The organism is Ruminococcoides intestinihominis, assembly GCF_040096285.1.
In the GTDB taxonomy this organism is placed as follows: Bacteria; Bacillota; Clostridia; order Oscillospirales; family Acutalibacteraceae; genus Ruminococcoides; species Ruminococcoides intestinihominis.
In genome coordinates this window covers 1-115,343 of sequence record NZ_JBBMEY010000001.1, presented here as the reverse complement: position 1 = coordinate 115,343, position 115,343 = coordinate 1, and the positions used below count along the sequence as shown (strand labels likewise).

Sequence of the window (115,343 nt, the reverse complement as noted above, 5' to 3'; positions counted from 1 at the left end):
TCAATAAAGATAATATGCGTTACAGAGACGGTCAGCAGATTAAACTATTTGTGATTATTGATAAGGTAAAGAACAAAATTACAAAGTCAAACCAAATGATGTCTTTCCTTAATGTAGAAGATAAATACGGTATGATGGAGGCAATTATCTTCCCAAAAACTTTAGCTGACTATGGTAACTATATTTTTGAAAGTAATATTGTTGAAATGATTGGTACTGTCAATAAAAGGGAAAATGAAGACCCTAAGGTGATTGTCAATCAAATCAGACCTGCACCACCAAAAGATAACATTCCAACAGAATTACCAAGTAGAAGAGAAAAAAAGTTATCTCCAATAACAAGAATCGACAACAAAAGAATAGTAAAACCTGATAAACTGTACTTAAGGATTACTAGTAGAAATAGTAAAAAATTTAAGAAAGTAAAAAATATTCTTGAAATTTTCTCTGGAAGTACAATGGTTATCTTTTATGTTACCGATGAAAACAAACAGTACAAAGCCCCTCGTGCCTTGTGGGCTGATGTAAATGATGTGCTAATTGATGAATTATACTACATATTAGGTAAAGAAAATGTTGTAATTAAGTAAAAACAGAAAATTATACTTGATTATTACCGTACTTATGTATTATAATGATAAAGTAAATAATATCCAGGGGGAATTAACAATGGCAAAAGATGCAATCGCAGTGCTAACTAGTGGTGGCGACGCACCAGGTATGAATGCTGCCGTAAGAGCAGTTGTTCGTTCAGGTATCAACAAAGGCTTTAATGTTCTTGGTATCAAGAGAGGTTACCGTGGACTTCTAAAGAAAGATTTTGTAGAAATGGATCTTCGTTCTGTTACAAATATTATTAGCTTAGGTGGTACAATTCTTTATACTGCTAGAAGTAAAGAGTTCCAGACTCCTGAAGGTATCCAACATGCTGCTCAAAACTGTATGGATATGGGCGTTAAAGGTGTTGTTGTTATCGGTGGTGATGGTTCATTTATGGGTGCTAGAGCTCTTTCAGATGCTGGTGTTCCTTGTATTGGTATCCCAGGTACTATAGATAATGATATTGCTTGTTCTGACTATACAGTAGGTTTCGATACTGCTATGAACACAGCAATGGAAATGGTTGATAAAATCCGTGATACTTCACAGTCACATGATAGATGTTCTGTTGTTGAAGTTATGGGTAGAAGATGTGGTGATATTGCACTTCAGACAGGTATTAGTTGTGGTGCTACTGCTATTCTAGTTCCTGAAGTTCCATACAACATTGAACAGGATGTTATCTCAAGAATTCTTGAAACAAGAAAGAACGGCAAACAACACTTTATCGTTGTTGTTGCTGAAGGTGTTGGTGGTTCTGTTGACCTAGCTAAGTATATCGAAAGAAGAACAGGCATTGAATCTCGTGCTACAATTCTTGGTCATGTTCAGCGTGGTGGTTCTCCAACACTTCGTGACAGAGTTGTTGCTTCAGAAATGGGTTACAAAGCAGTTGAACTTCTTGCAGAAGGTAAGTCAAAGAGAGTTGTTGCACTTAAGGACGGCAAGATTGTTGACTACGATATTACAGAAGCACTTAATATGGAAAGAGTATTTGATACTCACCTATATGAAATTGCAAAGACAATTTCAATGTAATCCGATTATTACTAAATGAAGGCACAGTTATTAACTGTGCCTTTACTTTAAGGAGCAAAGTTTATGTCCACATTTTATGAAGAAAATTTGATAATTTACGGAATGTCTTTTAATTCTTTCATTCCTTATAGTGTTAAGGATGATATTCTATCAAAGATTAGAAAGAACTTTTTTGAGCATAACAAGAGACAATCCGACAAAATTGTTCAGAATTTCAATGATTTTACAATTAAATATACATACAATCTTGAAAAGAATAAACCTATGAAGTGGGTTGTTCAGAAGAACAAAAAGACCATTGAAGAATCTGTTATTGTTTCTATCAATTCTTATGAAATAAGAACTTATAACGATGAAGGTAAGCAGGTTAGTTCTATTGAATTTTCTAATGACCATATTATCAAGACAGTTACTTTTGCTCTAGATAATGAAACAGTTGTTGTTTCTTGTGGTACAAATGGTGATGAACCTGTGCTTTATTATAGAGGTCAGTCCCTTAATGCAGACTTACATCTTCTTGAAATTAATGAAGATGATGAAGTACTTGAAATTTTAGCAGAACGCAATCCTTATATTACGGTTACAGCCCTAACAAATAGAGGTGTTGTGTATTTTGGTACTGATGAAGAAATCAGAAGTGTTAAAAGAGAAGTAGAAAGAGCAAAAACTATTATAGCTGATAGAAATGCTCCAAAGGTTTACAACACTCCTGAAGACAGAGAAACAGGATTTAATTTTAAAGACAATGACTTTAATCTAAAGAAAAATATGAACCAAACCTTTGATATTTCTAAGTCTGAGTATTTTGATTTTAATGAAGAAGACAACCCATCTGTATTTGATGATGTTGAAGATTCTTCATCATTAGATTTAGAAAATATTGCTTTAGATAATGAAGATACAGTTGAAGTAGAATCTATTTCAACTGAATATGATGATACTTCAGAAAACACAGTTGAACCGGAAGAAACTACAACTATCGAGGAAAATATTGAAGGCAACATTGAAATTAATGAGACAGTAGTTGATGAAGAAAAAGAAGAAGTTGAAACTTCCGAAAATACTGATGAATCAAGTGATATTGAAGAAAATTCTACCGATACTAATGATGAAAAGACAGAAGATATTACCGATGAAACTGATGTAGCAGAAGAAACCGAAAATACTGCTGTTGAAGAAAATCAAGTAGAAGAAAAGCCAACAGAACAACAAGAAACAGTGGAAGATAATTCTATTGATGATGATACTAAGGTTGCACCAAACTTTACTAATGAAGAAATCTTGCGTGAAGTTCTAAATGCAATGATGAATAGCAGTAAAGAAAATGAACCACCAAAGGTAGTTACAAGTGTTAACGAAACACCACAAGCAGAAAGATTTGACAAAAATGCCGATCTAATTATTAATAGTGGTAATGAAAAGTATTGTTACTACGGTGATATTAATGATGACTGTATGCGTGATGGTTATGGTAGAACTGAAATGTCAAATGGCAAAACTGCTTATGAAGGTAACTACAAAAACAATAAGCGAAATGGTTTTGGTTCATTCTATTATAAGAATGGTGGTCTTTGTTATACAGGTGAATGGAAAGACAATAAGCGTAATGGCTTTGGTGTAGGTGTTCGTTCATCTGATGGTTCATTCCATGCCGGTACTTGGAGTAACAATAAGCCTGAGGGTGTAGGTGCAAGATTTGATAAATATGGTAAATTATCATATATTGCAAACTTCAAAAACGGCAAAGAATCAGGACTTTGTGTTGAATACAGAGAAGATGGTGGTATCACTATCTTTAAATGGGTAAATGATGCTAAGAAAATTATTGAAACTATTTATCCATAAAACTAATAATTTAATTATTTTGTTGCACACTATTACCGTACCTTGTGGTACGGTAATTTTTTATGAGGTGATAAAATGAAAAAAATTATTATACCTGTGTTTATGGCAATTATTCTGGCATTTTCTCTTGTAGGTTGTGGTAACAAGGATAAGGGCAAAGTTGACTCAACTACTACATCCACAACTGAATCTACAACGGAAACTTCCACTTCCACAACAGAAATGACTTCAAGTACAGAAAACTCAACAAATAATAAAAACGGTAACAATGATAATGACGGTGTAATTGGTGAGGCAGGTAATGTTGTTCAAGATGCCGGAGATGCAGTAAAAGATGCAGCAGATGATGTTGAAGACGGTATCGAAGATGTTTCTTCACAGATGGACAGATAAATAATAGAAAACACGGTATGTATTTCTAATCAGTCAAACTAAGGGAAATACCAATACCGTGTTTCTTTTTTATACTACTTTTTTTAAATCGTTTCTAAGTCTTTTAATTATTTTTTTCTCAAGTCTGGAAATGTAAGATTGTGATATTCCCAACTCATCAGCAACCTGCTTTTGAGTAAATTCTTTCTTACTGTTTAATCCAAACCTCATTTCCATAATCAATTTTTCTCTGGAATTTAGTTTGTCAACTGCCTGTAGCAGTAACTTTTTCTCAAGTTCCTGTTCAATATCTTTGTTTACAATGTCAGCTTCACTACCAAGAATATCACATAGTAAAAGTTCATTACCGTCCCAATCGGTGTTGAGAGGTTCTTCAATAGAGACTTCATTTTTCATATTAGAAGTTTTTCTAAGATACATAAGTATTTCATTTTCAATACATCTACTTGCATATGTAGCTAATTTGATACTTCTTTCAGGAGAAAATGTGTTTACTGCCTTAATAAGTCCGATTGTACCGATAGAAATTAAGTCATCAATGGGTACACCGGAATTTTCAAACTTTTTTGCTATATAAACCACTAGCCTTAGGTTATGAACAATAAGTTTGTTTTTACTGCTTTCTTTTCCTTGAGAAATTTCATTATACAGATTTTGTTCTTCTTCTTTGGTTAAAGGTGGTGGCAAGGACTCATTACTGTTAATGTAAAAAACATCATTCTTGCAAAGTATTAACTTTACTTTATTTACTAATTGTCTAATCATAAAATCACTCACATATATTTTTATAGTTAAATATAGACTTCACTTCATTTTTAAATATGTTGTTTGTAATGCCAATATAAACTTGTTTTTCGATTTTAATATTGTCTATGTAAAGTTCATCAGGCAAAAATCCTTCTATCAATCCTTCACCTCCAAGTGAATTAAAAGGAATAATTCTAATTTTACCTTCAGGAACAATTATTGTATTTATCAATTCTTTTTCAACTAATATTGCTTCATTCCCACTAAATGGTTCTTTTATGTTGCAACAAGTATCATATTTTGAGAGAAAACTATATTTATTATCATTGAAAATAAAAGTTATTTTGTGTATTAAATCTTTTCTGTCAATCCTAATTTTCTCAATTATACTAAGTATAAAGTATGATATAGTAGTAAAAATAATTAACAATATAGGGGAGATATTGAAGTAAACTATATTGTTTTTCATCATAATAAAATCACTTTTAATAATTGATAACATAAAAAGTATTAGCCCACTAAATAAGCTTGTAATTAAGAAAAGTACAAAAGTTCTTTTACCAAATGTAATTTTATTTATGTAACCAAATGAAATAAGAATTGTTATTGAAATTATTGTTAGCTTTACGACAAAATTGAATAAGAAATTACCCCAAGGTAATAATATAGTTAAAGAAGAAATTCCACCGAATAGTGAACCAAGAATTATTCTGTATAATTTGTAATTAATTTTCAAAATTTTTGTAGTAATACTTAGTAAGAGGTAATCAATAATAATGTTAGAAAAAATTAATGTGTCAATATAAATAGTCATTATCTCACCCTAAAGTATTATCTCATAATCCTTAATATAAAATTGTCAAAGGGTAGGTGAACAATAATATGCTTTTAGGTTTTATTATAGGATTATTTGTAGGAGCATTAATAGGAATATTTTTAATGTGCCTGTTGCAATCTTCAAATCATAACAAAAGATAAAAAATCCGTACTCATTTGAGTACGGATTTCTTTCTGTAAAAATTAATTTAAAATTATGATAAGTTTCTTTCACCTTGGAATGTAAGGGCAAACATACCTTGACCAACATGAGAACCGATGATTGGTCCGACTTTAACAATTTTAACTTCCTTAACCAGTGGAGCAACCATTTCTTTTAGCTTTTCAGCTTTTTCAGGACATTCGGCATGTGCAATAAAAACTGTTTGTTCCTTTAGGTTTACACCATCTCTGTTAGCTCTGTCAATTAGAGTTGAATATGTTTTCATATTACCTCTGATTTTAGCAACTGCAATTAGCTTACCGTCATTGTCAACAGAGATAAGAGGCTTAATCTGTAATGCCTTACCGAAAGCTGCTGATAAAGCACCAATTCTGCCACCTTTTTTAAGCTGGTCTAAATCGTCAACAACAAACCAGTGACAAATTTTCATCTTTGTATTTTCAATATAGTCACATAGTTCTTTAAATGATGCACCCTCATTCATCTTAACACCGGCAAGATAAGCAAGATAGCCTTCACCAACAGAAGCTGAAAGTGAGTCAATTACACAAATCTTTCTTTCAGGATACTTTTCCTTCAATTCTTCAACTGCAATTTTGCAAGTGTTATATGTGCCACTCATACCGGAAGTAAAGCAAATATAAATAATATCCTTACCTTCCTTTAAGAACGGTTCAAAGCTATTTGCAAATGTATCGTATTGAACTTGAGCAGTTGTTACATTAGCACCATTTTTAAGTGCAGCATAAAAGTTGCTTAATGTCATTTCTCTTTCATCAAGATAATGAGAGTAGTTTTTGTTATCAACAGAAAATTGCATAGGGATAATTTCAATATTTTGTTTCTTAGCAATTTCATCAGTTAAATCACAAGTTGAATCACAAAATAATTTATAATCCATATTAACCTCCGGGTTATATTAATAAATTTATATACATATTAATAATAACAAAGGCAAATTAAAAAGTCAACGGAGGTTACTATGAATTGTAGTTTTTATGAACTTCGTCATAAGGAGGTGATTAATCGTTCAAATGGTTGTAGAATCGGTTATGTTGATGACCTAGAGATTGATACTTGTAATGCTACACTTTGTTCACTTATAATTTATGGAGGATTTAGGTGCTTTGGTTTGTTAGGCAGAAAGCAAGATTTTATCATTCCTTGGTCAAAAATCGGTCTAATAGGAGAGGATACTATCCTTGTAGATTGGAACATCCCTACACCACCACCTAAGAAAATGTTTGGGGGTTTTAAACGCAGAAGACAAAAATAGCCATTCATTTGGTAATGTTGCACACTAATTAACACAATATCTTGTGCAAAAATCCGTTGAAATACATATTCTAAAGTAATATAATAATTAGTGAAGGTTTTTTCTTCAAATTAAAAACTAAAGAGGAATTTTAATGAGTAAATCAATGAAAGTAAGATTATTGATTGTTTTTCTTGTTGTTGCTATAACTTTAACTCCACTGGCTATACTTTATCCAAGGGTTACTGCACTAACCGAAATTGCTTATGAGGACGAAAAAGGTTCTTTAAATAGTGATGAAAGTGACGAGTATGTTGGTATGGGTTATGGTAATGCCTTTGATATGTTTGGTGAAGCTGAAATTTCTTCAACTACTCATCAGGTAACTAAGCCAACTACTCAGTCATCAACAAAGCAATACCAAGTAGCTGTTAAGAAAAACCACAGAACTCCAATAGAAAAAGGTTCTGAAGAACAGATTAAAACAACAACTACTACAAGAGAGTACGAAACCGAAACTCTTGATTATTACCATGTAAAGAAGAATCAAGATGTTAAGGGTACTAAGTTGCGTACACTTTCCGAACCAAGTGAAAGCTCTAAGAAAAGACAACTTTCTGCCGGTTACTTAATTGCTATTAAAAATCCTGACCCTAATTATCAGTATGATGGTGTAAAAATCAAGATGACTGATAAAGACCTTGACATTGCAGGCAGACTTGTAATGGGTGAAGCCGGTTCAATGGGATTTTACGGTTGTTGCCTTGTAGCTCAGGCTATTAGAGATACATATGTAATGGGCAACTTTAAATCTATTGATTCTGTAAGAAGAGGTTACGGTTATGATGGCAGTATTAAGTACAAGCCAAATGATGCAGCAAGAAAAGCAGTTAAGTACATTCTAGAAGAAGGTCATTCAGCAGTTCAGCATAGAATTTTATATTTCTATAATCCTAGACTATGTGAAAGCAAATGGCATGAATCACAAGATTATTTGCTTACATATAAAGATGTAAGGTTCTTTGACAGATAATCAATACTTAAAATTACATAAAACTATAAAAAATCAAGTGTTTTTCTTACAAAAGCACTTGATTTTTTATTTTATTTATGATAAAATATCAATCGCATTACGCACGTGGGTGCTAATTGTCATGGTGGTAACTTAACTTCGGCAATTAAAATCAATAACACTCACGGAGGATTTAACCTAAGGAGGAAATTAAAAATGGCAGTAGTTTCAATGAAACAGCTATTAGAAGCTGGTGTACACTTTGGTCACCAGACAAGAAGATGGAACCCTAAAATGGCAGAATACATCTTCACAGAAAGAAACGGTATCTATATTATTGATTTACAGAAAACCGTTAAGAAACTTGACGAAGCTTATAACTTCGTAAAGGAAATCTCAACAGAAGGTAAGAGCGTTCTTTTCGTTGGTACAAAGAAACAGGCTCAGGAATCTGTTAAGGAAGAAGCTCTTCGTGCCGGTGCTTTCTATGTAAATGCTAGATGGCTTGGTGGTATGATGACTAACTTCACAACAATCAGAAGAAGAGTTGCTCGTCTAAAGCAGCTTCGTGCCATGGAAGAAGACGGTACATTTGATCTTCTACCAAAGAAGGAAGTTATCAAGCTAAACCTTGAAATTGAAAAGCTTGAAAAATTCCTAGGTGGTATTAAGGACATGGATGAACTTCCAGGTGCTCTATTTATCATCGACCCAAGAAAAGAAAGAATCGCAGTTGCAGAAGCAAAGAAGCTAAATATTCCTATCGTTGCTATTGTTGATACAAACTGTGACCCAGACGAAATCGACTATGTTATCCCTGGTAACGATGACGCTATCCGTGCAGTTAAGCTAATCGCCGGTGCAATGGCTGACGCTGTTATCGAAGGCAGAGAAGGTCAGATGGGTGCTGCTGAAGTTGTTGAAGAAGAAGCAGCTGAAGAAGAATAATTAATATTCTATATAATTACCACGAAAGGATGATATAAATGGCATCATTTACAGCAAAAGATGTTAAGGCTTTAAGAGAACAGACTGGCTGCGGTATGATGGACTGTAAAAAGGCATTAGTTGAAGCAGACGGCGATATGGAAAAAGCTGTTGACTTTTTAAGAGAACAGGGTCTTGCAAAGCAGGCTAAGAAGGCAAGCAGAGTTGCTGCTGAAGGTATGGCTTTTGCTATGACTACAGAAGATCACAAGAAGGGTGTTGTAATCGAAGTTAATGCTGAAACTGACTTCGTTGCAAAGAATGCTGATTTCCAGGCATTTGTAAATACTTGTGCTCAGACAGTTATTGATAATAATCCTGCTGATGTTGAAGCTTTACTAGCTTGCAACGCATCAGGTACAGACAAGACAGTTGCTGAACTACTTCAGGAAAAGGTTCTTGTTATCGGCGAAAACATTCAGATTCGTCGTTTCAAGCTAATGGAAGGTGCTTGTGTAGCTTATGTTCATGCCGGTGGCGTTATCGGTGTTCTTGTAAACTTCAAGACTGACCTAGCTGACAAGCCTGAATTCGTAACATATGGTAAGGATGTTGCAATGCAGATTGCTGCTCTTAACACACCATATCTAAAGGAATCAGATGTTCCTGCAGAAGTTCTAGAACATGAAAAAGAAATTATGAAGGCTGAAGTTGTTAACTCAGGTAAGCCTGAAGCAATTGCTGATAAGATTGTTATGGGTAAGATTGGCAAGTTCTATAAGGAAAACTGCCTACTAGACCAGGCTTTCGTTAAGGAAAACAAGATTTCTGTTCAGCAGTACACAAACAACACAGCTAAAGAACTTGGTGGTTCTATCGAAATTACTGAATTCGTTCGTTTTGAAAAGGGCGAAGGCATTGAAAAGCGTGAAGACGACTTTGCAGCTGAAGTTGCAGCAATGACTAAGTAATTTAATTTTTGCTTATATTTAAGGCTATCTCATACGAGGTAGCCTTTTTTGTTTATAATTTTTGTTAAAAATCATTAATAATTAACTTTACAATTTCCTTGGTTTAGTGTACAATTATAGTGTCTAAAAATATATATTATGGATAGGAGTGTAATTTCCATGGAAAAGAAATATAATCGAGTTCTTCTTAAATTATCCGGTGAATCTCTAGCCGGTGATGAAAAGAAAGGTATTAACTTTGACATAGTTGAAACTTTTTGTAAGTCAATCAAGAAGTGTGTAGATGCCGGTGTACAGGTAGCTATTGTTGTTGGTGGTGGTAACTTCTGGCGTGGCAGAAGTTCAGGCAAGATGGATAGAACAAGAGCAGACCATATGGGTATGTTAGCTACAACTATCAATGCTTTAGGTGTTGGGGACACACTTGAACAAGAAGGTGTTGATGTTAGAGTTATGACTGCAATTTCAATGCCACAGGTTGCTGAACCATACATTCGTAACCGTGCAGTTCGTCACCTTGAAAAGGGTAGAGTTGTAATCTTTGGTTGTGGTACAGGTAACCCATTCTTTAGTACAGATACTGCTGCTGCTCTTCGTGCAGTAGAAATTGATGCTGACATTATTATGAAAGCTACTATGGTTGATGGTGTTTATGATAGCGACCCTAAGAAAAATCCTAATGCTAAGAAGTATGATAAGGTTACATATGATGAAGTTCTTGCTAATAACCTAGCTGTTATGGATAGCACAGCTGCTTCACTATGTAAGGATAACGATATGCCTATATTAGTATTTAGTGTCAACGAACCTGACAATATTTTCAGAGCAGTATGTGGTGAAAATATTGGTACAATTTGTGAAAAGTAATTTGGAGGATATATAAATGCAAACAGTTATTAATGGTACAAAGGATAAAATGCAGAGAAGAGTTAACCACCTGGAAGAAGAATACAGTGGTATTCGTGCAGGTAGAGCAAACCCTGCAGTTCTTGATAAGGTAACAGTTGATTACTATGGCACACCAACACCTGTAAATCAGGTTGCTGCAGTTTCAATTGCAGAAGCTAGAACACTTGTTGTTCAGCCTTGGGATACTTCTTTGCTAAAGGATCTAGAAAGAGCAATTCAGATGTCTGATGTTGGTATTAACCCTCAGAATGACGGTAAGGTTCTAAGACTTAACTTCCCACCTCTAACAGAGGACAGAAGAAAAGAAATTGTTAAGGAAATCAGGGAAATGGCTGAAGAATCTAAGGTACAGGTTCGTAATGCAAGAAGAGAAGCTATTGATAAGATTAAGGCTCTTAAGAAGTCCGGTGACATTACAGAAGATGACCAGAAAAATGGTGAAAAGAAAGTTCAGGATATTACTGATAAATTCACTAAAGAAATAGATGCTATTTCTGAGAAAAAGCAAAAGGAAATTATGGCAATCTAATATGGCTTTATTTAGAAAAAAACAAGAATATTCAATAGACAACATTATTCTACCTGAACATGTTGGAATTATTATGGATGGAAACGGCAGATGGGCAAAGAAAAGAGGCTTACCTCGTAGTGCCGGACATTCTGCCGGTGCAAAGAACTTTAGAAAGATAATTCGTTATTGTAGTGATATTGGCATTAAGTACCTTACTATGTATGCCTTTTCAACAGAGAATTGGAAAAGACCTCAAGATGAAGTTGATGCTTTGATGAAACTGTTTAAACAGTACCTTGAAGAAGCATTGAGAGATTTCCAAGATGATGTTATTAAGCTAAAGTTCATTGGTGATATTAATGGCTTTTCTGAGGATTTACAAAAGCTAATGATTGATGCTGAAGAAGGTAGTAAAGACAGAGATGGTATGGTTCTTAACCTAGCTATGAACTACGGTGGTCGTGATGAACTGGTTATGGCTGCAAAGTCTATAGCAGAAAAGGTTAAGAATGGTGAACTTTCTGTTGATGACATAACAGAAGATACTATTTCAAATAATATCTATACTGCCGGTCAGCCTGATCCTGATTTAATCATTAGACCATCCGGAGAATATAGAACTTCCAACTTCCTATTGTGGCAATCTGCATATTCCGAATATGTAATTATGGATAAGTTGTGGCCTGATTTTAACTTTGATGATATGAATTACGCCTTAATTGAATATGCCAAGAGAAACCGTCGATTTGGTGGGGTTTAGGAGGATAATATGAAAACAAGGCTTATTACTGCTGGTGTTGGTATTTCAATAGTAATAGTTGTATTGCTATTAAGTCAGTTTGTTTCACCACTATTTACTACAATTATTCTTTCACTTCTTACTGCACTTATGGTGTCAGAAGTGTTAACAGCCAAGAAACTATTAAAAGAATACAGAATCAGTTTGTTAAGTATTGCCTTTGGTTTTGCAATGCCAATGGTATCATTTACAAGATTTAATTTCTTGCCATTCTTTATTTACCTAATTGCAATGCTTTGTATGATGGTGTTCTTCCATCATGAAGTCAGACTAGGGAATATTGCCTATGCATTCTTTACTACTGTACTTATCACAACAGGTATGGGTGCAACGACTTACTTAACAACATTGTTTGATATTTATACTGCTTTCTATGCAGTACTTATTATGGGTGTACCTTGGATTGCTGATGCCGGTGCTTATTTTGTCGGTGTTAAATATGGTAAGCATAAACTTTGTCCTGAAATTAGTCCTAAAAAGACTATTGAAGGTGCAGCCGGTGGTGTTCTGACAGGTATTCTTAGTGCCGTTATTATCGGTCTAATTTTTAACTTTATTTTCGGTTATGATTACATTAATTATTGGGCATTAATTATTATCGGACTTGTAAATACACCACTATCTATGCTAGGTGACCTTTCATTCTCTATTATTAAGAGAACTCTTGGCATTAAGGACTATGGTAGCATTATGCCGGGACATGGTGGTATGCTGGATAGATTTGATAGTGTTATTGTTACTGCACCATTTGTTTATGTAGTAACACTATTTACTGTGATTATTATGTAAGAGGTTAAAATGGTTAAGAATATATCAATTTTGGGTTCAACAGGTTCAATCGGAACTCAGGCTCTTGATGTATCTCGCAAACTAAACTTAAATATATCAGCTATAACTGCATATAGTAATATTGATATTTTAGAACAACAGGTGAGAGAGTTTAAACCCTCTCTTGCTGTTGTTTTTTGCGAAGATAAGGCAAAAGAATTTAAAACAAAAATTGCCGATACTGATACAAAAGTCCTTTCGGGTATTGATGGACTTATTGAAGCAGCTACAATTTCTTCAGCAGATATGATTCTAAATTCTGTTGTTGGTATGGTTGGTTTAACACCGACTTTAGCTGCAATTAATGCACATAAGGATATTGCTTTAGCAAATAAAGAAACTTTAGTTGCAGGTGGTAGCCTTGTAATGGATGCATTAAAGAAGAATAATGTAAATATGTACCCTGTAGATAGTGAACATTCAGCTATCTTCCAATGTTTACAAAGTATGAACCAAAAGAAAGAACTTAAAAAGTTAATTCTTACTGCATCAGGTGGTCCGTTCTTTGGAAAGAAAATTGATGACCTAAAGGATGTTACAGTTAAGGATGCACTTAATCATCCTAACTGGTCTATGGGTGCAAAGATTACAATTGACTCAGCATCAATGATGAACAAAGGTCTTGAAATTATTGAGGCAAGTTGGCTATTTGATATGCCACAAGATAAGATTGATGTTGTAGTTCATAGAGAGTCAATTATTCATAGTATGATTGAATTTGTGGATAATTCTGTTATAGCACAGTTGGGATTACCTGATATGAGAATTCCTATTCAGTATGCTATTACATATCCAAACAGATATGAAAGTCCTGTTAAAGAACTTGATTTAACTGAGATTTCCAATTTGTCTTTCTACAAGCCGGATTATGATACATTTAAGTGTTTAAGAGCTTGTAAAAAGGCTATTGAAATTGGAAAAACTGCACCGGCTATTGCTAATGGTGCAAATGAGGTTGCCAACAAGATGTTTAGAGATGGCAAAATTAAATTCTTAGAAATTGGTGACCTTGTGTATGATGCATTAAATAATGTGGAAGTACAGGAGATAAAGAGAGTAGAAGATGTATTAAATGCGGATAAATCTGCACGACAGTATGTATTAGATTCTGTCAAGTAATTGGAGGAGATTAAAATTACTTCTGTTTTAACAACTATTGCATTAATTCTTATTGGTGTATTACTATTTGAATTAATTATTTTTATTCATGAATTCGGCCACTTTATTACTGCTAAGAAAAGTGGAATTAAGGTTAACGAATTTTCACTTGGTATGGGTCCAAAGATTTTTTCTTTTGGAAAAGGTGAAACTAAATATTCACTGAGAATTTTTCCTATTGGTGGTTTTTGTGCTATGGAAGGCGAAGATGAAGAGTCACCTGAACCTAGAGCATTCAATAATGCAAAGGTCTGGAAAAGAATGATAGTTGTAATTGCCGGTGCAGTTATGAATATTATTCTTGGTTTTGTGTTGATGTTTGTTGTAGTGGTACAACAGGATGCGTATTCTTCAACTGAAGTACAGTCATTTCCTGCAACATCATTTTCTTCTTGCACAGGTTTGCGGTCAGGAGATGTGATTAAGGAAATTAACGGATACGGAATATCCACTAGTATGGATTTTAACTACCCAATTTCTACTGCTGAACTTAAAACTGTTGACGGTTCAACATTAGAGATTTACAAAGAGGACTGTGGCAACAATCTTTATAATATGGCAGTTAGTTTGGTTCAAGATAAAAACAATAAACTTAGTGATGAACAAGTAAGTAAAGTTAATGAGCTACTTTCTAAGTCAACTAACGAAATAGTAAAGGCAAAAAGTAAAGAAGATGCCTATTCTATTTACGAAAATTATTACAAGAAAATAAATGATGCTTGTGGTATCAAGGATTATAAGGTTGAAAAAATTGTAGAGAAAGAAACCCGTAAGCGTTACACTGCTGATATTTTAGTTGAGAGAAACGGTGAAGAAAAGCTACTAAAGAATGTACAGTTCTTTACTTATACAACTAAAGATAACAGTGACCCACAGGTTTCAATTGACTTTTATGTAAAGCCTATTGAAAAGACTTTTGGTTCAGTCATTTCTCAAACATTTAAACAAACTATCTCAACTTGTAAGATGATATATGCAAGTTTAGGTGGATTGTTAACCGGTAAGTTTGGACTAAAGGATATGTCAGGTCCTATCGGTATTGCCTCAGCAGTTACTACTGTTGCATCAGAAAGCCTATCATCAGGATTTATGAGTGCTGTAAATAGTATAATCTATGTTATGATGATTATTACAGTAAACTTAGGTTTATTTAATATGTTGCCATTCCCAGCCCTTGATGGTGGTAGATTTGTTTTCTTGATAATTGAAGCAATTAGAGGTAAATCTGTACCAAGAAAAGTTGAAGCAATTGTTAACGGAATTGGTATGGGACTACTAATATTATTAATGATTTTAATTACTGCTAATGATATTTTTAAATTAATTTGGTGATTTTATGGCAAGTAAAAGAAAAGTAAAAGCCGGTAATGTTGTTATTGGCGGTGGAGAGAAGATTGCAATTCAATCTATGCTAAATATACCGGCACATAATGTTGAAGATAGTGTAAAACAAGCAAAAGCTCTTGAAAAAGTAGGTTGTGATATTGTTAGAGCTGCCGTACCTGATATGGAAGCAGTTAAACTTATTTCAGCACTAAAGGAGAATATTTCAATCCCTGTTGTTGCTGATATTCATTTTAATTACAAACTTGCTCTTGAGTCAGTTGCAGCAGGTGTTGACAAAATCCGTATTAATCCGGGTAATATCGGTGATGATAGCAATGTTAAGGCAGTTGCTGATGCTTGTGCAAATAACGGTATCCCTATTAGAATCGGTGTAAATTCAGGTTCACTTGAAAAGTCAATTCTTGCAAAGTACGGAAGTCCTACACCACAAGCACTTTGTGACTCAGCACTATATCATGCCTCACTTTTAGAAAAATTCGACTTTAATGATATTGTCCTTTCAATGAAAAGTTCTTCAGTTAAGAATATGGTTGAAGCATATGAACTTGCATCTCAGCAATGTGATTATCCACTTCACCTAGGTGTAACAGAGGCCGGTACTGAAAGAATGGGTATTATTAAGTCTGCTGCCGGTATTGGTGCTTTATTAGTACAAGGCATAGGTGACACAATTCGTGTTAGTCTTACTGCTGACCCTGTAAAGGAAATTTATGCAGCTAAAGATATTCTAAAGTCACTTGATATGTATGATGGTGGCATCCAGTTTGTATCTTGTCCTACTTGTGGCAGAACAAAGATTGACTTAATAGCTTTGGCAAATGAAGCACAAGAAAGACTTAAGGATTGTAAGAAGAATATTAAAGTTGCAATTATGGGTTGTATTGTTAACGGTCCGGGAGAAGCAAGAGAAGCTGATATTGGTATTGCCGGTGGTGATAAGGTTGGACTTATCTTCAAAAAAGGTGAAATTATTTGCAAAGTACCGGAAGACCAACTACTTGATAGATTAGTAGAAGAAATTGATAAATTGTAAGAAATAGAGAAGTATAAATGAGTTCAGTTAAAGAAATTTTTTCAGACTACATATGTGAGAATGTACTAGACCAAAGCCTAGTACATTCTCAAGTGGAAAATTTAAGAATAAATAAAGGTACAAGAACTTTGTCTTTCATAATTCATTGTGATAGGCTTTTTAGTGATACAGAACTTTCTAGCCTAAACAGTGAATTGATGAATTCTAAACTTGCACTAAGCAAGGTAATTATTACACCAAAGTTTAATTCATCACTATTTTCTGCTGATTGTTTTGATGAGTTACTTAATGAGTTGAGAAACAGAATTCCAACTCTTAACGGTACATTCAAAGATTGTGAAGTAACTTTTGAAAACAATTTGCTTAACATTACTATCAAGCATGGTGGTGGTGCATTACTAAAGGCAAAGAATTTTAACCATGAGTTGCAGAACCTTGTACAAGAGAGATTTGGTTTGCTAATAAAAGTAAATGTTGATGGTGTCCTTGAAATGGATGCTGAAAATGAATCTTATATTGAAGAACAGAAAACTGTAGAGCAAACAACAGTAAGACAAGAAGTTCAACAAGTAGTTCAAACTTATGCTATTGAAGAAAAACGCCTTGAAGAAAATGCAGAGGAAAGACTACAGAACAAAGAAGGCTTTGTAGAAGTTAGAGAGGGTAAGTTCCTTTATCCTCAAGTTAACTTACAAAAGTGCAGACCACTTTACGGTAGAACTATCAAGAAAGCACCTTCACCAATGAGTGATATTGCCTATGATACAGGTAAAATCACAGTATGGGGTGATGTATTTAGTGTTGAAAAGAAGGTTACTCGTTCCGGAGATAAAAATATTTTCAATATTCTATGTACTGACTATTCAGGTTCTGTAAATGTAAAAGTTTTCGGTGATATAGCCTCTACAAAAGTCCTTGACCAAATTAAGAAAGGCCAAACAATTATTGCCGATGGTGATATTGAAAATGATAGATATGCCGGTGAACTTGTACTAAATGCTCGTTCTATTGGTTTTACTGAAAAAATTGATGTAAAAGACAACGCTGACGAAAAGCGTGTAGAACTACATATGCATACCAATATGTCCGATATGGATGGTATTTCTTCTGCAAGTGATATTGTTAATCGTGCATATAAATGGGGACACAAAGCAGTTGCTATTACTGACCATGGTGTAGCACAGGCATTCCCTGAAGCTATGAATACAGCTGAAAGAATTAATAAAGACGAAAACAAAATCAAAGTTATTTATGGCTGCGAAGCCTATTTTGTTGATGACTTTGTTTCAGCAGTTAAAGGTGCTCAGGATGAAAGTCTTGATGGTACATTTGTTTGTTTCGATATAGAAACTACAGGACTTTCTGCACAAAAAGAGAAGATTACAGAAATCGGTGCAGTAAAAATTAAAAATGGTGTTGTAGTAGATACATTTGAAACTTTTGTTAATCCTGAAAAGCCAATTCCTGAAAAGATTGTTGAACTTACAGGTATCAATGATGGTATGGTTAAGGATGCACCACTTGATGTAGAAGCAGTAAAAGACTTCCTAGAATTTGTAGATGGTGCTGTTGTAGTTGCCCATAATGCACCATTTGATACATCATTTATTAGAGTAGTTTGCGATAGAATGGGTGTAGAATACAACCTAACTTCTATTGATACAGTTGCAATTTGTCGTTCAATTTTACCGGATATTAAGAATTGCAAACTGGATACAGTTGCTAAATATTTAAGACTAGGTAACTTTAATCACCATAGAGCAACTGATGATGCTGAAATTCTATCAAGAATTTTCATTAGTCTATGCGATAGACTAATGGACGACTATGCAGTTAAGTCAACTATAGATATTAATACCCACCTTAACGGTGCAGACCAAAAGAAACTACCTGCTTATCATCAGATTATTCTTGTTAAAAACCAGGTTGGTTTAAAGAACTTGTATAAACTTATTTCTTATGCTCATTTAAAGTATTTTTATAGGAAGCCTAGAATTCCTAAGTCTGAACTTATTAAGCATAGAGAAGGCTTAATTATCGGTTCTGCTTGTGAAGCCGGTCAGCTTTTCAGAGCAATTACTTCCGGTAAACCTTGGGCAGAACTTAAGGATATTGCATCATTCTATGATTATCTAGAAATTCAGCCTTTAGGCAACAATGAATTTATGATTAGAAACGGTAGTGCTACCAGAGAAGATTTAATCAAGTATAACAGAACTGTTGTAAGACTTGGTGAAGAACTTAATCTTCCTGTTGTTGCTACTTGTGATGTTCACTTCCTAGACCCTCATGATAAGGATTATCGTAAGATTTTACAAGCATCAAAAGGCTTTGCAGATGCAGACCAACAAGCACCACTATACTTTAGAACAACTAAAGAAATGCTAAAGGAATTTGATTATCTTGGTGAAGAAAAAGCATATGAAATTGTAGTTAAAAATACAAATGCTATTGCTGATATGTGTGATTATGTACGACCAATCCCACCGGGAAACTTCCCACCATTTATTGAAGGTGCTGAGGAACAACTTAACTCAATTACTTGGAAAAGAGCAAAGGAAAAGTACGGTGATCCATTGCCAGAAATAGTAAAAGCAAGACTTGATAAGGAACTTAATTCTATCAACACATACGGTTTCTCTGTTCTATATATGACTGCACAAAAGCTTGTTGCAGATAGTGAAGCTCATGGTTATTTGGTAGGCTCAAGAGGTTCTGTTGGTAGTTCCTTTGTTGCTACAATGTCAGGTATTTCAGAAGTTAATCCACTTGCTCCTCACTATGTATGTAGTAAATGTAAGCACAGTGAATTTATTACTGACGGTAGTTATGGTTCAGGCTTTGACTTGCCACCAAAGGATTGTCCTGAGTGTGGTACACCGATGGATAGAGACGGTCACGAAATTCCATTTGAAACTTTCCTAGGATTTAAGGGCGACAAAGTTCCTGATATTGACCTTAACTTTAGTGGTGAGTATCAGAGTAAATCCCATAGATATACGGAAGAACTTTTCGGTCACGATAATGTGTTTAAAGCCGGTACAATAGCAACAGTTGCCGATAAAACTGCTATTGGTTATGTAAAGAAATATGAAGAAGAAAAGGGTAGAGTCTATAGCAAAACCGAAGAACTAAGACTTGCTAGTGGTTGTACAGGTATTAGAAGAACCACAGGTCAGCATCCCGGTGGTATGGTTGTTGTTCCTAAGGGTAAAGAAATTTATGATTTCTGTCCGGTACAACATCCTGCAAATGATATGAAGTCTGATAATGTTACTACTCACTTCGACTTCCATTCTATCCATGATACAATTTGTAAACTTGATGAACTTGGTCATGATTCTCCTACAGTTTATCATTACTTAGAAGAATTTACAGGTATTCCCGTTATGGAAGTATCAATGTCAGATCCTGATGTTTATTCATTGTTTACTTCACCAAAAGCACTAGGTGTTACACCTGAAGATATTGATTGTCAAACAGGTACTCTTAGCTTACCTGAATGTGGTACTAACTTTACAAGACAGATGATGATTGATGCAAAACCAACTTGCTTTGCCGATCTTATGCAGATTGCAGGTCTATCCCATGGTACTGATGTATGGCTAGGTAATGCTCAAGAACTTATCAAAAACGGTACTTGTACAATTTCAGAAGTTATCGGTACTCGTGACAGTATTATGACCTACTTAATGCACAAAGGTCTTGAACCTGGTATGGCATTTAAGATTATGGAAATTGTCCGTAAAGGTAATGCCACAAAGTTACTTACAGAAGAACATTTTGAGGCTATGCGTAGTCACAATGTTCCGGAATGGTACATTGATTCTTGTATGAAAATCAAGTATATGTTTCCTAAGGCTCATGCTGCTGCTTATATGATTTCTACTTTGCGTTATGGTTGGTATAAAGTGCATAAGCCACTTGCATATTATGCTGCTTACTTTACAGTTCGTGGTGAAGATTTTGATGGGGCAACTGTAATGAAAGGCAGAGATGCAGTTAAAGAGAAGATGAAGATTATCAAGCAAAAGGGTAATGAAGCATCTGCTAAAGAACAAACAGAATTTTCTACTTTGGAAATTATAAACGAAATGTTAGCAAGAGGCATTGAGTGCCTACCTGTTGATATTTACAAATCCGAAGCTAAGAAATTTATTATAGAAGATGGCAAGATTAGACTACCGTTTATGTCACTTTCAGGTATAGGTGAAGCTGCTGCAATTTCTCTTGCTGAATGTGGCAAGAAAAATAAGTATCTTTCAATAGAAGAAATGATTATTAAAACTAAAGTTTCCAGAGCAGTTATTGAAACACTTAAAAATGTAGGTTGTCTAAACAATTTACCTGAAAGTTCACAAATGTCTTTGTTCTAAGGAGGAATATATGAAAGATAAACGACTAAAAAGAGGTATAATTCTAATAGCAGTTGCAGCTTTATTCTGCTTTTTGATTATGAATTTTAACAAAGTAGTAAGTATTATTTCTACAATTTTTACTGTATTAACACCATTTATGTATGGCTTTATTATTGCTTATATATTAAAGTTCCCATATAACTTCTTTTACGAAAAAGCCTATAAAGGCATAGGCAAGAAACATGAAAAATGTAAAGTAATGCGAAAACCACTTGCTATTATAACTACCTATGTAATAGCCATTTCTGTAATAGCTTTCTTAATGGTTATTATTATACCTAGCTTGGTAGATAGCTTTGCAGAGTTATCTAAAAATATTATTAACTATGGTAAACAGTTTGAACAGTTGGCTGCACAATTTATAGATTGGGCAAACGCAACATTCGGTTTATCACTACAAATGGATAACGGTCTTGTTGACTTTATTAACAAGTTTACAAAGATGTTCTCAGGTGGTAATATTCTTGATACTGTTAAGTCACTGTTAAGCAGTATTTTCCCTGAAATCCTTTCTACTGCAAAAGTTGTTTCTTATGGTGTATATAACTGGATTATCGGTATTGTTGCATCAATTTATTTCCTATCATCAAAGGAACTTATGTGTGGTCAAGTAAAGAAACTTACTATGGCTTATGCTCCTAAGAAATGGCAAAACAAGATTTTCAAAGTAACTCATATGTCAAATGAAGTATGTGGTAACTTTATTATCGGTCGTGTAATTGACTCTTTAATTATCGGTGTACTTTGCTATATTATTTTACTTGTATTCAACTTTGATTACGCTTTACTGATTGCAGTTGTAGTTGGTATTACAAATGTTATTCCATTCTTTGGACCATTCCTTGGTGCAATTCCTAGTGGCTTTATTCTACTAATGATTAACCCAACAGAATGTTTCTGGTTTGTAATTATTATTGTTCTTTTACAGCAGCTTGACGGTAATGTTATTGGTCCTAAGGTTATCGGTGACAAAATCGGTATTTCAGGTTTCTGGATTTTATTCAGTGTTATTGTAGGTAGTGGTTTATTCGGTGTAGCCGGTATGCTAATGGGTATTCCTGCTTTCGTTGTAATTTATAACCTACTTGGCAAAGATGTAAACAAGAAACTTCTTAGAAATAAAGAATATATTTCCAAAGAACCTTTAGATAAAGTCGAAAAAGCTGAGAAGGTTAAAGAAAATTAAAGGTTGACAAAATTTCTTTACTGTGTTAACATATTAGCACACTAAAGTGCGAGGTAATTTATGAGAAAGAATTTAATGATTACACCGGAGGGTACAAAGGACTATTTGTTTGAAGAATGTATCACCTCTTGCGATGTACAGGAAAAGATTAAGAATTGTTTTGTAAATAGGGGCTATTCAAAGGTAGATACTCCTTGTATTGAATTTTATGATTTGTTTTCTTTGGAGGACTCAGGTTATCCACAAGAAGCAATGTTTAAGACAACTGATAATAAAGGCAGACTAATGGTTATGCGTCCCGATTCAACATTACCTATTGCAAGAATGGCAGCAACTCGTCTAAAGAATTACGATTTACCTCTAAGACTTTATTACGGTCAGTCCGTTTATCGTAACAATCCTACTTTGCGTGGTAGAAGTAACGAAATTATGCAGATGGGTGTTGAACTTATCGGTGCAACAGGTAAGAGGGCAGACCTTGAAATTTTAACAACTGCTATTGACTGTCTGTCAGCTAATGTTGATGATTTCCGTATTGAAATCGGTCACGCTGATGTATTTAACGCATTAGTAGAAAGACTAAACGTATCTGCTGAAACTGCTGAAGCTATTCGAGTAAGTATTGAAAGCAAGAATTATTCAGCCCTAAATACTATCCTTGATAAACTTCCTAAAAGTTCGGATGTTGAAGCTATCAGAAAGTTACCAAGACTATTTGGTGGTGTTGAAGTAATTGATGAAGCCTTAAATCTATGTAATGATGAAAAGGCAGTTAAAGCATTAAACTACCTAAAAGAAATATTTGAAGATTTATCAAAACTTAACCTTGGTGACAAGATTATTATAGACCTTGGTATTGTTCAACAGACTAACTACTACAGTGGTATTGTTTTTACAGCTTTTGTAAACGGTATCGGTGATGAAGTTATTTCAGGTGGTAGATACGACAAACTAATGGAAAACTTTGATTTCCCTACAGGTGCTGCCGGTTTTGCAGTTAATGTAGATGACCTTGTTGAAATTAAGTTAAAAGATAGCAACAAAGACGAAGCTCCTATTCCGGAAATTCTTGTTTGTGCAAAAGATGGCTTTGAAATCACAGCTATTGAAAAAACAAAAGAACTTGTTAATCAGGGCAAAAATGCAGTGTTTAGCGTATTTGAAACAATTGAAGAAGCTAAACAGTATGCAGACAAAACCAGAGTAAAGGAACTACTAGTTGTAGGTGAATGATATGCAGCCATTAAGAATAGCCTTAACAAAAGGCAGACTTGAAAAAGATACAATTAAATTATTTCAAAAGATAGGTTACAACTGTGATGCAGTTATCAACAAGGGCAGAAAGCTCATCCTTCCAATTGGTAACGGCGAAATCGAAGTTGTCCTAGCTAAAGCAGCCGATGTTATTACATATGTTGAAAATGGAGTTTGTGACCTTGGTGTTGTTGGCAAAGATACAATTCTTGAAAACGGTCATTGTTTCTATGAACTACTTGACCTAGGTTTTGGTAGATGTAAGTTTGCAGTAGCAACACAAAAGGGTAAAGACCTTTATGGTGGATACAAAGCATTAACAATTGCTACTAAGTATCCTAATGTTACAAGATCATTCTTTGAAGAAAAAAATATGGATGTTCGTGTAATCAAAATTGAAGGTTCTGTTGAACTTGGTCCACTTATCGGTTTAAGTGATGCAATTGTGGATATTGTTGAAACAGGTTCAACTTTAAAAGAAAACGGACTTGAAGTTGTTGAAGATGTTTGTCCAATCTCAGCAAGATTAATTGCTAATGTTGCAAGTCTAAAACTACACAAAAAACAAATTGAAGAACTTGTTGATTTAATAAGAAAGGAGATTGATGCTTAATGTATATTATTCCTGCTATTGATATTAAAGACGGTAACTGTGTTCGCCTACAAAAGGGTGACTACAATACAGTTAAAAAAGTTGCTGAAAACCCATATATTACTGCTAAGTCATTTAAAGATGCCGGTGCAAGATACCTACATATGGTTGATCTTGATGGTGCAAAAGACGGTAAAATGCAAAACGCCGAATTAATTTGTGATATTGCAAAGTCCTGTGGTATGCTTGTTGATGTTGGTGGTGGTATTCGTGATATTAAGTCTATTGAATATTACCTAAATAACGGTGTCAACCAAGTTGTACTTGGTTCAGTTGCAGTTAAGAACCCTCAGATTGTTATTGATGCAGTTAGGAATTTTGGCGACAAAATTATTGTTGGTATTGATGCAATGGACGGTATGGTAAAGTCAGAGGGTTGGATTGACGGTAGCGATATTTACTACACAGAACTTGCCAAGAGAATGGAAGATGTTGGTGTAGAAAAGTTTATCTTTACCGATATTAACCGTGACGGTATGCTAACAGGTCCTAACCTTGTTCAGCTTGAAGTGCTAAGTAATTCTGTAAGTGCTGACATTGTAGCAAGTGGTGGTATATCAGATTTAACAGATATTAAGGACTTGATGAGTCTTAATATTTTTGGTGCAATTTGTGGTAAGTCAATTTATGAAGGTACACTTAATTTACCAAAGGCTATTAAACTAACAAGAGGTTAATTATGGAAAATAACTTAGATAAATATTTTGTTAAGTCAGATTTAATTCCGGCAATAATTCAAGAGAAATCTACAGGTGAAGTCCTTATGGTTGCTTGGATGAACAAGGAATCTATGGCTAAAACACTTGAAACAGGCTATACTTGGTTTTGGAGTAGAAGTCGTCAGGAACTATGGAATAAAGGTGCAACATCAGGCCATCTTCAAAAGGTTGTTGAAATTTATTCCGATTGTGATGATGATACTTTATTAGTAACAGTAGAACAAACAGGTGCTGCTTGTCATACAGGTAACCACAGTTGTTTCTTTAAGAAAATTTATTGATTTAATTACAAAACTGCTTTCTATTAATTTAGAGAGCAGTTTTTTTCTCATAAAAAATGGGTACTGAAAATCAGTACCCATAATTTTTTAACTTGCATTCTTTAGTTGTAGTCTTAATTTATCACTAATCATAGCAATAAATTCACTGTTAGTTGGCTTACCTCTTGAGTTGTGGATAGTATATCCAAAGTAGGAGTTAAGCACATCCACATCACCTCTGTCCCAAGCAACTTCAATTGCATGTCTAATAGCCCTTTCAACTCTACTGGAAGTCGTTTCATACTTTAGTGCAACTGATGGATACAGTTCCTTAGTAACGGCATTGATGATTTCAGGCTTTTCAATAGACATAAGTATTGAATCTCTTAGGTAGTGATAACCCTTAATATGTGCAGGTACGCCGATTTGGTGAAGAATCTCAGTAACCTTTACTTCAATGTTAAGATTGCTTTGATAACCTTGGTTGTTCATAATGTTCTTTGTGTTCATTAACATAGTAATGTTTTCAGTAAGGTCGTTAATGTTGTAAGGCTTTAGCACAAAGTAAGATGCACCATTGTTCATAGCCTCTTGTTCAAGCAAAGCACTTCTATAGTTAGAAAATGCAATGAAAAGTGGGGAACAGTTGCTTTCATTTCTAATGTGACGCATAACGCTTATTCCATCTAGTCTTGTTAGGAACAAGTCGAACAGTACCACATCAGGGTGTATCTCGTTAATTTTGTTTAGTAGTTCTTCACCATCTTTAGCAGAGTAGTGAACTGAAAAGTTCTTACTGTTGAGAAAACGGAGTGTTTCCTCATCAAATTCATTTGGTTCTTCTGTGAGAAGTAGTTTGATTTTATTCTCCATGAAAATTCTCCCTTGTTAATTTGTTGAGATAATCATACCATATTATGGCAAATATATCAAGGGTTTACACTTAAATTTTTTCCAAAAAATTAATTTAAATCTCAACATATTGTGTCACCACTACCCACTATATTACAAAATACCCCAATAATATGCCGTTTCTACAATTTTTTATTTTGACTCATCTATCATTGTTTCAGCAAGAATTCCGTAACCTTTTTCAGGATTATTGACAAATACATGGGTAACTGCACCAATAAGTTTACCATCTTGTATTATAGGTGAACCACTCATACCCTGTACAATGCCACCTGTTTTTTTCAGTAACTCTTTGTCTGTAACTTCAATTGTAATTTCTTTCATTTTGTCAAAGAAGAAGTGACATTCCGGTTTAATATATACTTTGTAGAATTTAGGGTTAGAACCCTCAACAGTTGTGTAAATATAAGCAGTTCCTTTTTTAACTTCTTCCTTAGTAGCAACTTTATATTCTTTGTAGGAAGTTTCTATTTCTTTATTACAGAACAGCCCATATTCTGAATTATAATAAGCCTTACCGATTTCATCATCTAAGAAATATCCGTTAAGTCCACCGGCATAACCACTCTTAGCTTTGTCAACACTTTGAATAATTGCAGGACAAATATCACCCTCAGCCATAGGTAGTAGGTTAGTTGATTCTTTGTCACAAATTCCGTGACCTAAACAAGCAAAAGTATTATTGTTTGTATCATAATAAGTTATAGTTCCTATACCGGCACAACTGTCTTTTATCCAAATACCTACTGTATAATTACCATTGTGATTTTCAGGTTTAATGTTTAAGTCAATAATTTCATAATCTCTGTTAATAGTAAACTTAATAGTTTGATTTTTATATTCTTCAATTTTATTCCTTACAACTTCATTATCCTTAACTTTTTCATTATTAATACCTATTATAATATCATTAACCCTCATACCGGCCTTATCAGCAGGAGAATTTTCTCTTACTTTGGTTACTAAAGCACCCTCTGAATAAAATTTAATTCCAAAAGGTTGTCCACCGATTTGTACTGTTTTATTTTTTAAGTCACTACTTGTCACAATAGCATTTGATGGATTTATAGTATTATATACTCCTAATATAGCCACAATAGCTATTATAAATGAAATAACTTTTTTCATAACCTCACCTTTATTTATATGTCATACTATTATTTTTTCTTGTTTTATAGTATAATAGTTTGGAAATAGTATTGATAAAATATTATTTTGGTAGTATTATTTTTTTAGTGCTGATTTTCAGTACAGAAGTTCCAAATTTTTTATTTAATGGGTGCTATATGAGTGAAGAAAAAATTTTTACAGGTTTAACTACCCAAGAAGTTGACAAGAGAGTTTCAGAGGGTAAGGTTAATGTTGATACCTCAAAACCGGAAAAAACCTTAGGAAATATTTTATTTAAAAATATTTGTACATTATTTAACTTGTTGAATGTTGTTCTTGCTTTAGCAGTTTTTCTTGTTGGTTCATACAAGAATATGCTTTTTATCGGTGTTGTATTTTTCAATACAATAATCGGTATTGTGCAAGAAATTCGTAGCAAAAAAGCAGTTGATAAACTGTCTATTATTTCCGGTAACAATTCAAAGGTTATCAGAAATGGTGATACAATAGATATTAATAATGAAGATATTGTTCTTGATGATTTGCTTTCATTGAGCAGAGGTAATCAAATTCCAACTGACTGTGTTGTTGTTGACGGTGAGTGCTTTGTAAATGAAAGTATGCTTACCGGTGAAAGTGAATTAATCAGAAAAAAAGTTGGGGACAAGCTAATGTCCGGTAGCTTTATCAACTCAGGACAATGTATCTCAAAGGTTGTTGCAGTAGGTGACGATAATTATGCTGCAAAGCTAAATAATTCTGCTAAGTATTATAAAGAAAATAATTCTGAAATTTTCAGAACTATTAAAAAAATTATTAAAGTAGTAACTTGTATTTTAGTTCCATTGGGTACAATACTGTTTTTACATCAGTTATTATTCTTAAATGTTTCATTGGAAGATGCAGTTGTTAAAACGGTAGCAGCACTTATAGGTATGATTCCTGAGGGACTTGTACTTTTGACAAGTACAGTTCTTGCTGTTTCTGTTATAAGACTTTCTAAGAAAAATGTTCTTGTTCAAGACCTTTATTGTATTGAAACACTTGCAAGAGTAGATACTCTTTGTCTTGACAAAACAGGTACACTGACTTGTGATGAAATGATTGTTGAGGATATTATTCCCCTAAGTGACTATACTTATGATGATGTGCTAAATATTCTTTCTGATTTTGCAAATAATAGCATTGACTACAACAGTACAATGAATGCAGTTAGGGATAAAATTGATGGTTACCATTACGAAAAAGCAGTTTCAGTAGAAGCCTTTTCTTCTGAAAAGAAATGTTCTTCTGTTACTTTTAGTGATAGGAAGATTCTCTGTGGTGCAGGTGAATTTATCCTTAATGATGATGAAAATGATATTTTAACCGATATTAAGAAATATGAAAATAACTACAGAGTTCTAACATTTGTAATGATTAAGGGTGATACAAGAACACCTATTTGTAATGTTTTATTGAGAGATAAACTTCGTGAAAATGCAAAAGAAACCTTAAAGTATTTCAAAAAACAAGGAGTTAATATTAAGATTATTTCAGGTGACTCAGTAAATACTATTGTGAATATTGCCAAAACTTTTAATATTGATAACTACGATAAAGCTATTGACTGTAGCACTTTAAAAACTGATGAAGATATTAAAAAAGCATCAGAAGAATATACAATTTTTGGTAGAGTAACTCCTCAACAAAAAGAAAAGCTGATTTCATCAATACACGATAATGGTCATTCAGTAGCTATGACAGGTGATGGAGTAAATGATGTATTAGCTTTAAAAAAAGCTGATTGTTCGGTAGCGATGGCATCAGGTAGTGAGGCTGCTAAGTGTGTATCACAAATTGTACTTGCTGATAATGACTTTTCATCAATGCCATATATTGTTACTGAGGGTAGAAGAACAATTCAGAATATCCAAAGAAGTTCATCACTGTTTTTAGTTAAAAATATTTTTTCAATTTTACTTTCTGTTTTAGTTATTATTTTTGGTATGTCCTATCCATTCCAATCAATTCAACTTTCATTTGTCGGAGGACTTACCATCGGTATTCCATCATTTATATTAGCTATGGAATATAACAATAACAGAATTACAGGAAACTTCTTCATTAACATTATCTGTGGTGCAATACCGGCAGGTTTAACGGTTACTCTAAATTCTATATTGGTTATGACTTTAGGTTATCAACTTGGATTTAATACTCAAACTCTGGAAACTGTCTGTATTATGGTAACTGCTTTTGCATTGTTTGCACTAGTAGTGAAGATTTCTTTACCGTTTAATAAACTAAGACTTTCTTTATCAATATTTATTTTTGTTTGCTTAGTTTTAGGTTTCTTGTTTGGTGGCAAAATTTTAGGTACAGTACCACTAAATCATAATTCTTCTATGTTTTTATTATGTTCATTTGCTTTTACAATAATAGTATTTATTATTCTTACTCTCATTACAACTGCTATTAAGAAAAAGATAGTTGACAAAAATTAAAATATAACTAGATAGCACAACATGAAGTTGTGCTATTTTTGACTTAAATTTAACTTTTTTATACATAATTAATGTGGTATAATAAATATAAAAATAATTGAGATGATATATATGAATTTTACTTTACCTAAAAATGTTTTAAATATAATTTCAAAAATGGAGTCAAATGGTTTTCAATGTTATACAGTAGGTGGTTGTGTAAGGGATATGATACTTGGTTTAACACCTAAGGATTATGACTTAACCACAAATGCAAAACCGGATGAAATTATTTCAATATTCAAAGATTACAAAATTATTGATGCCGGAATAAAGCATGGCACAGTTGCAGTAATTATTGATTATGAAGTTTATGAAATCACAACCTATAGAATTGATGGAGATTATGAAGATAACCGTCATCCTAAGAATGTAGAGTTCACCACTTCACTAAAAGAAGACTTAGCAAGAAGAGATTTTACAGTAAATGCTATGGCATATAACCCAAGTGAAGGTGTAATTGACTATTTCAACGGTCAAGAAGATTTAAAGTATAAGGCTATTAGATGTGTTGGTGAACCGGATAAAAGATTTAAGGAAGATGCATTAAGAATTTTAAGAGCATTAAGGTTTGCATCAACTTATAACTTTTCAGTAGAATTTAATACATATAACGCAATTGCAAAGAATAAAGAACTATTAAATAATATTTCTAAAGAAAGAATTGCAACAGAACTTGTAAAAACTTTGTGTGGTGAAAATTGTAGTTATATTCTCAGAAGATTTAAAGATGTATTTGCAGTTATCATTCCTGAAATTTCTACAATGTTTCATTATGAACAAAACACACCACACCATAACAAAACTTTATGGAAACACACAGTTTCTTGCGTTAAGCATATTGACAACGACCCAATCTTAAGAATGACAATGTTACTTCATGATATAGGTAAACCTATGTCAGAAAATAAAGATGAAAATGGTGTTTCTCATTTTAGAGGTCACGAAAAAACCGGTGCAGGTATTGCAAAGATAATTTTGGAAAGACTTCGTTACCCAAAAGATTTTACTGAAACTGTGGTTAATTTAATTTCAATTCACGATTTAAGAATTCAGCCTGACAGAATTATAATTAAAAAAGTATTAAAAAATATCGGTTCAGATAATTTTTCAATGCTTATGAAAATTCAAATGGCTGATGTACTTTCTCAGTCATCATACCATCAACAAGAAAAGATTGATAAACTGGATAAAGTTAATAGTATCTTTCGTGATATTATGGATAATGACGAATGTTTTAGCTTAAAGTATCTTAAAGTCAATGGCTCGGACCTTATGGGTTGTGGAATGTCAAAAGGCAAAATAATAGGGGATACACTTAATCTTTTGCTTAATAAAGTTATTGAAAATACTTTAATTAACGATAAAGAAACTTTACTTCAATATGTCAGAAAAAATGTAATATAAATAAAAAAAGGAGATGCATTAGCATCTCCTAAATTTTTGCCTATTTTATATTGTAACAGATAATTAAATCTGACTTACACCTGTTTCATTAGCAGCTTTAATAACTGCTTCAGCAACAGCCTTACCGATTCTCTTATCAAATGCTTCCGGTAGAATATACTCAGCATTTAGTTCATCATCAGAAATTAAGTTTGCAATTGCATAAGATGCAGCAACTTTCATTTCTTCATTGATTTCCTTTGCTCTACAATCCAAAGCACCTCTAAAGATACCTGGGAAAGCAAGTACATTGTTAATCTGATTAGGGAAGTCACTTCTACCTGTACCAACTACAGCAGCACCGGCATTCTTAGCCTTATCAGGCATAATTTCAGGTGTAGGGTTAGCCATAGAGAAGATAATAGGGTCATTAGCCATACTCTTCACCATTTCTTCAGAAACAATGTTAGGAGCACTTACACCGATAAATACATCAGCATTTTTCATTGCATCAGCTAGGTTACCTGTCTTTTTACTTCTGTTAGTAGCCTTTGCAATTTCCTTATGTGCATCCTTAAGAGTATCATCATCTTCACAAAGAATACCGTTAATATCACACATTGTAACATTCTTAAAACCAATGTTTAGCAGATGCTTACAAATAGCAATACCGGCAGAACCTGCACCGTTAATTACAACCTGTACATCTTCAATATTTTTATTAACTACCTTTAGTGCGTTAAGTAAACCGGCTGCAACAATAATAGCAGTACCATGTTGGTCATCATGGAATACCGGAATGTCACATTTTTCTTTTAACTTCTTTTCAATTTCAAAGCATCTAGGTGCTGCAATATCTTCAAGGTTAATTCCACCAAAGCTACCACTGATAAGATAAACTGTATTTACAAATTCATCAACATCTTTAGTTCTAACACAAATAGGAAAAGCATCAACATCAGCAAATTCCTTGAATAATGCACATTTACCTTCCATAACAGGCATACCGGCCTCAGGACCAATGTCACCTAGACCTAAGATAGCAGAACCATCAGTAACTACTGCAACAAGGTTGTTTCTTCTTGTTAGTTCAAATGACTTGTTGTAGTCCTTATTAATTTCAAGGCAAGGTTCAGCAACACCGGGAGTGTAAGCCAGTGACAAATCTTTGCTACTATTAACCTTAACTCTGGAAACAACTTCGATTTTGCCATTCCATTCATAATGCTTTTGTAAAGATTCTTGTCTAATATCCATATTGTAATCCTCCATTAAAATCTTATTATATTATACAACTTATTATAAATTCATTCAATATGTTTGACAAAATATTATTTTTCTATTAAAATATAGTAGCAACTAGATTGAATAGCTACGGTTAGAAGCGAAAGCGACTATCCGAGGAAAGTCCGAGCTCCATAGAGCAATGATAACGGCTAACAGCCGCCGGGGGTGACCCTAGGGATAGTGCAACAGAAAATTACCGCCACTTATGTGGTAAGGATGGAAAGGCGAGGTAAGAGCTCACCGGTAATATGGAGACATATTAGCCGTGTAAACCCTATTTGGAGCAACACCGTGGAGGGACATAATGCATGCTCGGCAGTCCCGAGGAGGTGGCGTTGAGCAGTTGTGGCAACACACTGCCAAGATAGATGGCTATTCACGACAGAACTCGGCTTATAGATTTGGTTGCTAAGGGTCATTATGACCCTTATTTTTTTGCTATTTATATTTCTTTTAAATAATTTTTTATAAGAAAATTACAAAAATATTACAAAATATCACTATCGTGTAATATAATTCGATAAAAAGTATCAATTTTTTAAATTTATTTACAAAAAGGTCTTGTTTTTTTTCTTTTATAGTATTATAATATGTTCATAATGAATTTAAAGAATTTTTTAAAAGAATATTTTAAAAGAATTATTTATTAGAATTATTCAAAAGAATTACTTTAAAGAAAAATAATTATGTAAATGGGGAGAATATTATGAGGCTAAGAAAACAAAACTTAGGCGACAGAAACCTAATTGGTGCTCGTGTTGAATCTGCAAGAAAAAAGAAGGGAATGAAGCAAAAGGAACTTCTTGCACAGTTGCAGGTTAATGGCGTTGATATGAATGCATCAGGTCTTTCTAAGCTGGAAGGTCAAATCCGTTATGTAACAGATATTGAACTTGTTGCATTAGCAGATATTTTGGAAACTTCTGTTGACTCACTTCTTGGCAGAGAATAATTTTAATTAGAACGGTGACTTTGTCACCGTTTTTTTGCGTTATTTGCATAAAATAATTGAAATTTTCTTTACATTTGGTATAATAATATAGTATGTATTTAGGAGGTTGAACCTTATGACAAAAATTGATAACTTTTTTGAAAGTATAAAGGATAAGAAAGTAGCATTTTGTGGACTTGGTATCAGTAACTTTCCTGTTATGGAAATGTTCGTAAACAAGGGCATTGATGTTACTGCTTGTGATAGAAGAAATTTTGAGGACCTAGGAGATAATGCTAAGAAAGCAGAAGAACTTGGTGTTAAACTTTCTTTAGGTGATAATTACCTAAAGAATCTTGATGTTGATATAGTGTTTAGAACACCCGGTATGAAGTACTATATGGATGAACTTGTTGAAATGCGTAGTCGTGGTGTTGTTGTAACTTCAGAAATGGAACTTTTCTTTGAACTTGCCGACTGTCATATTATAGCAGTTACAGGTTCTGACGGTAAGACAACTACAACTTCTATTGTTTCAGAATTTCTAAAAGCTGCCGGTAAAAAGGTATTTTTAGGTGGAAATATCGGTAAGCCACTTTTACCTGAAATTGAAAGTATTACTAAGGATGATTATGCAGTTGTTGAACTTTCTTCATTCCAACTAATCTCAATGAAAGAAAGTCCTGAAATTGCTATTGTAACAAATGTTTCACCAAATCACCTTGATATACATAAGGATATGCAAGAATATGTTGATGCCAAGAAGAATATTCTTCTTCATCAAAATGCTTTCTCAAAGACTGTTCTTAACCTTGATAATGAAATTTCAAATTCATTCTCAAGTGAAGTTCGTGGTCAACTAGTTAAGTTTAGTAGAAGAAATACTGTTACTAACGGTGCATATCTAAAGGATAACAAGATAGTTTATTCTGATTACGGTAAAGAAACAGAAATTATTGACATTAAAGATATTTTCATTCCGGGTATGCACAATGTAGAGAACTATATGGCTGCTATCTCAGCTGTATGGGGTATTGTTGATGTTGATACTATTGTTAAAGTAGCAAAAACATTCCAAGGTGTAGAACATAGAGCAGAATTTGTAAGAGAATTTAATGGTGTTAAGTACTACAACGATTCTATTGCATCCAGTCCTACAAGAACTGCATCAGGTACACTTTCTCTATATGATGAAAAGATTATTATTATTGCCGGTGGTTATGACAAAAACCTTAACTATGATGAACTAGGTGAAGTTATTTGTAAGAAGGTTAAAATTCTTATCTTAATGGGCAATACTGCTGATAAAATTGAAACTTCAACTAAGAAGGCACCTAGCTATAGTGAGGGTAACCCTGTAATTTATCGTGTATCTAATATGGAAGAGGCAGTTAAAAAAGCTTCTGAAGTTGCAGTTAAGGGTGATATTGTTTCTCTATCTCCAGCAAGTGCAAGTTTTGATTTGTACAAGAACTTTATGGAGAGAGGTATTCACTTCAAGAACCTTGTTAAAGAATTGAAATGATAAAATATCTGTCTGATGACACAAAATATAAGAATGTTACAGCTAAGCTAAAAGATAAGGATGTATTTTTCACCAGAATAAATGTATTGTATAAATCTTATGGGCTTAACTGTGACTTTCTTGATATATGGTATCAGTCTTTTAATGAAGATTATGTTTCGCTGATTTCAAGGTTAGATAATCAGTTTATTTTATTTTTAACAGAAAATTCTAACATACAGGAAATTGAAGAATTTCTCAATGTGTTAGGGTTTTCTCATCTTTTGTTTAATGAAAAATATTCTCTGAATTTTAATTTTTCTATGTCAGAAACAGGCTTAATTATGAAAAGAGAATTTATTAATAACAATGTAAAAGAAAATAACTGCATTTTTACTACCGTTAATGAATATAAAGGTGTTTTTAACTTCTTTAATAACTGCAATTCAACTGTTGTAAAAATTGCTGATTATGGGTATTTTGCAACTGATTTACATTCCAAAGTTAGAGTAAATTGCAGTAAAATTTATTCACTTGAGCTAGAAGATAAAATAGTTTCTTGTGCAATAATAACAGGTGATGAATACAGTAAAATAATTTCACCAATTGCAACATTACCTCAGTATAGAAATAATGATTATGCAAAAAGCCTTTTAAATAATGTAAAAGAAGACAACTTATATTTATTTTGTGAAGATGATTTAAAAGAATGTTATACCAAAATGGGTTTTAATATAATAGGAAAATGGAAGGAAATACATAGATGAATTTTTTTGATTTAGATAGTAAAATTCTAGAACTATCTGAAAAAGCAATGGAACAGTGCAAAACTCAGTTCCAAGAAATAGAGAGAATACAAGAATATAACCAGAACAAAATGCTAAAGGCATTCCAAACTTGTGGTGTGTCAGAAAGTCACTTTGCCGATAGTACAGGTTATGGCTATAGCGATAGAGGTAGAGAAGTTCTTGATGAAGTATATGCCACTGCTTTTGGTGCAGAAGATGCAATAGTAAGACAAAGTTTTCAGTCAGGTACTCACGCATTAACAGTTGCTTTATTTGGTATGCTAAGACCCGGAGATACTATGCTTTCTGTTGTAGGTATTCCTTATGATACAATCAGAAGTGTAATCGGTATTGAGGGTAATTACTCAGGCTCATTAAAGGACTTTGATATTCATTATGATGAAGTACCATTAAAGGATAATGAAGTTGATTATGATGCTTTAGTTGAAAAGCTAAAGTCAAAGCCTAAAATGGCTTATATTCAGCGTTCAAGAGGTTATTCTCTAAGAAGAGCATTAACTATTGCTGATATTAAGAAAATTGCAGAAATAGTTAAGAGAGAGTCACCTGAAACTATTGTTATGGTTGATAACTGTTATGGTGAATTTGTTGAAGAACTAGAACCAACTCAAGTTGGTGCAGATATTATGGCAGGTTCTTTAATTAAGAATGCCGGTGGTGGTATTGCTCCAACAGGTGGTTATATTGCCGGTAGAAAAGATTTAGTTGAAATTTGTAGTTACAGACTTACAACACCGGGTACAGGTAGAGAACTTGGTGCTACAATCAGCACAAAGAGAGAAATGTTCCTAGGTGCATTTAACTCACCACATATTACAGGTGAAGCTATGAAAACTGCTGTTTTTGCAAGTACACTATTTACTCTAATGGGTTACGGTGTATCTCCAACAATGAATGAAAAAAGAGGAGATATTGTACAAGCTATTCTTCTTGAAAATGAAGAAAACCTTATTGCCTTTTGTGAGGGTATTCAAGCCGGTTCACCGGTTGATAGCTATGTAACACCTGTACCGGATGATTTACCGGGATATGATAGCAAGGTTATTATGGCTGCCGGTACTTTTACTTTAGGTTCAAGTATTGAGCTTTCTGCTGATGCACCACTTAGAGAACCTTTTGCAGTATGGATGCAAGGTTCATTTAACTTCCATTGTGGTAAGACAGGTGTGCTTATTGCAGCAAATAAAATTTTAAAGAAAACTAAGTAATATGAATATGAATTTTGAAAGTTTAGTTAAATCTATTACAGAAATATTTAGTGAAGAACCTGATAAACCATTTAAAAATGATAATGTTTCTACTGTATTCAGGCATAGTAACAATAACAAATGGTTTGCTTTATTAATGAAAATCCCTAAGAATAGATTAGGTGAATATTCCGATAGAATAGTAGATATAGTTAATATTAAGTGCGACCCAATAATGCTGGGTTCACTTTTAGAAGAAAAAGGTTTTTATCCTGCATACCATATGAATAAGGAACATTGGATAACAATATGCCTTGATGGTTCTGTTGATGATGAAAAAATACTTTCTTTAATTGATATTAGCTACGATTTAACAGTAAAATAAGCAGAAAAAAGTCCTTAACAATCAATTTGTTAAGGACTAATTTTATGTTCTTTTGTTTCTTAAATATTTAAAGAATTTATCAAAAAGTTCAAGTGACTCTTTTCCTTTAAAGCCACCTTCATAAGTAACTTTAAAATTTTCTTTCATATTAAATATATTGATAACAGAACCACAAGCACCATACTTTTTATCATATGCACCAAAATATACATTAGGTATTCTGGCATTAACTATAGCACCGGCACACATAGGGCAAGGTTCCATTGTTACATACATTTCACATTGCCAAAGTCTCCAACCGGATAACTCTTTACAAGCATTATCTATTGCAATAACCTCAGCATGATGAAGTGCATTTTTAGTTTTTTCTCTTGTATTGTGAGCTTTAGCAATTACAACACCATCTTTAACAATTACTGCACCAACAGGAACTTCATTTTCGTCTAAAGCCAACTTAGCTTCCTCTAGTGCAATATCCATAAACTTTTCATTATACATAATTAAAAACCTAATAAAGTAATAAATGCTTCAATAATGAAGAATGAAAGAAGAATTATAGTACCTGGATTAGCAAAGAATTGAACTATCCTATCCTTAGCACCTAAACTTACAATAGATTTATTTCCAAATTTAAAGTTAAGACCTTTTTTTACAAGTAAAACTATTGAAATGAAGCCCAGTAGTGTAAGTGTAAAAATAACTACCGAAGAAATCACAGAATACAAATTGTCACCAACATAGTTAGCTACAATATCAATAAGTACCGATGTACCATTATTAAGTAGATGTAAAACCATAGCCGGTATAATTGAATTTGTCTTTACAACTATAAATCCACAAGCTAAACCTACAATAAATGCAAATGGAATTTGTACAAAGTTACCATGCATAAACCCAAATAGGAGAGAAGATATTAAAATTGCAAAGCCATCACCGAATTTTCTAAATGAATTTAAGATAACACCTCTAAATATAAATTCCTCAGTTAAAGCAGGAATAATTGCAATACATATAAAGTAAATAACTTGGTCAAGAGGTGTCTTAGTTGTAAATTCAACACCGGTTGTATTTGTCAATCCAAATATACTTAAATTATTGTTCAGTAGGTTAATTGCAATATTTGCAACAGTACAAATTGCATATCCACCTAATACCAATAATAAAGGATTATATTTCTTATTACTGTTAACCGGAATAACAACACTAAATTTGTAACGAAATATTAAGCAAAATACAAATGGTACAACAAAGAAACCGGCAAATTCTCCTAAACCATTAATAATGTAGTCATAAGAAGAATAACTGTTTTGTATTCCTGTAGTAATAAGAGAAGTATCTTTGCTGAAAAAACTTATAAACATAAATAGTACAGTAGCTGCAATATTCATAAATATAATTGCAATAAACAACATAAAGGAAAGTTTGTTGCTTTCTTTTCTTATCATTTTTTTCTCTTGATTTATTTGATAATTGTGGTACAATTGTTGTTGAAAAAAGTTATTCATTTTGTCTACCTCGACTTTCGTTAGTATCATATTATCAAATTTCTAATTAATTGTCAAAAAGGTATTGACAAATTAAATGCTTTTATATATAATAATTGAGTAAAAGAAAGAAAGGCAGTTATGCTTTCACCTACGGGGTGCCGTCTGCGTGGGTTAATACTTACAGTTTTTTACTGATGCGTATTAGAGTGGACGGAGTTTATCTGTCCACTTTTTTAATTTATTTTGGAGGTGCTCGACAATCAGCAACAAGAAACTACAGATTAACGAAGAAGTCCGTGATAAGGAAGTAAGACTAATTGGTGCCGAAGGCGAACAGCTAGGTATTATGTCTTCAGAAAAAGCTTTCAATATAGCAATGGAGAGTAACCTTGACTTAGTTAAGATTGCTCCACAGGCAAAGCCACCTGTTTGCAAAGTAATGGACTATGGCAAGTATCGTTTTGAACAAGCTAAAAGGGAAAAAGAAAATAAGAAGAACCAGCGTACTTTTGATATTAAGGAAGTTAGACTTTCACTAAATATTGATGTGCATGACTTCAACACAAAACTTAACAATGCCCTTAAGTTTATTAAGAAAGGCGATAAGGTTAAGGTTTCAATTCGCTTTAGAGGTAGAGAGATGGGTCACCCAGAACAGGGTTATGACACAATGAACCGTTTTGCTAAAGCTTGTGAAGAAGTTGCTGTTATCGAAAAACCAGCAAAACTTGAAGGTAGAAATATGCTAATGTTTCTAGCTCCTAAGCCAAATAAGTAATTTTTAAGGAGGATTTTCATAATGGGAAAGATTAAGACACATAGTGGTGCAAAAAAGAGATTTAAACTTTCTAAGAATGGTAAGGTTATCCGTGCTCATGCTAACAAGCAGCACATTCTTAACAAGAAGAACACAAAGCGTAAGAGAGGTCTAAGACAGACTTGTGTAGCTGATAAGACAAATACAGCTCAGATTAAGAGATTAATCCCTTACAAATAATTAACTTTTTGAATTTAACTTACGAAATAACGGAGGAAATATAGAATGGCTCGTGTAAAAGGCGCGATGATGACTCGCAAAAGAAGAAACAAAACATTAAAGCTTGCTAAGGGTTATTACGGTGCAAAGAGTAAGCACTTTAAGATGGCTAAGCAGGCAGTTATGAAATCTGGTAACTATGCATACATTGGTCGTAAGCAGAAGAAGAGAGATTTCAGAAGACTTTGGATCACAAGAATTTCTGCAGCTTGTAAGCTAAACGGCACAAACTACAGCACATTTATGAATGGTCTTAAGAAGGCTAACATTGACCTTAACAGAAAGATGCTTTCAGAAATCGCTATTTCTGATCCGGCAGCTTTTGCTAGCCTTGTTGAAAAAGTTACAAAAGCTTAAGTGTTATGCGTTTGAGGTTCTTACCTCAAACGCTTTTTACTATCTAAAAAAGAGGTCATTATATGAAGTTTGTTACAAGTAGAGAAAATGGTACTCTAAAGCATATTCATAAACTAGTAAAGCAGAAAAAGTATAGGAACAAGAATAAACAGTTTGTTGCAGAAGGACTAAGAACTTGCCAAGATGTTTTAATTTCTAATATTCATATTGATGTGCTACTTTGTAGCGAAAATTTCTATACAAGGAATCTTGAATTATGCAATAGACTTGAGTCAATTTCTGATGAATCAATAGTTGTACCTAACAATATTTTCAATGTTTTGTCCGATACAAAGTCACCTCAAGGTGTAATGCTTGTACTTAAAACACTTGACAAAACTGATGATATTGATAAAATTGATTATAATGGTAAGTTTGTACTTTTAGACAATGTGCAAAATCCGGACAATATTGCAACAGTATTGCGTTCTGCTGATGCTTTTTCAATCAAAGGTGTATTTATCACAAAAGATTCTTGTGATATTTATAGTCCTAAGGTTGTAAGAGGTAGTATGGGTGCAATTTTCCGTGTACCTTTCTATCTTATTAATGACGCAGAAGAATATATTGAATGTGAATTTAATAAGCATGGTAGGTCTTATGCTGCTTGTTTAAAAGATACTGCCAAAACTCTAGGTGATTTTGAGTTTTCAAAGAATGCACTTGTTGTAATAGGTAACGAAGCTAATGGACTAAGTGAAATGACTATTAATGCTTGTAACTACCAAGTTATTGTACCTATGAAGGGCAAGATTGATTCTCTAAATGCCGGAGTAGCAGCTAGTATAATTATGTGGGAAATGTCAAATAATGAATAATAATCGTTATTGGATATGGCTAAGTTTAGCTCTTGGCTATGATAATCCAAAAGTTAAAAGACTTTACGAAACTGAAGAGTATAGGGATATTTCTGTATTTTATAATGGTCAGGACTTTGAATGGAGATTTTGTGGTATTTTTACCGAAAAGGAAATTAACCATCTAGAAGAAACTCCAATTGAAAAGGCTGATGAAATTATATCTAAATGTGAAAGTCTGGGTTATTCCATCTTTGCTATAGATAACGCCAGATACCCTAACTGTTTGCGTAATATAGATACTCCACCTGCAGTTATATATGTTAGTGGATATTTACCCAGAGTTGATAATCTTTTAACTATTGCTATTGTAGGTACAAGAAAAGCTACAACTTATGGCAAAAAGGTGGCTTACAGTATTTCTCATAATCTTTCAAAATGTAAGGTAACTATAATTAGTGGTGGTGCAATGGGTGTTGACAGTTCAGCACACACAGGTGCATTAAATGCTGATGGTATTACAATTTGTGTTTTAGGTTGTGGTATCAATTATCCTTACCTTATGAAAAATGAGCCTATGAGAAAGGCTATAACACACAGAGGATGTTTAATTTCTGAATATCCTCCGGATACAGAGCCTTTGCCACATCACTTTTTATCTCGTAACAGAATAATCTCTGCACTTTCAAGAGGTGTTCTTGTTGTTGAAGCAGGTAAGAAAAGTGGTGCATTAGTCACAGCCGATATTGCCGGAAAAGAACAGGGCAAAGATGTTTTTGCCGTAATGGCAAACATCAATAGTGTCTATTCTGTTGGCTCAAACCAACTTATTAAGGATGGTGCTATTCCTGTAACTACTTATCTTGATATTCTAAACTACTATAATGAATTTAACAATTTAGAAGTTTATGAAGATGATGAGTATGATATTCCTGACAGTACAGTGCTGAAAATTCCTGCAAAAAAGTCTAATGTAAAACCTGAAAAAGAGTTTATAAAGGGTCATAGATATGATGTAAAACTTGATGAAAATTCATCAAAGGTTTATTATGCTATCGGAAATGAGCCTATACATATAGATGATTTGTCTGATAAATGTAACTTACCGGTATATAAAATTTCCGGAATACTAACAAATCTTGAACTTATGGATTTAATAGTAGTTTTACCGGGCAAACAGTATAAAATAAAGTAACTATCGGAGGATAGATAAATGTCAAATTTAGTAATAGTGGAGTCTCCTGCTAAGGCTAAAACAATCAAAAAATATCTTGGAAAAGATTATGAAGTTGTAGCATCAATGGGTCATGTTCGTGACCTACCAAAGGCTAGACTTGCTGTTGATATAAAGAAAAATTATGCTCCTAAATATGCTATCATCAAAGGTAAAGAAAAGTTAGTTGATGAATTAAAGTCACTTGCAAAAGACAGTGACAAGATTTATCTTGCAACTGACCCGGACCGTGAAGGTGAGGCTATTTCTTGGCATTTAGCATATATTTTAGGACTTGATTTAGAAGATAAAAATAGAGTTGAATTTAATGAAATTACTAAGACAGGTATCAATAACGGTATGGCTCATCCTCGTTCTATTGACATTGACCTTGTAAATGCTCAACAGGCAAGAAGAATTCTTGACAGACTAGTTGGTTATAAGTTAAGTCCATTTGTCAGCCAAAAGATTCGTAGAGGTCTTTCTGCCGGTAGAGTGCAGTCTGTTGCTCTTAAGATTATCGTAGACAGAGAAAATGAAATCAGAGCTTTTAAGCCTGAAGAATATTGGTCAATTGAAGCAAAACTTTCTCCAAAATCAAGCAGAAAAGTTTTCAATGCCTCTTTAGCACTTGGACCTGACGGTAAAAAGATTAAGATTAATAATAAAGAAGAAGCTGACAAGATTCTTGAAGAAATCAAAGATGCTGAATTTATTGTTACAAAAGTAAGAAACGGTACTCGTAAAAAGTCACCATACCCACCATTTATAACTTCAACATTGCAACAGGAAGCATCTCGTAAACTTGGCTATCAATCAAGAAGAACAATGAAAATTGCTCAGGAACTTTATGAAGGTGTTGATGTTGAGGGTTATGGTACAACAGGTCTTATCACATATATGAGAACTGACTCATTAAGAATTTCAAATGATGCAATTGCAGAAGTTACACAGTATATTAATGATAACTTTGGACCTGAATATTTACCACCAAAGCCAAGAGTATTTAAATCTCGTTCAAATGCTCAGGATGGTCACGAAGCTATTCGTCCATCAATTCCATCATTGTCACCTGATAAGGTTAAGGATAGTTTAACTATTGAACAGTATAAGCTATATAAACTGATTTGGGATAGATTTACTGCTTGTCAGATGGCTGATTGTATCCACAAAACAACTCAGGCAGAAATCAATGCTAATGACTATATCTTTAAGGCATCAGGTTACAGAGTTGACTTTGACGGTTATACAACACTTTATGTTGACAGTAATGATGCTGAAGGTACAAAGGAAAAGCAACTTCCTCCACTTGAGAAGAATATGCCTGCTAAGGTTAGAGAAATTATACCTAACCAGCACTTTACTCAGCCACCTGCAAGATTTACAGAAGCATCTCTAATCAAAGCACTTGAAGAGAACGGTATCGGTCGCCCATCAACATATGCTGCAACAATCTCAACAATTACAAGTAGAGAATATGTTAAGAGAGAAGCAAAGTCCCTTGTACCAACTGAACTTGGTGAGGCACTTGTAACTCTATTAAAAGAAAGATTCCCTAAAATTGTAAATGTTAAGTTTACTGCTCAAATGGAAGAAGATCTGGATAAGGTTGAACACGGTGACGAACAATGGGTTGAACTACTTGATAATTTCTATGTTGACTTTGATAAGACCTTGAAAAAGGCTAAAGAAGATATGGAAGGTGTCAAGATTAAACTTAAAGAAGATGAAACTGACATTGTATGTGAGAACTGTGGCAGAAAGATGGTTGTCAAAGTTGGTAGATACGGTAAGTTCATTGCTTGTCCGGGATACCCTGAATGTAAGAATATCAAGAAGTTTGTAGAGAAAATCGGTGTTCAATGTCCTGAATGTGGTGGAGATGTTATTACTCGTAAAACCAAGAAAGGCAAAGTGTTCTACGGCTGTAGTAACTACCCTGATTGTAACTATATGTCTTGGTATGAACCTGTAAATGAAAAGTGTCCACAGTGTGGCAAGATTCTATATAAAAAGAAGGGCAAAAAGCAGACAATCTTCTGTGCAACTGAGGGTTGTGGCTATACTAAAGACCAATGAGTATAAATATAATAGGTGGTGGGCTTGCAGGATGTGAGGCTGCATATCAAGTTGCTAAGCGTGGTATAAAGGTAAACCTTTATGATATGAAGCCTAACAAGAAAAGTCCGGCACATCATTCAGATAAATTATGTGAGCTTGTATGCTCAAACAGTCTAAAAGCAGCCAGAAAAGAAAGTGCTGCCGGTATGCTAAAGGAAGAAATGAGAATGTTAGATTCTCTCCTTATGAAGTGTGCCGATAAAAGCAAAGTACCGGCTGGTGGTGCTTTAGCAGTAGATAGAGAAATTTTCTCTAATCTAGTAAATGAAGAAATAAATAATAACCCTAATATTACTGTAATAAATGAAGAAGTTACCGAAATCCCTGATGGTATTACTATCATGGCATCAGGACCACTTACTTCCGATTTGCTTTCTGACAAAATCAAAACTATGTTTGGTGATAGTCTTTCATTTTATGATGCAGCTGCACCAATTGTAAAGTTTGATACAGTTGATATGAACAAGGCTTTCTTTGCATCTCGTTATGATAAGGGTGACGGCGATGACTATATTAATTGTCCTATGAATAAGGAAGAATACGACAATTTTTATGAAGCACTTGTTTCAGCAGAAAGAGCACCTGTACATGACTTTGATGTAATGAATCCAAAGGTATATGAGGGTTGTATGCCAATTGAAGTTATGGCACAAAGAGGTCACGATACTATTCGTTTTGGCCCTATGAAACCTGTAGGACTTAAAGACCCAAGAACAGGTCATAGACCTTGGGCAGTGGTTCAGCTAAGAAAAGAGAACAGTGCCGGTATTATGTATAACCTAGTAGGCTTTCAAACTAATCTAAAGTTCCCTGAACAAAAGAGAGTATTCTCAATGATTCCGGGACTTGAAAATGCTGAGTTTGTACGATACGGTGTAATGCACAGAAATACTTTTATCGACTCACCAAGAATTCTTAATAGTGATTATTCTGTAAGAGAAAATAAAAATCTTTTCTTTGCCGGTCAAATTACAGGTGTTGAAGGATATATGGAATCAGCATCTTCAGGACTAATGGCAGGTATAAATGCAGCTATGAGATATATTGGAGAACAAACTGTAACTTTACCTGAATATACAATGATAGGTTCTTTGTCAAGATATATCAGTGATGAAACAGTTTCTAAATTCCAACCTATGGGTGCTAATTTAGGAGTGTTACCTGAACTTGAACAAAGACCAAGGGATAAGAAAGAGAGGGCAAAGGCTTATTCTGATAGGTCATTTGCAAAGCTAACAGAATTTATAAATTCAAGAGGTTTATGATGAAGATAGTAATTGATGCATTTGGTGGAGATAATGCACCTTTAGAAATTATCAAAGGTGCAGTTAAAGCTCAAGAGCATTTTAAAATTGAAATTTGCCTAACAGGTAATGAGAATATTATCAAGAAAGTGGCAAAAGAAAATAATATAGATATTTCAAATATTGAAATTAACCATACAGAAGATGTTATTCCTGTTGATGAAACACCTAATGCTATTATGAAAGAATACAACAATTCTTCAATGGCACTAGGTCTAAAGATGGTTGCAAATAACGAAGCAGATGGTTTTGTTTCAGCCGGTAACAGTGGTGCTTTATGTGTAGGTGGTACTTTAATTGTTAAAAGATTAAAGGGTGTCAAGAGACCCGGATTTGCACCAATCTTACCTACATTTAACGGTTCATCATTTTTGCTTATTGATGGTGGTGCAAACCTTGATGCCAGACCTGAGATTCTTCGTCAATTCGGTATCTTAGGTTCTGTATATATGGAAAAAGTTATGCACAGAGAAAGCCCAAGGGTTGCCCTTGCTAATGTTGGTACAGAAAGTCATAAGGGTGGAGACTTACAGAAAGAAACTTATGCTTTACTACAGGACAGTCCTGTTAACTTTGTTGGTAATGTAGAAAGCAGAGAAATCTCCAACGGTGCTTGTGATGTGTATGTTTGTGATGGTTTTACAGGTAATATTCTACTAAAGAATTATGAAGGCGTTGCAAAGTCACTAAGCCATGCAGTTACTGATATTTTTAAGAAAAGTGTAAAGAATAAAATCGGTGCATTATTTGTATATGGTGACCTAATGAAATTTAAGGAAACTATGAATACAGATGTTTATGGTGGTGCTCCAATTCTAGGTATCAAAAAACCGGTATTTAAAGCACATGGTAGTTCTAATGCAACAACAATTTTTAATGCAGTTAGACTAACTATTGATTACATAAACGCAAATGTACCACAGGTTATTGAAGACTCATTTAATAAATTAAAAGGAATAAAATAATGGAAGAATTTGAAAAAGTAATTAACTATACATTTAAAGATAAAGAACTTTTAAAGGTGGCACTAACTCATTCTTCTTATGCTAATGAGCATAAGAAGCAACACCTTAAATATAATGAGAGATTGGAATTTTTAGGTGATGCGGTACTTTCAATTTCCGTCTCTGATTATATTTTTAACAATTGTCCACAATTACCTGAGGGTGACCTTACAAAGTTAAGAGCATCTTTAGTTTGTGAAAAGAGCTTGTTTGTATTTGCAAAGAAGATTAACCTAGGTAAGTACATTTACCTAAGCAACGGTGAAAGAAAAGGTGGTGGAGCAGAAAGACCATCAATTCTTTCTGATGCTTTTGAGGCAGTTATTGCTGCTATTTATCTTGATGGTGGTATGGAAAAGGCAAGTGAGTTTGTACTTTCTTTTGTTGTACCTGAAATCAAGAACCATACAGCAGGTAAGAACTTTAAAGATTACAAAACTAAACTACAGGAAATTATCCAGAGAAATCCTGGAGAAACTTTACAGTATGAAGTTGTTGATGTTAGTGGTCCTGACCACAACAGACATTTTGTAGTTGAAGTACACCTAAACAGTAATGTAATCGGCAAAGGTGGAGGAAGAAGTAAGAAGGATGCAGAGCAACAGGCTGCAAGAGAGGCTTTGGAGTTGATGGGATATTAAACATTCTAATATTTCCATTTTTGTGCCTCATAACGGTTGTCCTCACCAGTGTGTATTTTGCAACCAAAGAAATATTACAGGTCATTCATATCAACCAACTCAAGATGATGTAGTGTCTGCAATAGAAACTGCAATAAAAAGTGGTGTTGATAAGAAAAATACCGAAATCGCTTTCTTTGGTGGTAGCTTTACTGCCATCGATAGGGGTTATATGGTTTCTTTACTTAATGCTACAAAGCAATATATAAATGACTTTTATGGTATTAGATTGTCAACAAGACCTGATGCAATAGATGATGAAGTTTTAACTTTGCTTAAAAGTTATGGTGTAACTTCAATTGAGCTTGGTGCACAGTCAATGTGTGATGATGTTCTTTCTCTTAATGAAAGAGGTCATAGTGCTACTGATGTTGTAAATGCTTCTAATCTTATTAAGAAGTATAACATTTCTTTAGGACTACAAATGATGATTGGTCTTTATGGCAGTACACCTGAAAAGGATATAGAAACTGCTGAGGAATTAATCAGTCTTTCTCCTGATACTGTTAGAATTTATCCAACAATAACTATGAAAGACACATTACTTGAAAAGTATTATAACGATAAAAAATATGTTCCATATAGTAAAGAAACAACAATAAATACTTGTGCAAAAATTCTTAAAATGTTTTATGATAAAAAAATTAATGTTATTAGAGTAGGACTTCATTATTCAGATGAACTTGTAAGTACTTCTGTAGCAGGTTTTTATCACCCTGCATTTAGAGAATTATGTGAAAGCAAAATGTTTCTTGATATGTTAGTAAATGAAATAAAAAAATACCCACAAGGCGAATTTTCTGTTATTGTAGGTAATAAGTTTATTTCAAAAGCTATTGGACAGAAAAAGGCAAATATTAAAGTCCTTAAAGAACTGGGATACATAGTTACTTTTAAACAAAGTGATACCCTTAAGGACTTTCAGTTTATTATTAAAGAAAGAGGTGACTTATGCTACTAAAATCATTGGAATTGCATGGCTTTAAGACTTTTCCCGATAGAATAAAGCTATCCTTTGATAAAGGCATTACTTCTATAGTAGGACCTAACGGTTCAGGTAAAAGTAACATAAGTGACGCAATTAGATGGGTACTGGGTGAACAGTCTGCCAAAACTCTAAGATGTTCTAAGATGGAAGATGTTGTCTTTAACGGAACAGATAAGAGAAAAAAGACCGGCTATGCAGAAGTTACCTTGTCTATTGATAACAAAGACAGAATACTTCCTTTTGATGGTGACGAAGTAGCCGTTACAAGAAGATATTACAGAAGTGGCGAAAGTGAATATATGATTAACAAAGCCACAGTAAGACTTAGAGATATTCATGAACTATTTATGGATACAGGTCTTGGTCGTGACGGTTATTCTATGATTGGTCAAGGTAAAATTGACAGTATTGTTGCATCAAAAAGTGAAGAAAGAAGAGAAATATTTGAAGAAGCATCAGGTATTTCTCGTTATAGATATAGAAAAACCGAAGCTGAAAGAAAGCTAAAAAGTACAGAAGAAAATCTTGTCAGACTTAGAGATATTGTTGGTGAACTTGAAGACAGAGTCGGTCCACTAAAGAAACAGTCAGAAAAAGCACAAAAGTTCCTTGTACTTTCTGAAGAAAAGAAAGGTCTTGAAATTGCTTTATGGCTAAATACTCTTGATAATTCAGCAAACATTATCAAAGAACAAGACGACAAAATAGATATTCAAAGAGCACAGTATGAAAATGCTGAACAAGAACTTGCAAATATCAGTTCAGAAACAGAATCTATCTATCTAAAAAATGGTGAAATCACTTCTAAGATTGATACCATAAGAAGAAATATTTCTCAGTTTGAGTCTGAGGTTAGCAACAACAATGCTCTTATTTCTGTTGCAAATAACGACATTGAGCATAACAAAGAAACTATAACAAGACTTGAAACTGAAATTGAACAACTTGATAATTCCTTTACTGAAATTGAATCTCAAATTAAAGAGAAGAAAGAAAATGTTGAAAAGCTAAAGTTAAACATTGAAGAAAAGCAAAAGGAATATAATGAAGTATCCGAAAACCTAAATACTATCAGTGTTGATGCTTCCCGTAGTGGTGATGAGATTCAAGAACTAAATTCAAAATTAGCTGAATTATCCCAAAAGTCAGCTAATGCAAAGGTAGTTTTACTTACAAGTGATTCATCAATTAATGAACTTAATGAAAGAATAGAAAGTCTAAATTCTTCATTGTTAGAAAAAGAAAGTAATTTAGAAACTACTTCTAAAATGCTTGAAGATTATAAGGCACAGGGTAAAGACTCTGCCGAAAAGGTAGAAATGCTTTCCAATTCTATTAAGGGTTTAGAACTTAAAATCAGTAACCTAAAAGCAAAAAATGAAAATTCTAAAGGTGAGATTGACAGATTAACTCTTGATTCTAATGAAAAGCTAAGAAGAGCCAATATCCTAGAAGACCTAGAAAAGAACCTTGAGGGCTTTGCTCATAGTGTAAAAACTGTAATGAACCTTTCAAGACATGGCAAAATCGGTGGTATTCATGGTCCTGTTTCAAGATTAATTAAAGTACCGACAGACTATGCAGTAGCTATCGAAACTGCTTTAGGTGGTGCAATGCAGAACATTGTTACAGGCAATGAAGAAGATGCTAAGAGAGCAATTCGCACACTAAAGGAAAACAAAGGTGGTAGAGCAACATTCCTACCTATTGCCACAATTAAACCTAGATACCTAAATGAAAATGGTATTGACAGTTGTTTTGGTTTTGTTGGTGTTGCGTCAGATTTGTGTGATTGTAAGGATGAGTACAAAGGTATTTTACAAAACTTGCTTGGTAAGATTGTTATTGCCGAGGATCTTAATTCAGCAGTATCTATTGCTAAGAAGTATTCATACCGTTTTAAGGTAGTTACTCTTGATGGTCAGGTTGTAAATGCCGGTGGTTCTCTAACAGGTGGTTCTTTAAATAAACGAACAGGCTTGTTATCTCGTGCAAGTGAAATTGAAAAGTACCGTAAAGAGGCTAAAGCCCTTGCAGATAAAGCAGATGAACTTAAAGAACAGTACAGTAACAGTCAGCAAGAATTTGCAAAGTATGAAGCTGATATTTTAGGTACTAGAGGAGATTTATCTACCGAACAACAAGAACTTATTAGATTAAGAACTGAATATAAGGCTTGTCAAAATGAATATGACTCTTTAGTTAGCAGTATTGATTTTACAAAGAATGAAATTGTAGAATGTGAAAATAAAACTTCTAATCTACAAAAAGACAAAGAAACTGCCGATAAAGAATTTAGTGCATTTGAAGAAGAAATTGCAAATATCGAAAAAACAACTTCTAACCTTACAGGTAACAGACTTGCACTAACTGAAAAGAGAGAACAACTTTCAGAAAAGTTACAAAATATCAGACTTGAAATTGTAACTTATGAAAAGGACAAAGAGGCTTTAATCAGTGAAATCAGAACATCCGAATACAACAGTCAGCATCAAACCGAAAGAAAAGAGAACTTGCGTAATCAGATTGTTTCTGTAAATTCAAATATTGATATAATTAATAAGAAGATTGAAAGCTACACTAATATTTCAAACAATTATCAAGATAAAATTGCTGAATTCAATAACGCTATTGAAAAGCTAAATGGCGATAAAGAAAAGTTTGAAAAGAAAAGTGTAGAACTTAGACAGAAAGAAAAGGACCTAAACTCTACAAGAGAGGTTTCCGGCAGAGAACTTGCTCGTCTTGAAGAAAGAAAAATCAACCTACAAAAGCAGTATGATGATATTATTGCAAAACTTTGGGATGAATATGAACTTACAAAAAGACAAGCAGAAGAAATTTCTATTGAAATTGAAAATGTTTCAACTGCAAGAAAAAGACTTAATGAAATTAAGTCCTCAATAAGAGGTCTTGGTTCTGTTAATGTTTCAGCTATTGAAGAATACAAGGAAGTATCCGAAAGATATGAATTCTTAGGTGCTCAGGTTTCTGATGTAGAAAAGTCTAAGAATGAAATCGAAAGACTTATTAATGACTTAACTAAACAAATGAAAGATGCTTTCATTGAGAACTTCCACGAAATCAATAAGCACTTTGGAGAAACATTCAAAGAATTATTTGGTGGTGGTACTGCTTCTCTTGAACTTGCAAACCCTGATGATATTCTAAACAGTGGTATTGATATTATCGCTCATCCTCCCGGAAAGATTGTTGTTCATCTAGAGGCACTTTCAGGTGGTGAAAAGGCACTTGTTGCTATTGCACTATATTTCTCAATTATGAAAGTCAGACCTGCACCATTCTGTGTTATGGACGAAATTGAAGCTGCCCTTGATGATGTTAATGTTGACAGATTTGCTCAGTATATGAGAAGAATGACAGACAGAACTCAGTTTATCACCATTACTCACAGAAGAGGCACAATGGAAGAATCTGATGTTCTTTACGGTGTAACAATGCAAGATGAGGGTATTTCTAAGTTACTTGAACTTCGTGCATCAGAAGTTGCAGCAAAGCTTGGAATGAAAGCAAACTAATTTAAGGTGGTAAAACAATGGGACTATTTAAAAAGATTAAAGAAGGTCTAAAAAAAACAAGAGATAGTGTTGTAAGTCAAATTGACTCAATGCTAAAGTCTTTTACAAAGATTGATGAAGAACTTTTTGAGGAACTAACTGAACTACTAGTAATGGGTGATGTTGGTATTCAAACAGCAGAACAGATTACCGATGAATTAAGAGTTAAAGTTAAAAAAGAAGGTATCAAAGACCCTAAAGAAATCACACTACTTCTACAAGAAGTAGTTGCAGATATGCTTAGAGGTGATGAAGAACTAAAAATTACTACTAAGCCATCTATTATTCTTGTAATCGGTGTAAACGGTGTAGGTAAGACTACAACTATCGGTAAACTTGCTAATAACCTAAAGAAGCAGGGCAAGAGTGTTCTACTTGCAGCAGCGGATACATTTAGAGCAGCAGCTATTGAACAGTTAGAGATTTGGGCTGACAGAAGTGGTTGTGATATTGTTAAGCAGAATGAAGGTTCTGACCCTGCAGCAGTTATATACGACGCTATTTCAGCAGCAAAAGCAAGAAACACAGATGTTATTATTTGTGATACTGCAGGTCGTTTACACAACAAAAAGCACCTTATGGATGAACTTGCAAAAATCGGTAGAGTTATCGACAGAGAACTTCCTGATGCAGATAAAGAGTACCTGCTTGTACTAGACGCAACAACAGGTCAAAATGCAGTTAATCAGGCTGAACAGTTTAGTAAAGCAACAGGCATTACAGGTATTGTTCTTACAAAGCTTGACGGTACTGCTAAGGGTGGTGTAGTTCTTGCAATTAAGAACGGCCTAGGTATTCCGGTTAAGTATATTGGTGTTGGTGAACAGATTGATGACCTACAAGAATTTGTTCCGGAAGATTTTGCAAAAGCACTGTTTGATTTTGGTGATAAAGAATGAGAAAGTTTTTAATTGCATCTAATAATGCACACAAAGTTGTAGAATTAAACCGAATTCTAAATCCACTGGGTATTCACGCAGTTACTGCTAAGGAATGTAATATTGACCTAGGTGATGTTGAGGAAACAGGCACTACATTTGCCGAAAATGCTAAAATTAAAGCTATGTCAGCTTTTGAAAAGTCAGGTATGCCTTCAGTAGCCGATGACTCAGGTTTGATGATTGATGCATTAGATGGCAGACCGGGAGTATATTCAGCCAGATATGCCGGTGAAAATGCAACTGATGAAGATAGATATAATAAAGTCCTAGAAGAAATGAAAGATGTACCGGAAGACAAGCGTACTGCAAGATTTGTTTCAAGTATTTGTTGTATTCTTGAAGATGGTACAGTTATTACAGCAGAGGGTTATAGTGAAGGCAAAATTGCATATGAACCTCATGGTACAGAGGGATTTGGTTATGATCCAATTTTCATTACTGATAGTGGCAAGTCTTTTGCAGAACTAACTTCCGAAGAAAAGGATGCTATCAGTCACAGAGGTAATGCACTAAGAATATTAAGGGAAAAGTTGTTAAAATATATTTAAGGAGTAATTATGCTAACAAGTAAACAGAGAGCATACCTAAGAGGTATTGCAAATTCAATTGATACAATTTTAATGGTTGGTAAAGGCAGTATCACAGACCAAGTTGTTAAACAGGCTGAAGATGCACTTTATGCAAGAGAAATTATTAAGGGTAAGGTTCTTGAGAATTGTGAAATCAATTCAAGACAAGTTGCTGATATTTTATCAGAAAAACTTGATTGTGATGTAGTACAGGTTATCGGTTCAAAATTTGTTCTATACAAGCCTAACCCTGATGAACCTGTAATCAAACTACCAAGAGCAAATAAGTAATGAATATTGCTATTTTTGGTGGTGCATTTAACCCAATTCACAAAGCTCATACAACTCTTGCAGAAAATGTTTTAAAGGAATGTAATGTAGAAAAGGTTATTTTTATACCGACTTTCATCAGTCCACATAAAAGTATGCAATATGCAGTTCCTTTTGAACACAGAGTGAATATGTGTAAAATAGCTACTAAAGATAATGATAATTTTATTGTTTCAACTTTAGAAGAAAATTTCAAAGGCAAAAGTTACACATACAGAACCCTTGAAGAACTAAAAAAACTTTATCCTAATGATAATTTATTTTTAGTTACAGGTGCTGATATGTACTTAACATTTTTACAATGGAAAAATCCTGATGAAATTTTCAGCTTAGCTACACTGATTACTTGCCCAAGAGATGATGGTGACTATAACTCTTTAGTAGAATATTCAAAAGTTTTGGAACAACATAATGGCAAGTCAATAATTCTGAAAGAACCTATTATGGAACTTTCTTCAACCATTGTAAGAGATGATGTGAATGAGGCTTTTAAAAGAGATTTAATTGATAAGAATGTATTTGAATATATTAGAAATAATCAATTATATGGGGTGAAGTAATGAGTATTGAGTCTTATAAGAAGATAATCAAAGGCAGAATGGGAGAAAAAAGATATATTCATTCTGTAAATGTTGCAAAACAAGCTCAAAAACTTGCGAAAATTTATGGTTGTGATGAAGAGAAAGCAATGACTGCCGGTATCCTTCATGATGTAACAAAAGAAACACCTTTTGATGAACAGTTGAAAATTATAACAGAGGGTGGTATAATTTTGGATGAGATTGAAAAATCAAGTCAAAAATTGTGGCATCCCATTTCAGGTTCGGTATATATTCAGAAATATTTAGATATTAATGATGCTGATATTATCAATGCTATTAGATTTCATACTACCGGCAGAAGTAATATGTCTTTGCTTGAGAAAATTATTTTTGTAGCTGACTTTACCGGTGATGAAAGAAATTATGATGGTGTTGATATTATGAGAGAAAAGGCTTTAAGAAGTCTTGAAGAAGCTATGATTTATGGCTTACAGTTTACTATACAAGATCTCTCAAGCAGAGCATTGACAATTCACCCTAATGCTTTGTCTTGTTATAATGAATTAATTTTAAAGGATGAATAAAATGGATACAAAAGAACAAGCACATTTAATTGCCAAAGCACTTTCAAGCAAAAAAGGACTAGATGTGGAAGTTATCAAAATTTCTGATGTTTCAGTTCTTGCTGATTATATTGTAATTGCAACCGGTACTAGTTCAACTCATGTAAAAGCTCTGGCTGATGAGGTTGAATATCAGCTTGACGAAGCAGGTTTTTCTGTAAGTCATGTTGAGGGTCACCGAGGTAACGGTTGGATTTTACTTGATTATATTGATATTATCGTTCATGTATTTGATGACAAGTCCCGTGAATACTACAACCTTGAAAGATTGTGGGAAGACGGTACTGTTGTTAAGTTTGACGATGTAGATTAATGGAGGAATACAGTTGAAGTACAATCATTTGGTAGTAGAGCCTAAGTGGCAGAAAGCATGGGAAGAAAAGGGCTGTTTCCATGCAGAAGAAAATAGCGACAAAAAGAAATTCTATGCATTAATTGAATTTCCTTATCCATCAGGACAAGGTCTTCATGTTGGTCATCCACGACCATATACTGCACTTGACGTTGTTTCAAGAAAGAGAAGATTACAGGGATATAATGTACTATATCCAATCGGTTGGGATGCTTTTGGTCTTCCAACAGAAAACTATGCTATTAAGAACCACATTCACCCTGAAATCGTAACAAAAAATAATGTTGCAAGATTTAAAAAGCAAATTCAGTCACTTGGTATTTCTTTTGACTGGAGTCGTGAGATCAATACAACCGATCCTGAATATTATAAATGGACTCAGTGGATTTTCCTACAGCTATTTAAGCATGGTTTAGCTTATAAGAAAGAAATGGCAGTTAACTGGTGTACTTCTTGTAAGTGTGTTCTTGCTAATGAAGAAGTAGTAAATGGCGTTTGTGAGCGTTGTGGCAGTGAAGTTGTAAGAAAAGTTAAGTCACAGTGGATGCTAAAGATTACAGAATATGCCGATAGACTTATTAAGGACCTTGATTTAGTTGATTATCCTGACAGAGTTAAGGCTCAGCAGAAGAACTGGATTGGCAAGTCAACAGGTGCTGAAGTGGATTTCAACACAACTGAGGGCGATAAACTAACAGTTTACACAACAAGATGTGATACACTATTTGGTGCTACATATATGGTTATTTCACCTGAACATCCTTGTATTGAAAAGTGGAATGACAAGATTAAGAATATTGAAGATGTTAAGGCTTATCAGGCAGAGGCTGCTAAGAAGTCTGACTTTGAAAGAACAGAATTAGTTAAGGAAAAAACAGGTGTTATGCTTGATGGTGTTAAGGCTATCAACCCTGTAAATGGTAAGGAAATTCCTATTTTCGTTTCTGACTATGTTCTGGTATCCTACGGTACAGGTGCTATTATGGCTGTTCCTGCTCATGATACTCGTGACTGGGAATTTGCAAAGAAATTTAACCTACCTATTATCGAAGTTGTTAAGGGTGGCGAAGATGTACAGAAAGAAGCATTTACAGACTGTGCAACAGGTGTAATGGTTAATTCTGATTTCTTAACCGGTTTAACAGTAGAGGAAGCTAAGAAAAAGATGATTTCTTGGCTGGAAGAAAACAAAGTAGGTAGAGCAAAAACTAACTATAAACTAAGAGACTGGGTATTCTCTCGTCAGAGATATTGGGGTGAACCAATTCCTATCGTTCATTGTGATAAGTGCGGTTATGTTCCGATTCCTGAAAGTGAACTACCACTAAGGTTACCTATGGTTGATTCATATGAACCAACAGATACAGGTGAATCACCTCTATCTAAGATGACTGATTGGGTAGAAACAACTTGTCCTTGTTGTGGTGGCAAGGCTTATAGAGAAACTGATACAATGCCTCAGTGGGCAGGTTCTTCATGGTACTTCCTAAGATATATGGACCCACACAACAAAGAAGCATTAGCAAGTAAAGAAGCACTTAACTACTGGTCACCTGTTGATTGGTATAACGGTGGTATGGAACATACAACACTTCACTTACTATATAGCCGTTTCTGGCATAAGTTCCTATATGATATTGGTGTAGTACCTACTCCTGAACCATATGCAAAGAGAACAAGCCATGGTATGATTCTTGGTGAAAACGGCGAAAAGATGAGTAAGTCCAGAGGTAATGTTGTTAACCCTGATGATATTGTACAGCAGTATGGTGCTGATACTATGCGTCTATATGAAATGTTCATTGGTGACTTTGAAAAGGCTGCACCTTGGAATGACAAGGGCATTAAGGGTTGTAGAAGATTTGTAGAAAGATACTATAACCTACAAGAAAAGCTAATTGACGGTGATGAAGTTCGTCCTGAACTGGAATGTTCAATTCATAAGACAATCAAGAAAGTATCCGAAGATATTGAAAATATTAAGTTCAATACTGCAATTGCATCATTAATGGCACTTATGAATGACATTAATGCAGTTGGTTCAATCAATAAGAAAGAATATGCAATTTTCTCAATTCTATTAAATCCGTTTGCTCCTCATGTAACAGAAGAAATTTGGTCAACTTGTAATTTAGGTGACGGTATGGTTGTTGATCAGCCTTGGCCTGAATATGATGAAAGCAAGTGCAAAGCAAATGAAATTGAAATTGCTGTTCAGGTTAATGGCAAGATTAAGACTAAGCTTATGATTCCTGCAGAAGCAGAACAGGCTGAAGTTATTGCCCTTGCAAAGGCTGAAGAAAATGTAAAGAAGTCAGTTGAAGGTATGAATATTATTAAGGAAATTTATGTTAAGGGAAGACTTGTTAACATAGTTGTTAAGCCTTAAAATACAATTTTCAACAAAAATTTATATTTTACTTGACAATCTTTAGGTTTTTGTAGTATAATCATTTATGCAATTAAGCAAAATTACCCATGCCAAGTGGCAGATGGGAGGGAAATATACAATGGCAGAAGTTAGATTAAAAGACAATGAATCTCTTGAAAGTGCACTAAGAAGATTTAAGAAGCAGTGTGCTAGAGCTGGCGTTATTGCTGAAGTTCGTAAGAGAGAAGCTTACGAGAAGCCTTCCGTTAAGCGTAAAAAGAAATCTGAAGCAGCTCGTAAGAGAAAGTATAAGTAATATGCTTATAAAAAACGGACAGTAATATTTTACTGTCCGTATTTTGTTATCCAGAAAGGTTTTTACTATGAAGAAAATTTTAGTAATGCTAGGTCCAAATCTAAATATGGTTGGCACAAGAGAAAAAAATATTTACGGTGAAGAAAATGCCGATACTATAAATCAAGATATTAAGTCATTTGCAAAGAATGCAGGTTTCGAATGTGATATTTTTCAGTCAAATCATGAGGGTGACTTAATTGATAAAATTCATAGCACTTTAGGTGTATATGATGGTGTTGTGCTAAATGCCGGTGCTTTAACTCATTATAGCTACGCATTAAGAGATGCTATTGCCTCTGTGACTGCTGTACCGTTTATTGAAGTTCATATGTCCAATGTACATAAAAGAGAAGAATTTCGCCATAAGTCAGTTATCTCAGCAGTATGTGCCGGAGTAATTTGTGGCTTTGGTAAAGACAGCTACAGACTTGGTATTGAAGCATTAAAAGGATTGATTTAATTGGATATTTATAAGAATAGAATTAATAATATCAAATCAAAAATTACAGATGGTGCATTCTTAGTAACAAATGATAAGAATATTTATTACTTTACAGGACTTTGGGACAGTAATGGATATTTGCTTATCACTAAAGAAAATGCCTATCTTTTTGTTGACTTTCGTTATGGTGAAGTGGCTGAGAAAACTGTAAATTCAGCGAATGTTATTGTTTTTAATAAACTTTTTGATGAACTTAACAATGTTCTAAAAAATGATAATGTTACTAAACTTTATGTTGAAACAAATGTACTGACTATGGAACAGTACAAAACATATAGCGATAAGCTAAATGTTACTTTGTCAGAAGAAAATACTCTTGACAAAATTATTCTTGACCTAAGAATTGTTAAAGATAGTTATGAACTACAGTTAATGCAAAAGGCTCAAGATATTACAGAAGAAGCTTTTAACAAAATTGTACCACTAATAAAAGTAGGTACAACTGAAAGAACTTTATCTGTAGAATTGGAATATCAAATGAAATTATTAGGTGCAGAAAGTGTATCTTTTGATTTAATCACCATTACAGGCAAGAAAACTTCTTTACCTCATGGTGTGCCTAGTAATGATATGATCAAAAATGGTGACTTTGTTACTTTTGATATTGGTGCAACATATAAGGGTTATCATAGTGATATGACAAGAACCGTTGCAGTAGGCAGTGTTACCGATAAAATGAAAGAAGTTTATAACATTGTGCTAGATGCCCACAAAATGGCAATGGCAAGTGTTAAGCCCGGTATGAAGTGTTCTGATATTGACAAGATTGCTCGTGACTATATTTATTCTAAAGGCTATGAAGGCTGTTTTGGTCATGCAACAGGTCATGGAGTAGGTCTTGATATTCACGAATACCCAACAGTAAGCCCAAGATGTGATACTATCCTAAAAGAAGGTATGATTGTTACTATTGAACCGGGTATATACATAAAAGATAATTTTGGTGTTAGAATAGAAGATACCGTAATTGTTACAGAGAATGGTTACAAAAGTTTTGTGTCCCTCCCAAAAGAATTAACAATTCTGTAAAAAGAGGTTGCTTTTTATTCCATTTGTATGTATAATATTAATGATAAATTGTGCGAGTAGTCGCATTTTATAAAATTTAAGGAGGATTACCAATGATTTCAGCAGGTGATTTTAGAAATGGTGTTACTTTTGAACTTGACGGACAGGTAGTTCAGGTTATTGAATTCCAGCATGTTAAGCCAGGTAAAGGTGCAGCATTCGTTAGAACAAAGTATAAAAATGTTATTACAGGTGCAGTAGTTGAAAAGTCTTTCAACCCAAATGATAAGTACCCAACAGCATTTATCGAAAGAAAAGATATGGAATATAGCTACGAAGACGGTGGTCTATATTACTTTATGGATACAGAAACATGGGAACAGATTCCTATTAGTGCTGACATCCTAGGCGACTCATTTAAGTTCGTTAAGGAAAATATGGTATGTAAGATTCTTTCTTACAAGGGCAATGTATTCGGTGTTGAACCACCTAACTTTGTTGAACTAAAGGTTACAAAGACTGATCCCGGTTTCAAGGGCGATACAGCTACAAATGCTACTAAGCCTGCTACACTTGAAACAGGTGCAGAAATTAAAGTACCACTATTCATTGACGAAGGCGAAGTTATCCAGATCGATACAAGAACTGGCGAATATATGGGTAGAGCATAATGAACCTATCAGCAAGAATTTCCTATATTAAGGGATTAGCAGAAGGTCTAAACCTAGACGAAAACAAGGACGAAGTAAAGGTTCTTAATGAAATTATTGATTTCCTTGGTCAGTTAGCTGACGAAGTAGAAGAACTTGAAGAATGTTATGATGAATCAGTTGATATTGTTGATACACTTAACGACGATTTATCAATGCTTGAAGATGTAGTCTATGGTGACGATGATGAAGACCTAGATAAGTTCTCTTGTTCAACAGGTTGCAAGGGCTGTTGTACTTCACAGGATAATGATTCTTCTGATGAAGCTGATGTACCTATGTACGAAGTAACTTGTCCTCAGTGCAACAAGAAAATTGCAGTTTCAGAAAATCAACTTCTAACAGGCGAAGTTGAATGTCCTGATTGTGATGCTGTTCTTGAATTTGATTTAGACGGTATTACTAATAACGAAGAAGAGCAAGATATTAAGTTCTGATTTAACAAATTTACACTCCTGGGATAATATATCTCAGGGGTGTTTTTTTGCTTATTAAGAAAATTAAGAAAAAAAGAAAATTTATGAAGTTCATTGTAGTTTTCATTATCATAGCTATTTTATTAACTATAGCATTTGAAAGTTATATGAAACCACTCCAAGACAAAATCATGGAAAATGAAGCAAGAGGTCTTGTAGAGGAAAGAGTATCTAAAATTGCAGATGATGTTATTTCGAATAGTGACTATGATTATGATAAATTACTGGTAAAAACAGAAAATAAAAACGGTGGGGTAATGTCATTAAGTGTAAATACACCTGCAGTAAATAAAATTCAAAATGAATTTTCAGATGTATTTCAAAATAAAATGGATGACCTTAATACTCAGTATTTTTCAGTACCTTTAGGTGACTTAACTAATCTTACAATGCTTTCCAGCTTAGGTCCTAGGATAAAATTCTCATATGATATGACAGGTTCGGTTGACGTTGAATTAAAAAGTACATTTGAAAGTACAGGTGTAAATCAGACAATACATAGGGTAAATATGATTGTTGATGCTGAGGTTGTTTTTATCAGTCAATCATATATGGAAAATTTGAAAATACGAAATGAATTTGCTATTAGTGAAACTGTTATTGTTGGTGACACACCTGATTATCTCTATCCAAAAGTAAATTAGAAAAATATCTGTTGAAAAAACATATATATTGTGATAAAATAAGATGATACAACAATGGATAGGAGTGTTACTTTGGAGAAAAGTGACTTAAATAACACAAATTTCTTGGAAAATCAAGATTATTATCTTAACTTGATTTCTGAACTTATGAATATCAGAAAAAGAGGAGAAGTACCTCTGGCATATATTCACACATATGGTTGTCAGCAAAATGTTGCTGATAGCGAAAAAATTAAAGGTATGCTTTCAAAGGCAGGTTTTGAATTTGTAGAAGGTCCTGATGATGCTGACTTTATCTTGTTCAACACTTGTGCAGTTAGAGAACATGCTGAGGATAGAGTATTCGGTAATGTTGGTGCATTAAAGAAAATTAAGAGAAAACATCCACAGATTATGATTGCAGTATGTGGTTGTATGATGGAACAAAAGCATATTGCTGAACGAATGTACAATAGCTTTCCATTCGTTTCATTGGTTTTCGGTACTCATTCTTTACAGAATTTCCCTGAACTTTATTACAGAGCCTTGTTCTCAGGTAAGAGAGTTTACGAAAGAGATAATGACGATAAGAAGATTTATGAAGGTATTCCAATTAAGAGAGATGGTACTTTCAAGGGTTGGTTGCCTATTATGTATGGTTGTGATAATTTCTGTACATACTGTATTGTACCTTATGTTAGAGGTAGAGAAAGAAGCCGTAAGTCTGTTGATGTTATTTCTGAGGCAAAGGAACTAATCAATTCCGGATACAAAGATATTACTTTATTAGGTCAAAATGTAAATTCCTACGGTAAAGGTCTTGAAGAAGATATTACTTTTGCAAAGTTACTTGGTGAGATTGACAAAATCCCGGGTGACTATTGGTTAAGATTTATGACTAGTCACCCTAAGGATTGTTCAAAGGAACTAATTGATACTATTGCTAGTGGTGAACATATCAGTACTCATCTTCATTTACCGTTCCAAAGTGGTTCTGACAGAATTCTAAAGAAGATGAACAGACATTATGACAGAAAGAAGTATCTAGAAATAATCAACTATGCTAAAGAAAAGATTCCTAATCTTTCTTTGACAAGTGATATTATTGTAGGTTTCCCAGGAGAAACTTACGAAGATTTTAAGGAAACTTTGTCATTAATCAGAGAAGTAGAATTTACTTCACTATTTACTTTTATTTACTCACCAAGAGTAGGTACACCTGCTGCTAAAATGGATGACCCAATTTCTGCTGAGGAAAAGTCAAAGTGGTTTCAAGAACTACTTGCAGTTCAAGAAGAGATTGCTGCAAAGCGTTGCGCCTCAATGGTAGATAAGAAAGAAAAGATTCTTGTTGAAAGTGTAAACAAGAAGAATAACAAACTTCAGTGTAGAAATTCAGGCAATATTATTGTTGAATGTGACGGTGATGAAAACTTAATCGGTACATTCCAAATTGCTGAAATTACTGAAGCTAGAAACTGGATTTTAAAAGGTAAGTTAATATAAAGGAGAATAACAATGGAAGAAAAAATTGTTTCTATGGCAAGAGAAATCGGTAAACTTCTTCAGGAAGAAGAATGTTACGCTAAGATGGAAAGTGAAAGAATTGCATCTGATGCAGATAAAGAACTTCAAGATTTAATCGGTGAATTCAACCTAAAGAGAATTGCCATTAATGAAGAAGGTATGAAGAAAGACAGAGACCAAGAAAAGATTCAGAACTTCAATAACGAAATGCGTGAAATCTACGGCAAGATTATGCAGAATCAGCATATGATTGCTTACAATGAAGCAAAGTCTGAACTAGATAAGATTGTAGGTAGAGTAGCTGCTATTATTACAAACTCAGCTAATGGTGAAGATCCTGAAACAACAGATGTACACCAAGGTTGTAGTGGTGACTGTAGTGGTTGTAGCAGTTGTGGCTAATTAATATCTATTTAGAAAGGAAGTGAGAGTATGGCTGAATTGTCACCAATGATGAAACAATATTTTGAAATTAAAGAAAAGAATAAAGACAGTATTCTGTTCTTTAGACTAGGTGACTTTTATGAGATGTTTTTTGATGATGCAAAACTTGCTTCTCGTGAACTGGATTTAACTCTCACTGGCAGGGATTGTGGTCAAAAAGAGAGAGCTCCTATGTGTGGTGTTCCATTTCATAGTTGCGAAAGCTATATTGCAAGACTTGTCCAAAAAGGCTACAAGGTAGCAATATGTGAACAAACAGAAGACCCTGCAAAAGCTAAAGGACTTGTAAAGAGAGATATTATCAGAGTTATTACACCGGGTACTGTTATTGAATCCGGTATGCTTGATGAAGGTAAAAATAACTTTATTTCATCAGCCTTTATGGCTAACAAAAAGATTGGCTTATCTTTCTGTGATATTTCTACAGGTGAGCTTTTCATTACAGAAATATCCGGTGAAGACTTGCAAGACCAACTACAAGACCAATTAATCAGTTACAATCCAAGAGAAATTTTAATAGGTGGAGAAATTGTTAATTTCAAAACCTTGCCAAACTTTATTAAAGAAAAACTTTCTGCTTCTGTGGAAATGCTGACTGATGATGAATTTGGTTATTCTATTTGTCTTGATGCTATGAAAAATCAGTTTAAAGAAAATGATGTAAATGGTATCAAAGATAAAAAAGAAATGGTTTCTTCTGTTGGTGCTTTGTTAAGTTATCTAAAGGTTACTCAAATTACCGGTTATGAAAGAATCAATACTTTCGAAGTGTATAACGAAAATCAGTATATGAACCTTGACTATAACACAAGGAGAAATCTTGAACTTACCAGAACTATGATGAATAAAGAGAAGAAAGGTTCTCTTATTTGGTTACTGGATAAAACAAAAACTGCAATGGGTAAAAGACTACTTAGATATTGGCTTGAACACCCATTACTTAATATTGGTACAATTCTTAACCGTCAAAGTGCTATTGCTGATTTAGTAGATGATACAGTTCAAAGACTTGAAATTACTGAGTCATTAATCGGTATTTTTGATATTGAAAGATTAATGACAAAGATAGTTTACGGTAATGCCAATGCCAGGGAACTTCGTTCTCTATGTGGTGCATTTGAGAATTTACCACAGATAAAGAATTTAATCAGTAAGTTTGATTCAAGTCTTATGAGAAAGCTAACTGAAGACATAGATCCACTTGAGGATATTCATCAGTTAATTGATATTGCTATTGAAGAAGAACCACCATTTTCTGTTAGAGAAGGTGGACTTATTAAAGAGGGCTATAACGAAGAGCTTGATGCAGTTCGTTCTGATATGAACAACAGTACTTCTTTACTTGCTCAAATTGAACTTGAACAAAAAGAAAAGACAGGTATCCCTAAGCTGAAGGTTGGTTACAATAGAGTATTCGGTTACTATATTGAAGTAACAAATTCCTATAAAGATAAAGTGCCGGAAGAATATATCCGTAAACAGACTTTAACTAACTGTGAACGATATATTACCCAAGAACTAAAAGACCTGGAAGGCAGAATTCTAGGTGCAAAAGACCGTTCATTCGGTATGGAATATGCTATATTTGATGATATTAGAAAAGTAGTAGCAAATAACCTTGATAGGATTGAAAAAACTGCAAAGGCTATTGCAACACTTGATGTACTAACTAGCCTTGCAAATGTTGCAAGTGATAATAACTACACTAGACCGGAAGTTAATCAATCAAGTAAAATTATTTTAAAAGACTCTCGTCATCCGGTAGTAGAAGCACTTCTTTCAGGTGCACCATTTGTTCCTAATGATGTAACACTTAATAACGATAGTAACAGAGTTGCTATTATTACAGGTCCTAATATGGCAGGTAAATCTACATATATGCGACAAGTAGCACTAATTGTACTAATGGCTCAAATGGGTTCATTTGTACCTGCAAGTTATGCAGAGATTGGCGTTGTTGATAGTATCTTTACAAGAGTAGGTGCATCCGATGACTTAGCATCAGGTCAATCGACATTTATGGTTGAAATGAATGAAGTAGCAAACATTGTAAAGAAAGCTACTAAAAATTCTTTGCTTATTCTTGATGAAATCGGTAGAGGTACAAGTACCTATGACGGTATGAGTATTGCTAGAGCAGTTCTTGAATTTGTTGCTGATAAGAAAAAACTAGGTGCTAAGGCACTATTTGCAACACATTATCACGAACTGACTGTTATGGAAAATCTCCTTGATGGAGTTAAAAACTACAACATAGCAGTTAAAAAGCGTGGTGACGATATTACCTTCTTGCGTAGAATTATCCCCGGTGGTGCTGATGACAGTTATGGTATAGAAGTTGCTAAACTTGCAGGACTACCTGATTGGATTATTAAAAGAGCAAAAGAAATATTAAAAGAACTTACTTCCGGTAAGACTGATGATAAGGAAACATTTGCTAATATATCACCTCATAGTAGTGAAGATGATATGCAATTAAATCTCCTAGATACTGCAAGTAATGCAGTAACCGATAAATTAAAATCTGTTGATGTAAATACACTTACACCGATAGAAGCTATGAATTTACTATATGAACTAAAAAATATGATTTAAAAGGTGGTGGACGCTATGGGTAGAATAAATGTACTTGATAAACATACGGCAGAACTTATTGCTGCCGGTGAAGTTGTAGAGCGTCCTTCATCTGTTGTAAAAGAATTACTTGAGAATTCTATAGATGCAGGGGCTACTCAAATTACAGTTGAAATTATGCATGGTGGCATTGATTATCTTCGTATTACAGATAACGGTTGTGGTATCCTTAAAGAAGATGTACGCAATGCTTTTAAGCGAAATGCTACTAGTAAAATCTCAGTTGACAGTGACCTTGAAAAGATAGGTACACTTGGTTTTAGAGGTGAAGCCTTAGCATCGATTTCATCAGTTTCAAAGGTTCAACTTATAACAAAAGCTAAAGAAGAAAATATAGGTTCAGCTTATGAAATTGATGGTGGGGAAGAAATTTCTTTTGATGATGCCGGTTGTCCTGATGGTACAACTTTTATTATGAGAAATCTTTTCTACAATGTACCGGCTAGATATAAATTCCTTAAAAAGGATGTTGCCGAAGGTAATGCAGTTGCAAGTGTAATTGACAAGATTGCTTTGTCACATCCTGAAATTGCAATTACTTTTATTAGGGATAACAAGAGAGTTCTAAAAACTGCCGGTGACGGTAAATTAATGTCATCAATATATGCAGTTTATGGCAGAGATTTTGCATCAACACTTATACCTGTTGACTATGAACTTAACGGTATGAAGTTAACCGGTTATATCAGCAGACCTACAAATGGTCGAGCAAATAGAAATATGCAAAACACATTTATTAATGGCCGTTTTGTAAAGTCAAGGACAATTTCTGTTGCACTAGAAGAAGCCTGTAAAGGCTCAATTATGATTGGTAAGTTTCCTTCTTGTGTTCTTAATTTACAGATTAGTCCTGAAGCAGTTGATGTAAATGTTCATCCGTCTAAAATTGAAGTAAGATTTATTAATGAAAGACCTGTTTTTGATACAGTTTATCATGGTGTTAAGTCAGCTTTGCTTCGTGGAGACAGTAGAAAGGAAGCAGTACTAAATCACAACAATACTGTAAATATAAAGCCTCTAAATCCTTTTAATTTGGCAAATAAGGTTATTAATAAAGAATCACCTAAATCGGTTCAAAAAGCATCTGAAAAGCCAAGAGAAAAAAGTATTTTTGATGAACTTGATTTACCGATAAAAACTGTAAAATATAATAAGGTAAATAAAGTTTCCGACAGTTCTTCTGTTCAAAAGAAGTATATGGAATTTCTGGAGAATAACAAGAAACTATCAGAAAACAATCAAACTACAAACAATACTGTATGTAATAATATAGATAATAATGTAATAAATAATGTTTCAACTGAAAGTAAGATTGAAACAAAAATGGATGAAGTAAAAGAAGATACTTCATTAAATCAAGAAGTACAAAAGGTTAATCCTTTTGAAGAACTTGAACTAGAGAAAATTACTACGGAAGAAAAGAAAAGTGATGTTGATGTTGTGTTACCAACAGAAAGACAAACTAATTCTTCTTCCGAAAATATTGAAATCAAAACACTAATTGACGAAGACAAGCGAAGTTTTAGGTTTATCGGTGAAGCAATGAATACATATATCATTGTAGAAACTGATAACAATAAACTTGTTTTAATAGATAAACACGCAGCTCATGAAAGAATAATTTTTGAAAAGCTAAAGCGTGAAAAAGGAACAGGTTCTGTTCAACTATTGTTAATTCCAATTACAGTTACACTTGAAAAGAATGAATATACTGTAGCAATTGAACATTTAGATATGTTCAAGAATGTTGGATTTGATGTAGAGGACTTTGGTAATGGTGCTTTGATTGTGAGAAGTGCGCCATCATACCTAAGAAATGATGATATTGAAGATACTATTATTGAAATTTGTGGTTACATAGCTGAAAACAGAAAGAATGTTATGAGTGAACATATGGAATGGATTTATCACAATATTTCATGCCGTTCAGCAATAAAAGCAGGTGACAGTAGTACTGCTAAGGAACTGATAGATATTGCGAAAACAGTTTTTTCTGATGACAGTATAAGATATTGTCCTCATGGCAGACCTGTATGTATTGAACTTTCTAAATATGAAATTGAAAAACAATTTGGAAGGGCATAACTAAATGGATAAGATAAAAATTATTTCAATAATTGGACCTACTGCTTCCGGCAAAACAAGCCTTTCTATTGCAGTTGCAAAGAAATATAATGGCGAAATAGTTTCTGCTGATTCAATGCAAATCTACAAAGATATGGATATTGGAACAGCTAAACCTACTTTGGAAGAAATGGATGGAATAAAGCATTATATGATGGACTTTCTTCCACCATCAACTAACTATTCAGTAGCAGATTATGTAAGAGATGCAAATAGTGCAATTAAAGAAATTTTAGATAAAAATAAACTGCCAATACTTGTTGGTGGTACAGGTCTTTATGTTGATTCATTACTTAATAATGTTCAGTTTACTGAGCAAAAGGTTGATGAACAGTTAAGAAATAAATTGAATTCTAAGAGTGATGAAGAATTACTTCTAGAACTTGAAAAGGTAGATAAAGAGTCTTATGATAAACTATCAAAAGAAATCAACCATAAGCGAATTGCAAGAGCATTAGAAGTATATTATCTTACAGGCAAACCTAAGTCACAAGTTGATAAAGAGGCAATGATGGTTGAATCACCATATAAACCGATAAAAATAGGATTATATGCAGAGGATAGACAGTTCCTTTATGATAGAATTAATCAAAGAGTTGACATAATGGTTCAACAAGGTGTTTTAGAAGAAGCTAAAAACCTTATGAACAGTAACCTTAGTTTGACTGCTCAAAAAGCCATTGGTTATAAAGAATTTTTCCCTTATTTAAATGGTGAAGATACTTTAAAAAATTGTGTTGAAACATTAAAAATGAACACAAGAAGATATGCAAAAAGACAGTTAACTTGGTTTAAAAGAGATAAAAACATTAAATGGTTTGATATATGTAAACTTAACAGTGAAGAATTAATAAAGAATGTTTTTGAATATATAGATGAGGCAAAAAATGATTAATAAAAAGACAAAAAGAATTATTATTAGTGCAATATGTATTTTTATAATTATATATGTTATTTATGTTTTCATTAGTTCTGTATTTGACCTTAACGGTGTAGATACCGAAGTAGCAACACAGATTACTGCAACTGACTCACTTTATAAAGATGCAATTATTGTTAGAGATGAAAAGTTAGTGAAAAACAGTACAGACGGTATTATTTCTTTCTCTTGTGATGACGGTGACAAAGTTGCAAAGAATGAAAAGGTAGCTGATATTTACAGTTCAGAAGATGATGTACTAAATAACAACAAACTTGAAGATATTAATAGTGAAATCACTAGACTTAAGAAGTTAAGTTCTATTGCATCTAACGGTGATGTTGGTATTGATACTGTTAATAGTCAGATTAATAATTCTATTACAGAACTAAATTCCCGTATTGCTGATAAGAACTTTCTTGACAGTGAAAATTATGTTGATGATATTACATATTTAATTACAGAAAGAATGTTAGTAGCAGGTAAGAATGTTGACATTTCAAGCCGATTAAACGATTTAAAGTCACAGAAACAGGAACTACAGAACACATCTAATAAAGCAGTAGGTTCTGTAAAGGCTTCACAAGCCGGTTGTTTTGTTTCTTCTGCTGATGGTTATGAGTCAATTTATAAGTATAAAAATGCAAAGTCAATGACGATTACAAAGTACAATAAATTACTTAAACAAAAACCTAAGAAAGTGTCAAGTGATACAATCGGTAAACTTGTTACTAGAGTAAATTGGTATGTAATCTGTCCAATTTCTAAGGAAGAGGCTTTAACATTAAAGTCAACTAACTACGATTCAATTACAGTAAATATGCCTTATGCTTCAACAAGTACAATCCCTGCATCTATTGAATCTATCAACCAAGATAAAAAGGGTGGAGACAGTATTCTTGTTTTGAAGTGTAATTATATGAATTCAGAACTGGCTTCCGTTAGAAAAGAAAATGTAGAAATTTGTCTAAAAACTTATGAAGGTATAAGAGTTAATAAGGATGCTCTTCATACTGATTATGTTACAAAGATTACAGAAGATAGTAAGGGTAACCAGAAAACTACTAAGAAGAAAGTTCAGGGTGTATATGTACTATACGGCAATGAACTTCAGTTCAAACAAGTAAATATTATTTATTCTGGTTCAGATTTTGTTATTTGTGATCCTTCTTCAGATAATACAAACTTGTATAATGGAGAAACGATTTCTTTATATGATAATATTGTAGTAAAGGGGAATGACTTAAAAGATGGAAAGATCATTAACTGATATTAAGTATAATTATGATTTTATCAATGAGAAAATTGCAGAGGCTGCTATGAAAGCCGGAAAAACAAGGGAAGATATTACTTTTCTTTCAGCAACAAAAACTGTTGAACCTGAGTATATCAACTATGCAATTTCTCTGGGACTTTCCTATATTGGAGAAAATAAGGTTCAGGAACTACTTTCAAAGTATGATCAGTACAACCTTGAAAATTGTTCATTGCAGTTTATTGGACACTTACAGAGCAACAAGGTAAGACAGATTGTCGGTAAGGTTGATTTAATTCAGTCAATCGACTCAATGAAACTTGCTAAAGAAGTTTCTAAGTGTTCTTTAAAGAATAACATTACTTCTGATATTTTAGTTGAAGTAAATATCGGAAAAGAAGAAAACAAATCCGGTGTTATGCCGGAAATGCTTGAGGAGTTAGTGGAAGAAATTAGCACTTTACCTGCTGTAAATGTTAAAGGATTAATGACTATTCCACCTATTTGTGAAAAAAAAGACGAAATTCGTAGATATTTTGAAAAAATGAATAGATTATTCCTTGACATATCATCAAAAAAATTAGATAATGTTTCTATGGACATTTTGTCTATGGGTATGTCTAGTGACTATTACGAAGCAATATTAGAAGGTGCCAATATGGTAAGAATCGGTTCTGCTTTGTTTGGAAATAGGATATATAAATAATTTGGAGGTTCAGATATGGCTGGTTTTGTAGATAAGATTAAGAGAATGTGGGATTCACCAGATGATGAATATGAGTATGATGACTACTCATATGAGGATAACAACAAGGATTCATATGATGATGAAGATCCTTACGAAGAACAAAGAGAACATCAGCGAGAAGTAAGAAGATCTGAAAGATCAGAAAGAAGAAGATATACTTCTGACTCATATACAGATAGTGACAGTGGCAACAAGGTTGTTAACATTAATGCAAGTACAAAAATTCAGGTTATTCTATTTAAGCCTGAGCGTTTTGGTGACGAAACAAGAGGTATTGCAGATGAAATCAACAAGAATCGCACTGTAGTACTTAATCTTGAAGACACTAATAAGGATATGTCAAGAAGAATTATTGACTTTCTAAGTGGTGTTACATATGCTAAAAAGGGTAAGATTAAGAAAATCGCCAATGCTACATTTATCATTATGCCTGAAAATGTGGATTTCACCGGTGATGATTTACTTGGTGAACTAGAAAATAACGGAGTTATTTTTTAATTGAGTAAAAATATAGATGAAAAGGATATTCTGATTTCCAGAATAAGTGACCTTTATTATCTTTCTATGGAAAGGAACAAACCTGAGTTTACTTCTTTCCTTAATGAAAGTGAAATTTCAATTTGTATTGAAGCATTAAAGGACTTTGGTATTACTGATTACTATTTCTTTGGTGGCTATGAAAACAGCCAAAGGAAGGTTCTTGGATTTTTCGCTAAGGAAGAGGAATATCCAATATCAATTATTGAATATAAATATAGAAAGCAAGATAAATTAACACATAGACAGTTTCTTGGTACAATTCTTTCTACCGGACTTAACAGAAATGTTATAGGTGACATTGTTTGTATGGAAGGTAAAACTTATGTTTTTGTGTTAGAAAATCAAGCAGACTATATTTTATCTCAAATAAATAGAATTGCTAAAGTTGGAGTAAAGTCAAAAATAGTTACACTTGATAACTTTGATTATACACCAACATTTAAGTATCATGACTATACAGTTGCTTCTCTTAGACTGGATGCAGTTGTTGCTGCTATAACCGGTCTTAGCAGAGAAAAGGTAAGGACACTTATGCTTTCGGGTAATGTGTTTAAGAACTATATAGAAGATACAAATATAAGCGACAAAGTATCACAAGACGACATTATTTCTATACGAAAGTATGGTAAATTTATTCTTGATGATATTAATGGCTTAACTAAAAAAGGCAGACAAAAAATTAAAATAAAACAATATATATAGGGGAGATATAAAGATGCTAACTATTGATGAAATCAAGGATGTCAAGTTTAGAACTAACAGAGGTGGTTCTTTCTATAAGGCTGAAGATGTTGATTCTTTTATTGATGATGTTATAGAAACATTTGAACAGAAAAATAACGAAAAGGCTGAACTTGTACACAAGATGGATATTCTTGCTACAAGAATTGAACAGTACCGTTCTGATGAAGAAACAGTTCGTAACGCTCTATTATCAGCTCAGAAAGTTGCTGACTCTACACTTAAGGAAGCTAACGAACAGTCTGAAATTGCTGTAAAGAATGCTGAGAAAAAGGCTGATGAACTTATTGCACAAGCACAGGCAGAAGTAAAGAAAGAAAAAGACTCCCTAGTTGCTTTACAGAAACTTGCTAATGAAATGAGAACAGAACTACTAATGAAAGTTAAGAGTTGCATTGATATTGTTGATGCACTACCAACTGATAATGTTGTTGCTGAAATTCAGGAAAAGCTATCTAAGGATTTTCCTACACCTGCAGTAGCAGAAGAAGTTGTTGAACCAAAGGCTGAGCCTGTTAAGGTTGCTGAACCTCCGGTAGAAGTTGAAAAAAAAGAACCTGCTGAAGAAATAAAGGAAGAAAAGAAAACTGACCCGGCTCTTGAAGGCACTACTAAGTTTGGTGTTTTAAAGTTTGGTAGTAATTATGATGTAGAAGAATAATTAAAATATAAATTGGAGAGAAGTAGAATGTCACAGGATTACAATAAGACTTTAAATCTTCCTAAGACTGACTTCCCTATGAGAGCAGGACTTCCAAAGAGTGAACCTGTAACTCTAAAGGGTTGGGAAGATAACAAGATTTATGACAAGTTAATGAAGAAAAATGATGGTAAGCCATTATTCGTATTGCATGATGGTCCTCCATATGCAAATGGTGATATCCATCTAGGTCATGCTTTAAACAAGATTCTTAAGGACTTTATTGTTCGTCAAAAGAATATGGCCGGTTTCAAAGCACCATATGTTCCTGGTTGGGATACTCATGGCCTTCCAACAGAACTAAAGGCCAGACAAAAGGCCGGTGTTGGTAACTCAGCAGAAATCTCTATTGTTGAACTTCGTAAAATGTGTGAAGAATTCGTTACAGGTTATATTAATGACCAGCGTACACAGTTTAAGAGATTAGGTGTTATCGGCGAATGGGATAACCCATATATTACACTAAAGCATGAATTTGAAGCAGAACAGATTAGAGTATTTGCTGATATGGCTACAAAGGGCTATATCTATAAGGGACTAAAGCCTGTATATTGGTGTCCTGAATGTAAAACAGCTCTAGCTGAAGCTGAAATCGAATATGCTGAAGATCCTTGTCATTCTATTTATGTTAAATTCAATGTAACTGATGATAAGGGTGTATTCTCAAACTTGGGAATTGACCCATCAAAGGTTAAGTTTGTTATTTGGACAACTACAACATGGACATTACCTGCTAATGTTGCTATTTGTGTTGGTCCTAGATATGAATATTCTATCATCAAAACAGGTGATGAATATCTTGTAATGGCTACTGAACTTTATAAGAATGCAATGGAAGTTGCTGAAGTTACAGATTATGAAGTAGTAGCTACAGTAAAGGGTAGTGAACTTGAATACATCAAGACTGCTCATCCATTCCTAGACAGAGAGTCTCTTGTTATTGTCGGTGACCATGTTACACTTGAAAGTGGTACAGGTTGTGTTCATACTGCTCCTGGTCATGGTGTTGATGACTTTAATGTATGTCAGAACTATCCTGAAATTCCTACAATTTGTCCTGTTGACTCTAACGGTGTTCTTACTGAAGAAGCAGGTCAGTTTGCAGGTTTAACAACTGATGAAGCTAATAAGAAGATTGCTATGTTCCTTGATGAACAAGGCTCTCTATTCGCACTAAAGAAGATTATCCACCAGTATCCTCACTGTTGGAGATGTAAGACACCTATCCTATTTAGAGCTACTGACCAGTGGTTCTGTTCTGTTGATGACTTTAAGGATGAAGCTGTTGAAGCTATTAATAATGTTAAGTGGATTCCTTCATGGGGTCGTGACAGAATTACAAATATGGTTAGAGAAAGAAAAGACTGGTGTATTTCTCGTCAGAGAAAATGGGGTGTGCCTATTCCAATCTTCTTCTGTAAAGAATGTGGCGAAGCTCATATTGATAAGGACGCTATGTATGCAGTAGCTGACCTATTTGAAAAAGAAGGTTCTAATGCTTGGTATAATCATACTGCTGCTGAAATTCTACCTGCAGGTACAAAGTGTAAGAAGTGTGGTTGTACTGAATTTGATAAAGAAAAAGACATTATGGATGTTTGGTTCGATAGTGGTTCTTCTCATGCTGCTGTTGTTAGAAAGAGAGATAACCTGCAGTTCCCTGCAGACCTATATCTAGAAGGTAATGACCAGTACAGAGGTTGGTTCCAGTCTTCACTTCTAACTTCTGTTGCGACAAATGGTGTTGCACCTTATAAGGCAGTTCTTACTCATGGTATGATTCTTGATGAAGAAAAGAGAAAGATGAGTAAGTCCCTTGGTAACGGTATCAGCCCTCAAGATGTTATTAAGCAGTACGGTGCTGATGTACTAAGACTTTGGGTTGCTTCTACCGACTATCAGTCTGATGTTCATATTTCAAATGATATTCTAAAGCAGATTTCTGAATCATACAGAAAGATTAGAAATACTGCAAGATATATCCTAGGTAATATTTCTGACTTTAACCCTGACGAAAATTCTGTTGCTATTGATGAACTACTACCAATGGATAAGTGGGCACTTGTTAAGCTAAATGAACTTATTAACAAGGTAGCAAATGCTTATGATAACTATGAATTCCATCAGGTTTATCATTCAGTAAGAAACTTCTGTGTTGTTGATATGTCTAACTTCTACCTAGATGTACTTAAGGACAGACTATACACAGAAAAGAAAGAAAGTCATTCAAGAAGAGCTGCTCAGACAACTATCTATATCATTCTTGATTCATTAACAAGAATGATTGCTCCTATCCTAGCTTATACTTCTGATGAAATCTGGAAGTATATTCCACATAGAGCATCTGATGATGGTGAATGTGTAATGTTTAACGAAATGCCAAAGCCTGTTGAAATTAATGTTTCAGATGACTTTATGGCTAAGTGGGACAAGATTCACGATTTAAGAGATGATGTTAAGAAAGCTCTTGAAGAAGCAGTTAAGGAAAAGAAACTTAAGAAGTCACTTGATGCTAAGATTATTCTTAATGCCAGTGGTGATGAACTTGAATTTATCAAGTCTGTAGAACCTGAACTAAAGAATGTATTTATTGTTTCCGGCGTAGAAGTAGTAGATAATGGTTCAGATACTAAGATTGATGTTGAACTAGCTGATGGTGAAAAGTGCGAAAGATGTTGGGAACATTCAGTTACTGTTGGTGCTGATCCTGTACATCCAACTCTTTGCCAGAGATGTGTAAATGTTCTTAAATAATAAATAACTAATTACGGTGCACATTCTGTTGTGGTGTGCACCGTTTTTATTAATGAGGTGAAAAGTTGGTAGCGTTATCTCTTGCTATAGCCGGTTTAGTTGTTGTTATAGACCAGGTTATTAAATATTTTGTAGCTATGTATTTACCACAAGCCGGTGTTGTTACTGCAATTCCACATTTATTAGATTTAAATTATGTTGAAAATCGTGGTGTTGCATTTGGTATGTTTGAAAATATGAGGTGGATTTTTGTTGCTCTAACTTCAGTTATTATTGTAATCCTACTTTATATAATCATTTTCAAAAAGATTAAGTCTAAAATGTTTTTAATATCATCAGCATTGATTATTGGTGGTGGTATAGGCAATTTAATTGATAGAGTCCTTTATGGATATGTAATAGACTATTTGCAACTTTCTTTTTTTAGTCCGGTATGCAACTTTGCCGATTATGCAGTTACGGTTGGTACAGTACTGCTTGTAATTTATCTACTATTTATGTCTGATAGTTCTAAGAAGGAGAATAAGGTTGAACATTCTTAATTACATTATTGAAAATGAAAATCAAGAAGTTAGAGTTGATAAGTTTCTTTCTGATACTATAGAAGATATGTCTAGGTCATCAGTTGCATCAATTATTGAAGATGGTGGACTGTTGGTTAATGATAAATTACAAAACAAAAAGTATAATCTTAAAATCGGTGATAAAGTCCAATTTACTGTTCCTGACCCTGTAGAGTATACTGTTGAGGCAGAAGAAATACCACTTGATATTGTTTATGAAGATAGTGATTTGTTGGTAGTAAATAAACCTAAGGGTATGGTTGTTCATCCTGCACCCGGAAACTATACAGGTACTTTAGTAAATGCACTGCTTTATCACTGTAAAGATTCCTTATCAGGTATCAATGGTGTATTAAGACCCGGTATTGTCCATAGAATAGATAAAAATACAAGTGGACTTTTGATTGTAGCAAAGAATGATTTTGCTCATAATAAACTTGCTGAACAAATTAAGGAACATAGCTTTAAGCGTGAATACCAAGCCATTGTTTATGGCAATGTTAAAGAAAATGGTACAGTAGATGCACCTATTGGCAGAAGTAAAAAAGATAGAAAGAAAATGTGTATTACCTATGAAAATTCTAAGAATGCAGTAACTCATTATGAAGTTATACAGAGTTATGGCAATTTTACTCATATTAAATGTATCTTAGAAACAGGCAGAACACATCAGATTAGGGTTCATATGGCTTCAATCGGTCATCCGGTAGCAGGTGATGATGTATATGGACCTAAGAAAGTTATTACAAAGCTAAAGGGTCAATGCCTACACGCTAAGGTTATTGGATTTGTTCATCCAAGAACAGAAGAGTATATGGAGTTTAATTCAGAACTTCCGGTATACTTTAGAAAATTTTTGCAAGAAATTCAACAATAAATTGTGATATTTTTTGTAAAAACACTTGCACAATACAAATTATTGTGTTATTATATATAGGCATTTGGAATCTGTCGTTATACGATAGGAGTCAAATCGAGGTCATTGACCGAAAATTTGAAGCGGGTATTCCTCTGCTACATAGGCAAGAATATCTGAAATTACAGGAGGAAATAAAATGGACGCATTAAAAACTATTGCAGCAGCTTCAATGAAAGAATCTTTCCCAGAATTCAATGTTGGTGATACAGTAAAGGTATCAGTTAACATTCGTGAAGGTGAAAGAGAAAGAATCCAGATGTTCGAAGGAACTGTTATCGCTAAGAAGGGTAGTGGCGTTGCTGAAACTTTCACAGTAAGAAGAGTTTCTTACGGTGTTGGTATCGAAAGAGTATTCCCAGTACACTCACCAAACGTTGTTGACGTTAAGGTTGTTAGATACGGTAAGGTTCGTAGAAGTAAGCTATATTACCTAAGAGATAGAGTAGGTAAGGCTGCTAAGGTTAAGGAACAAATCAAAAAGTAATTAAAGGGGACTTCACGTCCCTTTTTTTACTATCTAAACGAAATTAGACGAAGAGAGATATAATGGATAATAATTATACAATTAAGACAAAATCAGCACCTAATTGGATATATGATTGGACTAAGTCAATTATTTCAGTAATTTTTGTTGTTCTGATTATTCTTACTTTCTTTTTTAGAATTGTAAATGTAGACGGAACATCAATGTACAGTACTCTTTATGATGGTGATAAACTATTTGTTTCAAGTTTTCTATATACACCTACTGATGGTGATATTGTTATTATCAGCCATGGTCAGTATTTAGATGAACCTATTGTTAAGAGAGTTATTGCAACTGAAGGCCAAACTCTAAAAATTGACTTTGACAAAGAAAAGGTTTATGTTGACGGTAAAGAACTTAATGAACCTTATGTATCATCAGAATTAATACCCGGTGATGCTAAGATTCCTGAGGTTATACCTGAAGGTAAAATCTTTGTAATGGGTGACAACAGATATGTTTCTAAAGATAGTAGATATGTTGAAGTAGGATTAATTAATGTGAAAGATGTTATTGGTAAAGCTCAGTTTACATTATTCCCATTCAACCATGCAAAATACTTATACTAATAGGTGATACTATGCAAAGCAGAAAAAAAGAAAAGTATTTTGACAAGTCTAAGAAACAGCCGAAAACAAAAGTTAATAATAAAGAAGATTACATAGTAGTCAACAATAACCCTACAGTTGGATTTTTCTATTACTTAGCAAGAGCAATTATAATGGCTGTTGTTGTGATTATCATTATTCTTACTTTCTTCTTAAGAATTGTAAATGTTGATGGCAGATCAATGATGAATACACTTATTGATAATGATAAGGTAATTGTTACTAATTTTATGTACACACCTAAGGATAACGACATTGTTGTAATCAGCCATGCTAAGGAATATGATAAGCCTATTATTAAGAGAGTAATTGCAACTGGAGGACAAAGTCTTAAAATTGATTTTGAAAATCAGAAGGTCTATGTTGATGGCACATTAATTGATGAACCTTATGTTAGCTCTGAACTAAAAGAAGGTAATACAGAAATTCCATCAGTAATACCTAAAGGCAAAGTATTTGTAATGGGTGATAACAGACTTGATTCACTTGATAGTCGTTACTCAGAAATCGGACTTATTGATGAAGAGAATATTATTGGTAAAGCACAGTTTGTAATTCTTCCAATTACTAGAATTCAATATTTATACTAATATAAGCACCTTTTCCTTTGAAAAGGTGTATTTTTTTAAGAAATTTAAAATAATACTTGATTTTTTTCTTAATTCAAGTTATAATTAGTAGCGTTGTGGAGAGTTGTCCGAGATGGCCGAAGGAGCACGATTGGAAATCGTGTAAACCATTAAAGTGGTTTCGAGGGTTCGAATCCCTTGCTCTCCGCCAAGAAATATATCAGAAACCCAGTATTTATCGCACTTTTAGCCGTTTTGGTTATGGTGCGATATTTACTTTTGTGGCTAAGAATTTTGTATGCAAAATTTGATTTTCCTAGAGGGTTTTTCAAGACTTTCCTAAAGAGTGTTTTCTAACATTTAAAATATTTGTTACAACAATATATAAAATTACATAATTAATAGAGGAATTGCCAATAATTGAAGTTGAAATATAGCATAATATAGACTTAAATAATCATAAAAGGTAAATGCTATACACGACTAGGCATAGTGTAAACTAATTAAGTGAGAATATCGTAATTAATATTATAATTATTGGTATAATAAGAATAATACGCAAAATTAGGCTGTACTTAACCTGTTATTTACCCTTTTTCAAATATACAAATCGTTATAGAACATTATATGTTTCCTTAAGAAGTCTATAATAGAAAATCATATCTTTAATCAAAGCTGTTAGCAAGTGCTAGCAGCTATTTTTATTCTAATCATTAGTCAAATACAACAGTAATAATAACTATACAATAAAATTATTATTTATATTGACATTTATTTTGTATTGTAGTAGAATAATGTTACATTAAGTGACAAAATTAAACAAACTCTATAATAATACGCATAGGATGTGTATTTATTGTTAAATTGTTATCAGTATTCAATGAGGAGGAAAATATAATGAGTGCTATCTCAAAATATTATACTTTAGGTATGGATGAACTTTCAGAAGCTGTTGTTATATTTAAGAAATGTTGCAATAAGATTAACACTCATCAACTAATAAATAGTAATGCAACTGTGAAATTCGATAAATTACATAGTGACTTCTTGAATACAGCCAATAGCTTATTAGTCAATTATAATAGCATGCAGCTTGATGAGATAGAAAGTATGTGTAAAACATTGATTATTATAAATGCTAAAATACAGAAATTGTTGCTTATAAAAAAATACATTAATAATAACAAAGATAATAAGAAAATTCGTAAACAAGTGGGAAATGAATTACAAAATGTAAATTATATGTTGCCTTCATTTAAAACAGCTCATGATATTTTCTTTGATAATCATTGTTTTCCTATCACTGTAACCTTATTTGTAATCACTTTACTTTCATTTATTTTCAGTACAATTTATTGTGGCTATTATATTTTTGCTCTATTTTTTATAATATTGCTAATTCTACTTATCATAGGTTCACTAATTAAGTTTAAGAAAGAAACTAATTTAGATAGGATTTATCGAAATATTAATTCTAATAAATATTTTGAAAGAATGAAAATGAAAAAAGCAAATAAATCTCTTAATAGTATTGCACATTTAGTTATGAGGTTAAAGGGTTAGATATTAACATTATTGCAAATTCTGTTTTAAAATTGTAATACAATATTAGATAAATTAATATTTGTTTTTATTTTTTTATTATAGGCGAAGTTTTTTATTTCCGTTTAAAAAAGTTATGAAAAATTTTCTTTTAGTGTTATTGGGTACTTGTAATGCACTTGTAGTTTTAAATGAAAACTAAGAACTAACATATAAGATGGGCTTTATTTCTGTTCGGAAGGAATATGATGTAAATACACAGTTTGGAGATGATAAAGAAGATATGAAAATTAAATAATTAATAATGATAACGAGGTGATAGTTTTAGAAATTAGTCAAAGCAGAAAAATATAAATAAAATATCATATTTCGAGGAGTATATGATTAAAAATTAAAACGGAGGTTTAAAATGAAATGTAAATTGCGGAAATGTTTATCTACAATTTCTATCATCCTATGCTTTGCAATGATTTATTTAATTCCAATGAATGTTGTTGCTTTAGTTCAGGATAACAGTAGTCAAAATTCTAACTTAGAATCTAATAGTGCCGACTTTAGTAATGTTAAAAGTGAAACGGACGAAATAGGCGATATTGTCAGTGAAGATAGCGAGCAGAGAACTGAGAATTCTAAAACATTCTTGTTAGATGATGGAACAAAAATGTTTGTTGATTACGGTGAGCCTGTTCATTATAAAAACAGTAAAAATGAATGGGTAGATTATGATAATACCCTTGTTAAGTCTAATGACAATTCAACATACAGTAATAAAGAAAGTGATGTAAATGTATCCCTTTCAAAAAATACAAGTAGTGACAGTTTGGTTTCAGTTGAAAATGACAAACACGAAATTAGTTGGAATTATGATGACGCTAACAAAAGTAACATTGTAGTTCAGAACGGAAAAACTAATGACGATAAAAATGATACTGCTTTAGATAATATTACTTCAAATGCTGAATATAAGAATATTTATAATAATGTTGACTTGCAATGCAATGTTACAACAAAAGGTGTAAAAGAAAATATTGTTCTAAATAGCCCAAATGTAAATAATGAGTATGTTATTTCGTATAATATTGGAAAACTAACTCCTTAATTAAAAGATGATAATACTATTGATTTGTATAATGGAAAGAATATTGTGTATACAATTTCAGCACCATATATGGTAGATGCAAATGAAAAGTATAGTGAGAATATATCTTTAGAAATTTTAAATCATAAAGATGATACTATGCAGGTTAAATTAACAGCTGATAAGGATTTTCTATTATCATCAGATATTAAATATCCTGTAACTATTGATCCGGAAATATCTTCCGGCCAAGCACTTAATACTAGTTATTCATATATAGGATATGGTACATCATCTCCAAAGTATAACCCACCATATACTTTATCATCTTCTGAATATATTAGATGGGTTATAAATAAATTACCTACGCTTACTTCTTCTCAAAAAGTAATTAAGGCTACATATTCATATTCTATTGAAAAAATTATAGGTGATGTATCAGAAAGTAATCCTTTTATTATTAAGCTACATAATTATAAAAGTACTTCACCTTATTATGATAGTATAGTAATAGATTATTCAGCAATAGCTGATTCAAGTAATGATGTATCTTTTGATATTACTTCATTAGTAAATTCATGGGCTACCGGTGAAAGTACAAATAATGGCTTTATTCTGGAAGCTAAAGATAGTGCAAAAACAAGAACCGTAAATCTATCAATCGGTGATAAAACTCATCATAAGCCAATGTTTACAATGGTTTATAAAGACTTTACAGGTAAAGAAGAAAGTTTATCATATCATACTGTTTCTGCCGGTAGTAAAGCTGATGTAAATATTAATGATTATCTTGGAAATTTAGTAGTAAATCAGAACTTTTACGAAAGCAAAGCAGCTAGAATGCCACTTTCACTTTCAGCAACATATAATAGTTTTGATTATGATAAATGTTATCAAGATTCAATGATTGGTTATGGTTGGAATTTTTCTTTTAATCAATACATTGAACCAATTACAGATACTAACTTAAATACTGGTGATAATCCATATCAATATGTATATATCGAGTCAGATAGAAGAAAACATTATCTTAGAGGTGAAGGCAATGCACCAACTGAATGGGAAGATGATGAAGATTTAGGTTTAAAATTAACTAAGACAAGTAGTGGATATATCCTTGAAAAAGATTCAGAAAAGCTTTATTTCCAGTCTAGCAATGGTAAAGGTGTTTTATATAAAATCACCGAATTAGATAATGAGAAAAATCATATTGTTTATGGTCGAAATAGTAGTGATGGATATATAAACTATATTTATGATTCTACAAATCAAACACAAGCTACTTTTACAACAACCACTATTAACAGTAAGAAGTATATAACAACTATTAATCTTCCTAATTCAAGAAAGGTTAATTTATCATATACACAGTCAAATGGAAAAGTACTGTTGACTAAAGTTAAATTACCTGATAACAGTTGTTCAAATTATACTTATGATAATCTAGGTAGATTAATTTCAGTAAAATATACAAAAGAAGACGGTTCACAAGTAAAAACAGGTTCTTCATATTCATTAACTTATAATACTGCTAATAAAGTTACTAATATTACTGAAAGAAGTTCAGAGAATAAAATAGGTAATTATCTAAACTTTGAATACAAAGCTGATAATACAACTAAAGTTACAGATAGAAACGGTTCATCAGAAACATATACTTTTGATACTGATGGAACAAAAGTTTCAACAATGAATGCAAATGGTTATATTTCAAATAGTCAAAGTTCCGACCTTACTGTTACTAAAAGTAAAGATAACTTTATTAAGAATTATCTTGATGAAACATCTGACTTTTCCGGTATTAAAAACAATGATGGCTATTACTATAGCGAAAGTTCAAATCCTGATAATAAGTATAGTTTAGATACCGATACAAAATACTTTGGTACAAATGCTATTAAAATCTATAACAAAGATAAACAAGACAAGGACAGTGTGATTTATCACAATATTAGTCAAAAATCATTGTTAGGTAAGTACGTTACATTCTCTGCATATGTTAAGGCTTCTTGCGAAAATAACGGTACAGGCAAATTAAATCTGGCTATTCAGTATAAGGACAATTCAGAAGAAAAAACTATTGATGGTTTTGCAGTAAGTGATGAGATTAATTGGAAAAGAATTAGTGTAACTGCAAAGCTTCCATCGACAGCAACTGATGTAAAGGTTCTTTTAAAGTCAAACGGTAAGAATTATACTACATGGTTTGATTGTTTACAGTTAGAAGAAGGCGAAACTGTAAATGATTATAATGCATTGAAAAACAGTGATTTCACTAATGCAAATAATTGGTTTGATAATAGTAACAATAAATTTGCATTTACATATGGCAGACCATACATTTTTGGTGCACCTTTATATGTGAAAATGAATAGTGATGAAAATGATACTACCGATTCAACTACAGAAAATGCAACCGGTACTACTGTTAAGGAAACCACACAATCTGTTCAATCTACTACTGTAGTTAGTGAACATGATGTGGTTGACACTACAGATGCATACGGAAATGTAGTAAAATCAGTAGAAGGTGTATATAACAGAGTATATGAAGTATATAGTGATACTGATAATTCAGAAAATTCCGGTAATGATAGTGATTCAGAAGATACTACAAGTGAAGAAAATACTGATAAGACAAATTATTTAGCTAATAAGTATATATATCAAAGAGTAAATGTAAATGCTAAGAATGTTTCATTTGTATTAACAGGACAAGCACAAGGTATTTCTGTTCCTTTATCAAATGAAAATAGAACTTTTGGTATAGCACTTAATGTTTATTATCAAGGAGAAGATACTCCTGAAAGTCATTATCAATCATTTAATTCTAATACAACCTCTGTACAGTCAGTATCATTGTCAGTTACACCTGAAAATAGTGAAAAGCTCGTACAATGTGTTGACTATGCATTTGTTTATGGTTATAATAGTAATACAATGATACCAAGTAATGCCATGTTAAAAGTTATGGTATCACCTGAAACTACTTCAACTGATAGTGCATCTTCTTCTAGTGGGGATGATAATACCCAAGGTACAACAAGTGCAAGTAGTGAAGTTGAATATGGCGATATGCTTTCTGAAGAATTAGACACTTCAAAATCATATATTAAGTCAGAGTCAACATATGATTCAAAAGGTAACTATGTAACAGAAGAAACTGATGAAAACGGTAATACTACAAAATATACATATGATGCTAACGGAAACAAGTCTTCCATAACTAATGGTAATAATGTAGAAACATCATATACATATGATTCTTCTGATAATGCCACTTCTATTACAACAGGTGGTGCAAGCAATAAGTATGATTATGACTATCAAGGTAATGTTGAGTCAATATCACATAATAACTTTTCTTTTAAGTTTAATTACAATGAATACAACAAACTCTTATCAACATATGTTGGCGATTCACAGATAGTTTCCAATACATATAGTCCATATAACGGAAATTTATTGAAAGTATCATATGCAAACGGTAGTGTAATATCATATACATATGATGAGTACAATAATGTTACAAATATTAAGTGTAATGACAATACTATCGCTAAGTATACTTATAACAAAAACGGTCAAATTTCTGTTTGTGATGACTCCGAAAGTGGAGAAACAACTTATTATTACTATGATTGTAACGGAAACTTAGAGAGTCAGTTTATACTTGGTAAAGACAGCACCCTTGCAAATAGTGTTACAACCGATGAAAACGGTAATACTGTAGAAAAAACAGAAATCGGAAATAACACGAGAACAATAACAAGTGGTACTGATAGTGACGGTAAATCATTTGTTGATTATAACGGACTAAAAACAACAGAAGAAAAAGACGAATTTGGTAGAGTTACATCTGTCTTAACTAAATCAAAGCATTCACTAAATGTTGTTAATAAGTATATTGGTGATGAAAACTTTGATGATGAAGATAATGTTAATGCTAATTCTACTGATACCTTATCATCAAGGAATATAAATAAACAAAGAGTGTTATTTGATGGTCGAGTTGTATCAAAATATGAGTATGAATATGATAACAACGGTAATATTACTTCTATTAAAAAAGATGGTAAAGAAGCACATAGATACAAGTATGATAAAAAGAATCAGCTAACTGAGGAATATGACTATGTAAATAACTACTATATAAATTATTCTTTAGATGGTAATGGTAATATTCATTCTGTTAATACACAAGCACTTGATTCGGATAAACATCCTACCGGTAGCGTTCATGGTAATGTATATTATTATGAAGATAAACAATGGTGCGACAAATTAACTAGAGTCAATAATATCGGTTATATTACTTATGATGAAATCGGTAATCCATTGAATTATCGTGACGGTATGTCATTTACGTGGAGAAACGGTAGATGGCTTTCAACAACAACATTAAATGATGATACAAAGGTAACTTACCGTTACAATGCCAACGGAATGAGAACTCAGAAAAAAGTAGGTTCAAAAGTAACTGACTATTATTATGATAGTAATAATAATCTAATTGCTCAAAAGACCGACAATGCAACACTTTTCTTCTACTATGATACTGAGAATAGCCCTGTAGCTTTATCTTACAATGGAAAAATGTTCTACTATGTAAAGAACTTGCAAGGAGATATAGTAAAAATCCTTGACGAAGATGGAAATGAAAAAGCCAATTATGTTTATAACGCATGGGGTAATATTCTGTCACAGTCTAATGATGAATTATCTTCAATTAATCCACTTCGTTATCGTGGTTATGTATATGATGAAGATACTGCAATGTACTATCTTCAAACTAGATATTATGATCCGTTTACAGGTAGATTTATTAATGCTGATAATACTGTATTCATTGGTTCATCAGGTACTGCAATTGGCGATAATATTTTTACCTATTGCGAAAATGATCCTGTAAACAATGTAGATTATACTGGTCAATGGTTTTATTCATTAAAAAAATATTATGATTACAATTTTAAGAAATATATGATTATTTCGCCAATTCTTTGGTATAATTTTTTAGAAAGTTATGAAAAATTATGTAAAAGAAATAAATATAATAAAAATTGTATTGGTAAATATTCTTCCTATATTTATGGTCAAGCAAATTACCCAGTTAGTAATATGAAATATGGTAAAAGTGAAAGTAGAATATCGAATGTGGGTTGTGAATTAGTAGCAATATATAATGCATTAAAAAAAATGAAAAAGTTTATGAATTTCTCTCAAATTATATTAGAGGCAGAAATGAATGATCTTGTTTGGTATAGAGGTAAGTTTGGCACTCATCCAAGAAAGATAGGCAGATTCTTTGATGCACATAAGATTATTTATGTACAGTCAAATAATATTTATGATTTTAAACATGATATGAATAAGTACAAAATTGGAATAATATCTAAATGGAATAATGATTCTTCAACTGGTATCCATACTTTTTTTGTTGTAAAAAAAAGTAAAGACAAGTGTTGGGCATATAATTATACCAATAACGCTAGAGATACAAAAGTTGTAGATCTAACAAAAATTAAATCTTGGAAATTTGTTGTTGGATATTGTTTTACTTGAGGTGATGTAATGAAAAGAAAATATATTTTTATATTATTTGGTGCAGTTGCATTATTTTCATTATTGCTTATTGGTTATATGATGTATAACTCTTATTCTCTACCAATTCAGGGTGAAGAGGTTCGCAAGGAATGGTTATGTACTAATAATAAAATGAAAATTGTAAGTTATTCAAATAAATTTCCATATGATGTTTTTTCTATGAATAAGATTTTTATAGATGGTGAAGAGTATTCTTATGAACCCTGTGATGGTAAGCAGTTTTTAGTCGCTGAGGATTATTATACTGGTGAACCCAAAATAATGGAAGGTCACTGTTCCTCTAACTCTGATGGTAGTATTACATTGCATATTGATAGAGTTTATTCCAAAAAATATAACGATTTAAGGAATAATGATTATGTCTTTTATGAAACTGATGGGTAATCCTAAATATGAAACTATCATGATGGTATGTTTTTTACATTGAAAATGGTAGATGTGTTGTCCACAACTACTCTAGGTGATGGTACAGTGTAATATTTTTCTTCTATTATGACATTTATAATAGACTTGTTAAACCCCATGGTCTAATTATCCATTAGTAACAATCAATTAAATCTCCCTTACTCATTAAAAATTGAGTAGGGGAGATTTTGGAAAAATGTTCTACTATGTAAAGAATTTGCAAGGAGATATAGTAAAAATCCTTGACGAAGGTGGAAATGAAAAAGCTAGTTATGTATATAACGCATGGGGTAATATTCTATCACAGTCAGAAGATGAACTATCTTCAATAAATCCACTTCGTTATCGTGGTTATGTGTATGATGAAGATACCACTCTTTATTATCTCCAAACCAGGTACTATGACCCACAAACAGGTAGGTTTATCAATGCTGATGATACTGCGTATATTGGTGCTACTGGTACAGTTTTAAGTGCAAACATTTTTACCTATTGCGAGAATAATGCGATAATGTTTACGGATTACAATGGTCAGCTATTAAAAGAAGAAAAAGAAGCAGGACGTAAATTCTGGAAAAACTGGGTTGTATCTACATTAAAGAAAAAGAAATGGACATATTCAGCAACATTCTTAGAACATAGTCTACGCGATAAGCCATCAAATCTTTGGTATAATTCTTCAACGGCTCTATCAAAAAAATAAAAAAACAAATGAATTCAAAAATTTAGTTAAAAAAGTGAGGAAAAAACATAAAAATAAATGGGTATCCAATTATACGTGTTCGTTAGTATATAATTCCGGAGATTTGTTAGGGGCGTTTCACAACATCAGTGTAACAGTGAATGAAATGCGGATAAATGGTTGTCGATATTTTCAGTTTTTATTAGAAGATAAGTATGATTTTAAACTAGAGAACTATTCAGGAAATTGGGCAATTAAAGTTGGAAATAATATGGCTTTGGCTGATCAAAATCAAGGTATTATTGTTCCATATAAAATTTATGTTATTGTTTATGCTAAAAGGTGATTATTAATGATTGCAAGAAAGAAGATATTAATAATAATTACATCTATAATATGCGTGTTTGGTTTATTGACAACAATTATTTTTTTGAGAAAGTATAATTCGCCGCAATTTGTCATAACTGAAATAAATCAAACGCTGAAACTATCTATTCCTTATAATGACATCACGTTTTTCGAAAAGAATGGCGGTGGCTTTCATGGTGACGGAGACATAATAGTGATACTCACTTTAAATAATGAAGAAAATAAAAAATTTCAAAACAATTTAGATGACAGGTGGATGAAGTTAGAGCAAAAAAGCGAAATTTACAACTACTTATGGAGTTCGGAAACTACACCCGGAGAAAAGGCGTTTGGAGGTATGTTAAACAAGAGATTATCTCCTGCAACTGACACGGTATTCATTCTCTGTGACTATCCCAATAATAAAACAAATGAAGAAATCAATTTCAATGATATTTTTGATTTTTATTATGTTGGGTATTCTTATGAAAAAGGTGAGATTTATATTCAAAAGACAAATATATGAGTTTGATTTTAATTACCTTATATAGAATCAAAGTTATTTTTATCGCAAGTGTTTGACTTATAAAAATCTGTAATAAAAGAAGAGTTGACAGTATTATCTACTACAGCTTTATCTTCTATGTCTTAACAATATGATAGGCTGAATTTAGGTGATTAAAAGACAAAACAAGTTTGTATTAAAATAGAGGGTAATATACAAGCTCCGTTATCGTGGTTATGTGTATGATACAGATACAGGTCTGTACTATCTCCAAAGTAGATACTATGACCCAAAAACCGGTAGATTTATTAATGCTGATGATACTGCGTATATTGGTTCTTCTGGTACGGCTATTGGTGATAACATTTATGCATATTGCGAAAATGATCCTGTAAACAATGTAGATTATACTGGTCAATGGTATCATAATCTGAGTTCTTATTACAAAGCTCATAAGAAAATGTATGAGGGCTATCCTGATGCATGGCAAGCATTTTGTACAAGATATAATAAACTTAAAAAAAGATATAAAGACAATCGGTCTGCTCTAGGTAGATTTAGTGGGTATATCTATGGACAAAAAACAAGAAAGTTAAAAATTTAAAATACGGATCTAATAATGCTACGGTTGCAGGTGTAGGTTGTGAACTTATTGCGATCTATAACACTTTAAAGCGTTTAGGAAAATTTCAATATTTCTATCAAGTTATGCTTGAGGCTGAAATGAATGATATGGATATGCTTGGTGAGCTTTGGGGTACAAGCCCGTTAAGTATTGCAGGATATTTTGATTTTCATAAGATAAAAAGAGGCATGTACCAAGGAGAGTCAACTTTTGATCGTTTTATAAAGTCAATTAAAAAAGCAAAAATTGCTATTATTTCACTTTGGAACGATCATTTTTATAATGGTATTCATACTTATTGCATTGAGTATGATAAAAAATCCAAAAAGTACAATGCATATAACAAAGATGTTAATAGTACTTATAAAACAAAAATCAATATTAAGTCTTTTGCTAAAAAAGAAAAAAGCAATTTTATAATTGGTTTTACATTTTGACGAGGTAAATATGAAGCGTTTAAAAACATCAACTAAAGTTATTATTTTTGGCTCTGTTTTTTTAATTTTATTAACAGTATTTTTTAGTTTTTTAAATTATAATATGCATACATATTTAGATAGTGGTGAAGAATATAAACAAAATTGGTATTGTAAGGAATATAATTTTTCATTTTCAAGTTACGGCAAAAATTTTCCTGAAGCTAGAGGAGATCAATGTAAAAATGCAACTATTAACAATCATAAGGTAGATGTTATGGTTGAGTACGATTGCTTTTATATAGGAAAATATTATACAGTTACAGAAAATGGTGAAAAATATACTGATTTTAAAAGTTATGCTTCTGCATCTTCTTATGATTACTCATGGGGAAAACTAACTGTTAAAATAGATAAAGTTGAGAATAAGAAATACAACTACCTCAAAGGGAAAACCTTGATTTTTAAGAAAAACAAATAGAACTATTTAAATGATTCTATTCATTAAAAAAATCTTTAATGTAAGATAATAGTAGTAATTATCTAATTGCTGATATTATGATTCCAATAACAGTCCGGTGGCAATGACTTATAACGGTAAGATGTTCTATTATGTAAAGAACTTGCAAGGTGACATAGTAAAGATTCTTGATGAAGACGGTCAAGAAAAAGCTGATTATGTTTATAATGCTTGGGGAGATATTATATCTCAATCAGATGATGAATTAGCTTCTATAAACCCTCTTCGTTATCGTGGTTATGTGTATGATGAAGATACTGCAACGTGTTATCTTCAAAGTAGATATTATGACCCAACAACAGGTAGATTTATCAATGCTGATGATACTGCTTTTATCAGTTCTTTGTGTATTGTGAGAATAATCCAATAAACTTATATTATTATACAGGTAATTGTAGTTATTTGGATGGTGGGATAATTAAAATTTAACGAATACCATTCAACACAAAATTATAAATAAATACGGTATTAAAAAAGGTGATTTGCTTTATTTTGATGGTAATGGTGATGGAATCTATACGCACGCTTCGATAATTAGTTCAATAATTAAAGTAAAAGGTAAAAAATAATTTGTTATGCAGCTCATACTGTAAACAATTTCAATAAAAATTATTAAGTAATAAGGATAAAAAGAATCCTAAAAAAATAAAGGTAAAAGGAATAGTACTGTCAGTATATTACAAATGAAATGAGTGGTCTAGAATGATGGTGAAATGGAAAACAGTAATAAAGTATGGGATTTTAATTGCTATTTTGTTATTGCTGGGTTTGAATTTATACAAAACATATTCTTTTGATGCTGAAAAAGAATATTTAAAGTTAAAACTAAATTTTGTTATGGAAAATGCTTATGATACATATGGTGAAAGGTTAAATGAGGAGTACACTGGTTTTATATCAAAAGATGATTTCAAAAGTTTGGATTATCGAGATGATAGGGAAAGCGTAAAAAGAGAAACAAATAGTTGTTATATATCTGACATTAAAATAACTGACAATAAAGCGGAAGCTGAATTTAGATATCATTATACATCTTATGATAAAAATGATCAATTGGTGTCTAGTAGTGGCACTTGGTATGAACCGATACCAATATTTGTTGAGTTAGAGAAGAAATCAGGGCAATGGAAAGTTACGAGTGTGACAGAAGAAATTTTTCCTGATGAGTCAAAATAAATGATGTATGTGTATTTCTTAAATCAACTGCGCAATGGAATGAGAAGTCAGAAAAAAGTAGGCGCAAAGGTAACTGACTATTATTATGATAGTAATAATAACCTAATTGCTGAAAAAACTGACAGTGCAACACTTTTCTTCTACTATGACACTTATAACGGATTTGTTGAAACAATAGTCTAATTGCCTAGTAGTTACAATCAATTAAATCTCCCTTACTCATTTAAAAATCGGGTAGGGGAGATTTTGGGAAAATCTTCTACTATGTAAAGAATTTGCAAGGAGATATAGTAAAAATCCTTGACGAAGATGGAAATGAAAAAGCTAGTTATGTATATAACGCATGGGGTAATATTCTGTCGCAGTCAGAAGATGAGTTATCTTCAATTAATCCACTTCGTTATCGTGGTTATGTATATGATGAAGATACCACTCTTTATTATCTTCAAACCAGATACTATGACCCAACTACTGGTAGATTTATTAATGCTGATGATACTGTTTTTATTAGCTCTTCTGGTACGGCTATTGGTGATAGCATTTATACATATTGCGAAAATGAACCAGTTAATAGAAGTGATGCTGAAGGAACATGTTACTTTGATATTAAAGATAATATAAAACATTTTAATAGTGAATATAGGTTGGATTTTATAAAGATTGGAGAAAAAAAGAGAGAAAATACAATAGAAAGTTTGCAGCTAGAAAATGGGTTTATTTGCGTAATAATCAATACCCTTGGTTTATAAGAGGAGATTGTACTAATTTTGTGTCACAATGTTTACATGCAGGTGGGATATTGATGAATGATGATTGGTTCTATCTTTATTCTGCTAGAAATAAAAAATGGAAGCATTCTAACTATTGGTCTGTAGCAAGTCAAAATATGGCATATTTTTATCGTTCTAAATACGTCAGAAAACATAAGAGTTTTAATTTACATAAAACAAATATGTCATCTCAAATTAATATTATAAAGAAATATAATATAAAAGTAGGAGATTTGTTATATTTTGATTTTGATAGGGACGGAGTGTATACACATGCCGCTATAATTTCATCTGTTAATGCAGGAATAAAGTATTGTGCGCATACAAAAGACAGAAGAGATTATCCTCTTTACAGTTATGATAACAAGAATGCTTCTTTTATGATTTTGATGATGAGGTGATTATATGAAAAATAAGAGAAGTTGTTTACGAAAAGTTATTATTGTTTTATGTGTAATAGCATTTGCATTTATTTGTTATTCAATATTCTTTTGCGTGTTATCATACCAAATTGTAAAAAATATAAATTCAACTAAAAGCTATGATGAGTTTAAATCGTCCCAATATTCACAATATATAAAGGACGAAGAGTATTATAATCAAATGCATTTTAGTGGTGATAGAGCTGATACCGATACATCATATTACGGCGTATATGTTGCTATACCTGTGTGGAATGAGGTTGTTGTGTATCATTATTACATTTATGACGTTAGAGATGCTAATGGAAAAATTGTATCAGGTGGAGGTAGCTTATTTGAACCTTGTAGAACTAAAATAACATATAAATATGAAGGTATGAGCCTTGTTGTAGACAAAGCATATGAACAAATAGCTTATGAATAGTAATAATAATCTAATAGCAGATGATAAGCACCTAAAATTTATTAAAAAAATAAAATAAAAATGGGAGATTTAATGTATTTTGATAATGGTAATGGTATCATTATTCACGCTACTATTATTAGTAAGGTAAATATAAAAATCTTTTATGCAGTCCATACTAATCCACACAAATATGAAATGTTAAGAGGAACTACTAATAAAAAGATGAAAAATAGATGTGTTTACATATTGAGTATGAGGTGAATATTATGAAAAAGGTATGTTTTATAATTGTTTTTGTTTTTTCTTATTTATTGTCAAATTTTATTACGATGTTCTTTTACTTGAATCCTATTAATATTAAAGGTGAAGTGTATTCTTTAGTAGATGAAATAGAAAATAGTGCGTATAAAAACTATGGTCGATTTGACACTAAATTTAATGGAATAATTTCAAGAGAAGACTTTAGCGAAATGAATTATCGGGATAATGTGAATAATATTGTTAATGAGAAAAATAGTGGAAAAGTCAGTAAAGTATTTAAACATAATGGTGTAGCTATTGCTGAGTACAGATATATTTATAGGTCATATGACAACAGAAATAATGTTGTAAACGATTCAAATGGAAATCATATTATTGAACTTCATAATGATAATGGTAAATGGATTGTTTATAGTGTAACTGTATGTGATACAATTGTTGATGGATATGATTATTATTCTATTTTAAGTTAACAAATAATATATTTGTTGTTGAATTAGTGGTAATTTATATAAATATAGGAGAACTACTGGATTCTTCAATAAAACATATTTGCCTATTGAAACCGGAAAGTATTTTTTCAAAATAAAGTAGGTAATTATATGAAAAATAAGCGAAGTTGTTTACGGAAAGTTATTGCAATTTGAGTAATACATATATCAAGAAGAAAACGAAATCTAATGGTTGAAAAAAATGGAAATTTAACACTAAAAAATTTAGGGGATATTTGAGTTTTTAGTATGGAGGTGAAATATGAAAAAATTAGTTTGTATTGTTGTTTCCTTATTGTTTCTTACTTTTTCACTAACAGGATGTAATATTCTTGGTGGTGACCTAAAGGCTCTACCTTATTCTTTCTTTGCATCAACTGAAAAAATTACCATTGATACATTAAAAAAGGTAGTTAAAGCTTTTGATAACAGAGATAAAGAGATGGTAAAATCACTATTTGCTAAAAATATACTAAAAAAGTATAAAAACTTTGATAAAGAGTTAGATAAGGCTTTCAAGTACTACACAATAAAGTCGGAAAAAGTTGAATATAGTTGGTCTGGTGATTCCGATTCTACTGAAGATGGCATGACCATAACATTTACAGGTGGAGATGTAACTATAAAGAAAGCGAATAAGAGTTTTGATATTTCTATAGAAATATGTTCGAATGATGATAATGATGATTTAAATGTAGGCGTGTGGAATTTGTGCATAGTTGACAACAATTTAGATGAAAGTGAGATTAAAGGAATTTATTCAGATGATGATATTGGTTCTGATATACCAAAATATGGAATTTATGTAGGGTGATAAAAATGCATTGTATTACTAAAATTTAGCTATAGATTAAATTTTCGTAGTGAAATATCTGTCTAATAGAAAAACGGCAGATGGTAGTCAACAACTACTTTAAGTGATGGAACAAAGATAACATACCGTTACAATGCAAATGGAATGAGAGTAGGTTCTAAGGTAACAAACTATTATTATGATAGTAATAATAACCTAATTGCTGAAAAGACTGACAGTGCAACATATGAAAAATATGAAATGCATTTGCCATATTGGGTTGTTAGTCGAAGAGTTTATGATTTTCTCATTAAAAGGTATCCTAGAATGAATTTTGAACCGATTTTTTTTAAATGAACAGTAGTTTAAAAGATATATTTTAATGATTTCTCTTATCATAAGACCGTAATAGTAGTTCAATTCTGTATATTTATTGCTTGTAGAATTAAGTACAGAATGATAATAATTTGAAGAATTATATATAAAAACAATTTCTCTCGAAGGATAATAATATGATTAAAAAATACTATATTAAAACTATAACCTTGTTATTAATGATACCTTTTATGATGTTCTTATGCGCTTGTAATAATACAACTAATATCGCTGATAGTTCTATTGGACAATTAAATTATAATTATGACAATAAACACATATCAGTAACATTAACTGAGGCTGAGAGTAATATAGTCAAAGATATATTTAATAAGAAAGAACTATGTAATGATGAACCATCTTGTGGTTTTGATAAAAATATCTCTATTAAGTTTGATAATGACTATTACTGTATTGCTTGTGATTCTTGTGGTATTGTAAAATTTAAAGATAAGTATTTTAATATTTCTAATTCAGAACGCAGTAAAGTAGAGAAAATTTTCAAAAAATACGGAGGAACATTTCCTTGCGTATAAAGAGTTATACAAACAGAGTATTTCTCTATATCGGTTCGCTTATCTCATTCATATGGTTTCTATAATTAGAGGATAGGAGCGATTTATACGCTTGGTGTATTTAATCCAATAAGTACTTCTATAAATATTAAACGGATATGTGACATTAAGAATTGGTATTATAGCCTTGATTTTATTTGGAATTTGCTATGTGATAGCTTCATTGGATATGTCGAAAAAAGTAAATTTTAAAATTAAAAATGCAACCATTGGCTTAATTGTAGCTATTATTTTACTAATTTCTTATTTATATTTAGAATTCTTTATATAAAAGGTAGTTATTATATGAAAGAACATAAAAAATCTACTATAGTTATTGCGTGTATTTTTGTCAGTATAGTAATATTGTTATTAACTTATATTTTAATAGTAGCCTATTCATACGATGATATTGGCTCTAAATATAACACTGATTGGTATAACGAGAAGTATAACATCAGTTTTACTAGTAGTAATAAATTATTTCCGTATGGACAACCACATTGCTTTAATACATATGTTGATGGGAACAAAGTTGATTTTAAAATGGATAATAATAGTGGAAGTATCTCTATTGGAAAAGAAAGTGTTTTTGCAGGTAAAGAAACCGGTGAAAAATATAGTGATTTTGATAATTATGCATCTGGTCAATATGATTATTACCATGGTGTACTGAATGTAAAAATCAATAAGATGAATAATGCAGAGTATAGCTATCTTATGGGTAAAACTTTAGCTTTTATAAAGAAGTAATATTTAGTATTAGTGCTGAAAGTAGTATTGAAAATAATGGAGGTGTTCTCATGAAAATGAGTTGGTTTAATAAATATTTGAAAGTTTTTTCAATTTTCGTTATATCCTTTTTGTCACTAGTAACTTTAATTATGATTTTTGCTTTCTGTATAGGTGATGTTACAGTAGGTAATTTTATATTATTTATAGGTGTAGAGATTTGTTTAATAGGTATGTTTATAGGACAAATCCATTATTTTTCAACCTTTGCTTATAAAGTTTATTTTGATAATGATAATATTGTGTTTCAATTTAAGAATAAGACCTACACTTATAATAGAAATGATTGTAAGAAAATCTTTACAAATGTAATGATAACTAAATTTACCTTCTATAATAAGAAAATCAGATGTGCAAAAAATGATTACTTTGATGATAATACAGGGCAGTTAAAAGATAAACTAAATAAAGAATTTTTTCCTAATGCCATTATTACAAAAATATGGGATTGATTATATGAATAAAGTTAAGTTTAAAGATATAGAAAAAGTCAAAAAGCTATATCATAAAAAGGGTGTTTATGTAATAACCGGTGAAAAGTATTGGGATGGTGGTTATGATATAGATGCTTCACTTGATGAAAAACTACAATTCTATTCCTATGCCAAGAAGTATAGTGATGTTCTGAAAAATATAATTTATCAGTTTGGTGATAAAGCTATTATCGGAAAGGACATAGGGGAAAAGTCTGACCTTTTTGCACATTGGAAAGATATGAAGTGCTACGATTCATTTAATAATTTAAATGAGCAGTTTAACAAGAAAAGAAATTATGAAATTAACCATAATGATGAAATTATTGACTACATAATCGAAAATAATTTTAGATACTTTTCGTTTATAGATTTCTATTTGCCAAAGTATAATATGATTTTACAAGCAACTTGTCATACTGAAATTTTTATTTATTCTGATAATTACAAAGAAATTATATCTAAAATTGAAACAATTGTTGGTAGTGAAAGTGAACTTAATATTAAATATTTAGAATTTGATTGATTATCACATAATTTTTATAGAAATTCTCTATATCAATATTGATTATATGTTATGATTATTTTATATAATGTACTTTACTTGTTAAATAGGTGTATTTATGATAAAATAATCCTTGATGTCAATTTGAAATGGGGGAGAAACTTTGGGAAGAACTTCAAATATGTTAGCTGAAATGGCTGATATTAATATTAATGCCGGAGTTAAAAAGTCAAATTTACCACTGTTAAAAATGATTATTTTGGGTATGATGGCAGGTGCATTTATTGCATTTGGTGGTGCAGCAAGTAACGTTGTAGTTCATGGTATTGATAATGCCGGTGTTGCAAAGATGTTAGCCGGTGTGATTTTCCCTGTAGGTCTTATGCTTGTTGTGTTTACCGGTAGTGAGCTTTTTACCGGTAACTGTTTAATGATAATGGGTGCACTTGATAAGAAAATTAAAGTGTCTAAGATGATTCGTAATCTTGTTATTGTGTATTTCTCAAACCTTGTTGGTGCACTAATAATGGATTTCTTGATTTTCTATTCAGGTCAGTTTGACCTATCAAGTGGTGGCCTAGGTGCTTATACAATTAAGGTTGCAATTGGAAAAACTTCACTTGCTCCATCTACTGCTTTTGTCAGTGGTATTTTGTGTAACATTCTTGTTTGTTTAGCAATCCTAATGTCTAGTGTTGCTAAGGAAGTAATTAGCAAAATCTTTGCTGTATTTTTCCCAATTTGTTTGTTTGTAGTTTGTGGCTTCGAACATTGTGTTGCTAATATGTTCTATTTACCTTCAGGTATTTTAGCAACAACTAACCCACAGTATGTTGCAAAGGCTAAAGAGCTATTTGGTATTACTGCTCAGCAGTGTGAAAATTTAAAGCACTTTGCAGGTACAGACCAATTAATCTATGTTACTTTAGGTAATATTGTTGGTGGTATGTTACTTGTTGGTGCAGTATTCTACTTCGTACATATTAGAAATTGGGATAAGAAAAATTCCTGATTTCTTGTCACATATTGTCCTATTAGCACAGAGAATTCTCTGTGCTTTTATTTTTATATTAAATTTACATTAATTATCTTTTATATTCATTGACTATAAGTAGAAATTTGTGTATAATTTTAAACGTAAACAGAGGAGTTTTCCTCTGTTTTTTTAGGCGGGTAATAAATAAGGAGGTCGTTATGTCTAAGGTATCTAATTCAATGAATATTATTGAACTTAAAAATGTTGGAAAATCTTTTGATGATGTTGTGGTTGTTGAAGATTTTAATTTGGAAGTAAAGAAAGGTGAGTTTGTTACTTTTCTTGGACCATCAGGTTGTGGTAAAACAACTACACTAAGAATGATTGCAGGTTTTGAAATTCCTACGGAGGGTCAGATCACTTTAAAAGGTGAGGACATAAGTAAACTTCCTCCATATGAAAGACCTATTAATACAGTATTTCAGAGATATGCACTTTTTCCACATCTTAATATATATGATAACATTGCTTTTGGCTTAAAGCTAAAAACTAATGAAGTTACTTACAAGAAAGATAATGGCAAGATTATCACTCGTAAGGAAAAACTTTCTAAAAAAGAAATTGACAAAAAGGTTAAGAGAGCCTTAGAGATAGTTGACCTTGAGGGCTTTGAAAAGCGTTCTGTAGATACTTTGTCAGGTGGTCAACAACAGAGAATTGCTATTGCAAGAGCTATTGTAAATGAACCACAGATTCTTTTACTTGATGAACCTTTAGGTGCATTAGACCTTAAGATGCGTAAAGAAATGCAGATTGAACTTAAAGCAATGCATGAAAGACTTGGTATCACTTTCATATATGTAACCCATGACCAAGAAGAAGCCCTTACAATGTCCGATAAAATTGTTGTTATGTCTGATGGTGTAATTCAGCAGATTGGTACACCGGAAGAAATTTATAATGAACCAAAGAATGCTTTTGTAGCTGACTTTATCGGTGAAAGTAATATTTTTAACGGTAAAGTTACTGATAAGCTACAAGTACAGTTTTGTGACCATACATTTACTTGTGTTGATGACTTCCATATTGGAACTAAGGTTGATGTAGTTGTTAGACCTGAAGATATTGTAATGAAACCTAAGGGTGAGGGTATGATGGATGTTGTAGTTGACTCTGTTGTATTTAAGGGTGTCCATTATGAAATTACAGTTCTTTCAGGTGATAATGAAATTGTTATTAACTCAATTTACAATGCAGTTGTAGGTGACACAATTTCTATTGATATTGATCCTGATAGTATTCATTTGATTGAAAATAACCTTACTACAAACGACTTTAAGGGTATTATTACAAAGCACAATACAGTTGAATTTGCTGATGGTGAATTTGAATGTGACCTTACTCAGCTTTATCCTAATTCAAAGTATGTTGATGATGTACTTGTTGACGAAAAGGGTAATGAAATTGATGTAGTAGGCAAAGAAGTTTCAGTTTCTATCCCTGTATTTGGTTCAATTGAAATGAGTGATGATGCTGATAAGGGTGGAACTACCGGCAATATTATTTCACTTATTTATAAAGGTGACCACTATCAGTATATTGTTAGAACAGAAAACGAATATGACTTCATATTTGATGATGAAGACTTATGGAATGAAAATGACTTTGTCAGTCTGATTATTCCTAAAGAAAATATTTCATTGAAATTAAAGTAATCATCATTTTGGAGGTCGAAAAATGTTTAAGTTTTCTCGTAAACAACTCTGTATTCCTTACGGATTGTTTCTTGTTTTGTTTGTAATTGCACCTTTGCTTGTAATTATTTATTATGCTTTAACTAATGGCGAGGGTCAGTTTACACTTTCTAATTTTACAGATTTCTTTACTGACAGTAACACTATAGGCACTTTGCTTTATAGTATGTTTACTGCTTTAGTTACTACAGTAGTATGCTTATTAATTGCTTATCCTGTAGCATTAATACTTGCGAATTCTAAGCTAAAAAGAAAATCAGTTCTTTTGATGCTTTTTATTATGCCTATGTGGATTAACTTCACATTAAGAATTACTGCATTAAAAGAAATTCTAACTGCAATAGAGGGTAACCTTGCTTGCCATCCTTTTTTAAATACTATAATCGGTATGACATACGACTTCTTACCTTTTATGATTTTACCTTTATATACAACACTTGAAAAAATTGATAAGAAACTTCTTGAAGCATCTAATGACTTAGGTGCTAATAATAGAATTACTTTCTTAAAGGTAACATTACCACTTTCAATGCCTGGAATAATCAGTGGTGTTACTATGGTATTCTTACCTGTAATGACAAACTATGTTGTACTTGATATGCTATACAATAGCACATATATTATGGGTAGCTTAATCGGTAGTTACTTTAATGCATATGATTGGCACAATGGTTCAATGATTTCCATTGTACTTCTGGTTATTATCTTTATTGTAACAATATTTACCAACAGACTTGGTGATGGTGTTGGAGAAAGCAGAGGTGCTTCTCTATGATAAAAAAGATATTTTCAGCAAGTTGGGTATTTCTTGTACTGTTAGCAATTTATTTGCCAATTATTATTTTGGCAATATATAGCTTTACAGATTCCACCACAATCGGTGCTATAAGAGGTTTTTCTCTTCATAATTATGAAACCTTGTTTACTACAAAAGAATTGTTAGAAATGATTGTAGATACATTAGTATTGGCATTAGTTGTTGCTATACTGGCAGTTGTATTAGGCACTAGTGGTGCAATCGGTGCATTTTATTCAAAGAGATTACCGAAAGCATTTATTAGAAATGCTAACCAAATTCCTGTTGTTAATGCAGATGTAGTTACAGGCTTTTCAATTTGTATTTTGCTAATTGTTGCATTTGGTATTGATAAAAGCACATATATTCCACTTGTTATAGGTCAAGTAACTTTATGTGCTCCATTTGTATATCTTTCTGTTGTACCTAAACTTATACAAATGGATAACAACCTTTATGAAGCAGCTCTAGACTTAGGAGCTACACCATCAAAAGCACTATTTAAGGTTGTAATTCCTCAGATTATGCCGGGTATAGTTTCCGGTTTTATGCTTTCAATTACACTTTCACTTGATGATTATTTTGTTACAACATACACAAAACCGGCTACCTTTAATACAATTAGTACCTATGTAGTAAATGCTACAAAAGGAGCTCAAACAAACATAAAAACAGCCTTATGGGCATTATCTACAATTATCTTTGCAATCGTTATTGCAATTGTTTTGATTAATTATTTCAGAACAAACAAAAAGGTAGGTGAAAGTAGATGAAAAAATTAATTTCTATTTTAATTATGCTTTTAATAACTGCATCTATTTTCATTTTACCTATGTCAGTATCTGCAAAAGATAAGGATGTTATTACCCTTAGAATTTCAAATTGCGAAGAATATATTGATGAGGGTAATTGGGACAAAGATGATACCATTGACCTTGACAGTGGTGATATAATCGGTAAAAATTCTATGACTACTGATTTTGAAAATTGGTATTACAAAACCTATGGTAAAAAGGTTAAGGTTGAATATTCAACTTACGGCACAAATGAGGATTTATATAACCAAATTACCCTGGGTGATAATTTTGATTTAGTTTGTCCATCTGATTATATGGGTATGAAAATGATTGATGAAGATATGTTAGTACCTTTATCAAAAGAATTTTTTGATACAAGTAATAAGTATAATTACTATGCAAAAGGTGTATCACCATATATCAAAAACTTAATGGATACAACTAAGATTGATAACAAAAAGTGGAGTGACTATTCAGCCGGTTATATGTGGGGTACAATGGGTTTTGTATATAACCCTGATGTTGTATCAACAGAAGATGCCTCAACATGGAAGATACTTGAAAATAAAAAGTATAGCCGACAAATCACTATTAAAGATAGCGTTAGAGATAGTTATTTTGCAGTTTTAGGTCTTATAAATTCAGATAAAATGTCTACTGATGAATTTAAGAATTCTAAGGACTATAATGAGCAAATAACTAAATTAATGAATGATACCTCACAATCAACAGTTGATAAAGCAGAAGAAAGATTACAGGGTATCAAGGATAATGTTTATTCATTTGAAACTGATAGTGGTAAGTCCGATATGGTGTCAGGTAAAGTAGTTGCCAATTTCCAATGGTCAGGAGATGCAGTATATAGCCTTGACCAAGCAGAAGAAGACAATTGTTACCTTGAATATGCAGTGCCTAAGGAATGTTCAAACCTTTGGTGTGACGGTTGGGTTATGTTAAAGCAAGGTATTAACGGCGATAAAGAAAAGCAACAAGTAGCTGAGTCATTTATTAACTTTGTTTCAAGACCTGATAATGTAATTCGTAATATGTACTATATCGGTTATACAAGTTGCATTTCCGGTGGTGATGACAACAGAATTTTTGAATACATTAATTGGAACTACGGTGCAGAAGATGATGAAGAAACTGTTGATTACCCGGTAGGTTTCTTCTTTACAGGTAATTCCAAGGATAAAGATTATATTGTAAAAACTACAAAAGACCAAACAAAAAGACAACTGTTTACTCAATATCCTACAGAAGATATTTTAAAACGTTGTGCAGTAATGATGTTCTTTAATAGTGATGAAAATAAACGAATGAACCAAATGTGGATTAATGTACGGTGCTTTAATCTAAATTCAATTCCGTCATATGTTTGGTACATTGTTGTTGCAGTAATTATTATAGTTGCAATACTGATAATCATTTATACTAAAGGTCATACTTTTAGAAATAAGAAAATGCAGAAAAAGTATAAAAAGATATAATAATTCTATAATTGCATTATTTGAATTAAGAAAAGTTGTATAATAAAAAGGAAATGTGGCATTAATTTAACGCACTTCCTATTTATTTGGAGGGTTGTCCGAGTGGTCAATGGTGCGATACTCGAAATATCGTGTTTTACGAAAGTAAAGCCTGGAGTTCGAATCTCCAACCCTTCGCCATAAAAAGCCCATTCTAATGGGCTTTTTTCTTTAATTTTGTATAAAGTGTTGAATTAAATGAATAAATCAGAAAACAACTCTAAAAATATATCTCAAGAATTAGAAAATAAAGCTAAAAATGCAGATGAATATAAATTTGGTATATTAGATACGGAAAATATTGATGATATTGAAGTAATGGAAAAATTACTAGAAGAAAAGTATATTGAAGAAAATAATAAATAAGATTATCAAAATTTAAATTAGTCAAATGTTTTGCAAAAAATTAAGTCCTAAGATGATTTTTCATCTTAGGACTTTTGTGTTACATTTTACTTTTTCTTCTTTTTCTTAATGTGAACTTCCGGAACTGCTACATCATATAGCACAGGTTCATCATCCTCTTCTACAATATCATTTTGCTTTACTTTTCCTGTGTGAACTTCAGGTACTGCTAAATTTTCTGAATTGAAACTATACTTGTCTTTTGCCTTGTCCTTCATAAAACATTACCTCCAAATTATCACAATAAATTAATAAAGAATGTTATTGTTAAGCTGTTTAAGAAATCAGCAAACAAACTACCTACAATAGGAATAATCAAATATGCCTTAACTGATGGTGCATATTTATCACAAATAGCTTGCATATTAGCCATAGCATTAGGCGTAGCACCCATACCAAAACCACAAGTACCTGCAGCAATTACTGCAGCATCATAATCTCTACCCATAATGTTATATACAACATAGTAGGCAAATAAGAACATAAGAACTGATTGGCCGGCTAGTAGAATAACAAGTGGTAAAGCTAGGTCAGCTAGTTGCCATAATTTAAGAGTAATCATTGCTATACCTAAGAATAGAGATAGACAAATACCACCAAGGTCATTTATTTCACCCATATGAATAGTAATTTTACCTGTGTATTCACCTATGTTTCTCATAATAGCAGCAACAATCATTGCACCAATATAAATAGGGAATGTCATTCCTGTAAGTGAAAGTAGCTCTGATACTATTGTACCAATTCCTACTGCAATAATCAACTGAAAAACTGCAGGAGCATACATAGAAAAATGTCTTTCATGCTTTTCTTCTTCTTCAACTAGGAAACTGTCATCCTCAGCTTTTATAGTATCTAGTAGATTATGCTTTTTAATAAGTCTGTTACCAATAGGGCCACCCATTAGTGAACCGGCAATCAAACCGAATGTTGCAGCAGCAGTACATACTGTTGTAGCACCTGAAACACCAAAGTCCTCTAGTACAGGGCCAAATGCACCGGCAGTACCATGACCACCAATCATAGGGATAGAACCTGTTGTCATACCTGTTAAGGAGTCAAGTCCCAGTACATTTGCAAGTCCGATTGATGCAAAGTTCTGTCCAATAATAAGCACAACAACAAGTACAAGAAACACTATAAGTGCCTTACCACCACTTTTGAGGACTTTTAAGTTGGCTTGGAAACCTACAGAAGTAAAGAACAGAACCATGCAGACTTCTTTTAATGTGTCATCAAAGTCAATTACTGCAATTCCTGTTGCGTACAATATTAATGTAAATATTGCAAATAGCAAACCACCAATAACAGGTGAAGGAATACAGAACCTTTGTAAAAATGAAATTTTCTTTTTTAAGAAATTACCTATCATCAGAACAACTACAGCAACTGCAACTGTTTGATACATATCTAGTGTAATATCCAATGTTATCAATCCTTTCGCAGTTAATAGTTATTTAACTGAAATACCTTTTTCTTTGTAATATTCAATAGCACCTTTATGGAAAGGAATATTAATACCTTTAACTGCATTTTCTTCTGTAATGTCAATATCAGCAGATACAGTCAGCTGAATTTCCTTAGCATTATTGAAAATCAATTTGGCAAGTTCTTTTACTTTATCATTAGATAATTTGTCACTTACTAGAATAACAGATTTAATACCAATAGTATTTATATCTGTGTTTTGATCGTTATATGTATTCTTTGGAATTTTGCAATCAATATAAGAGTAAGCTGACTTTAGCTTATTAGATGTAGCATTATCAATTTCAAGCAGTTTAATATCACATTGTTTTGCTAATTCATCAACAATAGTTGCATTCATACCAACAGTAACAAATAAACAATCAATTTCTTTGTTTTCAAGTTTCTTAGCAGCTTCGGCATAATCAAGGTTAACTTCCTTAACCATCTTAGAGTTTAGTCCATATGATGCAAGAATTTGTTTTGCATTTAGTTCAGAACCTGACTCCTTTTCACCGATATTGACTGTCTTGCCAAGCAAATCATCTACTGAATTAATATTAGAATCTTTTCTTACTACAATATGACAAGCTTCAGTATAAAGAGATGCTAAAGCACTATAGCCTTTATATGCACCTGACTTTTCAAAGTTGTTTTCGCCATTATAGGCATCACTTACAATGTCTGATTGTGCAATAGCAGCATCTAAATATCCTTGAGAAAGCAGTCTAACATTTGCTGCAGAACCTGCAGTAGTTTTTTGTTCGATTTTTAGCTTTCCACTTTCATCGGCTAGTTCTCTGATTGATGTAACTGTTTCGTTATAAATACCACCAATACCGGCAGCACCAAAACGAATTTTATCATTATCTGATGAACAACTACATAAAGAAACAACAAATATCAATGAAAGTAATATTGCAAATATCTTTTTCATTAAATCCCTTCTTATGACATAATTTTTCTAGTTTATTATATCATATTCATTATTTTTTTGTCAATTTTGATTGAAAAGTAAACCCATTCTAGAATTAAAATCGTAGATAAATAACCAAAAACAATATAAATATTTTTGAAATAAACATATTGAAATTACAAAAATTTAATTTATAATAAAATAAGACTTGACTTGGAGTATACTCTAAGTATTAATATATAGGGGATGAATTTCTATGACAATTAATGAAGTAAGCAAAATATATAATGTTACACCTGATACATTGAGATATTACGAAAAGGTTGGTATGATTCCTCCGGTTACAAGAACTGCCGGTGGTATTCGTGATTATCAAGAAGTGGATCTTGGATGGGTGTCACTAGCATTATGTATGAGAAGTGCCGGTTTGCCTGTTGAAGCTATGATTGAATATGTGAAGCTATATAGACAAGGGGACAGCACAATTCCTGATAGACTTCATTTATTAGAAAAACAAAGAGATTCTTTACTTGAACAGAGGAAACAGATCGATGTTACCTTAAAAAGATTAAATTACAAAATCTCAAAGTATGAAGATGCTGTAAAAACAGGTGTTCTAAATTGGAATGATGAAAAGGAGAATTGTTGATGTATTTAGAAAAAATAAATGGACCTGCTGATGTTAAGAAAATGGATATTGATAGTCTAAATGAACTTGCATCAGAAATGAGAGATGCTTTATTACACAGACTTAGTATTCACGGTGGACACTTTGGACCTAATTTTGGTATGGTTGAAGCAACTATTGCTATGCATTATGTTTTCAATTCACCAATAGATCAGTTTGTATTTGATGTTTCTCACCAAACTTATTGTCACAAAATGCTGCCAGCCAGACAGAATTCTTATTTATATAAAGAAAACTTTGACGATATTTCCGGCTATAGTAATCCAAAAGAAAGTGACCATGATTTCTTTGAAATCGGTCATACTTCAACTTCTGTTAGCTTAGCTTGTGGACTTGCTAAGGCCAGAGATGTAAAAGGCAAAAACTACAATGTAGTTGCAGTTATTGGTGACGGTTCATTAAGTGGTGGTGAAGCACTTGAAGGACTTGACTTTGCCTCAGAACTTGAAAGCAATATTATTATTATTGTAAACGATAACGATATGTCTATTGCTGAAAACCATGGTGGTTTATATCAGAATCTAAAGTTACTTCGTGAAACTAACGGTAAAGCCGAATGTAACCTATTTAAGTCTATGGGACTTGACTATAAATTTGTTGCTGATGGTAACAATATTGAAGAAATGATTTCAGCTTTAAAAGAAGTTAAAGATACTACAAAGCCTACTGTAGTTCATATTGTTACTGAAAAAGGTAAGGGATATGCTTTAGCTGAAAAGAATAAAGAGGCATGGCATTGGTGTATGCCATTTGACCCTAAAACAGGTAAGTCTACTATTGACTTTGGTGACGCTAAAGATTATGGTGAAATTACTTGTGAAATGCTACTTGATAAGATGAAAGAGGACAAGACGCTTTTAACTATCACATCAGCTACACCAGCAGTAATGGGCTTTACTAAGGATAAGAGAGATTTAGCCGGTAAGCAGTTTGTTGATGTTGGTATTGCTGAAGAACATGCAGTAGCACTTGCTTCCGGTATTGCAACAGGTGGTGGCAATGCAGTTTATGGTGTGTATAGTACATTTATCCAGAGAACATATGACCAAATTTCTCAGGATGTTTGTATCAATAACAGTCCTGTAACATTTCTTGTTTTCTGTGCATCTATCTATGGTATGAATGATGTTACTCACCTAGGCATTTATGATATACCTATGCTGTCTAACATTCCAAACCTAGTTTATTTAGCTCCTACAACTTTAGAAGATTACAAAGCTATGGTTGATTATGCTACTACACAGAATGAACACCCTGTAGCTATTAGAGTACCATATGATGTATTTGAGGCAGGTAAACCTCAAACTAAGGACTTTAGCAAACTTAATAAGTATGAAGTTGTATCAGAGGGTAATGATGTTGCAATTATTGCTTTAGGTTCTTTCTTTGGTATTGGTGAAAAGGTAAAGGAAATGTTAGCTGATAGTAACATTAATGCAACACTTATTAACCCATACTTTATTACAGGTACAGATGATGTACTATTAGAAAGCCTAAAGGATAACCATAAGCTTGTTATCACTATTGAAGATGGTGTTCTTGATGGTGGTTTTGGTGAGAAGATTTCTCGTTTCTACGGTAATACTAATGTGAATACTATTAATTATGGTTACAAGAAGGAATTTCTAGACAGATATAATCCGGAAGATATTCTAAGAGAAAATAGAATTACTCCTGAACAGATTGTAGAAGATATTAAGAATTCTTTATAATCCTTTACAAAATAATCAATTTTTAAGGTGCAGTTAATTTAACTGCACCTTTTTATATATAAAAAGATTACTTATTAATCATTATAATGCAGATTATTCATAAATACTTTTATAATATGAAAAATTTATGAGCCATTTTAACAAAATATGAAATATTAGAAAATCTACTGTTGAAAAAATAAAAGTGCTTTGCTATAATACTAAATGGTTAGGATATGCTAACTCAATTTAGCTATTGCTAACTTAGGAGATAAGTGTGAGGTTTTTATGAGATTTATAAAGGCTTTTAGTGTATTAATTTTAATAATTATGCTTGTTGGTTGCAGTAATGAAAATGAAGTGAATACTTCAAAAACTACAGTTAATGATACTATTCCGGCATCAAAAGAATTTTTTGCTATGGATACTTATATGGAAGTCGATGCTTATGGGGATAATGGTGAAAAGGCTGTTGCTAAAGCAGAAAAGGAAGTTAATAAACTTGATAGCATTTTATCAACAGGTAAGTCAACAAGTGAAATCAGTAAATTAAATAAAAATAAAAAGCAAGTTGTGTCTGCCGATACAATGTCACTTATTAAAGAGTCAGTAAAAATTTCTAAAGCAACTAATAGTGCATTTAATCCAACAATTTATCCATTAATGGAGCTTTGGGGATTTACCACAAAGAATTATTATGTACCTAAAGATAATGAAATAAAACCATTACTTAATCATATGGATATTGATAATATTAAAATTGATGAAAGAAAAAATGAAGTATCTTTTAAAGATAGTAATATGAAAATTGATTTAGGTGCTATTGCCAAGGGATATACCTCATCAAAGATTATTGATATTTTTAAAGAGAATAATATCAAAAGTGGTATGGTAACTTTAGGTGGTAATGTTCAAGTTTTAGGTAAAAAGCCTGATGGTTCACTTTGGAAAGTCGGAATACAAAATCCAATTGGTGAAGATGAATATTTAGGTGTGTTACAAACATCAGATAAAGCAGTTATTACTTCCGGTGGATATGAAAGAAATTTCACTAAGAATGGTAAAACCTATCATCATATCTTAGATCCATCAAATGGTTATCCTGCAAACAATGGACTTACATCAGTTACTATTATTTCAAGTGATGGTACTTTAGCTGATGCACTTTCAACATCACTGTTTGTTATGGGTAAAGATAAAGCAATTGATTTTTATAAAAAATCAAATTATAATTTTGATTTTATCCTTTATACAAGTGACAATAAGTTAATTATTTCTGATGGTATTAAAGATATATTTTCTTCTGATTTGGATATTAAGGTGGTTAATAAATAATGAAAAATATATTTAAAAATATTTCTAAAATTAAATATATTCTTCCATTGTTAGTGTTAGTGGTTTGTGTTGCTTTTGCAGTAAATAGCTTTACAAATGGTAGTTTTAGTGCTGATTCTGTAAATAAAAGAGAAACCATTAATATTGAAAATTCTACAACAAATTCAACTACCACTAGCTCTACCGGTAGTAATGCCATAACAACATCACCTTTACCAAGTGAAAGTGGAAATAATAATTCAACTTCAAACAGTGAAAAGGTAAAGAGTGTTTTACCTTTAACTTTAAATAGTAATCAAAAGTATAAAGACGGTACATATTACGGAACAGGTGTTGGTTTTAATGGCAACCTTACTGTAAAAGTAACTATTAAGAATGGTAAAATAACAAATATAGATATTGTAAAAACCGGTGATGGTGATGATTATATTGCAAAAGCAAAAGGATTGTTAAAATCAATCTATGCTAAGCAAAATACAAATGTAGATACTGTTTCAGGTGCTACATATAGTTCTAATGGACTTATTGAAGCAGTTTCTAATGCAATATCAAAAGCAGTTGTCAATAAAGATAATTCAAAAAGTTATGCAAATAACAATAAAAATACTAATAATATAGCAACCACAACAACTCCAAAGAAATTTCCTACAAAGCCAAGTGTTCCTAATATGAATAATGCTACTTTCAAAGATGGCACATATATTGGTGTTGGTGAGGGTTATAAAGGAGATATAAAAGTTTCTGTTGTTATTAAGAATGGCAAAATCTATAAGATAAATATTCTTAGCACAGAAGATGATGAACAGTTCTTTACAAAGGCAAGAAAATTAACTTCAAGTATTATCACTAAACAAACTGCTGCTGTTGATACAGTAAGTGGTGCAACTTTTAGTTCTAATGGCATAATAGAGGCTGTTTCAAATGCTTTACAAAAGGCCTATGTAAAGCAAACAACAACAGTTCCTACAACCACTATTACCACTACTACAAATAATTCAACTTCAACTACTTTACCTAGTAGCCCAACAGTAAAACTTAAGTATGAAAATGGTACATATATGGCACAAGTAGTATGTTATCCTGATGATAGCTTTGATTTTGAAGAATATACCTTATCATTAAAAATTTCTATTTTTGATGATGTTATAACTTCTATTGATGAAGTTATGGGTGTTGGTGATAAATACGATACTGCAAATGACTGGTATTTGAATAGAGCAGTAAGAGGTACAACAAAATACCCAAGTGTTGTTAAACAAATTCTCAATAAAAATTCTACTGTTGTTGATACAGTTAGTGGTGCAACTTGTTCATCAAAAGCAATTATTGAAGCTGTTAATAAAGCACTTTTAATTGCAGAAGTTAAGGGAGATTAAAGTGAATTTTTGGTTTAAATTATTTAACTTTCTTTTATGTGTTTGTGTTATTGTTGGTTATAACTTTTTTGTTGATATTAATGCTAAAGATAACACAATAAAAGAATTAAATACAAAAGTATCATCATTAGAGAAACAAGTTGAATATGATGATAATTACATTGAAGATATTAAAACTAAAATTAATAAAAATAACGGTAAAGAGTCAAAAGTAGAAGAAACTACAATATCTTCTAAATATAAAGATGGCACATATGACGGTGAGGCTAAAGGTTTTGGTGGTAATATCAGAGTCAGCTTAACTGTTAAGAATGACATTATAACAGAAATTAATGTTGTATCTGCCGATAAAGAAGACTCAAGTTATTTAGCTTCAGCAAAGAATATTATTAATACAATGCTTGATAAACAAACAACCGATGTTGATACAGTAAGTGGTGCAACATTTAGTTCAACAGGTATCAAAAATGCAGCTACTATTGCACTTAATAAAGCAGTAAAGTAATGGAAGTAATATAATTTATGAAAAGTATTAAACTAACACCTAAAAAGAAAAAACAACTTAATATGTATGTTAGATTAGCAATTCAGATTTTATTCTTTCTATTGTTTCCGTCTACATTCACAAGTGTCTTTAATGGTGTAAAATATATCTTTACTCAAATAGGTTTAGGCTCAAGTGTTGCACTTAATTCCTTTTTAGCCGTACTGATTGCACTATGTGTTTATACAATAGTATTTGGCAGATTTTTCTGTGGATATGCTTGTGCTTTTGGTACAATGGGTGATTTGTTACATAAACTTTACCTTTTTATCTGTAAGAAGATGAAGAAAAAACCATTTAAACTCAATGATAAACTTTCTAAAGTACTAAGCTATTTAAAATATGTAGTACTGCTATTTATAGTTATTATGTATTTCTTAGCCTATTCATCCTATCTGCAAGGTAAAAGTCCATGGGATGTATTCTCAATGATAGTTTCATTTAACTTTAGATTTGACGGATATACTTTTGGAATAATAGCTTTAGCAGTTATTATGGTAGGTATGTTCTTTATTAAGAGATTTTTTTGCAGATTTCTTTGTCCTATGGGAGCAGTTTTCTCACTACTACCGTCATTACCTTTTACTGCTGTAACAAGAAAAAGAGAAAATTGTATCAAAGGCTGTAAAGCTTGTAAAAATATTTGTCCTGCTAATATTGATATTCCTGAGAGAGGTAAAGGGAATGTTAGTGGTGAGTGTTTCCAATGTGGTGAATGTATCTCAGTTTGTCCTAAGCAAAATACAGGTGTCTCGGGAAAAGTTAGAGGTAATGAGATTTGGTATGTACTTCTCAGAGCAGTAATTCTCTTAGTTGTACTATATTTTATTGGTGTTTGATATGAAAAAGAGAGATATTATTCTTGTTGTTAGTTTACTTGTTTTTGCCGGTATTGTATTTTTAATTTTTAATTTTAATAACAAAAGTGGCAAAACAGTTGTTATAACAGAGAATGGCTCAACATATGGAACTTATAGTTTAAGTGAAAATAAAGTTATTGGTATAGATACAGATTTAGGTCATAACAAAGTTGTTATTAAGGATGGCAAAGTTCATATGGAAGAGGCTGATTGTCCTGATAAATATTGTGTTGATAAAGGTGATATTTCAAAAACAAATGAAAGCTTAATTTGCCTACCACACAAATTAGTTGTAGAAATTACTGATGATGAAATTATAAGTAATAATGATGATTTAGATGCAATAGTAAAGTAGGAAGTGATTTTTTGGTAAAGAAAACTGCAAAGATAGGAATGTTTATTGCACTTGCAATGATTTTTAGTTATATTGAAGCAATTATTCCTATTAATTTTGGAATACCGGGAATTAAACTTGGAATTGCAAATATTGTTGTAGTTACTTCCTTATATGTTCTTGGGTTTAAAGAAACTATCGGAATATCCCTAATTAGAATATTATTAATGGGAATTCTCTTTGGTAATGTGTTTTCATTAATATATAGTTTCTCAGGTGGTATTCTTAGTTTAATGGGAATGATAATTTTCAAAAAGTTTAAGTTATTTTCTACTGTTGGTGTAAGTGTGGTTGGTGGTGTTTTGCACAACCTAGGACAACTTATAGCAGCATCAATAGTACTTAACAATTTAAGTATTGCTTATTATTTTTCTGTATTATTAGTTTCCGGTGTAGTGACAGGTTTTGTTATCGGTATTGTATCAACTAAGGTAATTAAAATATTAACTTCAACTAAAATGAAAGTTTTTAATTAGTCAATAAAAAATAGTTATAGGTTATAACTATTTTTTTGAATAGAAGTTAGCAATTGCTAACAAAATATATTCAAGGAGGATTAAGAAATGGAAAAATCTACATTTCTAAAGAAAGCATCAGCTATTGCTATGGCTGGTATGATGACTGTTAGTGTTGGTCAGATGAGTATTTTTGCTGAAACAACTAACAGTGATGTTAATGCTAAGGACTATACTTATGTATTTGCCGGATTAACATGGGATGAATATTGGAAGTCTGAGGGTGTATATGTAGCAGATAATAACTGGACTGCATCTTCTGATGTTCTGGATTCGCATAATGAATACGATAAGGGTGCTTTTGATGTAGTATCAAGAGCAACAACTAACCATGGACTACACAGAGGTAGTTTCCAATGTTCAGCAGATATTTTTGCTAAGGATGCAAATGAAAATGAAAAAGAATTTGCAGTTTCTTATTGGACTAAAGAAGATAATAACAATGTTTTAGTATTAACAGATGGTACAAAGATTACTGACTTTTCAAGAGGTAAATTTACATATGATGGTGTTGCTTACACTATGACTAGTTATGATGTTACAGGTATGAAGTACATTCCTGTTGCAGTTAAGAATGATGATTTAGCCGACTTTGAAAGTAAATATACAGTTGTAAAGTCAGGTGAAGAGGTTAAGGGTGGCTTTACTGAAATGAACCTACAGTCATACAGTTTAACTGCTAACCTTGACGAAAATACAAATGGTCTAAAGTATGCTGAAAAGAATACTGACGGTACATATTCATTCTCTCAGAGAAATGTAGGTACAACTTCCGGTATTGAAGGTGCTGACCTAAAGAAAGCAGAAAATGTAAACATTGAAGTTAAAGACGGTGATGATGTTGGTTCATATGGTGAATACATTAGAGTTGACTTTAAGGGTGACGGATACGGTGCTTTAGGTTCAAAGATGTATGCAGTTCGTTGGGATTACTACGGTGATGATAACTCATACTCTAATAAGCTTGTATCATTCGGTACAAAGTTTGCTTCCGATAACTGGATGCATAAAGTAATGGGTATTCAGCTAGGTTTAACAGATTCTTATAGATTTAAGCTACCTGAAAATACAGACGGTACAGGCTATTGGAAACTTACTATCTATGCTCTAGGTTACGAAGATTATACAGTAAACTTCCAGATTACCGCTGATAACCTACCTGCACAGTCAACTGATGAATTAGATAAGACTGAACTACAGAAACTTGTTGATCAGGCTAATGCTCTAAATGAAAATGATTACACAGTTGACTCTTGGAAAGACCTTAAGACAGAACTTGATGAGTCTGTTGATTTACTGGCTAATGCTAGAAATCAGGCTTCTATTAATGAACAGGTTAAGCACCTAACACTTGCTATTAACTCATTAGTTAAGAGAGAAGTTCCAACTGAAACAACACCTACAGAAACAACTCCAACAGAAACTACACCTACTACTACAACTCCAACTACTACAAAGCCATCTACAACTACACCTACTAAGCCTGTAGTTAAGAAAACAACAGTTTCTCTGGCTAGAACTAAAGGATCAGTATATGTAAAGGGCAGAACTACTGTTAAGGCTGCTGTAAAGAATGGTAAGGGTAAGACAACTTATAAGAGTAACAATACTAGAGTAGCTAAGGTTTCTTCAACCGGTGTAGTAACAGGTGTAAAGAAAGGTATTGCAGTAATTACAGTTACAAATAATAGAGTATCTAGAACTTTCAAAGTAACAGTTAAGAACCCAACACTTAACAGAACTACGCTTAACCTAAAGGCTAAAAAGAACTATACTCTAAAAGTACAGGGCAAAATCGGCAAGGTAACTTTTAAGTCATCTAATACTAAGGTTGCTACTGTAAATGCTAAGGGTAAAGTAGTTGCTAAGAAAAAGGGTAATGCTACTATTACTGTAAAGGCAAACGGTATCACTCTAAAGTGTAAAGTAAAGGTTAAATAATTATTTAACAATACATATTTTAAGAACCACTAATGGGCTAGTCATTAGTGGTTCTTTTTTGTATAACGAAAACCCCCGATTGTATCGGGGGTTCAAAAAAGCTTTAGCGATGAGTATAAAAAACAAACTCCTTCT

Annotated in this window: 115 protein-coding genes, 2 tRNA genes, 1 other RNA gene and 2 pseudogenes (1 of these 120 running past the window's edge); 109 read left to right on the top strand and 11 right to left on the bottom strand. The window is 32.4% G+C overall.

Going from position 1 to position 115,343, the window contains the following annotated elements; genetic code table 11:
* The 4 genes from WMO18_RS00595 to WMO18_RS00580 form a co-directional block, all read left to right on the top strand.
* A protein-coding gene (locus tag WMO18_RS00595) for a DNA polymerase III subunit alpha (RefSeq protein ID WP_367286221.1) crosses the window boundary here: on the top strand, positions 1-590 show its final stretch. Its footprint begins 2,920 nt before the window's first position; 590 of the gene's 3,510 nt are visible here — the last part of the coding sequence; its start codon lies off the left edge, out of view; the stop codon is at positions 588-590.
* A 79-nt stretch (positions 591-669) separates the two neighbouring features.
* Positions 670-1,638, top strand: coding sequence for a 6-phosphofructokinase (gene pfkA, locus WMO18_RS00590; protein ID WP_211148099.1), 969 nt, complete (start codon positions 670-672; stop codon positions 1,636-1,638).
* Between the two features lie 63 nt (positions 1,639-1,701).
* A complete protein-coding gene (locus tag WMO18_RS00585) occupies positions 1,702-3,483 on the top strand; it encodes an MORN repeat-containing protein (RefSeq protein WP_329979858.1) in 1,782 nt (593 codons plus the stop codon).
* Positions 3,484-3,558: 75 nt separating this feature from the next.
* A complete protein-coding gene (locus WMO18_RS00580) occupies positions 3,559-3,876 on the top strand; it encodes a hypothetical protein (protein WP_022506150.1) in 318 nt (105 codons plus the stop codon).
* A 69-nt stretch (positions 3,877-3,945) separates the two neighbouring features.
* Here the strand turns inward: WMO18_RS00580 and sigE are convergent, their stop codons facing one another.
* The gene (gene sigE, locus WMO18_RS00575; protein WP_211148097.1) at positions 3,946-4,641 is read right to left on the bottom strand and encodes an RNA polymerase sporulation sigma factor SigE; all 696 of its coding nucleotides are present in this window, start codon (positions 4,639-4,641) and stop codon (positions 3,946-3,948) included.
* A 4-nt stretch (positions 4,642-4,645) separates the two neighbouring features.
* On the bottom strand, positions 4,646-5,437 hold the full coding sequence (locus tag WMO18_RS00570) for a sigma-E processing peptidase SpoIIGA (protein ID WP_022506152.1): 792 nt from the start codon (positions 5,435-5,437) through the stop codon (positions 4,646-4,648).
* Between the two features lie 68 nt (positions 5,438-5,505).
* Here WMO18_RS00570 and WMO18_RS10940 point away from each other — a divergent pair, with 68 nt between their 5' ends.
* Positions 5,506-5,601, top strand: coding sequence for a DUF3789 domain-containing protein (locus WMO18_RS10940; protein ID WP_138157869.1), 96 nt, complete (start codon positions 5,506-5,508; stop codon positions 5,599-5,601).
* Between the two features lie 53 nt (positions 5,602-5,654).
* Here the strand turns inward: WMO18_RS10940 and WMO18_RS00565 are convergent, their stop codons facing one another.
* Complete coding sequence (locus WMO18_RS00565) at positions 5,655-6,524, bottom strand: DegV family protein (RefSeq protein ID WP_211147750.1); 870 nt, start codon at positions 6,522-6,524, stop codon at positions 5,655-5,657.
* A gap of 81 nt (positions 6,525-6,605) precedes the next feature.
* Between WMO18_RS00565 and WMO18_RS00560 the strand changes: the two genes are divergently transcribed.
* From WMO18_RS00560 to hisI, 17 genes are all read left to right on the top strand, one after another.
* Complete coding sequence (locus WMO18_RS00560; RefSeq protein ID WP_022506330.1) at positions 6,606-6,899, top strand: YlmC/YmxH family sporulation protein; 294 nt, start codon at positions 6,606-6,608, stop codon at positions 6,897-6,899.
* Positions 6,900-7,032: 133 nt separating this feature from the next.
* Entirely contained in the window at positions 7,033-7,911 is an 879-nt protein-coding gene (locus WMO18_RS00555) for a hypothetical protein (protein ID WP_211147751.1), read from the top strand.
* A gap of 195 nt (positions 7,912-8,106) precedes the next feature.
* Positions 8,107-8,838: a 30S ribosomal protein S2 gene (gene rpsB / locus WMO18_RS00550; RefSeq protein WP_022506328.1), complete on the top strand. Its 732-nt coding sequence runs from the start codon at positions 8,107-8,109 to the stop codon at positions 8,836-8,838.
* A 38-nt stretch (positions 8,839-8,876) separates the two neighbouring features.
* Complete coding sequence (gene tsf, locus WMO18_RS00545) at positions 8,877-9,788, top strand: translation elongation factor Ts (RefSeq protein WP_138157864.1); 912 nt, start codon at positions 8,877-8,879, stop codon at positions 9,786-9,788.
* A gap of 159 nt (positions 9,789-9,947) precedes the next feature.
* Positions 9,948-10,655 carry a UMP kinase gene (pyrH, locus tag WMO18_RS00540; protein WP_022506326.1) on the top strand — a complete coding sequence of 236 codons (708 nt, stop codon included), beginning with the start codon at positions 9,948-9,950 and terminating at the stop codon, positions 10,653-10,655.
* Positions 10,656-10,671: 16 nt separating this feature from the next.
* Positions 10,672-11,226, top strand: a complete 555-nt coding sequence (gene frr, locus WMO18_RS00535) for a ribosome recycling factor (RefSeq protein WP_211147752.1) — start codon at positions 10,672-10,674, stop codon at positions 11,224-11,226.
* A 1-nt stretch (position 11,227) separates the two neighbouring features.
* The gene (uppS, locus tag WMO18_RS00530) at positions 11,228-11,968 is read left to right on the top strand and encodes an undecaprenyl pyrophosphate synthase (protein ID WP_211147753.1); all 741 of its coding nucleotides are present in this window, start codon (positions 11,228-11,230) and stop codon (positions 11,966-11,968) included.
* Positions 11,969-11,977: 9 nt separating this feature from the next.
* A complete protein-coding gene (locus WMO18_RS00525; protein ID WP_022506323.1) occupies positions 11,978-12,796 on the top strand; it encodes a phosphatidate cytidylyltransferase in 819 nt (272 codons plus the stop codon).
* A 9-nt stretch (positions 12,797-12,805) separates the two neighbouring features.
* A complete protein-coding gene (locus tag WMO18_RS00520) occupies positions 12,806-13,954 on the top strand; it encodes a 1-deoxy-D-xylulose-5-phosphate reductoisomerase (protein WP_211147754.1) in 1,149 nt (382 codons plus the stop codon).
* A complete protein-coding gene (rseP, locus tag WMO18_RS00515) occupies positions 13,955-15,325 on the top strand; it encodes an RIP metalloprotease RseP (RefSeq protein ID WP_248004687.1) in 1,371 nt (456 codons plus the stop codon).
* A 4-nt stretch (positions 15,326-15,329) separates the two neighbouring features.
* On the top strand, positions 15,330-16,373 hold the full coding sequence (gene ispG / locus WMO18_RS00510; RefSeq protein WP_211147755.1) for a flavodoxin-dependent (E)-4-hydroxy-3-methylbut-2-enyl-diphosphate synthase: 1,044 nt from the start codon (positions 15,330-15,332) through the stop codon (positions 16,371-16,373).
* Between the two features lie 17 nt (positions 16,374-16,390).
* A complete protein-coding gene (locus WMO18_RS00505; RefSeq protein ID WP_211147756.1) occupies positions 16,391-20,749 on the top strand; it encodes a PolC-type DNA polymerase III in 4,359 nt (1,452 codons plus the stop codon).
* A 10-nt stretch (positions 20,750-20,759) separates the two neighbouring features.
* Positions 20,760-21,977 (top strand): AI-2E family transporter, encoded by a 1,218-nt coding sequence (locus tag WMO18_RS00500; RefSeq protein ID WP_211147757.1) that lies wholly within the window; start codon positions 20,760-20,762, stop codon positions 21,975-21,977.
* Positions 21,978-22,037: 60 nt separating this feature from the next.
* A complete protein-coding gene (gene hisZ / locus WMO18_RS00495) occupies positions 22,038-23,210 on the top strand; it encodes an ATP phosphoribosyltransferase regulatory subunit (RefSeq protein ID WP_211147758.1) in 1,173 nt (390 codons plus the stop codon).
* Position 23,211: 1 nt separating this feature from the next.
* A complete protein-coding gene (hisG, locus tag WMO18_RS00490; RefSeq protein ID WP_211147759.1) occupies positions 23,212-23,844 on the top strand; it encodes an ATP phosphoribosyltransferase in 633 nt (210 codons plus the stop codon).
* Complete coding sequence (gene hisA, locus WMO18_RS00485) at positions 23,844-24,560, top strand: 1-(5-phosphoribosyl)-5-[(5-phosphoribosylamino)methylideneamino]imidazole-4-carboxamide isomerase (RefSeq protein ID WP_211147760.1); 717 nt, start codon at positions 23,844-23,846, stop codon at positions 24,558-24,560. Before hisG ends, hisA begins: the two co-directional genes overlap by 1 nt.
* Positions 24,561-24,562: 2 nt before the next feature.
* Positions 24,563-24,883: a phosphoribosyl-AMP cyclohydrolase gene (gene hisI, locus WMO18_RS00480; protein ID WP_211147761.1), complete on the top strand. Its 321-nt coding sequence runs from the start codon at positions 24,563-24,565 to the stop codon at positions 24,881-24,883.
* A gap of 87 nt (positions 24,884-24,970) precedes the next feature.
* On the opposite strand, the gene spo0A is transcribed toward hisI, so the two are convergent.
* Both spo0A and WMO18_RS00470 read right to left on the bottom strand, forming a co-directional pair.
* A complete protein-coding gene (gene spo0A, locus WMO18_RS00475) occupies positions 24,971-25,735 on the bottom strand; it encodes a sporulation transcription factor Spo0A (protein WP_022506312.1) in 765 nt (254 codons plus the stop codon).
* 171 nt (positions 25,736-25,906) lie between these two features.
* Positions 25,907-26,902 (bottom strand): SpoIVB peptidase S55 domain-containing protein, encoded by a 996-nt coding sequence (locus WMO18_RS00470; protein ID WP_329979873.1) that lies wholly within the window; start codon positions 26,900-26,902, stop codon positions 25,907-25,909.
* Positions 26,903-27,060: 158 nt separating this feature from the next.
* Here WMO18_RS00470 and WMO18_RS00465 point away from each other — a divergent pair, with 158 nt between their 5' ends.
* Together WMO18_RS00465 and WMO18_RS00460 are read left to right on the top strand one after the other, a co-directional pair.
* A complete protein-coding gene (locus WMO18_RS00465; RefSeq protein WP_367286220.1) occupies positions 27,061-29,370 on the top strand; it encodes an HAD-IC family P-type ATPase in 2,310 nt (769 codons plus the stop codon).
* Between the two features lie 156 nt (positions 29,371-29,526).
* Positions 29,527-30,816 carry a CCA tRNA nucleotidyltransferase gene (locus WMO18_RS00460; protein ID WP_367286219.1) on the top strand — a complete coding sequence of 430 codons (1,290 nt, stop codon included), beginning with the start codon at positions 29,527-29,529 and terminating at the stop codon, positions 30,814-30,816.
* A gap of 63 nt (positions 30,817-30,879) precedes the next feature.
* On the opposite strand, the gene WMO18_RS00455 is transcribed toward WMO18_RS00460, so the two are convergent.
* Positions 30,880-32,052, bottom strand: coding sequence for an NAD(P)-dependent malic enzyme (locus tag WMO18_RS00455; RefSeq protein ID WP_211148240.1), 1,173 nt, complete (start codon positions 32,050-32,052; stop codon positions 30,880-30,882).
* Between the two features lie 99 nt (positions 32,053-32,151).
* Here WMO18_RS00455 and rnpB point away from each other — a divergent pair.
* The 6 genes from rnpB to WMO18_RS00425 all read left to right on the top strand — a co-directional run bounded on the left by rnpB (position 32,152) and on the right by WMO18_RS00425 (position 36,898).
* Positions 32,152-32,494, top strand: an RNA gene (gene rnpB / locus WMO18_RS00450) — RNase P RNA component class A.
* Between the two features lie 294 nt (positions 32,495-32,788).
* Entirely contained in the window at positions 32,789-33,034 is a 246-nt protein-coding gene (locus tag WMO18_RS00445; protein WP_022506382.1) for a helix-turn-helix domain-containing protein, read from the top strand.
* Between the two features lie 115 nt (positions 33,035-33,149).
* On the top strand, positions 33,150-34,538 hold the full coding sequence (gene murD, locus WMO18_RS00440) for a UDP-N-acetylmuramoyl-L-alanine--D-glutamate ligase (RefSeq protein ID WP_022506383.1): 1,389 nt from the start codon (positions 33,150-33,152) through the stop codon (positions 34,536-34,538).
* Positions 34,535-35,284 (top strand): GNAT family N-acetyltransferase, encoded by a 750-nt coding sequence (locus tag WMO18_RS00435; RefSeq protein WP_211148241.1) that lies wholly within the window; start codon positions 34,535-34,537, stop codon positions 35,282-35,284. The genes murD and WMO18_RS00435 overlap by 4 nt, the downstream gene beginning before the upstream one ends.
* Complete coding sequence (locus WMO18_RS00430) at positions 35,281-36,534, top strand: methionine gamma-lyase family protein (RefSeq protein WP_211148242.1); 1,254 nt, start codon at positions 35,281-35,283, stop codon at positions 36,532-36,534. Before WMO18_RS00435 ends, WMO18_RS00430 begins: the two co-directional genes overlap by 4 nt.
* Positions 36,535-36,541: 7 nt before the next feature.
* A complete protein-coding gene (locus tag WMO18_RS00425; RefSeq protein WP_211148243.1) occupies positions 36,542-36,898 on the top strand; it encodes an MmcQ/YjbR family DNA-binding protein in 357 nt (118 codons plus the stop codon).
* 42 nt (positions 36,899-36,940) lie between these two features.
* Here the strand turns inward: WMO18_RS00425 and WMO18_RS00420 are convergent, their stop codons facing one another.
* Together WMO18_RS00420 and WMO18_RS00415 are read right to left on the bottom strand one after the other, a co-directional pair.
* The gene (locus WMO18_RS00420) at positions 36,941-37,396 is read right to left on the bottom strand and encodes a nucleoside deaminase (protein WP_211148244.1); all 456 of its coding nucleotides are present in this window, start codon (positions 37,394-37,396) and stop codon (positions 36,941-36,943) included.
* Between the two features lie 2 nt (positions 37,397-37,398).
* Positions 37,399-38,343 (bottom strand): CPBP family intramembrane glutamic endopeptidase, encoded by a 945-nt coding sequence (locus WMO18_RS00415; RefSeq protein WP_329979882.1) that lies wholly within the window; start codon positions 38,341-38,343, stop codon positions 37,399-37,401.
* A gap of 301 nt (positions 38,344-38,644) precedes the next feature.
* Between WMO18_RS00415 and infC the strand changes: the two genes are divergently transcribed.
* From infC to WMO18_RS00065, 70 genes and pseudogenes are all read left to right on the top strand, one after another.
* Positions 38,645-39,163, top strand: a complete 519-nt coding sequence (infC, locus tag WMO18_RS00410; RefSeq protein WP_211147551.1) for a translation initiation factor IF-3 — start codon at positions 38,645-38,647, stop codon at positions 39,161-39,163.
* 21 nt (positions 39,164-39,184) lie between these two features.
* Complete coding sequence (gene rpmI / locus WMO18_RS00405) at positions 39,185-39,382, top strand: 50S ribosomal protein L35 (RefSeq protein WP_022506390.1); 198 nt, start codon at positions 39,185-39,187, stop codon at positions 39,380-39,382.
* 45 nt (positions 39,383-39,427) lie between these two features.
* Positions 39,428-39,778 (top strand): 50S ribosomal protein L20, encoded by a 351-nt coding sequence (rplT, locus tag WMO18_RS00400; protein WP_022506391.1) that lies wholly within the window; start codon positions 39,428-39,430, stop codon positions 39,776-39,778.
* A gap of 62 nt (positions 39,779-39,840) precedes the next feature.
* Entirely contained in the window at positions 39,841-40,635 is a 795-nt protein-coding gene (locus WMO18_RS00395; protein ID WP_211147549.1) for a TrmH family RNA methyltransferase, read from the top strand.
* Entirely contained in the window at positions 40,628-41,809 is a 1,182-nt protein-coding gene (gene dprA / locus WMO18_RS00390) for a DNA-processing protein DprA (protein WP_211147548.1), read from the top strand. Before WMO18_RS00395 ends, dprA begins: the two co-directional genes overlap by 8 nt.
* Positions 41,810-41,827: 18 nt before the next feature.
* Positions 41,828-43,906, top strand: a complete 2,079-nt coding sequence (gene topA / locus WMO18_RS00385) for a type I DNA topoisomerase (RefSeq protein WP_211147547.1) — start codon at positions 41,828-41,830, stop codon at positions 43,904-43,906.
* Complete coding sequence (gene trmFO, locus WMO18_RS00380; RefSeq protein WP_211147546.1) at positions 43,903-45,213, top strand: methylenetetrahydrofolate--tRNA-(uracil(54)-C(5))-methyltransferase (FADH(2)-oxidizing) TrmFO; 1,311 nt, start codon at positions 43,903-43,905, stop codon at positions 45,211-45,213. Before topA ends, trmFO begins: the two co-directional genes overlap by 4 nt.
* Positions 45,210-46,217 (top strand): phosphate acyltransferase PlsX, encoded by a 1,008-nt coding sequence (gene plsX / locus WMO18_RS00375; RefSeq protein WP_329979888.1) that lies wholly within the window; start codon positions 45,210-45,212, stop codon positions 46,215-46,217. The genes trmFO and plsX overlap by 4 nt, the downstream gene beginning before the upstream one ends.
* Complete coding sequence (rnc, locus tag WMO18_RS00370; RefSeq protein ID WP_022506397.1) at positions 46,217-46,897, top strand: ribonuclease III; 681 nt, start codon at positions 46,217-46,219, stop codon at positions 46,895-46,897. Before plsX ends, rnc begins: the two co-directional genes overlap by 1 nt.
* A 22-nt stretch (positions 46,898-46,919) precedes the next feature.
* A complete protein-coding gene (locus WMO18_RS00365) occupies positions 46,920-47,897 on the top strand; it encodes an elongator complex protein 3 (RefSeq protein WP_211147544.1) in 978 nt (325 codons plus the stop codon).
* The gene (smc, locus tag WMO18_RS00360) at positions 47,888-51,463 is read left to right on the top strand and encodes a chromosome segregation protein SMC (RefSeq protein WP_211147543.1); all 3,576 of its coding nucleotides are present in this window, start codon (positions 47,888-47,890) and stop codon (positions 51,461-51,463) included. The genes WMO18_RS00365 and smc overlap by 10 nt, the downstream gene beginning before the upstream one ends.
* A gap of 17 nt (positions 51,464-51,480) precedes the next feature.
* On the top strand, positions 51,481-52,401 hold the full coding sequence (ftsY, locus tag WMO18_RS00355; protein ID WP_211147542.1) for a signal recognition particle-docking protein FtsY: 921 nt from the start codon (positions 51,481-51,483) through the stop codon (positions 52,399-52,401).
* Positions 52,398-52,991, top strand: coding sequence for an RdgB/HAM1 family non-canonical purine NTP pyrophosphatase (gene rdgB, locus WMO18_RS00350; RefSeq protein WP_138157833.1), 594 nt, complete (start codon positions 52,398-52,400; stop codon positions 52,989-52,991). Before ftsY ends, rdgB begins: the two co-directional genes overlap by 4 nt.
* A 9-nt stretch (positions 52,992-53,000) precedes the next feature.
* The gene (locus tag WMO18_RS00345; RefSeq protein ID WP_022506402.1) at positions 53,001-53,303 is read left to right on the top strand and encodes a YhbY family RNA-binding protein; all 303 of its coding nucleotides are present in this window, start codon (positions 53,001-53,003) and stop codon (positions 53,301-53,303) included.
* Positions 53,303-53,902 carry a nicotinate (nicotinamide) nucleotide adenylyltransferase gene (nadD, locus tag WMO18_RS00340; RefSeq protein ID WP_022506403.1) on the top strand — a complete coding sequence of 200 codons (600 nt, stop codon included), beginning with the start codon at positions 53,303-53,305 and terminating at the stop codon, positions 53,900-53,902. The genes WMO18_RS00345 and nadD overlap by 1 nt, the downstream gene beginning before the upstream one ends.
* Complete coding sequence (gene yqeK / locus WMO18_RS00335) at positions 53,902-54,468, top strand: bis(5'-nucleosyl)-tetraphosphatase (symmetrical) YqeK (protein WP_138157831.1); 567 nt, start codon at positions 53,902-53,904, stop codon at positions 54,466-54,468. The genes nadD and yqeK overlap by 1 nt, the downstream gene beginning before the upstream one ends.
* 1 nt (position 54,469) lies before the next feature.
* A complete protein-coding gene (gene rsfS, locus WMO18_RS00330) occupies positions 54,470-54,820 on the top strand; it encodes a ribosome silencing factor (RefSeq protein WP_022506405.1) in 351 nt (116 codons plus the stop codon).
* A 13-nt stretch (positions 54,821-54,833) separates the two neighbouring features.
* On the top strand, positions 54,834-57,248 hold the full coding sequence (gene leuS, locus WMO18_RS00325) for a leucine--tRNA ligase (RefSeq protein ID WP_211147541.1): 2,415 nt from the start codon (positions 54,834-54,836) through the stop codon (positions 57,246-57,248).
* Positions 57,249-57,369: 121 nt separating this feature from the next.
* The gene (gene rpsU, locus WMO18_RS00320) at positions 57,370-57,546 is read left to right on the top strand and encodes a 30S ribosomal protein S21 (RefSeq protein ID WP_022506407.1); all 177 of its coding nucleotides are present in this window, start codon (positions 57,370-57,372) and stop codon (positions 57,544-57,546) included.
* A gap of 67 nt (positions 57,547-57,613) precedes the next feature.
* Entirely contained in the window at positions 57,614-58,048 is a 435-nt protein-coding gene (gene aroQ / locus WMO18_RS00315; RefSeq protein ID WP_211147540.1) for a type II 3-dehydroquinate dehydratase, read from the top strand.
* Entirely contained in the window at positions 58,049-59,119 is a 1,071-nt protein-coding gene (locus WMO18_RS00310) for an aminopeptidase P family protein (protein WP_211147539.1), read from the top strand.
* A gap of 92 nt (positions 59,120-59,211) precedes the next feature.
* Positions 59,212-59,769, top strand: coding sequence for an elongation factor P (efp, locus tag WMO18_RS00305; RefSeq protein ID WP_022506410.1), 558 nt, complete (start codon positions 59,212-59,214; stop codon positions 59,767-59,769).
* Positions 59,769-60,245, top strand: a complete 477-nt coding sequence (locus WMO18_RS00300) for a CD1247 N-terminal domain-containing protein (protein WP_211147538.1) — start codon at positions 59,769-59,771, stop codon at positions 60,243-60,245. The genes efp and WMO18_RS00300 overlap by 1 nt, the downstream gene beginning before the upstream one ends.
* A gap of 47 nt (positions 60,246-60,292) precedes the next feature.
* The gene (gene yunB / locus WMO18_RS00295; RefSeq protein ID WP_211147537.1) at positions 60,293-60,928 is read left to right on the top strand and encodes a sporulation protein YunB; all 636 of its coding nucleotides are present in this window, start codon (positions 60,293-60,295) and stop codon (positions 60,926-60,928) included.
* A 54-nt stretch (positions 60,929-60,982) separates the two neighbouring features.
* On the top strand, positions 60,983-62,413 hold the full coding sequence (miaB, locus tag WMO18_RS00290; protein ID WP_211147536.1) for a tRNA (N6-isopentenyl adenosine(37)-C2)-methylthiotransferase MiaB: 1,431 nt from the start codon (positions 60,983-60,985) through the stop codon (positions 62,411-62,413).
* A 12-nt stretch (positions 62,414-62,425) separates the two neighbouring features.
* Complete coding sequence (locus WMO18_RS00285; protein ID WP_022506414.1) at positions 62,426-62,836, top strand: YlbF/YmcA family competence regulator; 411 nt, start codon at positions 62,426-62,428, stop codon at positions 62,834-62,836.
* A gap of 30 nt (positions 62,837-62,866) precedes the next feature.
* Positions 62,867-65,473, top strand: a complete 2,607-nt coding sequence (mutS, locus tag WMO18_RS00280) for a DNA mismatch repair protein MutS (RefSeq protein WP_022506415.1) — start codon at positions 62,867-62,869, stop codon at positions 65,471-65,473.
* A 15-nt stretch (positions 65,474-65,488) separates the two neighbouring features.
* Complete coding sequence (mutL, locus tag WMO18_RS00275; protein WP_211147535.1) at positions 65,489-67,597, top strand: DNA mismatch repair endonuclease MutL; 2,109 nt, start codon at positions 65,489-65,491, stop codon at positions 67,595-67,597.
* A gap of 4 nt (positions 67,598-67,601) precedes the next feature.
* On the top strand, positions 67,602-68,531 hold the full coding sequence (gene miaA / locus WMO18_RS00270; protein WP_329979902.1) for a tRNA (adenosine(37)-N6)-dimethylallyltransferase MiaA: 930 nt from the start codon (positions 67,602-67,604) through the stop codon (positions 68,529-68,531).
* On the top strand, positions 68,524-69,825 hold the full coding sequence (locus WMO18_RS00265; protein ID WP_329979904.1) for a biotin/lipoyl attachment domain-containing protein: 1,302 nt from the start codon (positions 68,524-68,526) through the stop codon (positions 69,823-69,825). The genes miaA and WMO18_RS00265 overlap by 8 nt, the downstream gene beginning before the upstream one ends.
* A complete protein-coding gene (locus WMO18_RS00260) occupies positions 69,806-70,516 on the top strand; it encodes a YggS family pyridoxal phosphate-dependent enzyme (RefSeq protein WP_211148159.1) in 711 nt (236 codons plus the stop codon). The genes WMO18_RS00265 and WMO18_RS00260 overlap by 20 nt, the downstream gene beginning before the upstream one ends.
* A 15-nt stretch (positions 70,517-70,531) precedes the next feature.
* Positions 70,532-71,056, top strand: coding sequence for a cell division protein SepF (locus WMO18_RS00255; RefSeq protein WP_211148160.1), 525 nt, complete (start codon positions 70,532-70,534; stop codon positions 71,054-71,056).
* The gene (locus WMO18_RS00250) at positions 71,057-71,800 is read left to right on the top strand and encodes a YlmH family RNA-binding protein (RefSeq protein WP_211148161.1); all 744 of its coding nucleotides are present in this window, start codon (positions 71,057-71,059) and stop codon (positions 71,798-71,800) included.
* Positions 71,801-71,813: 13 nt separating this feature from the next.
* Positions 71,814-72,500 (top strand): DivIVA domain-containing protein, encoded by a 687-nt coding sequence (locus WMO18_RS00245; RefSeq protein WP_211148162.1) that lies wholly within the window; start codon positions 71,814-71,816, stop codon positions 72,498-72,500.
* A 27-nt stretch (positions 72,501-72,527) separates the two neighbouring features.
* Positions 72,528-75,293, top strand: a complete 2,766-nt coding sequence (gene ileS / locus WMO18_RS00240; RefSeq protein WP_211148163.1) for an isoleucine--tRNA ligase — start codon at positions 72,528-72,530, stop codon at positions 75,291-75,293.
* Positions 75,294-75,358: 65 nt separating this feature from the next.
* Positions 75,359-75,835: a signal peptidase II gene (lspA, locus tag WMO18_RS00235; protein ID WP_211148164.1), complete on the top strand. Its 477-nt coding sequence runs from the start codon at positions 75,359-75,361 to the stop codon at positions 75,833-75,835.
* Positions 75,828-76,733, top strand: a complete 906-nt coding sequence (locus tag WMO18_RS00230; protein ID WP_211148167.1) for an RluA family pseudouridine synthase — start codon at positions 75,828-75,830, stop codon at positions 76,731-76,733. Before lspA ends, WMO18_RS00230 begins: the two co-directional genes overlap by 8 nt.
* Before the next feature lie 178 nt (positions 76,734-76,911).
* Positions 76,912-77,259, top strand: coding sequence for a 50S ribosomal protein L19 (gene rplS, locus WMO18_RS00225; RefSeq protein WP_022506425.1), 348 nt, complete (start codon positions 76,912-76,914; stop codon positions 77,257-77,259).
* A gap of 62 nt (positions 77,260-77,321) precedes the next feature.
* On the top strand, positions 77,322-77,870 hold the full coding sequence (lepB, locus tag WMO18_RS00220; protein ID WP_294670231.1) for a signal peptidase I: 549 nt from the start codon (positions 77,322-77,324) through the stop codon (positions 77,868-77,870).
* Between the two features lie 11 nt (positions 77,871-77,881).
* Positions 77,882-78,499 carry a signal peptidase I gene (gene lepB / locus WMO18_RS00215; RefSeq protein WP_211148166.1) on the top strand — a complete coding sequence of 206 codons (618 nt, stop codon included), beginning with the start codon at positions 77,882-77,884 and terminating at the stop codon, positions 78,497-78,499.
* 97 nt (positions 78,500-78,596) lie between these two features.
* Positions 78,597-78,689, top strand: a tRNA-Ser gene (locus WMO18_RS00210).
* 686 nt (positions 78,690-79,375) lie between these two features.
* Positions 79,376-80,041, top strand: coding sequence for a hypothetical protein (locus WMO18_RS00205; protein WP_329979911.1), 666 nt, complete (start codon positions 79,376-79,378; stop codon positions 80,039-80,041).
* A gap of 388 nt (positions 80,042-80,429) precedes the next feature.
* Positions 80,430-81,119: a hypothetical protein gene (locus WMO18_RS00200; RefSeq protein WP_367286218.1), complete on the top strand. Its 690-nt coding sequence runs from the start codon at positions 80,430-80,432 to the stop codon at positions 81,117-81,119.
* A 45-nt stretch (positions 81,120-81,164) separates the two neighbouring features.
* Entirely contained in the window at positions 81,165-86,663 is a 5,499-nt protein-coding gene (locus WMO18_RS00195; protein WP_367286217.1) for an RHS repeat-associated core domain-containing protein, read from the top strand.
* A gap of 9 nt (positions 86,664-86,672) precedes the next feature.
* Positions 86,673-87,089, top strand: a complete 417-nt coding sequence (locus tag WMO18_RS00190) for a hypothetical protein (protein ID WP_329979915.1) — start codon at positions 86,673-86,675, stop codon at positions 87,087-87,089.
* A 217-nt stretch (positions 87,090-87,306) separates the two neighbouring features.
* Entirely contained in the window at positions 87,307-87,813 is a 507-nt protein-coding gene (locus WMO18_RS00185; RefSeq protein ID WP_329979916.1) for an RHS repeat-associated core domain-containing protein, read from the top strand.
* 331 nt (positions 87,814-88,144) lie between these two features.
* Positions 88,145-88,666, top strand: a complete 522-nt coding sequence (locus WMO18_RS00180) for a hypothetical protein (RefSeq protein WP_367286216.1) — start codon at positions 88,145-88,147, stop codon at positions 88,664-88,666.
* Between the two features lie 190 nt (positions 88,667-88,856).
* Entirely contained in the window at positions 88,857-89,249 is a 393-nt protein-coding gene (locus tag WMO18_RS00175; protein WP_367286227.1) for an RHS repeat-associated core domain-containing protein, read from the top strand.
* 119 nt (positions 89,250-89,368) lie between these two features.
* The gene (locus WMO18_RS00170; protein ID WP_022505007.1) at positions 89,369-89,707 is read left to right on the top strand and encodes a hypothetical protein; all 339 of its coding nucleotides are present in this window, start codon (positions 89,369-89,371) and stop codon (positions 89,705-89,707) included.
* A gap of 10 nt (positions 89,708-89,717) precedes the next feature.
* On the top strand, positions 89,718-90,167 hold the full coding sequence (locus WMO18_RS00165) for a hypothetical protein (protein WP_367286215.1): 450 nt from the start codon (positions 89,718-89,720) through the stop codon (positions 90,165-90,167).
* An 85-nt stretch (positions 90,168-90,252) separates the two neighbouring features.
* Positions 90,253-90,576: pseudogene (locus tag WMO18_RS00160) on the top strand (RHS repeat-associated core domain-containing protein); the annotation flags it as partial.
* A 332-nt stretch (positions 90,577-90,908) separates the two neighbouring features.
* The gene (locus tag WMO18_RS00155) at positions 90,909-91,382 is read left to right on the top strand and encodes a hypothetical protein (protein WP_367286213.1); all 474 of its coding nucleotides are present in this window, start codon (positions 90,909-90,911) and stop codon (positions 91,380-91,382) included.
* A 39-nt stretch (positions 91,383-91,421) separates the two neighbouring features.
* Complete coding sequence (locus WMO18_RS00150; RefSeq protein WP_367286212.1) at positions 91,422-91,565, top strand: hypothetical protein; 144 nt, start codon at positions 91,422-91,424, stop codon at positions 91,563-91,565.
* A 71-nt stretch (positions 91,566-91,636) separates the two neighbouring features.
* The gene (locus WMO18_RS00145) at positions 91,637-92,131 is read left to right on the top strand and encodes an RHS repeat-associated core domain-containing protein (protein WP_496196865.1); all 495 of its coding nucleotides are present in this window, start codon (positions 91,637-91,639) and stop codon (positions 92,129-92,131) included.
* Positions 92,101-92,553: an amidase domain-containing protein gene (locus tag WMO18_RS00140; protein ID WP_367286211.1), complete on the top strand. Its 453-nt coding sequence runs from the start codon at positions 92,101-92,103 to the stop codon at positions 92,551-92,553. Before WMO18_RS00145 ends, WMO18_RS00140 begins: the two co-directional genes overlap by 31 nt.
* A 202-nt stretch (positions 92,554-92,755) precedes the next feature.
* Positions 92,756-92,998 (top strand): hypothetical protein, encoded by a 243-nt coding sequence (locus tag WMO18_RS00135; RefSeq protein WP_367286210.1) that lies wholly within the window; start codon positions 92,756-92,758, stop codon positions 92,996-92,998.
* 452 nt (positions 92,999-93,450) lie between these two features.
* Positions 93,451-93,714: a hypothetical protein gene (locus WMO18_RS00130; RefSeq protein ID WP_367286209.1), complete on the top strand. Its 264-nt coding sequence runs from the start codon at positions 93,451-93,453 to the stop codon at positions 93,712-93,714.
* A gap of 280 nt (positions 93,715-93,994) precedes the next feature.
* Positions 93,995-94,546: a DUF5104 domain-containing protein gene (locus tag WMO18_RS00125; protein ID WP_367286208.1), complete on the top strand. Its 552-nt coding sequence runs from the start codon at positions 93,995-93,997 to the stop codon at positions 94,544-94,546.
* A 144-nt stretch (positions 94,547-94,690) separates the two neighbouring features.
* Positions 94,691-94,882, top strand: a complete 192-nt coding sequence (locus WMO18_RS00120) for a hypothetical protein (RefSeq protein ID WP_022505318.1) — start codon at positions 94,691-94,693, stop codon at positions 94,880-94,882.
* Between the two features lie 209 nt (positions 94,883-95,091).
* Positions 95,092-95,436 (top strand): hypothetical protein, encoded by a 345-nt coding sequence (locus tag WMO18_RS00115; protein WP_367286207.1) that lies wholly within the window; start codon positions 95,092-95,094, stop codon positions 95,434-95,436.
* A gap of 324 nt (positions 95,437-95,760) precedes the next feature.
* A complete protein-coding gene (locus WMO18_RS00110; RefSeq protein ID WP_022505320.1) occupies positions 95,761-96,207 on the top strand; it encodes a hypothetical protein in 447 nt (148 codons plus the stop codon).
* 50 nt (positions 96,208-96,257) lie between these two features.
* Positions 96,258-96,698, top strand: coding sequence for a hypothetical protein (locus WMO18_RS00105; RefSeq protein ID WP_022505321.1), 441 nt, complete (start codon positions 96,258-96,260; stop codon positions 96,696-96,698).
* A 4-nt stretch (positions 96,699-96,702) separates the two neighbouring features.
* On the top strand, positions 96,703-97,245 hold the full coding sequence (locus tag WMO18_RS00100) for a hypothetical protein (protein ID WP_022505322.1): 543 nt from the start codon (positions 96,703-96,705) through the stop codon (positions 97,243-97,245).
* 142 nt (positions 97,246-97,387) lie between these two features.
* The gene (locus WMO18_RS00095) at positions 97,388-98,236 is read left to right on the top strand and encodes a formate/nitrite transporter family protein (protein ID WP_022505323.1); all 849 of its coding nucleotides are present in this window, start codon (positions 97,388-97,390) and stop codon (positions 98,234-98,236) included.
* A gap of 182 nt (positions 98,237-98,418) precedes the next feature.
* A pseudogene (locus WMO18_RS00090) lies at positions 98,419-99,513 on the top strand (ABC transporter ATP-binding protein); the annotation flags it as partial.
* A gap of 424 nt (positions 99,514-99,937) precedes the next feature.
* The gene (locus WMO18_RS00085) at positions 99,938-100,729 is read left to right on the top strand and encodes an ABC transporter permease (protein ID WP_294670268.1); all 792 of its coding nucleotides are present in this window, start codon (positions 99,938-99,940) and stop codon (positions 100,727-100,729) included.
* Positions 100,726-101,523, top strand: coding sequence for an ABC transporter permease (locus WMO18_RS00080; RefSeq protein WP_022505326.1), 798 nt, complete (start codon positions 100,726-100,728; stop codon positions 101,521-101,523). Before WMO18_RS00085 ends, WMO18_RS00080 begins: the two co-directional genes overlap by 4 nt.
* Positions 101,520-103,037 carry an extracellular solute-binding protein gene (locus WMO18_RS00075; protein ID WP_367286206.1) on the top strand — a complete coding sequence of 506 codons (1,518 nt, stop codon included), beginning with the start codon at positions 101,520-101,522 and terminating at the stop codon, positions 103,035-103,037. Before WMO18_RS00080 ends, WMO18_RS00075 begins: the two co-directional genes overlap by 4 nt.
* A gap of 88 nt (positions 103,038-103,125) precedes the next feature.
* Positions 103,126-103,217, top strand: a tRNA-Ser gene (locus WMO18_RS00070).
* A gap of 57 nt (positions 103,218-103,274) precedes the next feature.
* Positions 103,275-103,442, top strand: a complete 168-nt coding sequence (locus WMO18_RS00065) for a hypothetical protein (RefSeq protein ID WP_211148385.1) — start codon at positions 103,275-103,277, stop codon at positions 103,440-103,442.
* Positions 103,443-103,528: 86 nt separating this feature from the next.
* Here the strand turns inward: WMO18_RS00065 and WMO18_RS00060 are convergent, their stop codons facing one another.
* From WMO18_RS00060 to WMO18_RS00050, 3 genes are read right to left on the bottom strand one after another with little or no spacing between them, the layout of a single operon-like run.
* Entirely contained in the window at positions 103,529-103,699 is a 171-nt protein-coding gene (locus WMO18_RS00060; RefSeq protein ID WP_211148386.1) for a hypothetical protein, read from the bottom strand.
* Between the two features lie 20 nt (positions 103,700-103,719).
* Positions 103,720-104,907: a sodium/glutamate symporter gene (gltS, locus tag WMO18_RS00055; protein ID WP_211148387.1), complete on the bottom strand. Its 1,188-nt coding sequence runs from the start codon at positions 104,905-104,907 to the stop codon at positions 103,720-103,722.
* A gap of 27 nt (positions 104,908-104,934) precedes the next feature.
* Entirely contained in the window at positions 104,935-105,885 is a 951-nt protein-coding gene (locus WMO18_RS00050) for a TAXI family TRAP transporter solute-binding subunit (protein WP_211148388.1), read from the bottom strand.
* A gap of 235 nt (positions 105,886-106,120) precedes the next feature.
* On the opposite strand from WMO18_RS00050, the gene WMO18_RS00045 reads away from it, so the two are divergent.
* The 9 genes from WMO18_RS00045 to WMO18_RS00005 all read left to right on the top strand — a co-directional run bounded on the left by WMO18_RS00045 (position 106,121) and on the right by WMO18_RS00005 (position 115,208).
* The gene (locus WMO18_RS00045) at positions 106,121-106,513 is read left to right on the top strand and encodes a MerR family transcriptional regulator (protein WP_367286205.1); all 393 of its coding nucleotides are present in this window, start codon (positions 106,121-106,123) and stop codon (positions 106,511-106,513) included.
* On the top strand, positions 106,513-108,264 hold the full coding sequence (locus tag WMO18_RS00040; RefSeq protein ID WP_367286204.1) for a 1-deoxy-D-xylulose-5-phosphate synthase: 1,752 nt from the start codon (positions 106,513-106,515) through the stop codon (positions 108,262-108,264). Before WMO18_RS00045 ends, WMO18_RS00040 begins: the two co-directional genes overlap by 1 nt.
* Before the next feature lie 267 nt (positions 108,265-108,531).
* Positions 108,532-109,578 carry an FAD:protein FMN transferase gene (locus WMO18_RS00035; RefSeq protein WP_022506001.1) on the top strand — a complete coding sequence of 349 codons (1,047 nt, stop codon included), beginning with the start codon at positions 108,532-108,534 and terminating at the stop codon, positions 109,576-109,578.
* Positions 109,578-110,954, top strand: a complete 1,377-nt coding sequence (locus WMO18_RS00030; protein ID WP_367286203.1) for an FMN-binding protein — start codon at positions 109,578-109,580, stop codon at positions 110,952-110,954. Before WMO18_RS00035 ends, WMO18_RS00030 begins: the two co-directional genes overlap by 1 nt.
* Before the next feature lies 1 nt (position 110,955).
* Positions 110,956-111,459, top strand: coding sequence for an FMN-binding protein (locus WMO18_RS00025; RefSeq protein WP_367286202.1), 504 nt, complete (start codon positions 110,956-110,958; stop codon positions 111,457-111,459).
* 17 nt (positions 111,460-111,476) lie between these two features.
* A complete protein-coding gene (locus tag WMO18_RS00020; protein ID WP_367286201.1) occupies positions 111,477-112,337 on the top strand; it encodes a 4Fe-4S binding protein in 861 nt (286 codons plus the stop codon).
* A 1-nt stretch (position 112,338) separates the two neighbouring features.
* A complete protein-coding gene (locus WMO18_RS00015) occupies positions 112,339-112,713 on the top strand; it encodes a NusG domain II-containing protein (protein WP_367286200.1) in 375 nt (124 codons plus the stop codon).
* Positions 112,714-112,724: 11 nt separating this feature from the next.
* Positions 112,725-113,228, top strand: coding sequence for a Gx transporter family protein (locus WMO18_RS00010; RefSeq protein WP_367286199.1), 504 nt, complete (start codon positions 112,725-112,727; stop codon positions 113,226-113,228).
* 87 nt (positions 113,229-113,315) lie between these two features.
* Positions 113,316-115,208 (top strand): penicillin-binding Tp47 domain C-containing protein, encoded by a 1,893-nt coding sequence (locus tag WMO18_RS00005; RefSeq protein ID WP_211148602.1) that lies wholly within the window; start codon positions 113,316-113,318, stop codon positions 115,206-115,208.
* The last annotated feature ends 135 nt before the right edge of the window (positions 115,209-115,343 follow it).

Bases quoted from the DNA above. Each gene is read 5' to 3' on its own strand.
- pfkA (WP_211148099.1), top strand. From the start codon at position 670: ATGGCAAAAGATGCAATCGCAGTGCTAACTAGTGGTGGCGACGCACCA.
- WMO18_RS00585 (WP_329979858.1), top strand. From the start codon at position 1,702: ATGTCCACATTTTATGAAGAAAATTTGATAATTTACGGAATGTCTTTT.
- WMO18_RS00580 (WP_022506150.1), top strand. From the start codon at position 3,559: ATGAAAAAAATTATTATACCTGTGTTTATGGCAATTATTCTGGCATTT.
- sigE (WP_211148097.1), bottom strand. From the start codon at position 4,641: ATGATTAGACAATTAGTAAATAAAGTAAAGTTAATACTTTGCAAGAAT.
- WMO18_RS00570 (WP_022506152.1), bottom strand. From the start codon at position 5,437: ATGACTATTTATATTGACACATTAATTTTTTCTAACATTATTATTGAT.
- WMO18_RS10940 (WP_138157869.1), top strand. From the start codon at position 5,506: ATGCTTTTAGGTTTTATTATAGGATTATTTGTAGGAGCATTAATAGGA.
- WMO18_RS00565 (WP_211147750.1), bottom strand. From the start codon at position 6,524: ATGGATTATAAATTATTTTGTGATTCAACTTGTGATTTAACTGATGAA.
- WMO18_RS00560 (WP_022506330.1), top strand. From the start codon at position 6,606: ATGAATTGTAGTTTTTATGAACTTCGTCATAAGGAGGTGATTAATCGT.
- WMO18_RS00555 (WP_211147751.1), top strand. From the start codon at position 7,033: ATGAGTAAATCAATGAAAGTAAGATTATTGATTGTTTTTCTTGTTGTT.
- rpsB (WP_022506328.1), top strand. From the start codon at position 8,107: ATGGCAGTAGTTTCAATGAAACAGCTATTAGAAGCTGGTGTACACTTT.
- tsf (WP_138157864.1), top strand. From the start codon at position 8,877: ATGGCATCATTTACAGCAAAAGATGTTAAGGCTTTAAGAGAACAGACT.
- pyrH (WP_022506326.1), top strand. From the start codon at position 9,948: ATGGAAAAGAAATATAATCGAGTTCTTCTTAAATTATCCGGTGAATCT.
- frr (WP_211147752.1), top strand. From the start codon at position 10,672: ATGCAAACAGTTATTAATGGTACAAAGGATAAAATGCAGAGAAGAGTT.
- uppS (WP_211147753.1), top strand. From the start codon at position 11,228: ATGGCTTTATTTAGAAAAAAACAAGAATATTCAATAGACAACATTATT.
- WMO18_RS00525 (WP_022506323.1), top strand. From the start codon at position 11,978: ATGAAAACAAGGCTTATTACTGCTGGTGTTGGTATTTCAATAGTAATA.
- WMO18_RS00520 (WP_211147754.1), top strand. From the start codon at position 12,806: ATGGTTAAGAATATATCAATTTTGGGTTCAACAGGTTCAATCGGAACT.
- ispG (WP_211147755.1), top strand. From the start codon at position 15,330: ATGGCAAGTAAAAGAAAAGTAAAAGCCGGTAATGTTGTTATTGGCGGT.
- WMO18_RS00505 (WP_211147756.1), top strand. From the start codon at position 16,391: ATGAGTTCAGTTAAAGAAATTTTTTCAGACTACATATGTGAGAATGTA.
- WMO18_RS00500 (WP_211147757.1), top strand. From the start codon at position 20,760: ATGAAAGATAAACGACTAAAAAGAGGTATAATTCTAATAGCAGTTGCA.
- hisZ (WP_211147758.1), top strand. From the start codon at position 22,038: ATGAGAAAGAATTTAATGATTACACCGGAGGGTACAAAGGACTATTTG.
- hisG (WP_211147759.1), top strand. From the start codon at position 23,212: ATGCAGCCATTAAGAATAGCCTTAACAAAAGGCAGACTTGAAAAAGAT.
- hisA (WP_211147760.1), top strand. From the start codon at position 23,844: ATGTATATTATTCCTGCTATTGATATTAAAGACGGTAACTGTGTTCGC.
- hisI (WP_211147761.1), top strand. From the start codon at position 24,563: ATGGAAAATAACTTAGATAAATATTTTGTTAAGTCAGATTTAATTCCG.
- spo0A (WP_022506312.1), bottom strand. From the start codon at position 25,735: ATGGAGAATAAAATCAAACTACTTCTCACAGAAGAACCAAATGAATTT.
- WMO18_RS00470 (WP_329979873.1), bottom strand. From the start codon at position 26,902: ATGAAAAAAGTTATTTCATTTATAATAGCTATTGTGGCTATATTAGGA.
- WMO18_RS00465 (WP_367286220.1), top strand. From the start codon at position 27,061: ATGAGTGAAGAAAAAATTTTTACAGGTTTAACTACCCAAGAAGTTGAC.
- WMO18_RS00460 (WP_367286219.1), top strand. From the start codon at position 29,527: ATGGAGTCAAATGGTTTTCAATGTTATACAGTAGGTGGTTGTGTAAGG.
- WMO18_RS00455 (WP_211148240.1), bottom strand. From the start codon at position 32,052: ATGGATATTAGACAAGAATCTTTACAAAAGCATTATGAATGGAATGGC.
- WMO18_RS00445 (WP_022506382.1), top strand. From the start codon at position 32,789: ATGAGGCTAAGAAAACAAAACTTAGGCGACAGAAACCTAATTGGTGCT.
- murD (WP_022506383.1), top strand. From the start codon at position 33,150: ATGACAAAAATTGATAACTTTTTTGAAAGTATAAAGGATAAGAAAGTA.
- WMO18_RS00435 (WP_211148241.1), top strand. From the start codon at position 34,535: ATGATAAAATATCTGTCTGATGACACAAAATATAAGAATGTTACAGCT.
- WMO18_RS00430 (WP_211148242.1), top strand. From the start codon at position 35,281: ATGAATTTTTTTGATTTAGATAGTAAAATTCTAGAACTATCTGAAAAA.
- WMO18_RS00425 (WP_211148243.1), top strand. From the start codon at position 36,542: ATGAATTTTGAAAGTTTAGTTAAATCTATTACAGAAATATTTAGTGAA.
- WMO18_RS00420 (WP_211148244.1), bottom strand. From the start codon at position 37,396: ATGTATAATGAAAAGTTTATGGATATTGCACTAGAGGAAGCTAAGTTG.
- WMO18_RS00415 (WP_329979882.1), bottom strand. From the start codon at position 38,343: ATGATAAGAAAAGAAAGCAACAAACTTTCCTTTATGTTGTTTATTGCA.
- rpmI (WP_022506390.1), top strand. From the start codon at position 39,185: ATGGGAAAGATTAAGACACATAGTGGTGCAAAAAAGAGATTTAAACTT.
- rplT (WP_022506391.1), top strand. From the start codon at position 39,428: ATGGCTCGTGTAAAAGGCGCGATGATGACTCGCAAAAGAAGAAACAAA.
- WMO18_RS00395 (WP_211147549.1), top strand. From the start codon at position 39,841: ATGAAGTTTGTTACAAGTAGAGAAAATGGTACTCTAAAGCATATTCAT.
- dprA (WP_211147548.1), top strand. From the start codon at position 40,628: ATGAATAATAATCGTTATTGGATATGGCTAAGTTTAGCTCTTGGCTAT.
- topA (WP_211147547.1), top strand. From the start codon at position 41,828: ATGTCAAATTTAGTAATAGTGGAGTCTCCTGCTAAGGCTAAAACAATC.
- trmFO (WP_211147546.1), top strand. From the start codon at position 43,903: ATGAGTATAAATATAATAGGTGGTGGGCTTGCAGGATGTGAGGCTGCA.
- plsX (WP_329979888.1), top strand. From the start codon at position 45,210: ATGATGAAGATAGTAATTGATGCATTTGGTGGAGATAATGCACCTTTA.
- rnc (WP_022506397.1), top strand. From the start codon at position 46,217: ATGGAAGAATTTGAAAAAGTAATTAACTATACATTTAAAGATAAAGAA.
- smc (WP_211147543.1), top strand. From the start codon at position 47,888: ATGCTACTAAAATCATTGGAATTGCATGGCTTTAAGACTTTTCCCGAT.
- ftsY (WP_211147542.1), top strand. From the start codon at position 51,481: ATGGGACTATTTAAAAAGATTAAAGAAGGTCTAAAAAAAACAAGAGAT.
- rdgB (WP_138157833.1), top strand. From the start codon at position 52,398: ATGAGAAAGTTTTTAATTGCATCTAATAATGCACACAAAGTTGTAGAA.
- WMO18_RS00345 (WP_022506402.1), top strand. From the start codon at position 53,001: ATGCTAACAAGTAAACAGAGAGCATACCTAAGAGGTATTGCAAATTCA.
- nadD (WP_022506403.1), top strand. From the start codon at position 53,303: ATGAATATTGCTATTTTTGGTGGTGCATTTAACCCAATTCACAAAGCT.
- yqeK (WP_138157831.1), top strand. From the start codon at position 53,902: ATGAGTATTGAGTCTTATAAGAAGATAATCAAAGGCAGAATGGGAGAA.
- rsfS (WP_022506405.1), top strand. From the start codon at position 54,470: ATGGATACAAAAGAACAAGCACATTTAATTGCCAAAGCACTTTCAAGC.
- rpsU (WP_022506407.1), top strand. From the start codon at position 57,370: ATGGCAGAAGTTAGATTAAAAGACAATGAATCTCTTGAAAGTGCACTA.
- aroQ (WP_211147540.1), top strand. From the start codon at position 57,614: ATGAAGAAAATTTTAGTAATGCTAGGTCCAAATCTAAATATGGTTGGC.
- efp (WP_022506410.1), top strand. From the start codon at position 59,212: ATGATTTCAGCAGGTGATTTTAGAAATGGTGTTACTTTTGAACTTGAC.
- WMO18_RS00300 (WP_211147538.1), top strand. From the start codon at position 59,769: ATGAACCTATCAGCAAGAATTTCCTATATTAAGGGATTAGCAGAAGGT.
- miaB (WP_211147536.1), top strand. From the start codon at position 60,983: ATGGATAGGAGTGTTACTTTGGAGAAAAGTGACTTAAATAACACAAAT.
- WMO18_RS00285 (WP_022506414.1), top strand. From the start codon at position 62,426: ATGGAAGAAAAAATTGTTTCTATGGCAAGAGAAATCGGTAAACTTCTT.
- mutS (WP_022506415.1), top strand. From the start codon at position 62,867: ATGGCTGAATTGTCACCAATGATGAAACAATATTTTGAAATTAAAGAA.
- mutL (WP_211147535.1), top strand. From the start codon at position 65,489: ATGGGTAGAATAAATGTACTTGATAAACATACGGCAGAACTTATTGCT.
- miaA (WP_329979902.1), top strand. From the start codon at position 67,602: ATGGATAAGATAAAAATTATTTCAATAATTGGACCTACTGCTTCCGGC.
- WMO18_RS00265 (WP_329979904.1), top strand. From the start codon at position 68,524: ATGATTAATAAAAAGACAAAAAGAATTATTATTAGTGCAATATGTATT.
- WMO18_RS00260 (WP_211148159.1), top strand. From the start codon at position 69,806: ATGGAAAGATCATTAACTGATATTAAGTATAATTATGATTTTATCAAT.
- WMO18_RS00255 (WP_211148160.1), top strand. From the start codon at position 70,532: ATGGCTGGTTTTGTAGATAAGATTAAGAGAATGTGGGATTCACCAGAT.
- WMO18_RS00245 (WP_211148162.1), top strand. From the start codon at position 71,814: ATGCTAACTATTGATGAAATCAAGGATGTCAAGTTTAGAACTAACAGA.
- ileS (WP_211148163.1), top strand. From the start codon at position 72,528: ATGTCACAGGATTACAATAAGACTTTAAATCTTCCTAAGACTGACTTC.
- rplS (WP_022506425.1), top strand. From the start codon at position 76,912: ATGGACGCATTAAAAACTATTGCAGCAGCTTCAATGAAAGAATCTTTC.
- lepB (WP_294670231.1), top strand. From the start codon at position 77,322: ATGGATAATAATTATACAATTAAGACAAAATCAGCACCTAATTGGATA.
- lepB (WP_211148166.1), top strand. From the start codon at position 77,882: ATGCAAAGCAGAAAAAAAGAAAAGTATTTTGACAAGTCTAAGAAACAG.
- WMO18_RS00205 (WP_329979911.1), top strand. From the start codon at position 79,376: ATGAGTGCTATCTCAAAATATTATACTTTAGGTATGGATGAACTTTCA.
- WMO18_RS00200 (WP_367286218.1), top strand. From the start codon at position 80,430: ATGAAATGTAAATTGCGGAAATGTTTATCTACAATTTCTATCATCCTA.
- WMO18_RS00190 (WP_329979915.1), top strand. From the start codon at position 86,673: ATGAAAAGAAAATATATTTTTATATTATTTGGTGCAGTTGCATTATTT.
- WMO18_RS00185 (WP_329979916.1), top strand. From the start codon at position 87,307: ATGTTCTACTATGTAAAGAATTTGCAAGGAGATATAGTAAAAATCCTT.
- WMO18_RS00180 (WP_367286216.1), top strand. From the start codon at position 88,145: ATGATTGCAAGAAAGAAGATATTAATAATAATTACATCTATAATATGC.
- WMO18_RS00170 (WP_022505007.1), top strand. From the start codon at position 89,369: ATGAATGATATGGATATGCTTGGTGAGCTTTGGGGTACAAGCCCGTTA.
- WMO18_RS00165 (WP_367286215.1), top strand. From the start codon at position 89,718: ATGAAGCGTTTAAAAACATCAACTAAAGTTATTATTTTTGGCTCTGTT.
- WMO18_RS00155 (WP_367286213.1), top strand. From the start codon at position 90,909: ATGATGGTGAAATGGAAAACAGTAATAAAGTATGGGATTTTAATTGCT.
- WMO18_RS00150 (WP_367286212.1), top strand. From the start codon at position 91,422: ATGAGAAGTCAGAAAAAAGTAGGCGCAAAGGTAACTGACTATTATTAT.
- WMO18_RS00135 (WP_367286210.1), top strand. From the start codon at position 92,756: ATGCATTTTAGTGGTGATAGAGCTGATACCGATACATCATATTACGGC.
- WMO18_RS00130 (WP_367286209.1), top strand. From the start codon at position 93,451: ATGAATTATCGGGATAATGTGAATAATATTGTTAATGAGAAAAATAGT.
- WMO18_RS00125 (WP_367286208.1), top strand. From the start codon at position 93,995: ATGAAAAAATTAGTTTGTATTGTTGTTTCCTTATTGTTTCTTACTTTT.
- WMO18_RS00120 (WP_022505318.1), top strand. From the start codon at position 94,691: ATGAGAGTAGGTTCTAAGGTAACAAACTATTATTATGATAGTAATAAT.
- WMO18_RS00115 (WP_367286207.1), top strand. From the start codon at position 95,092: ATGATGTTCTTATGCGCTTGTAATAATACAACTAATATCGCTGATAGT.
- WMO18_RS00110 (WP_022505320.1), top strand. From the start codon at position 95,761: ATGAAAGAACATAAAAAATCTACTATAGTTATTGCGTGTATTTTTGTC.
- WMO18_RS00105 (WP_022505321.1), top strand. From the start codon at position 96,258: ATGAAAATGAGTTGGTTTAATAAATATTTGAAAGTTTTTTCAATTTTC.
- WMO18_RS00100 (WP_022505322.1), top strand. From the start codon at position 96,703: ATGAATAAAGTTAAGTTTAAAGATATAGAAAAAGTCAAAAAGCTATAT.
- WMO18_RS00085 (WP_294670268.1), top strand. From the start codon at position 99,938: ATGTTTAAGTTTTCTCGTAAACAACTCTGTATTCCTTACGGATTGTTT.
- WMO18_RS00080 (WP_022505326.1), top strand. From the start codon at position 100,726: ATGATAAAAAAGATATTTTCAGCAAGTTGGGTATTTCTTGTACTGTTA.
- WMO18_RS00075 (WP_367286206.1), top strand. From the start codon at position 101,520: ATGAAAAAATTAATTTCTATTTTAATTATGCTTTTAATAACTGCATCT.
- WMO18_RS00065 (WP_211148385.1), top strand. From the start codon at position 103,275: ATGAATAAATCAGAAAACAACTCTAAAAATATATCTCAAGAATTAGAA.
- WMO18_RS00060 (WP_211148386.1), bottom strand. From the start codon at position 103,699: ATGAAGGACAAGGCAAAAGACAAGTATAGTTTCAATTCAGAAAATTTA.
- WMO18_RS00050 (WP_211148388.1), bottom strand. From the start codon at position 105,885: ATGAAAAAGATATTTGCAATATTACTTTCATTGATATTTGTTGTTTCT.
- WMO18_RS00045 (WP_367286205.1), top strand. From the start codon at position 106,121: ATGACAATTAATGAAGTAAGCAAAATATATAATGTTACACCTGATACA.
- WMO18_RS00040 (WP_367286204.1), top strand. From the start codon at position 106,513: ATGTATTTAGAAAAAATAAATGGACCTGCTGATGTTAAGAAAATGGAT.
- WMO18_RS00035 (WP_022506001.1), top strand. From the start codon at position 108,532: ATGAGATTTATAAAGGCTTTTAGTGTATTAATTTTAATAATTATGCTT.
- WMO18_RS00030 (WP_367286203.1), top strand. From the start codon at position 109,578: ATGAAAAATATATTTAAAAATATTTCTAAAATTAAATATATTCTTCCA.
- WMO18_RS00020 (WP_367286201.1), top strand. From the start codon at position 111,477: ATGAAAAGTATTAAACTAACACCTAAAAAGAAAAAACAACTTAATATG.
- WMO18_RS00015 (WP_367286200.1), top strand. From the start codon at position 112,339: ATGAAAAAGAGAGATATTATTCTTGTTGTTAGTTTACTTGTTTTTGCC.
- WMO18_RS00005 (WP_211148602.1), top strand. From the start codon at position 113,316: ATGGAAAAATCTACATTTCTAAAGAAAGCATCAGCTATTGCTATGGCT.